The organism is Paraburkholderia terricola (genome assembly GCF_003330825.1).
GTDB classification, from domain to species: Bacteria; Pseudomonadota; Gammaproteobacteria; order Burkholderiales; family Burkholderiaceae; genus Paraburkholderia; species Paraburkholderia terricola.
Genome location: NZ_CP024941.1, coordinates 3,603,953 through 3,714,598 on the forward strand (window position 1 = coordinate 3,603,953; position 110,646 = coordinate 3,714,598).

General features: G+C 62.8%; 125 protein-coding genes, 1 tRNA gene and 1 riboswitch (2 of these 127 only partly in view). Of the genes, 27 read left to right on the top strand and 99 right to left on the bottom strand.

Features of this window, described 5'->3' with window-relative positions; all coding sequences use genetic code 11:
- Positions 1-15 carry the beginning of a hypothetical protein gene (locus CUJ90_RS16140; protein ID WP_073430994.1) on the bottom strand. The gene continues 240 nt to the left of window position 1, outside the view, so the window shows 15 of its 255 coding nt (coding positions 1-15); its start codon is at positions 13-15; its stop codon lies beyond the left edge, outside the window.
- Between the two features lie 204 nt (positions 16-219).
- Here CUJ90_RS16140 and CUJ90_RS16145 point away from each other — a divergent pair, with 204 nt between their 5' ends.
- From CUJ90_RS16145 to CUJ90_RS16175, 7 genes are all read left to right on the top strand, one after another.
- The gene (locus CUJ90_RS16145) at positions 220-930 is read left to right on the top strand and encodes a response regulator transcription factor (RefSeq protein WP_114163192.1); all 711 of its coding nucleotides are present in this window, start codon (positions 220-222) and stop codon (positions 928-930) included.
- 62 nt (positions 931-992) lie between these two features.
- On the top strand, positions 993-2,279 hold the full coding sequence (hemA, locus tag CUJ90_RS16150) for a glutamyl-tRNA reductase (RefSeq protein ID WP_114163193.1): 1,287 nt from the start codon (positions 993-995) through the stop codon (positions 2,277-2,279).
- 122 nt (positions 2,280-2,401) lie between these two features.
- A complete protein-coding gene (prfA, locus tag CUJ90_RS16155) occupies positions 2,402-3,484 on the top strand; it encodes a peptide chain release factor 1 (RefSeq protein WP_073430991.1) in 1,083 nt (360 codons plus the stop codon).
- 7 nt (positions 3,485-3,491) lie between these two features.
- Positions 3,492-4,367: a peptide chain release factor N(5)-glutamine methyltransferase gene (prmC, locus tag CUJ90_RS16160; RefSeq protein WP_114163194.1), complete on the top strand. Its 876-nt coding sequence runs from the start codon at positions 3,492-3,494 to the stop codon at positions 4,365-4,367.
- A gap of 115 nt (positions 4,368-4,482) precedes the next feature.
- Positions 4,483-4,794 carry a Grx4 family monothiol glutaredoxin gene (gene grxD / locus CUJ90_RS16165; RefSeq protein ID WP_073430989.1) on the top strand — a complete coding sequence of 104 codons (312 nt, stop codon included), beginning with the start codon at positions 4,483-4,485 and terminating at the stop codon, positions 4,792-4,794.
- 28 nt (positions 4,795-4,822) lie between these two features.
- On the top strand, positions 4,823-5,419 hold the full coding sequence (locus CUJ90_RS16170; RefSeq protein ID WP_114163195.1) for a UbiX family flavin prenyltransferase: 597 nt from the start codon (positions 4,823-4,825) through the stop codon (positions 5,417-5,419).
- A 112-nt stretch (positions 5,420-5,531) separates the two neighbouring features.
- Positions 5,532-6,317 (top strand): DODA-type extradiol aromatic ring-opening family dioxygenase, encoded by a 786-nt coding sequence (locus CUJ90_RS16175; protein WP_114163196.1) that lies wholly within the window; start codon positions 5,532-5,534, stop codon positions 6,315-6,317.
- Between the two features lie 94 nt (positions 6,318-6,411).
- On the opposite strand, the gene CUJ90_RS16180 is transcribed toward CUJ90_RS16175, so the two are convergent.
- Positions 6,412-8,007, bottom strand: coding sequence for an APC family permease (locus CUJ90_RS16180; protein ID WP_114163197.1), 1,596 nt, complete (start codon positions 8,005-8,007; stop codon positions 6,412-6,414).
- Between the two features lie 420 nt (positions 8,008-8,427).
- Between CUJ90_RS16180 and CUJ90_RS16185 the strand changes: the two genes are divergently transcribed.
- On the top strand, positions 8,428-8,631 hold the full coding sequence (locus tag CUJ90_RS16185) for a cold-shock protein (protein WP_007180251.1): 204 nt from the start codon (positions 8,428-8,430) through the stop codon (positions 8,629-8,631).
- Between the two features lie 113 nt (positions 8,632-8,744).
- Here the strand turns inward: CUJ90_RS16185 and CUJ90_RS16190 are convergent, their stop codons facing one another.
- Positions 8,745-9,995, bottom strand: a complete 1,251-nt coding sequence (locus CUJ90_RS16190; protein ID WP_114163198.1) for an Hsp70 family protein — start codon at positions 9,993-9,995, stop codon at positions 8,745-8,747.
- A 191-nt stretch (positions 9,996-10,186) separates the two neighbouring features.
- Between CUJ90_RS16190 and CUJ90_RS16195 the strand changes: the two genes are divergently transcribed.
- On the top strand, positions 10,187-11,662 hold the full coding sequence (locus tag CUJ90_RS16195) for an MFS transporter (protein WP_073430984.1): 1,476 nt from the start codon (positions 10,187-10,189) through the stop codon (positions 11,660-11,662).
- 55 nt (positions 11,663-11,717) lie between these two features.
- Here the strand turns inward: CUJ90_RS16195 and CUJ90_RS16200 are convergent, their stop codons facing one another.
- Together CUJ90_RS16200 and CUJ90_RS16205 are read right to left on the bottom strand one after the other, a co-directional pair.
- Positions 11,718-12,311, bottom strand: a complete 594-nt coding sequence (locus CUJ90_RS16200) for a nitroreductase family protein (protein ID WP_176035825.1) — start codon at positions 12,309-12,311, stop codon at positions 11,718-11,720.
- A gap of 185 nt (positions 12,312-12,496) precedes the next feature.
- On the bottom strand, positions 12,497-13,780 hold the full coding sequence (locus CUJ90_RS16205; RefSeq protein ID WP_114163199.1) for an MFS transporter: 1,284 nt from the start codon (positions 13,778-13,780) through the stop codon (positions 12,497-12,499).
- A gap of 168 nt (positions 13,781-13,948) precedes the next feature.
- On the opposite strand from CUJ90_RS16205, the gene CUJ90_RS16210 reads away from it, so the two are divergent.
- Positions 13,949-14,593 (top strand): TetR/AcrR family transcriptional regulator, encoded by a 645-nt coding sequence (locus CUJ90_RS16210; RefSeq protein ID WP_114163200.1) that lies wholly within the window; start codon positions 13,949-13,951, stop codon positions 14,591-14,593.
- A gap of 93 nt (positions 14,594-14,686) precedes the next feature.
- Entirely contained in the window at positions 14,687-15,241 is a 555-nt protein-coding gene (locus CUJ90_RS16215) for a DUF1415 domain-containing protein (protein WP_114163201.1), read from the top strand.
- 79 nt (positions 15,242-15,320) lie between these two features.
- Here CUJ90_RS16215 and CUJ90_RS16220 read toward each other — a convergent pair whose 3' ends face one another.
- Positions 15,321-16,163, bottom strand: coding sequence for a class I SAM-dependent methyltransferase (locus tag CUJ90_RS16220; RefSeq protein ID WP_073431028.1), 843 nt, complete (start codon positions 16,161-16,163; stop codon positions 15,321-15,323).
- 355 nt (positions 16,164-16,518) lie between these two features.
- On the opposite strand from CUJ90_RS16220, the gene CUJ90_RS16225 reads away from it, so the two are divergent.
- Complete coding sequence (locus tag CUJ90_RS16225; RefSeq protein ID WP_073430979.1) at positions 16,519-16,839, top strand: type II toxin-antitoxin system HicA family toxin; 321 nt, start codon at positions 16,519-16,521, stop codon at positions 16,837-16,839.
- A gap of 86 nt (positions 16,840-16,925) precedes the next feature.
- Here the strand turns inward: CUJ90_RS16225 and CUJ90_RS16230 are convergent, their stop codons facing one another.
- A complete protein-coding gene (locus tag CUJ90_RS16230; protein WP_073430978.1) occupies positions 16,926-17,135 on the bottom strand; it encodes a DUF1059 domain-containing protein in 210 nt (69 codons plus the stop codon).
- 367 nt (positions 17,136-17,502) lie between these two features.
- On the opposite strand from CUJ90_RS16230, the gene CUJ90_RS16235 reads away from it, so the two are divergent.
- Complete coding sequence (locus tag CUJ90_RS16235) at positions 17,503-18,810, top strand: TIGR03862 family flavoprotein (RefSeq protein WP_114163202.1); 1,308 nt, start codon at positions 17,503-17,505, stop codon at positions 18,808-18,810.
- On the opposite strand, the gene CUJ90_RS16240 is transcribed toward CUJ90_RS16235, so the two are convergent.
- The 8 genes from CUJ90_RS16240 to CUJ90_RS16275 all read right to left on the bottom strand — a co-directional run bounded on the left by CUJ90_RS16240 (position 18,797) and on the right by CUJ90_RS16275 (position 25,820).
- On the bottom strand, positions 18,797-19,921 hold the full coding sequence (locus tag CUJ90_RS16240) for a methyltransferase (RefSeq protein ID WP_114163203.1): 1,125 nt from the start codon (positions 19,919-19,921) through the stop codon (positions 18,797-18,799). The two genes, CUJ90_RS16235 and CUJ90_RS16240, sit on opposite strands and share 14 nt — an antisense overlap.
- 766 nt (positions 19,922-20,687) lie before the next feature.
- Positions 20,688-20,763 (bottom strand) — tRNA-Thr (locus tag CUJ90_RS16245).
- A gap of 20 nt (positions 20,764-20,783) precedes the next feature.
- Complete coding sequence (locus CUJ90_RS16250; RefSeq protein WP_114163204.1) at positions 20,784-21,299, bottom strand: ClpXP protease specificity-enhancing factor; 516 nt, start codon at positions 21,297-21,299, stop codon at positions 20,784-20,786.
- A 70-nt stretch (positions 21,300-21,369) separates the two neighbouring features.
- A complete protein-coding gene (locus CUJ90_RS16255) occupies positions 21,370-21,981 on the bottom strand; it encodes a glutathione S-transferase N-terminal domain-containing protein (RefSeq protein WP_006052302.1) in 612 nt (203 codons plus the stop codon).
- A 95-nt stretch (positions 21,982-22,076) separates the two neighbouring features.
- The gene (locus tag CUJ90_RS16260; protein ID WP_114163205.1) at positions 22,077-22,832 is read right to left on the bottom strand and encodes a cytochrome c1; all 756 of its coding nucleotides are present in this window, start codon (positions 22,830-22,832) and stop codon (positions 22,077-22,079) included.
- Positions 22,833-22,853: 21 nt separating this feature from the next.
- A complete protein-coding gene (locus CUJ90_RS16265) occupies positions 22,854-24,233 on the bottom strand; it encodes a cytochrome b (protein WP_073430973.1) in 1,380 nt (459 codons plus the stop codon).
- Complete coding sequence (gene petA, locus CUJ90_RS16270; protein WP_073430972.1) at positions 24,233-24,853, bottom strand: ubiquinol-cytochrome c reductase iron-sulfur subunit; 621 nt, start codon at positions 24,851-24,853, stop codon at positions 24,233-24,235. Before petA ends, CUJ90_RS16265 begins: the two co-directional genes overlap by 1 nt.
- Before the next feature lie 220 nt (positions 24,854-25,073).
- Positions 25,074-25,820, bottom strand: a complete 747-nt coding sequence (locus CUJ90_RS16275; RefSeq protein ID WP_073430971.1) for a Nif3-like dinuclear metal center hexameric protein — start codon at positions 25,818-25,820, stop codon at positions 25,074-25,076.
- Positions 25,821-25,839: 19 nt separating this feature from the next.
- On the opposite strand from CUJ90_RS16275, the gene CUJ90_RS16280 reads away from it, so the two are divergent.
- On the top strand, positions 25,840-27,060 hold the full coding sequence (locus CUJ90_RS16280) for a Do family serine endopeptidase (RefSeq protein ID WP_073430970.1): 1,221 nt from the start codon (positions 25,840-25,842) through the stop codon (positions 27,058-27,060).
- 203 nt (positions 27,061-27,263) lie between these two features.
- Here CUJ90_RS16280 and tatC read toward each other — a convergent pair whose 3' ends face one another.
- From tatC to CUJ90_RS16425, 29 genes are all read right to left on the bottom strand, one after another.
- Positions 27,264-28,046, bottom strand: a complete 783-nt coding sequence (gene tatC, locus CUJ90_RS16285) for a twin-arginine translocase subunit TatC (RefSeq protein ID WP_073430969.1) — start codon at positions 28,044-28,046, stop codon at positions 27,264-27,266.
- A 34-nt stretch (positions 28,047-28,080) separates the two neighbouring features.
- On the bottom strand, positions 28,081-28,602 hold the full coding sequence (tatB, locus tag CUJ90_RS16290) for a Sec-independent protein translocase protein TatB (RefSeq protein ID WP_073430968.1): 522 nt from the start codon (positions 28,600-28,602) through the stop codon (positions 28,081-28,083).
- Between the two features lie 52 nt (positions 28,603-28,654).
- On the bottom strand, positions 28,655-28,894 hold the full coding sequence (gene tatA / locus CUJ90_RS16295; protein WP_073430967.1) for a Sec-independent protein translocase subunit TatA: 240 nt from the start codon (positions 28,892-28,894) through the stop codon (positions 28,655-28,657).
- 246 nt (positions 28,895-29,140) lie between these two features.
- A complete protein-coding gene (locus tag CUJ90_RS16300) occupies positions 29,141-29,506 on the bottom strand; it encodes a histidine triad nucleotide-binding protein (protein WP_114163206.1) in 366 nt (121 codons plus the stop codon).
- 95 nt (positions 29,507-29,601) lie between these two features.
- Positions 29,602-29,997 carry a DUF4870 family protein gene (locus CUJ90_RS16305; protein ID WP_114163207.1) on the bottom strand — a complete coding sequence of 132 codons (396 nt, stop codon included), beginning with the start codon at positions 29,995-29,997 and terminating at the stop codon, positions 29,602-29,604.
- 95 nt (positions 29,998-30,092) lie between these two features.
- On the bottom strand, positions 30,093-30,476 hold the full coding sequence (locus tag CUJ90_RS16310; RefSeq protein WP_114163208.1) for a phosphoribosyl-ATP diphosphatase: 384 nt from the start codon (positions 30,474-30,476) through the stop codon (positions 30,093-30,095).
- The gene (gene hisI, locus CUJ90_RS16315) at positions 30,473-30,883 is read right to left on the bottom strand and encodes a phosphoribosyl-AMP cyclohydrolase (RefSeq protein WP_176035826.1); all 411 of its coding nucleotides are present in this window, start codon (positions 30,881-30,883) and stop codon (positions 30,473-30,475) included. Before hisI ends, CUJ90_RS16310 begins: the two co-directional genes overlap by 4 nt.
- Position 30,884: 1 nt before the next feature.
- Complete coding sequence (hisF, locus tag CUJ90_RS16320) at positions 30,885-31,658, bottom strand: imidazole glycerol phosphate synthase subunit HisF (RefSeq protein ID WP_073430963.1); 774 nt, start codon at positions 31,656-31,658, stop codon at positions 30,885-30,887.
- A gap of 216 nt (positions 31,659-31,874) precedes the next feature.
- Positions 31,875-32,627 (bottom strand): 1-(5-phosphoribosyl)-5-[(5-phosphoribosylamino)methylideneamino]imidazole-4-carboxamide isomerase, encoded by a 753-nt coding sequence (gene hisA, locus CUJ90_RS16325; protein WP_012434504.1) that lies wholly within the window; start codon positions 32,625-32,627, stop codon positions 31,875-31,877.
- A gap of 214 nt (positions 32,628-32,841) precedes the next feature.
- Positions 32,842-33,483 (bottom strand): imidazole glycerol phosphate synthase subunit HisH, encoded by a 642-nt coding sequence (gene hisH / locus CUJ90_RS16330; protein ID WP_114163209.1) that lies wholly within the window; start codon positions 33,481-33,483, stop codon positions 32,842-32,844.
- Positions 33,480-34,100 (bottom strand): YchE family NAAT transporter, encoded by a 621-nt coding sequence (locus tag CUJ90_RS16335; RefSeq protein WP_073430961.1) that lies wholly within the window; start codon positions 34,098-34,100, stop codon positions 33,480-33,482. The genes hisH and CUJ90_RS16335 overlap by 4 nt, the downstream gene beginning before the upstream one ends.
- Before the next feature lie 80 nt (positions 34,101-34,180).
- Entirely contained in the window at positions 34,181-34,768 is a 588-nt protein-coding gene (gene hisB / locus CUJ90_RS16340) for an imidazoleglycerol-phosphate dehydratase HisB (protein WP_006052285.1), read from the bottom strand.
- An 83-nt stretch (positions 34,769-34,851) separates the two neighbouring features.
- Complete coding sequence (hisC, locus tag CUJ90_RS16345; RefSeq protein ID WP_114163210.1) at positions 34,852-35,922, bottom strand: histidinol-phosphate transaminase; 1,071 nt, start codon at positions 35,920-35,922, stop codon at positions 34,852-34,854.
- Between the two features lie 185 nt (positions 35,923-36,107).
- Positions 36,108-37,430: a histidinol dehydrogenase gene (gene hisD, locus CUJ90_RS16350; protein WP_114163211.1), complete on the bottom strand. Its 1,323-nt coding sequence runs from the start codon at positions 37,428-37,430 to the stop codon at positions 36,108-36,110.
- A gap of 57 nt (positions 37,431-37,487) precedes the next feature.
- Complete coding sequence (gene hisG, locus CUJ90_RS16355; protein ID WP_073430958.1) at positions 37,488-38,186, bottom strand: ATP phosphoribosyltransferase; 699 nt, start codon at positions 38,184-38,186, stop codon at positions 37,488-37,490.
- Positions 38,183-39,493 (bottom strand): UDP-N-acetylglucosamine 1-carboxyvinyltransferase, encoded by a 1,311-nt coding sequence (gene murA, locus CUJ90_RS16360; protein ID WP_374711004.1) that lies wholly within the window; start codon positions 39,491-39,493, stop codon positions 38,183-38,185. Before murA ends, hisG begins: the two co-directional genes overlap by 4 nt.
- 63 nt (positions 39,494-39,556) lie before the next feature.
- The gene (locus CUJ90_RS16365) at positions 39,557-39,796 is read right to left on the bottom strand and encodes a BolA family protein (protein WP_007180203.1); all 240 of its coding nucleotides are present in this window, start codon (positions 39,794-39,796) and stop codon (positions 39,557-39,559) included.
- A 13-nt stretch (positions 39,797-39,809) separates the two neighbouring features.
- Positions 39,810-40,574 carry an ABC transporter permease gene (locus CUJ90_RS16370; protein ID WP_073430956.1) on the bottom strand — a complete coding sequence of 255 codons (765 nt, stop codon included), beginning with the start codon at positions 40,572-40,574 and terminating at the stop codon, positions 39,810-39,812.
- Positions 40,571-41,503, bottom strand: a complete 933-nt coding sequence (locus tag CUJ90_RS16375; protein WP_073430955.1) for an ABC transporter ATP-binding protein — start codon at positions 41,501-41,503, stop codon at positions 40,571-40,573. Before CUJ90_RS16375 ends, CUJ90_RS16370 begins: the two co-directional genes overlap by 4 nt.
- Positions 41,504-41,741: 238 nt before the next feature.
- Entirely contained in the window at positions 41,742-42,047 is a 306-nt protein-coding gene (locus tag CUJ90_RS16380) for an STAS domain-containing protein (protein WP_073430954.1), read from the bottom strand.
- The gene (locus CUJ90_RS16385) at positions 42,044-42,676 is read right to left on the bottom strand and encodes an MlaC/ttg2D family ABC transporter substrate-binding protein (protein WP_073430953.1); all 633 of its coding nucleotides are present in this window, start codon (positions 42,674-42,676) and stop codon (positions 42,044-42,046) included. Before CUJ90_RS16385 ends, CUJ90_RS16380 begins: the two co-directional genes overlap by 4 nt.
- Positions 42,677-42,790: 114 nt before the next feature.
- Entirely contained in the window at positions 42,791-43,882 is a 1,092-nt protein-coding gene (locus tag CUJ90_RS16390) for an MlaA family lipoprotein (protein ID WP_073430952.1), read from the bottom strand.
- Between the two features lie 11 nt (positions 43,883-43,893).
- Positions 43,894-44,469 carry an outer membrane lipid asymmetry maintenance protein MlaD gene (gene mlaD, locus CUJ90_RS16395; RefSeq protein ID WP_114163581.1) on the bottom strand — a complete coding sequence of 192 codons (576 nt, stop codon included), beginning with the start codon at positions 44,467-44,469 and terminating at the stop codon, positions 43,894-43,896.
- Between the two features lie 91 nt (positions 44,470-44,560).
- On the bottom strand, positions 44,561-45,328 hold the full coding sequence (gene mlaE / locus CUJ90_RS16400; protein WP_073431025.1) for a lipid asymmetry maintenance ABC transporter permease subunit MlaE: 768 nt from the start codon (positions 45,326-45,328) through the stop codon (positions 44,561-44,563).
- Between the two features lie 8 nt (positions 45,329-45,336).
- Positions 45,337-46,158, bottom strand: a complete 822-nt coding sequence (locus tag CUJ90_RS16405; RefSeq protein WP_114163213.1) for an ABC transporter ATP-binding protein — start codon at positions 46,156-46,158, stop codon at positions 45,337-45,339.
- A gap of 94 nt (positions 46,159-46,252) precedes the next feature.
- Positions 46,253-47,356 (bottom strand): thiamine phosphate synthase, encoded by a 1,104-nt coding sequence (thiE, locus tag CUJ90_RS16410; RefSeq protein WP_114163214.1) that lies wholly within the window; start codon positions 47,354-47,356, stop codon positions 46,253-46,255.
- Positions 47,353-48,168, bottom strand: coding sequence for a thiazole synthase (locus CUJ90_RS16415; protein WP_073431024.1), 816 nt, complete (start codon positions 48,166-48,168; stop codon positions 47,353-47,355). Before CUJ90_RS16415 ends, thiE begins: the two co-directional genes overlap by 4 nt.
- 38 nt (positions 48,169-48,206) lie before the next feature.
- A complete protein-coding gene (gene thiS / locus CUJ90_RS16420; RefSeq protein WP_020070630.1) occupies positions 48,207-48,404 on the bottom strand; it encodes a sulfur carrier protein ThiS in 198 nt (65 codons plus the stop codon).
- A gap of 56 nt (positions 48,405-48,460) precedes the next feature.
- The gene (locus CUJ90_RS16425; protein ID WP_114163215.1) at positions 48,461-49,591 is read right to left on the bottom strand and encodes an FAD-dependent oxidoreductase; all 1,131 of its coding nucleotides are present in this window, start codon (positions 49,589-49,591) and stop codon (positions 48,461-48,463) included.
- Positions 49,592-49,820: 229 nt separating this feature from the next.
- Positions 49,821-49,943: riboswitch (TPP riboswitch) on the bottom strand.
- A gap of 404 nt (positions 49,944-50,347) precedes the next feature.
- Here CUJ90_RS16425 and CUJ90_RS16435 point away from each other — a divergent pair.
- From CUJ90_RS16435 to CUJ90_RS16450, 4 genes are all read left to right on the top strand, one after another.
- The gene (locus CUJ90_RS16435) at positions 50,348-52,099 is read left to right on the top strand and encodes an ABC transporter ATP-binding protein/permease (RefSeq protein ID WP_114163582.1); all 1,752 of its coding nucleotides are present in this window, start codon (positions 50,348-50,350) and stop codon (positions 52,097-52,099) included.
- A 177-nt stretch (positions 52,100-52,276) separates the two neighbouring features.
- The gene (locus tag CUJ90_RS16440) at positions 52,277-52,729 is read left to right on the top strand and encodes a hypothetical protein (protein ID WP_114163216.1); all 453 of its coding nucleotides are present in this window, start codon (positions 52,277-52,279) and stop codon (positions 52,727-52,729) included.
- A gap of 89 nt (positions 52,730-52,818) precedes the next feature.
- Positions 52,819-53,460, top strand: a complete 642-nt coding sequence (locus CUJ90_RS16445) for a hypothetical protein (protein ID WP_186814132.1) — start codon at positions 52,819-52,821, stop codon at positions 53,458-53,460.
- A 103-nt stretch (positions 53,461-53,563) separates the two neighbouring features.
- Positions 53,564-54,304, top strand: a complete 741-nt coding sequence (locus tag CUJ90_RS16450; RefSeq protein ID WP_073431822.1) for a response regulator — start codon at positions 53,564-53,566, stop codon at positions 54,302-54,304.
- 71 nt (positions 54,305-54,375) lie between these two features.
- On the opposite strand, the gene CUJ90_RS16455 is transcribed toward CUJ90_RS16450, so the two are convergent.
- The 4 genes from CUJ90_RS16455 to CUJ90_RS16465 are packed head-to-tail and all read right to left on the bottom strand — an operon-like array spanning position 54,376 to position 56,204.
- Positions 54,376-55,044 (bottom strand): flagellar basal body L-ring protein FlgH, encoded by a 669-nt coding sequence (locus CUJ90_RS16455; protein ID WP_073431823.1) that lies wholly within the window; start codon positions 55,042-55,044, stop codon positions 54,376-54,378.
- A gap of 47 nt (positions 55,045-55,091) precedes the next feature.
- Positions 55,092-55,805: a hypothetical protein gene (locus CUJ90_RS16460; RefSeq protein ID WP_114163217.1), complete on the bottom strand. Its 714-nt coding sequence runs from the start codon at positions 55,803-55,805 to the stop codon at positions 55,092-55,094.
- A 3-nt stretch (positions 55,806-55,808) separates the two neighbouring features.
- Positions 55,809-55,976: a DUF6726 family protein gene (locus CUJ90_RS32380; protein ID WP_318268352.1), complete on the bottom strand. Its 168-nt coding sequence runs from the start codon at positions 55,974-55,976 to the stop codon at positions 55,809-55,811.
- A 45-nt stretch (positions 55,977-56,021) separates the two neighbouring features.
- Positions 56,022-56,204, bottom strand: a complete 183-nt coding sequence (locus CUJ90_RS16465) for a hypothetical protein (RefSeq protein WP_073431826.1) — start codon at positions 56,202-56,204, stop codon at positions 56,022-56,024.
- Between the two features lie 443 nt (positions 56,205-56,647).
- Here CUJ90_RS16465 and CUJ90_RS16470 point away from each other — a divergent pair, with 443 nt between their 5' ends.
- The gene (locus CUJ90_RS16470) at positions 56,648-57,388 is read left to right on the top strand and encodes a response regulator (protein ID WP_073431827.1); all 741 of its coding nucleotides are present in this window, start codon (positions 56,648-56,650) and stop codon (positions 57,386-57,388) included.
- Positions 57,385-58,659 (top strand): ATP-binding protein, encoded by a 1,275-nt coding sequence (locus CUJ90_RS16475; RefSeq protein ID WP_114163218.1) that lies wholly within the window; start codon positions 57,385-57,387, stop codon positions 58,657-58,659. The genes CUJ90_RS16470 and CUJ90_RS16475 overlap by 4 nt, the downstream gene beginning before the upstream one ends.
- Before the next feature lie 220 nt (positions 58,660-58,879).
- Here the strand turns inward: CUJ90_RS16475 and CUJ90_RS16480 are convergent, their stop codons facing one another.
- The 4 genes from CUJ90_RS16480 to CUJ90_RS16495 all read right to left on the bottom strand — a co-directional run bounded on the left by CUJ90_RS16480 (position 58,880) and on the right by CUJ90_RS16495 (position 67,501).
- Positions 58,880-59,827: a tyrosine-protein phosphatase gene (locus tag CUJ90_RS16480; protein ID WP_114163219.1), complete on the bottom strand. Its 948-nt coding sequence runs from the start codon at positions 59,825-59,827 to the stop codon at positions 58,880-58,882.
- 366 nt (positions 59,828-60,193) lie between these two features.
- Positions 60,194-61,663 carry a glutamate synthase subunit beta gene (locus CUJ90_RS16485; protein WP_114163220.1) on the bottom strand — a complete coding sequence of 490 codons (1,470 nt, stop codon included), beginning with the start codon at positions 61,661-61,663 and terminating at the stop codon, positions 60,194-60,196.
- Positions 61,664-61,794: 131 nt separating this feature from the next.
- Complete coding sequence (locus CUJ90_RS16490; RefSeq protein WP_083086427.1) at positions 61,795-66,498, bottom strand: glutamate synthase-related protein; 4,704 nt, start codon at positions 66,496-66,498, stop codon at positions 61,795-61,797.
- Positions 66,499-66,793: 295 nt separating this feature from the next.
- Positions 66,794-67,501, bottom strand: a complete 708-nt coding sequence (locus CUJ90_RS16495) for a transposase (protein WP_073431832.1) — start codon at positions 67,499-67,501, stop codon at positions 66,794-66,796.
- A 189-nt stretch (positions 67,502-67,690) separates the two neighbouring features.
- Between CUJ90_RS16495 and CUJ90_RS16500 the strand changes: the two genes are divergently transcribed.
- Positions 67,691-68,416, top strand: a complete 726-nt coding sequence (locus CUJ90_RS16500; protein WP_073431833.1) for an OmpW/AlkL family protein — start codon at positions 67,691-67,693, stop codon at positions 68,414-68,416.
- 358 nt (positions 68,417-68,774) lie between these two features.
- A complete protein-coding gene (locus CUJ90_RS16505) occupies positions 68,775-69,155 on the top strand; it encodes an ElaB/YgaM/YqjD family protein (RefSeq protein ID WP_073431834.1) in 381 nt (126 codons plus the stop codon).
- Between the two features lie 120 nt (positions 69,156-69,275).
- Here CUJ90_RS16505 and CUJ90_RS16510 read toward each other — a convergent pair whose 3' ends face one another.
- The 7 genes from CUJ90_RS16510 to pilM form a co-directional block, all read right to left on the bottom strand.
- On the bottom strand, positions 69,276-70,478 hold the full coding sequence (locus tag CUJ90_RS16510) for a deoxyguanosinetriphosphate triphosphohydrolase (protein ID WP_114163221.1): 1,203 nt from the start codon (positions 70,476-70,478) through the stop codon (positions 69,276-69,278).
- Positions 70,479-70,551: 73 nt separating this feature from the next.
- A complete protein-coding gene (aroB, locus tag CUJ90_RS16515; protein WP_073431859.1) occupies positions 70,552-71,628 on the bottom strand; it encodes a 3-dehydroquinate synthase in 1,077 nt (358 codons plus the stop codon).
- A gap of 8 nt (positions 71,629-71,636) precedes the next feature.
- Entirely contained in the window at positions 71,637-72,188 is a 552-nt protein-coding gene (locus CUJ90_RS16520; protein WP_073431836.1) for a shikimate kinase, read from the bottom strand.
- Between the two features lie 107 nt (positions 72,189-72,295).
- A complete protein-coding gene (locus CUJ90_RS16525; RefSeq protein WP_422879690.1) occupies positions 72,296-73,942 on the bottom strand; it encodes a type IV pilus secretin PilQ in 1,647 nt (548 codons plus the stop codon).
- 86 nt (positions 73,943-74,028) lie between these two features.
- Positions 74,029-74,979: a hypothetical protein gene (locus CUJ90_RS16530; RefSeq protein WP_114163223.1), complete on the bottom strand. Its 951-nt coding sequence runs from the start codon at positions 74,977-74,979 to the stop codon at positions 74,029-74,031.
- On the bottom strand, positions 74,976-75,734 hold the full coding sequence (locus CUJ90_RS16535) for a fimbrial assembly protein (RefSeq protein WP_244219932.1): 759 nt from the start codon (positions 75,732-75,734) through the stop codon (positions 74,976-74,978). The genes CUJ90_RS16530 and CUJ90_RS16535 overlap by 4 nt, the downstream gene beginning before the upstream one ends.
- Positions 75,731-76,723, bottom strand: coding sequence for a type IV pilus biogenesis protein PilM (gene pilM / locus CUJ90_RS16540; protein WP_073431839.1), 993 nt, complete (start codon positions 76,721-76,723; stop codon positions 75,731-75,733). Before pilM ends, CUJ90_RS16535 begins: the two co-directional genes overlap by 4 nt.
- Before the next feature lie 252 nt (positions 76,724-76,975).
- Here pilM and CUJ90_RS16545 point away from each other — a divergent pair, with 252 nt between their 5' ends.
- A complete protein-coding gene (locus tag CUJ90_RS16545; RefSeq protein ID WP_073431840.1) occupies positions 76,976-79,369 on the top strand; it encodes a penicillin-binding protein 1A in 2,394 nt (797 codons plus the stop codon).
- 138 nt (positions 79,370-79,507) lie between these two features.
- Here the strand turns inward: CUJ90_RS16545 and cyaY are convergent, their stop codons facing one another.
- The gene (gene cyaY / locus CUJ90_RS16550) at positions 79,508-79,825 is read right to left on the bottom strand and encodes an iron donor protein CyaY (protein WP_073431841.1); all 318 of its coding nucleotides are present in this window, start codon (positions 79,823-79,825) and stop codon (positions 79,508-79,510) included.
- A gap of 35 nt (positions 79,826-79,860) precedes the next feature.
- On the opposite strand from cyaY, the gene lptM reads away from it, so the two are divergent.
- Together lptM and lysA are read left to right on the top strand one after the other, a co-directional pair.
- A complete protein-coding gene (lptM, locus tag CUJ90_RS16555) occupies positions 79,861-80,169 on the top strand; it encodes an LPS translocon maturation chaperone LptM (protein WP_073431842.1) in 309 nt (102 codons plus the stop codon).
- Between the two features lie 9 nt (positions 80,170-80,178).
- Entirely contained in the window at positions 80,179-81,441 is a 1,263-nt protein-coding gene (gene lysA / locus CUJ90_RS16560) for a diaminopimelate decarboxylase (RefSeq protein ID WP_114163224.1), read from the top strand.
- 78 nt (positions 81,442-81,519) lie between these two features.
- On the opposite strand, the gene msrQ is transcribed toward lysA, so the two are convergent.
- The 5 genes from msrQ to CUJ90_RS16585 all read right to left on the bottom strand — a co-directional run bounded on the left by msrQ (position 81,520) and on the right by CUJ90_RS16585 (position 87,628).
- A complete protein-coding gene (msrQ, locus tag CUJ90_RS16565; RefSeq protein WP_073431844.1) occupies positions 81,520-82,215 on the bottom strand; it encodes a protein-methionine-sulfoxide reductase heme-binding subunit MsrQ in 696 nt (231 codons plus the stop codon).
- An 11-nt stretch (positions 82,216-82,226) separates the two neighbouring features.
- Positions 82,227-83,222: a protein-methionine-sulfoxide reductase catalytic subunit MsrP gene (msrP, locus tag CUJ90_RS16570; RefSeq protein ID WP_114163225.1), complete on the bottom strand. Its 996-nt coding sequence runs from the start codon at positions 83,220-83,222 to the stop codon at positions 82,227-82,229.
- A gap of 197 nt (positions 83,223-83,419) precedes the next feature.
- On the bottom strand, positions 83,420-84,628 hold the full coding sequence (gene ccsB / locus CUJ90_RS16575; protein WP_114163226.1) for a c-type cytochrome biogenesis protein CcsB: 1,209 nt from the start codon (positions 84,626-84,628) through the stop codon (positions 83,420-83,422).
- A gap of 4 nt (positions 84,629-84,632) precedes the next feature.
- Positions 84,633-86,855, bottom strand: a complete 2,223-nt coding sequence (locus tag CUJ90_RS16580) for a cytochrome c biogenesis protein ResB (RefSeq protein ID WP_114163227.1) — start codon at positions 86,853-86,855, stop codon at positions 84,633-84,635.
- Positions 86,856-86,974: 119 nt separating this feature from the next.
- Complete coding sequence (locus CUJ90_RS16585) at positions 86,975-87,628, bottom strand: c-type cytochrome (RefSeq protein WP_073431848.1); 654 nt, start codon at positions 87,626-87,628, stop codon at positions 86,975-86,977.
- A 297-nt stretch (positions 87,629-87,925) separates the two neighbouring features.
- On the opposite strand from CUJ90_RS16585, the gene yihA reads away from it, so the two are divergent.
- Both yihA and hemB read left to right on the top strand, forming a co-directional pair.
- Positions 87,926-88,579 (top strand): ribosome biogenesis GTP-binding protein YihA/YsxC, encoded by a 654-nt coding sequence (gene yihA, locus CUJ90_RS16590; protein ID WP_073431849.1) that lies wholly within the window; start codon positions 87,926-87,928, stop codon positions 88,577-88,579.
- Between the two features lie 246 nt (positions 88,580-88,825).
- A complete protein-coding gene (hemB, locus tag CUJ90_RS16600; RefSeq protein WP_114163228.1) occupies positions 88,826-89,824 on the top strand; it encodes a porphobilinogen synthase in 999 nt (332 codons plus the stop codon).
- 127 nt (positions 89,825-89,951) lie between these two features.
- Here the strand turns inward: hemB and dsbD are convergent, their stop codons facing one another.
- The 34 genes from dsbD to rpsG form a co-directional block, all read right to left on the bottom strand.
- Positions 89,952-91,823: a protein-disulfide reductase DsbD gene (gene dsbD, locus CUJ90_RS16605; protein ID WP_114163229.1), complete on the bottom strand. Its 1,872-nt coding sequence runs from the start codon at positions 91,821-91,823 to the stop codon at positions 89,952-89,954.
- Positions 91,816-92,148, bottom strand: a complete 333-nt coding sequence (cutA, locus tag CUJ90_RS16610; RefSeq protein WP_114163585.1) for a divalent-cation tolerance protein CutA — start codon at positions 92,146-92,148, stop codon at positions 91,816-91,818. Before cutA ends, dsbD begins: the two co-directional genes overlap by 8 nt.
- Before the next feature lie 183 nt (positions 92,149-92,331).
- Entirely contained in the window at positions 92,332-92,724 is a 393-nt protein-coding gene (rplQ, locus tag CUJ90_RS16615) for a 50S ribosomal protein L17 (RefSeq protein ID WP_008923330.1), read from the bottom strand.
- A 168-nt stretch (positions 92,725-92,892) separates the two neighbouring features.
- Positions 92,893-93,870, bottom strand: coding sequence for a DNA-directed RNA polymerase subunit alpha (locus CUJ90_RS16620; RefSeq protein WP_006052226.1), 978 nt, complete (start codon positions 93,868-93,870; stop codon positions 92,893-92,895).
- A 124-nt stretch (positions 93,871-93,994) separates the two neighbouring features.
- Positions 93,995-94,618 carry a 30S ribosomal protein S4 gene (gene rpsD / locus CUJ90_RS16625; RefSeq protein ID WP_007180123.1) on the bottom strand — a complete coding sequence of 208 codons (624 nt, stop codon included), beginning with the start codon at positions 94,616-94,618 and terminating at the stop codon, positions 93,995-93,997.
- Positions 94,619-94,775: 157 nt separating this feature from the next.
- The gene (gene rpsK / locus CUJ90_RS16630; RefSeq protein ID WP_006052224.1) at positions 94,776-95,180 is read right to left on the bottom strand and encodes a 30S ribosomal protein S11; all 405 of its coding nucleotides are present in this window, start codon (positions 95,178-95,180) and stop codon (positions 94,776-94,778) included.
- A gap of 28 nt (positions 95,181-95,208) precedes the next feature.
- Positions 95,209-95,574, bottom strand: a complete 366-nt coding sequence (rpsM, locus tag CUJ90_RS16635; protein ID WP_006052223.1) for a 30S ribosomal protein S13 — start codon at positions 95,572-95,574, stop codon at positions 95,209-95,211.
- Positions 95,575-95,615: 41 nt separating this feature from the next.
- The gene (gene rpmJ, locus CUJ90_RS16640) at positions 95,616-95,732 is read right to left on the bottom strand and encodes a 50S ribosomal protein L36 (RefSeq protein WP_004199844.1); all 117 of its coding nucleotides are present in this window, start codon (positions 95,730-95,732) and stop codon (positions 95,616-95,618) included.
- 20 nt (positions 95,733-95,752) lie between these two features.
- On the bottom strand, positions 95,753-95,971 hold the full coding sequence (gene infA / locus CUJ90_RS16645; RefSeq protein ID WP_004521905.1) for a translation initiation factor IF-1: 219 nt from the start codon (positions 95,969-95,971) through the stop codon (positions 95,753-95,755).
- A gap of 8 nt (positions 95,972-95,979) precedes the next feature.
- The gene (gene secY, locus CUJ90_RS16650) at positions 95,980-97,326 is read right to left on the bottom strand and encodes a preprotein translocase subunit SecY (RefSeq protein WP_073431853.1); all 1,347 of its coding nucleotides are present in this window, start codon (positions 97,324-97,326) and stop codon (positions 95,980-95,982) included.
- A 46-nt stretch (positions 97,327-97,372) separates the two neighbouring features.
- Positions 97,373-97,807, bottom strand: a complete 435-nt coding sequence (rplO, locus tag CUJ90_RS16655; RefSeq protein ID WP_073431854.1) for a 50S ribosomal protein L15 — start codon at positions 97,805-97,807, stop codon at positions 97,373-97,375.
- Positions 97,808-97,836: 29 nt separating this feature from the next.
- Complete coding sequence (rpmD, locus tag CUJ90_RS16660; RefSeq protein WP_073431862.1) at positions 97,837-98,019, bottom strand: 50S ribosomal protein L30; 183 nt, start codon at positions 98,017-98,019, stop codon at positions 97,837-97,839.
- Positions 98,020-98,029: 10 nt separating this feature from the next.
- Positions 98,030-98,548, bottom strand: a complete 519-nt coding sequence (rpsE, locus tag CUJ90_RS16665; RefSeq protein ID WP_006052219.1) for a 30S ribosomal protein S5 — start codon at positions 98,546-98,548, stop codon at positions 98,030-98,032.
- 14 nt (positions 98,549-98,562) lie between these two features.
- Positions 98,563-98,928, bottom strand: a complete 366-nt coding sequence (gene rplR / locus CUJ90_RS16670; RefSeq protein WP_006052218.1) for a 50S ribosomal protein L18 — start codon at positions 98,926-98,928, stop codon at positions 98,563-98,565.
- Between the two features lie 12 nt (positions 98,929-98,940).
- Positions 98,941-99,471: a 50S ribosomal protein L6 gene (gene rplF / locus CUJ90_RS16675; protein WP_073431855.1), complete on the bottom strand. Its 531-nt coding sequence runs from the start codon at positions 99,469-99,471 to the stop codon at positions 98,941-98,943.
- 18 nt (positions 99,472-99,489) lie between these two features.
- Entirely contained in the window at positions 99,490-99,885 is a 396-nt protein-coding gene (gene rpsH / locus CUJ90_RS16680; RefSeq protein WP_006052216.1) for a 30S ribosomal protein S8, read from the bottom strand.
- Positions 99,886-99,899: 14 nt separating this feature from the next.
- Positions 99,900-100,205, bottom strand: a complete 306-nt coding sequence (rpsN, locus tag CUJ90_RS16685; RefSeq protein WP_006052215.1) for a 30S ribosomal protein S14 — start codon at positions 100,203-100,205, stop codon at positions 99,900-99,902.
- A 7-nt stretch (positions 100,206-100,212) separates the two neighbouring features.
- On the bottom strand, positions 100,213-100,752 hold the full coding sequence (gene rplE / locus CUJ90_RS16690; RefSeq protein WP_006052214.1) for a 50S ribosomal protein L5: 540 nt from the start codon (positions 100,750-100,752) through the stop codon (positions 100,213-100,215).
- A 17-nt stretch (positions 100,753-100,769) separates the two neighbouring features.
- Positions 100,770-101,078 (bottom strand): 50S ribosomal protein L24, encoded by a 309-nt coding sequence (rplX, locus tag CUJ90_RS16695; protein ID WP_073431857.1) that lies wholly within the window; start codon positions 101,076-101,078, stop codon positions 100,770-100,772.
- 9 nt (positions 101,079-101,087) lie between these two features.
- Positions 101,088-101,456, bottom strand: a complete 369-nt coding sequence (gene rplN / locus CUJ90_RS16700; RefSeq protein ID WP_006052212.1) for a 50S ribosomal protein L14 — start codon at positions 101,454-101,456, stop codon at positions 101,088-101,090.
- 290 nt (positions 101,457-101,746) lie between these two features.
- Entirely contained in the window at positions 101,747-102,019 is a 273-nt protein-coding gene (gene rpsQ, locus CUJ90_RS16705; RefSeq protein ID WP_007180129.1) for a 30S ribosomal protein S17, read from the bottom strand.
- Positions 102,016-102,210, bottom strand: a complete 195-nt coding sequence (gene rpmC, locus CUJ90_RS16710; RefSeq protein ID WP_007180130.1) for a 50S ribosomal protein L29 — start codon at positions 102,208-102,210, stop codon at positions 102,016-102,018. The genes rpsQ and rpmC overlap by 4 nt, the downstream gene beginning before the upstream one ends.
- A 10-nt stretch (positions 102,211-102,220) precedes the next feature.
- On the bottom strand, positions 102,221-102,637 hold the full coding sequence (gene rplP / locus CUJ90_RS16715; RefSeq protein WP_007180131.1) for a 50S ribosomal protein L16: 417 nt from the start codon (positions 102,635-102,637) through the stop codon (positions 102,221-102,223).
- Positions 102,638-102,639: 2 nt separating this feature from the next.
- Complete coding sequence (gene rpsC / locus CUJ90_RS16720; protein ID WP_035554750.1) at positions 102,640-103,437, bottom strand: 30S ribosomal protein S3; 798 nt, start codon at positions 103,435-103,437, stop codon at positions 102,640-102,642.
- An 11-nt stretch (positions 103,438-103,448) separates the two neighbouring features.
- Positions 103,449-103,778 (bottom strand): 50S ribosomal protein L22, encoded by a 330-nt coding sequence (rplV, locus tag CUJ90_RS16725; protein ID WP_011490054.1) that lies wholly within the window; start codon positions 103,776-103,778, stop codon positions 103,449-103,451.
- Positions 103,779-103,788: 10 nt separating this feature from the next.
- Positions 103,789-104,064 (bottom strand): 30S ribosomal protein S19, encoded by a 276-nt coding sequence (rpsS, locus tag CUJ90_RS16730; protein WP_004199273.1) that lies wholly within the window; start codon positions 104,062-104,064, stop codon positions 103,789-103,791.
- A 10-nt stretch (positions 104,065-104,074) separates the two neighbouring features.
- Positions 104,075-104,902 carry a 50S ribosomal protein L2 gene (gene rplB, locus CUJ90_RS16735; RefSeq protein ID WP_073431858.1) on the bottom strand — a complete coding sequence of 276 codons (828 nt, stop codon included), beginning with the start codon at positions 104,900-104,902 and terminating at the stop codon, positions 104,075-104,077.
- Between the two features lie 2 nt (positions 104,903-104,904).
- Positions 104,905-105,219 (bottom strand): 50S ribosomal protein L23, encoded by a 315-nt coding sequence (gene rplW / locus CUJ90_RS16740; protein ID WP_007180135.1) that lies wholly within the window; start codon positions 105,217-105,219, stop codon positions 104,905-104,907.
- Entirely contained in the window at positions 105,216-105,836 is a 621-nt protein-coding gene (gene rplD, locus CUJ90_RS16745; RefSeq protein ID WP_007180136.1) for a 50S ribosomal protein L4, read from the bottom strand. Before rplD ends, rplW begins: the two co-directional genes overlap by 4 nt.
- Positions 105,836-106,495 (bottom strand): 50S ribosomal protein L3, encoded by a 660-nt coding sequence (gene rplC / locus CUJ90_RS16750; protein ID WP_073431863.1) that lies wholly within the window; start codon positions 106,493-106,495, stop codon positions 105,836-105,838. Before rplC ends, rplD begins: the two co-directional genes overlap by 1 nt.
- Before the next feature lie 201 nt (positions 106,496-106,696).
- Positions 106,697-107,008, bottom strand: a complete 312-nt coding sequence (gene rpsJ / locus CUJ90_RS16755; protein ID WP_006998489.1) for a 30S ribosomal protein S10 — start codon at positions 107,006-107,008, stop codon at positions 106,697-106,699.
- A gap of 127 nt (positions 107,009-107,135) precedes the next feature.
- Positions 107,136-108,326 carry an elongation factor Tu gene (gene tuf, locus CUJ90_RS16760; protein ID WP_012434572.1) on the bottom strand — a complete coding sequence of 397 codons (1,191 nt, stop codon included), beginning with the start codon at positions 108,324-108,326 and terminating at the stop codon, positions 107,136-107,138.
- 47 nt (positions 108,327-108,373) lie between these two features.
- Positions 108,374-110,476: an elongation factor G gene (gene fusA, locus CUJ90_RS16765; protein WP_073432695.1), complete on the bottom strand. Its 2,103-nt coding sequence runs from the start codon at positions 110,474-110,476 to the stop codon at positions 108,374-108,376.
- A 133-nt stretch (positions 110,477-110,609) separates the two neighbouring features.
- A protein-coding gene (gene rpsG, locus CUJ90_RS16770; protein ID WP_006053291.1) for a 30S ribosomal protein S7 crosses the window boundary here: on the bottom strand, positions 110,610-110,646 show its 3' portion. Its footprint extends 434 nt past the window's final position; 37 of the gene's 471 nt are visible here — the last part of the coding sequence; the start codon falls outside the window, past its right edge; the stop codon is at positions 110,610-110,612.

Genomic DNA, 110,646 nt, shown 5'->3' on the forward strand with positions numbered 1-110,646 from the left:
TCCGGGCCAACCCATTAGCGGCGGGTCTCGCGCAGTTTCAGATTTATCTCATGGGCGCAGGGGGACTGGACAGCTAGCATTCTTGTCTCATTAACTCTAGAGGTTCAGCACGGCGCTTTCCGCATAGCGGTTGAGTTTAGGGGTCGGGGTGATGTTAGGCAAGCTGTAAGCCTTACGAGAAAACCTGGTTCCTGCTGATTGCCACGCTGACAGCACGCCATGCGAATCGCCCTCATCGAGCCGGACCTGCGCCACGCCAAACTGGTCGGCCAGTTGATTTTCGCCGGCGGCCATGTGTGCCAGCACTTCACCGCGAGCACACCGTTTCTGAGCCGCGCGGCGGACGAATTCTTCGACCTTCTCATCACCGAAAGCTGGGCCGGCGACCATTCCGCCGAAGACGTGATTGCCCGCGCCCGCGCCATCCTGCCCAGCTTGCCGGTGATCGTGCTGATGTCGGCGCCGCGCGAAAGCCAGATCGTGGCCGCGCTGCACGCGGGCGCCGACGACTGCGTCAGTAAACCGGTCAGCGGCCCGGAGATGCTGGCGCGGGTCGACGCCCTGCTGCGGCGCGCCGGCCTGCGGCGCCCGCCCAACCGGCGGCGCGACGTCATCGGCGGCTACGCGTTCGACGCAGCGCAACTGGGCGTCACTTTCCGTGATCAGACGGTCACGCTGACGCCGAAGGAATTCCGCTTCGCGCGCCTGCTCTTCAACAATCTGTCGCGGCCGGTATCGCGCGCGCATATCCTCGAAACCGTCTGGGCGTGCCGGCGCGACGTACGGTCGCGTACCGTCGACACGCATGCGTCGCGCGTGCGGACCAAATTGCAGTTACGCCCCGAGCACGGCTATTGCCTGACGCCGCTATATGGCTACGGCTATCAACTCGACGCGCTCCCGCCGGAGGCCGCCGCGAAAGCTGCATGACGCGGGCTCAATGTAAGAATGGTGAAAACGCTATAATATTCAGCTAAACCATAGCCCCCCATATGCAGCTTCTAACGATCGGAATCAATCACCACACCGCGCCTGTCGCCTTGCGCGAACGCGTGGCGTTTCCGCTCGAACAGATCAAGCCCGCACTCGACACCTTCAAAAGCATCTGGCTCGGCCGCACGGCCCGCACGGCGCCGGAAGCGGCGATTCTGTCCACCTGTAATCGCACCGAGCTCTATTGCGCAACCGACGACCACGCCGCGCGCGAAGCCGCGATCCAGTGGTTCTCGAAATACCACAATCTGCCTATCGACGAACTTGCGCCGCACGTCTATGCGTTGCCCCAGTCGGAAGCGGTGCGGCATGCCTTTCGGGTCGCATCGGGGCTCGATTCGATGGTGTTAGGCGAGACGCAAATCGTCGGGCAAATGAAGGACGCGGTACGCACTGCTTCCGAGGCCGGCGCGCTCGGCACTTATCTGAACCAGTTGTTCCAGCGCACCTTCGCCGTCGCGAAAGAAGTGCGCAGCACCACCGAAATCGGTGCCCAGTCGGTTTCCATGGCGGCTGCCGCCGTGCGGCTCGCGCAGCGAATCTTCGACAAAGTGTCGAATCAGCGCGTGCTGTTCATCGGCGCCGGCGAAATGATCGAGTTGTGCGTCACGCACTTCGCCGCGCAGCAGCCACGCGAACTGGTGGTCGCAAACCGCACCGCCGAGCGCGGCTCGCGGCTCGCGGAGCGCTTCAACGGCCGGGCGATTCCCCTGTCCGAACTGCCCACGCGGATGCATGAGTTCGACATCATCGTGTCGTGCACCGCTTCCACCTTGCCGATCATCGGCTTGGGCGCGGTCGAACGGGCCGTGAAAGCGCGCCGTCACCGGCCGATCTTCATGGTCGATCTGGCCGTTCCGCGCGATATCGAACCCGAAGTCGGCCAGCTCGAGGACGTCTTCCTATACACCGTCGACGACCTCGGCGCGATCGTCCGCGAAGGCAATGCGTCGCGCCAGGCTGCCGTCGCGCAGGCCGAGGCGATCATCGAAACGCGCGTGCAGAATTTCATGCAATGGCTCGACGCGCGCAGCATCGTGCCGGTGATTCGCCACATGCATACGCAGGCCGACGTGCTGCGCCGCGCCGAAGTCGAACGCGCGCAGAAGATGCTCGCGCGCGGCGACGATCCGGCCGCCGTGCTCGAGGCGCTGTCACAGGCGCTCACCAACAAGCTGATCCACGGGCCCACGCACGCGCTCAATCGCGCGAGCAGCGACAACCGTGACACGCTCATTGAACTGATGAGCGGCTTCTACAAACACTCGGGTTCTTCCGAGCGTTAGCGGCGCAATCATCGCCGCGCTGTCCGCGCCACTTGCAAGTGGCCCGTGACGTGCTTCTGATCCGGGCATTCGCCCACTCCCTAGTTGCCGTCCTTGCCGGAGCCCGCTCCGATACCCGTCCGATGAAAACGAGCATGCAACGCAAGCTCGACCAGCTCACTACCCGGCTGGCCGAACTGAACGATCTGTTGAGCCGCGAGGACATCACCTCGAATCTCGACCAATACCGCAAGCTCACGCGCGAACACGCCGAGCTCGGGCCGGTGGTCGAGCAATACGCGCTGTGGCGCCAGGCCATGCACGACGCCGAGACCGCCCAGGAACTGCTGGCGGACGCGTCGATGCGCGATTTCGCCGAAGAAGAAATTCGCGCGGCCCGCGAACGCATGGACACGCTCGGCGGCGAACTGCAAAAAATGCTGCTGCCGAAAGATCCCAATGACGACCGCAACATCTTCCTGGAAATCCGTGCGGGCACGGGCGGCGACGAGTCCGCGCTGTTCGCGGGCGACTTGCTGCGCATGTACCTGCGCTTTGCCGAACGCAATCGCTGGCAGGTCGAGATGATGTCGGCGAGCGAATCGGATCTCGGCGGCTATAAGGAGGTGATCGTGCGGATCGCCGGCGAAGCGGCGTATTCGAAGCTCAAATTCGAGTCGGGCGGCCACCGCGTGCAGCGCGTGCCGGCGACCGAAACGCAGGGCCGCATCCACACGTCGGCTTGCACCGTCGCGGTGATGCCGGAAGCGGACGAAATCGGCGAAGTCGAGATCAATCCGGCCGATCTGCGCATCGACACGTTCCGTGCATCCGGCGCCGGCGGGCAGCACATCAACAAAACCGATTCGGCGGTGCGCGTCACGCACTTGCCGACGGGGATCGTCGTCGAATGCCAGGACGACCGCTCTCAGCACAAGAACAAGGACCGCGCGCTGAAGGTGCTCGCCGCGCGCATCAAGGACAAGCAATCGCACGAGCAGCAGGCGAAGGAAGCGGCCACGCGCAAGAGCCTGATCGGCTCGGGCGACCGCTCGGAACGCATCCGCACGTACAACTTTCCGCAGGGGCGTTTAACGGATCACCGGATCAATCTGACGCTGTATCGCCTGGAGGCGATCATGGACGGCGACCTCGGTGAACTGATCGCGGCTCTCGTCAGCGAGCATCAGGCTGAACTGCTGGCCTCGCTCGGCGACGCGGATTGAAGCGCGAATGAGTCGGCAGACGAAAGCAGACGGGCCGCGGATGAGCCCGGCTACACCCGCCGCGCTGTTGCGCGCCTCGCCGCTGCCGCCGCTCGAAGCGCGGGTTCTGCTCACGCACGTGCTCGGCTGGCGGCATACGCAATTGATTACGCGCGGCGATGAACCGCTCGCCGGCGCGTTGGTCGAGCGTTACCGGGCGCTGGAAGCGCGACGCGTAGCCGGTGAGCCGGTCGCGCAACTGATCGGCGCACGCGAATTCTTCGGGCTCGAGTTCGAAGTGACGCCCGACGTGCTGATTCCGCGTCCTGAAACCGAACTGCTTGTAGAAACCGCGCTGAGCGCGATGGACAAGCTCCCGCGGCCGCGCGTGCTCGACCTCGGCACCGGCACGGGCGCTATCGCGGTGGCGATTGCGTCGATGCGGCCGGACGCGCGCGTTTGGGCGCTCGACCGTTCTTCGGAAGCGCTCGCGGTGGCAACCCGCAATGCCGCCCGCCTGCTGGATGCCAACCGTCCCGGCGGCGCCGTGGTATTCCAGCATAGCGACTGGTACGACTCGCTCGACGCCGCACTGCGCTTCGAGGTGATCGTGAGCAATCCGCCGTATATCGCGAGCGGCGATCCGCATCTGTCGGAAGGTGATTTGCGCTTCGAGCCGCGCGGCGCGCTCACCGACGAAGCCGACGGCCTCAGCGCAATCCGCGCGATTATCGGTGGCGCCCCCACACGTTTGAGCGCCAACGGCGTATTGTGGATCGAACACGGCTACGATCAGGCCGAAGCCGTTCGCGCGCTCCTGTCAGCGCGCGATTTCGAGGAAGTGCGCTCGGAGCGGGATCTTGCCGGTATCGAGCGAATCAGCGGCGGACGGTGGCTCGGCTGACGCTTCGCGGATAGCCTTATCCGGCGCATGGATAAAGCGGCCCGGCGCTGGTCTTACCGAAATCCGCTATCATTTCAGCCTATTCCCCACACATCACGGAACCGCAAGGTCAGTCATGGATACGCAACAACGCATCAAGCAAATCGTCGACGAGAACAACGTCGTGCTCTTCATGAAGGGCAACGCTCAGTTCCCGATGTGCGGCTTTTCGGGCCGCGCCGTCCAGATCCTGAAGGCGTGCGGCGTCGGCGAGTTCAAGACCGTCAACGTGCTCGAAGACGACGAAGTCCGCCAGGGCATCAAGCAGTTCTCGAACTGGCCGACCATTCCGCAGCTCTACGTGAAGGGCGAATTCATCGGCGGCTCGGACATCATGATGGAAATGTACGAATCGGGCGAACTGCAGCAATTGTTTGCCGCGGCCTGAGCCTTTGCCCCACAAGGCGCCGCGAGCCATGGAAACACCCACTGCGGCGCCACGCCGGCTGATCGTCGCGATCACCGGTGCGACCGGCGCCATCTACGGCATCCGCTTGCTCGAGACGTTGCGCAAGCTGGGCGGCGTCGAGAGCCACCTGCTGATTTCCAGCGCTGGCTGGCTCAATATCCGGCACGAACTCCAGTTGTCCAAAGATGACGTGCATCCGCTCGCGGATGTCGTCCATTCGGTGCGCGACGTGGGCGCGAGCATCGCATCCGGCTCGTTCGCGACAGAAGGCATGGTGGTCGCCCCCTGCTCGATGAAAACGCTCGCGAGCATCGCGCACGGTTTTTCCGACAATCTGATCACGCGCGCCGCCGATGTCACGCTGAAGGAGCGCCGCCGGCTCGTTCTCCTCGTGCGGGAAACGCCGTTCAATCTCGCGCATCTGCGCAATATGACGGCCGTCACCGAAATGGGCGGCGTCATCTTTCCACCCTTGCCCGCCTTTTACAACCAACCCAAGTCGATCGACGAGATGGTCGATCACACCGTGTCGCGCGTGCTGGATCTGTTCGCGCTCGGACCGGCCTTGTCGCCGGCGTGGCAAGGATTGCACGGCGCGGATTAGTAACGATTGCGACGCAATCAATTCCGCTTTCCGCCGTTTATCAAAGATCAGTGCGGACTTATATTGGTAGCAATCCAATCTCCGCGCCGCCGCACCCGGCTGCGTTGCTACCATGAACCGCCTGCCTTCGCTTTTTCTTTCCCACGGCGCGCCCACGCTGCCGATCGACCCCTCGCTGCCGTCCGCCGAATTCGGCGTGCTCGGCGCGCAACTGCCGCGTCCCGAAGCCGTGCTGATGCTGTCGGCCCACTGGGGCACGGCGCGACCGGTGGCAAGCACGTCCACGGCGCCGGACACCATCCACGACTTCTACGGTTTTCCGCGTCAGCTATATGAGATCCGGTATCCGGCGCCGGGCGCGCCCGATGTGGCGCGCCGTGCCGCCCTGCTGCTCGGTCAAAACGACATCGCCGCCGATACCGAACCGCACGGCCTCGATCACGGCGCATGGGTGCCGATGCTGCTGATGTTCCCGGACGCCGACGTGCCGGTCGCGCAATTGTCGATCCAGCCGCACATGAACGCGGCGCATCACTTCCGCATCGGCCGTGCGCTGCGCGCGCTGACAGACGAAGGCGTGATGGTGATCGGCTCCGGTCAGATCACGCACAACCTGCGCGCCGCCGACTTTTCGGCGCGCCCCGAAGACGCCGACCCGCGCGTCGCCGAATTCACCGGCTGGTTCGAGGACAAGCTTGCGGCACACGACCTCGACGCGCTGCTCGACTACCGTCGCCAGGCGCCGCACGCGGCGCTGATGCATCCGACCGACGAGCATCTGCTGCCCGTATTCGCCGCATTGGGCGCCGCCGACGACGATTATTCGCTGGCGATTCAATCGCTCGGCACCTATCAGCGTGCGCTCGCCATGACGAATTACGTGTTTGGCAGCGCGTGACGTCAAAAGTGACGCCCGTAAAAAAACCCGCCTTGAGTCAAGCTCAAGGCGGGCTTTTTCATACGAATGCCAACACCAATCGAATCGCGGCCCGTTAATGCACCGCCATCTCTTCGAGCACCTCGTCGTGAATGTCACGCTCGTCCAGGTACTCCGAGCGATACCCGCTGCGCACGCCCCAGTAATAAAACACCAGTGAGAACGCGATCACCACGAGCATGTCCCAGCCGTACGGCAAGACGCCCAGACCGCCGAACTCCTTACTGCCGATCAGCGACAGCACGGCCATGATCGGCAGGTAGGCCACGAGCCACCACGCCGCCTTCAGATCACGTCCCCAACCGCCGAAACCGGACTTCGCCTGGAAGTAGAAGTACACCGGCAGCGCCACGACCATCAGCAGAATGATCTCGCCCGTCAGCGGCCACCGGGCCCAGTACAGGATCAACGACGCGCACACGAAGGCGAACGGCGCAATGATCTGCATGCCCGCAATGTGCAGCGGACGCTCCAGGTCGGTCGCCGCGCGGCGCAGCGCCATCAGGCTGATCGGGCCGGTCAGGTACGAAATCACGGTCGCGACCGAAATCACCGCCGCAAGCGAACTCCAGCCGCGGAAGAAGAACAGGAAAATGAACGACACCAGCAGGTTGAACCACATCGCCTGACGCGGCACGCCGTAGAACGGGTGCACATTGCCGAACATCTTCGGCATGGTGTTGTTGCGCTCCATCGCATAGATCATGCGGGTCGTGGTCGCCATGTAGGTCGTGCCGGTGCCGCTCGGGCTGACGAACGCGTCGACGTAGAGCAGGATGGCGAGCCAGTTCAGGTTCAGCGCGATCGCCAGTTCGGCGAACGGCGAAGCAAAGTTGAAATGGCCCCAACCCTTCATCACGTCGCTTGGGCTCACCGCGCCGATATACGCAACCTGCAGCAGCACGTAGATCACCAGCGCGAGCAGGATCGAGCCGATCACCGCGAACGGCACGCTCTTGCTCGGATTGCGCGCCTCGCCGGCCAGATTGATCGGGCTCTGGAAACCGTTGAACGCGAACACGATGCCGCTCGTCGCCACCGCGGTCAACACCGCCGACCAGCCGTACGGCGCGAACGTGCTCGCTTCGCCGAAGTTTTCCTTGTGAAAGCCCGCCATCATCAAGCCGACAATCGTCGCGCCCGGAATCAGGAACTTGAAGATCGTGATGGCCGAATTGGCGCGAGCGAAGAGCTTCACGCCCCAGTAATTCAGCAAGAAGTAAATCACCACCAACGCGGCGGACAGCAGGAGCCCATCGGTGGTTAATTCCCCGTTCACGAACAGCGCCTGCGCCCATGCATAGGGCCAGGTGCTCATGTACTGAATGGACGCCTCGGCCTCGATCGGAATCACCGAGACGATGGCGATCCAGTTTGCCCACGCGCTAATGAAACCCACGAGCGCGCCATGCGAATAGCGCGCGTAGCGCACCATGCCGCCCGATTCCGGAAACATCGCGCCGAGTTCGGCGTAGGTCAACGCGATTGCGAGAATCACGACCGCGCCGATGACCCATGCGCAAATGGCGGCAGGACCGGCGATCTTGGCGGCTTTCCACGCGCCGAATAGCCAGCCCGAGCCGATGATCGAACCCAGGCCGGTCAGCAGCAACGCAAACGGCCCGATGTTCCGTTGTATAGAACTTTTCACATCCTCTCCTGTATCAGAACCATGTGTCGGCACCGCGAGACATCGCTTGTGACGCTGCGGACGGTGACGTGCATGCATGCGCAACCGGCGCAACCCGGTGCGGGGCGCGTAGTTTAACGGTTGCCCCCGCCGCCTGCAGCCAAACCAAGGGTTGTCCCTGACAAAAAAGATCAGACAAACGGAAAGCTTTGTAAGGACGTCCCACCTTGCCATACCGAAATTTTGTAAAGATGCGGCGAGAGTGTTGACCTTCTCTCAAAATCGCCGTATAACGTCCGGGCAGGATTTCAAGCGGCGAGTGAATTGGTCTTTCGTAGTTCGCCCATCAACGGTACTCCGGTTGGTCCCATTACCCCCTTCCTTGATTTTCATGCACCCATTGGGCTTCGGCCTTATTTACCATCTTTAGGAACAAGTAATATGGAAACCGGTACCGTCAAGTGGTTCAATGACGCAAAGGGCTTTGGCTTCATCACGCCGGACGGCGGCGGCGAAGATCTGTTCGCGCATTTCTCGGAAATCCGCACGGAAGGCTTCAAGACGCTGCAAGAAAACCAAAAGGTCACGTTTGAAGTGAAGACGGGCCCGAAGGGCAAGCAAGCTGCCAACATCAAGCCGGTGTAAGCAGAGCGCTCCCTTCAGGACGCAAAAAACCCCGCCTCGGCGGGGTTTTTTTTTATATTCGTCGCAATGCTATGCGCTGATTATCTTCGCAGTATGTGATTGGTGATTCGGGTTTATCCGAACAGACGCCGCGCGTGAATACCGAGGCCTGTCGCGACACTGGCGAGACGGTCGCCGAATACCGCTTTGGCGTCTGGAAATGCAGCCGCCAATGCACCCGATAGAAACGCCAAACCGGTCGAGCCGCCCGTGAAGTAAATCGCGCTGACGTCGCGCGTGGCGATGCCGGCCGCCTGCACCGTGTCGCGTGCGGCCTGCACGATGCGGCGCGTCTCGTCCTGGCCGGCCTTGATCAACTGCGCTTCGTCGAAGGCGAGGCGCAGGTCGTCTTCCACTTCGTCGAGATCGATCACGGTTTCGCCGCCCGCCGCCACGCCGATCTTCGCCTCTTCGGCGTGCGCCGCGAGCGCATGCCCCAGGCGGCGCTCCACGACACGCATCAGGCGGTCGTGATGCTTGACCTCGGTGAACAGATGCCGCATCAGCGCGAGTTCGCCGACGCGCTTCGGCGCGTAGACGGTGTTGATCAGATGCCAGGTCGCCAGATCGAAATAAACCCGGTTCGGAATTTCGCGGCCTTCCGGGTCGAGCGCCTGATAGCCGAGTTCGCGCAGGATCGTCGCCAATTCGACGCGGCGGTCGAAATCGGTGCCCGCGACGTGCACGCCATGATGGGCCAGCACATCGTCCTTGCGCTCGACGCGCTTCATCCGCTCCGGCCCGACGCGCACCAACGAAAAGTCCGAGGTGCCGCCGCCGATGTCCGCCACCAGCACGAGTCCTTCCGCCGTCAGATGCGATTCGTAGTCGAACGCGGCGGCGATCGGCTCATACTGAAAGTGAATTTCCCGCAGACCGACCGAGCGCGCCGCCGCTTCGAGTTGCTGCTGCGCCATCTGATCGGCGCGCGGATCGTCGTCGACGAAAAACACCGGGCGGCCCAGCACCGCGCGATTGATCGGCCCGCCGGCGCTTTTTTCCGCCGACCGCTTGAGGTGATCGAGAAAAATCGCGATAACCTCGGTGTACTTGATCGCCGAACCGTCGCCCAACTCGGTCGAATTCTCGGCGAGCGGCGAGCCCAGAATGCTCTTCATGGAGCGCATCAGGCGGCCGTCGAAACCGTCGATATACGCTGCCAGCGCGGCCCGCCCGAATTCGCGGGTGTCTTCGTCGGTGTTGAAAAACACCGAGGTGGGCAGCGTCGAATAGGCGCCCTCGACCGGCGCGAGCTTCAGCGCCGCCCCGTCGGGGACAGCCACGGCCGAGTTGGAAGTACCGAAGTCGATCGCGCAATAGTTCATGGCAGGAATCGCCGCTCACGGCTGGCGCGGACAGAAGGGGGGAGCGGCTTTGTATCACGAAATCCCAACGGGCATCAACTGACGCTTCCGGCGCATCCGCAACAAAACCCACAGGCCTGTCGGGCGGAACGCAAATTGCTCACGCCAACAGGTTACGCCGCCAATTTATGACATTGAGGAGACTTTGAGCAATGAGCGCGCCGCCAACCGCCGCCGTCCGCGAAAAAAACACCGCCGTCGTCGAAACGGATCTGCCTTCGCGGCTGGACCGCTTGCCGTGGGGCCGCTTTCACTCGCTGATCGTCGTGGCGTTGGGCGTGACGTGGCTGCTCGACGGTCTCGAAGTGACGCTGGCGGGCGCGGTGGCGAGCGCGTTGAAGGCGAGCCCCACGTTGCAATTCACGAACGCGGACGTGGGCCTCGCCGGTAGTGCTTACATCGCCGGCGCCGTGCTCGGAGCACTCGGCTTCGGCTGGATGACCGACCGGCTCGGCCGTCGCAAGCTGTTCTTCATCACGCTCGCGCTCTATCTGGCCGCCACCGCGGCAACCGCGTTTTCGTGGAATCTGGCCAGTTTCCTGCTGTTTCGCTTTCTGACCGGCGCGGGTATCGGCGGGGAATATACGGCGATCAATTCGACAATCCAGGAATTCACGCCAGCCCGCGTGCGCGGCTGGACCGATCTCGGCATCAACGGCACCTTCTGGGTCGGCGCGGGGCTGGGTGCGGCGGGCTCGCTGGTGCTGCTCGATCCGAATCTGCTGCCGCCTGATTGGGGCTGGCGCGCGTGCTTTTTCATCGGCGCGGTGCTGGCGCTGGTGATTCTGCCGATGCGTGTCTGGGTGCCGGAAAGCCCGCGCTGGCTCCTGACCCGCGGCGGCGAGCCCGACGCGCGCTCGATCGTCGAAGCGCTCGAAACGCGCTTTCGTCGCGAGGGTCACACGCTCGTGGACCACGAACTCATTGCGCTGCGGCTGCGCGCACGCGGACATACGCCGCTGCGCGAGGTGTTCCACACGCTTTTCAACGTGCATCGGCGTCGCGCACTGGTCGGGCTGTCGCTGATGACCGCGCAGGCGTTCTTCTACAACGCGATCTTCTTCACCTACGCGCTCGTGCTCACCGATTTTTACCAGGTGCCGCCCGCGCATATCGGCTGGTATCTGCTGCCCTTCGCGCTCGGTAATTTCCTCGGACCGCTGGTGCTCGGCCGGCTTTTCGACGTCATTGGAAGGCGCAAGATGATCGCGGCGACCTACGGCATATCCGCGGTTCTGCTGACGCTGAGCGGCTACCTGTTCGAGCAGCACATGCTCACCGTCGTCACGCAGACGATCGCATGGATGGTGATTTTCTTCTTCGCATCGGCGGCCGCGAGTTCGGCGTATCTGACGGTCAGCGAATCGTTTCCACTGGAGATCCGCGCGCTGGCGATCGCGGTGTTTTACGCATTCGGCACGGCGCTGGGCGGCATCGCGGGCCCGGCGTTCTTCGGCAGGCTGATCGACACGCATCAGCGCAGCGAGGTGTTTTCGGGCTATCTGGTCGGCTCGGCGCTGATGCTCGCGGCCGCGGTGATCGCGGCGATCTGGGGCGTGGATGCCGAGCGCAGGTCGCTCGAGCACGTCGCGAGGCCGCTGTCGAGCGTGCTGGACGACGAGGAATAAAAAACGCGCGGTCGGCGCCGCGCGTTTTTCCATCACCGCCTGGGCGGCGAACCGCTCAGAAGGCCTTCTTCCAGCCGCCGCCGTAAGCGATGTCCGCCAGCGGCAGACGCTGACGCGCCGATTTCTCCCGCTCACGCAGCACCGGGTCCAGCTTGTCGACCTCGCCGTAATGGCCAAGCGCGATCATCGCGATCACTTCAACGTCCTTCGGGAGCTGGAATGCCGCGCGGAACGCGTTCGGATCGAAGCCGCTCATCTGATGCGCGGCGAGGCCGAGCGCGTGCGCCTGCAACACCAGCGCCATCGCCGCCGCGCCCGCATCGTAGGGTGCGCAGCGATTCACTTCGCCCTTGCTCGTGAGCGTGTGCGTGGTCACCGCGATCAGCACCGGCACCTGCGCATTCCAGCCCTGATTGAACGGCACCAGCGTGGCGAAGGCCTGCTTGAACGAGACTTCGTCGACGCTGCGGTCGAATACGACGAAACGCCACGGCTGCGCGTTATACGAAGACGGCGCCCAGCGAGCCGCCTCGAGCACGGAACGCAGGTTGTCGCGGCTCACCGGCTCGCTCGAATAAGCGCGCGGGCTCCAGCGGCCTGCAATCAACTCGTGGATGGCGACTTCGGTAGGGGCGGGTTTGTTGGTCATGCGCTTCTCTCGGTCGAAATTCATGGTCGACGGGCGGCTGCCCGGGGTCACATAGCATAACCGGGCTTCGCCGCGCGCGCTTCATCCTATGCGGGTTGGTTTTTGCGTCGGCTGGAATGCGAACGGCCCCAGTGGGGCCGTTGGTCCGGCTTCGCTTCGCCGTACCCCGCGCGCGGGGCGCGACCTTAGATCGCCTGCGGTTCCGGCACCTTGGCGGGCCGGTTGATGCGCAACACGATCACGGCGGCGACGAGACACAGGCCGCCCGAAATCATCGACGCCACCGTGTACGTACCGAGGCTCGCGCGCAGCATGCCGGCGCCGAGCGCCGCGAACGCCGCGCCCAACTGGTGACCGGCGACCACCCAGCCGAACACCACCGGCGCCGCTTCCTTGCCGTAAACGTCGGTGGCGAGACGCACGGTGGGCGGCACGGTGGCGATCCAGTCGAGGCCGTAGAACACCGCGAACAGCGGCAGGCCGAAGAAGTCGATGCCGAACGCGTGCGGCAGATACATCAGCGACAAGCCGCGCAGCCCGTAGTACCAGAACAGCAGCACGCGGCTATTGAAGCGGTCGGAGAGCCAGCCGGAAAGCGTCGTGCCGAACAGATCGAAGATGCCCATCGCGGCGAGCAGCGACGCGCCCTGCACTTCGGTCATGCCGTAGTCGCCGCACATCGCGATCAGGTGGGTGCCGACGTAACCGTTGGTACTCGCGCCGCAGATGAAGAAACTGAAGAACAGCAGCCAGAAGTCGCGCGTCTTGCTCGCCATGGCGAGCGTGCCGAAAGCGATTGCCAACGGATTCTGCTTCGTAGCGGGCGCTGCGACGGGCGCGTCGTGCGGTTCGCCGTACGGACGCAGCTTCATGTCGGCCGGGCGCTCCGGCAACAGGAACGCGACCAGCGGCAACACGATCGCCGCCGCCAGCGCGACCACCCACACCACCGGGCGCCAGCCGTGGTGCTGGGCGATGGCCGCGAGCATCGGCAGGAACACCAGTTGGCCGGTGGCCGAACTGGCCGTGAGAATGCCCATGACGAGGCCGCGGCGCGTGGTGAACCAGCGCGTCACCACCGTCGCGGACAAGGACAGCGCCGCGACGCCCGTCGAGCCGCCGACCATTACGCCCCAGATCAGGACCATCTGCCATGGATGCGTCATCAGCGACGACAACGCCACGCCTGCGGCCATCGTGCCGAGCGCGGCCAGCAACGTGGGACGCACGCCGAAGCGCTGCATCGCCGCCGCCGCGAACGGCCCCATCAGCCCGTAGAGCGCGATATTCACCGAGATCGCGAGCGAGATCGTCGCCCGGCTCCAGCCGAATTGATGCTCGAGCGGCACCATCATCACGCTCGGCGTGGCGCGCGTGCCCGCCGCCGCCAGCAATACCAGGAACACCACGGCGACAGTCAACCAGCCATAGTGGAAACGTCCGCCAATCAGTCTCGCTGCCCAGTTCATCGGTTCTCCAGTCGACACCGCTCACAAGAATGGCGCCGTTCGCATTCGCCGTTCGCACCATGACGGCTTCGGTAAAGGGTTTGTGACAGCTCAGTCACAACGGTGTTGCGATGTTAGTTACTGGTCGGTAACATGTCAAGGCGTCGATTTAATTTTCAGGTGCTTACCATGTCCCACAGCGAAACCCACAAGCCGGCCGGTCCCCGGCGCGCGCGCAGCGCGCAAACGGCCGGGCCACAGGCGCAGCAGCATCTGCTGCGCGCGGCGGACGAGTTGTTCTACCGCGAGGGCGTGCGGATGGTCGGCGTCGATGCGGTGGTGGAACGCGCGGGCGTGAACAAGATGAGCCTGTACCGCCAGTTTTCGTCGAAAGACGAACTGGTGATGGCTTATCTGGAGCGCAAGGACGAACAATTCTTCGGCTATGTGGAACGGAGCTTCGCGAAGCATCCGGGCGAGCCGGCAAAGCAGCTTCAGCAGTATTTCGACGACCTGGCGGTGCGCGCGTCGATCGAGGGCTACCGCGGCTGTCCGTTCGTGAACGTGTCGGTGGAGTTTCCCGACGCGGCGCATCCGGCGCGGCAATTCGTGTTTCGCAACAAGGAACGGTTGCTGGCGCGACTCACCGAACTGGCGACTGGCGCAGGCGCCGACGATCCGGTGGCGCTCGCCAACGCGCTCGGCTTGCTGATCGAAGGCGTGTACGCGGCCAGTCAGACCTATGGCCCCGGATGCGGACCGATTCTCGCCGCGCCGAAAGTCGCCGCGCAGTTGATCGCCGCGGCATGCGGCGGGGCGGCGGCTAAGGGTTGAACTGGAGCCGGCTGTGCGGTCTCACCGTCGCGAGGCGCGGATCGGCGCCAGTCCGCGCCGTTAAAATGGCGCTTTCCCCTTTCGCTGCGTGCCATGTCGTTGCCTGCCGAATCCCATGATGCCGTCGTTGCCGCCACCCGCCACTGGCTGACCCACGCCGTGATCGGACTGAATTTATGTCCCTTCGCGAAAGCAGTGCACGTGAAGGGGCAGATTCGCTATGCCGTTAGCGACGCCGTGAATATAGAAGCGGTGTTGACCGACCTCGAAGCCGAGTTACAGACGCTGCTTGCGTCCGACCCTGACGCCGTCGATACCACGCTATTGATTCTGCCGCGCGCGCTCGGCGATTTTCTCGAGTACAACGATTGCCTGTTTTTCGCCGAGCGGATGCTCAAGCAGCTTCGGCTCGAAGGCTCGATTCAGATCGCCAGCTTTCATCCTCATTACCAGTTCGAAGGCAGCGAACCCGACGACATCGAGAATTACACCAATCGGGCGCCTTATCCGATTTTGCATTTGCTGCGCGAGGACAGCATCGAGCGCGCTGTCGAGGCTTTCCCCGACGCTGAGGCTATTTATGAGCGAAATCAGGCAACCCTTCGACGGATCGGCCTCGCCGGGTGGAACGAACTGATGAAGCGGTGATTCATGGCGGCGGCCATGCAACGGCAGCGGCAGCGGCGTCGGGCAGCCACTGTTAAAGGCCACCTGCGGAAAAGCGAAATCAGGCGGACACGAAAAAACGCTCCTTCAACTCCCCGATTCCAAGCGTCTCCATCACCTCATTAAGCCGCTCGGCCGGCCGCCGCCTTGGCAAATCCTTATATTGGGCAATGATGAGTTCATTCTTCATGGAATGCTCCCACCCGACCAGTTCGGTCACGCTCACCTGATAGCCGTGCGCTTCCAACTGCAAGCAGCGCAGCACATTCGTGATCTGGCTGCCGAATTCCCGCGTATGCAGCGGATGCCGCCAGATTTCAGTCAACGCGTTCGCGAGCGATTTGCCCTTGTTCTGCCGTAACACGCCCGCCACCTCAGCCTGGCAGCACGGAACGACCACGATGTACTTCGCGTGCTTTTCCAGCGCGAAGCGGATGGCGTCGTCGGTCGCGGTATTACAGGCATGCAGCGCCGTCACGATGTCGATCTCGGCCGGCAAGCGCTCGGACGTGATCGAGTCGGCCACCGACAGGTTCAGGAAGGACATCCCCGTAAAGCCGAGCCGAGCGGCCAGTTCTTCCGACTTCGCGACCAGTTCCTCGCGCGTTTCGATGCCGTAAATGTGCGAAGCCCCACCAGCGGCGCCCTGAAATTCCTTGAAGAAAAGGTCGTACAGGATAAAACCTAGATATGACTTGCCCGCGCCGTGGTCGACGAGCGTCAAGGCGCCCTGCTTGTCCTTGAGGTCCTTGAGCAGCGGCTCGATGAACTGAAAAAGGTGATAGACCTGCTTCAGCTTGCGGCGGCTGTCCTGGTTCATCTTGCCGTCGCGCGTGAGGATGTGAAGCTCTTTCAGTAGCTCGACGGACTGGTTCGGACGGATTTCGTGGGTTTTGCTGGACATCGTGGAAACCGCCGCCGATTGCAACGCGAACGTGCGACAGGTGACGGAAAAAGGGAAAAGTTGCTGGCAGTTTACCCAAAGCGCGGCCCGCTCACCGAAGGAGCCGGGCGAATCATGCGAAAAAGGTCGACGATCTGGAATGTTTTCTGCTCGAACAGCGCGCAAAACAGCTTGCGGGCCGGCTCCCCGGCAAGGTAAGCCGTGCCGCCGATGACAACGGATTGCCAGCGCCGTGCTTCAATCGGCGAACCGGCTGCAGGTGGGGAGGGCGGTCCCGGAACAGGGACCTAATGTTACGTAACCAGAAGCGCGCCGCGATCCCGAGCGGACGCGCTCGGATATAACAGAGGCGGCAATGGATACGATACCCAACGGAAACGTCGAACAGAAGTTTCAGGAAATGCTGGCGAAACTCACTGCCACGCCGGTCTGGTCCGAGAAGCAGCAACTCGAACTGGAGATGGCGCGCGACATTTCCACGGAAATGCTGCGTCTGGCGGAAATCATGCGCGACGGCAGCGTCGATATGGAAACCTGCCTGACGATGCTGAAATACGCAAAAGTACTCGATTTCGTGATGACCACGCTCGCATCGAGGCGCGACATCAAACCGCAAACGCTGCGGGTCATTTTCAAGCTCGCCGGGCTCAAGGTGGACGAGGCTTACCCCAGTTAAACCGGCGTCACGCCGCGACCCGCGCGGGCGGCACGCGGCCGCTCGCACCGGTCAGCCGGCATCCCTTCTGGCGGAAGGGCGACACATCACGCGCGCGGTGCTTCGACCGGCGGCGTGCCTTCATGGAACAGGGTCTTGAGCTGCGAACGCAGTTCCGGCGAATCCTCGTGTTTGTGAACCGAAACCGCGTGCTGCACGGCTGCGTCGAGTAATTCGTCCTCGCTGTCGGCGGACATGGCAACGGTGCAGTTCATCTCGCTCGGGAATTCGCGACAGTCGATATATTTGCGGCTCATGGCAGTCTCCTGGTATCAACCTTCAGAACATCCGGACAGGGAACAGACGCGCGAACTCCGTCTTCCGCCGTCACGCGGCCGTTAGGGCAGCGCGGGCAGCGTGAAATCGTGGGCTGGTTCGAGGCGGAAAACGCGACACTGCGTCCGGTGGAAGGTATGTGAAAAGTATAGGTCGCGCGGGTCGGTCCCGAAGCGGCAAACGCAAACCGGGCCGATACGCAAACGCCCGAACCCAGCTTTTTTCGGCCTGCCGGCTCAGCCGCGCGTTTGCCCTGCGCTGCCCACGGTGTGAAAATAGCGCCCTTCGCGCCGCGCGATCGTCCGATCCCGCTGACGCACCGCCTCTTCCGCTCATCCGCAGGACCGCATGTCATCCTCCCTCGATTCCGCCCGCGTCGCCGTGATCGGCGGCGGCCCCGCCGGCTTGATGGCTGCCGAGGCGCTTGCCCGACATGGCGTGCCGGTCGACGTGTATGACGCGATGCCGTCGGTCGGCCGCAAATTCCTGATGGCGGGCAAAGGCGGCATGAACATCACGCATTCCGAACCGCTCGGACCGTTTCTGGACCGCTACGGTGCGCGCCGCGAGCGGATCGAGCCGTTGCTCGACGCCTTCGGTCCCGACGCTTTGCGCGCCTGGCTGCACGAGTTGGGCGTCGAAACCTTCGTCGGCAGTTCGGGCCGCGTTTTCCCGACCGATATGAAAGCGGCGCCGATGCTGCGGGCGTGGCTGCATCGATTGAGAGAAGCGGGCGTGCGGTTTCATATGCGCCACAAGTGGATTGGCTGGGTTGAGAGCGATGCCGACGCCGACGCCGACGACGCCACGCATGCGCTGCGGTTTGCCACGCCCGGCGGCCCGCAAGTCGTGACTTGCGATGCCGTGGTGTTCGCGCTCGGCGGCGCAAGCTGGCCACGCCTCGGATCGGACGCCGCCTGGGTGCCGCTCATGGCAGCGCGCGATGTGCCGCTGACGCCTCTGCAACCCGCCAACTGCGGCTTCGACGCCGACTGGAGCCCTTATCTGCGCGAGCGTTTCGCGGGCCAGCCGGTCAAGCCGGTGGCCATTTCACTCACTGGCGTAGACAATAAAGTCCACAATCGACAAGGTGAAATACTTCTGACCGAAACGGGCCTGGAAGGGAGCCTGATTTACGCGTTATCGGCGGCTATTCGGGACCGGATTCTCGCCGACGGCGACGTGACAATCAGTCTGGATCTGGCGCCAGGCTTGACTCTCGAGCGTGTCGTCGCGGAAGTCACGCGGCCGCGCGGCTCACGTTCGATGTCGAGCCATCTGCATGGCCGGATCGGGATTAGCGGGGTAAAACTGGCCTTGTTGCACGAGATTCTGTCGAAGGAAGCTTTCGCCGACGCGAACGTTCTCGCGCATGCCATCAAGTCGCTGCCGGTGCGGCTCACGCGGGCCCGGCCGATCGCGGAAGCGATCAGCACCGCCGGCGGCATTCCCTTTGAGGCGCTCGACGAGCATCTGATGATCGAGCGTCTGCCCGGCATGTTCTGCGCGGGCGAAATGCTCGATTGGGAAGCACCAACGGGCGGCTATCTTCTCACCGCCTGCTTCGCCAGCGGTTTGGCGGCGGGACGCGGCGCGTTGGCGTATCTCGAGGCGCGCGGCGCGCGCCCCTCCGCCGCATCGCCTACCGCGCCTTAAGACGCCACAGCGACGTCACTTCAGCCACGCGCGCCGCATGCAACGCATCGGTTTCGTCGGTCGACTTGGGATGCCGCGGACGAATATCCTCGCGGCCCGCCACAGTCAGCCCGGCCTTTTCGATCGCCGCAAGCAGCCACTCGCGCGTGCGCAAACCGAGATGCTCCGCGAAATCCGACATGATGAGCCAGCCTTCGCCGCCCGGCGATAGATGCTCCGCGAGACCGTTGAGAAAACCCAGCAGCATGCGGCTTTCCGAATCGTAGATCGCATGTTCGATCGGGGACGCAGGCCTCGCCGGCACCCACGGCGGATTGCAGACGACGAGCGGCGCACGGCCTTCCGGAAACAAGTCCACTTGCACCACTTCGACTTGCTGGTCGTAGCCGAGGCGCGCGAGGTTCTCTCGGGCGCAAGCGAGCGCTCGCGGGTCCTGGTCTGTCGCAACGATTTTCTTCACACCGCGCCTCGCGAGCAGCGCCGCCAACACGCCGGTGCCGGTGCCGATATCGAACGCCTTGTTCAGCGAGGGCAGTGGCGTTCGCGCGACGAGATCCACATATTCACCCCGCACCGGCGAAAACACGCCGTGGTGCGGATGAATGCGCTCGCCCAGCGCGGGAATCTCGACACCCTTCTTGCGCCACTCATGCGCGCCGATCAGACCAAGCAGTTCGCGCAGCGATACAACCGATGCTTCACCGGTGGCCGGACCATACGTTTCGATGCAAGCCTGTTGCACGTCGGGCGCGCGGCGCAACGGAATGCCGTAAGCGGCGTCGAGCGGAATCAGGATCATGCCGAGCGTGCGGGCGCGTTGCGACTGCGCCTGGCGATGCAGGTTGAAGGCGTCGAGCGGCGTCTCGCCCTGCTTGCGCGGTTTGCGTTCCAGTCGACGCGTAACCGCCTGCAGCAATTGGCGAGCGTTCTGGAAATCGCCGTTCCATAACAGCGCCGTGCCTTCGCAGGCAAGGCGGTAGGCGGAGTCGGCGGTCGTGCGGTCATCCGCGACGATGACGCGTTTCGGCGGCGGCACTGCCGCTTCGGAGCGCCAACGCGCGGTGCGGGGACCGTCGGCTTCGGGCCAGGTGATGGTTGCTGGGCTGGTCATGGTGAGGTGGGATCTGTGTTGCGGGAGTGACGCAATGAAATATCGCGTCGTCGGGGGGCGTTGCCCGCCGGAGTACTTGATAAGCGATGCCGACTGACGCCCCGAATAGTACCCCTGTCGTTCGGGTTCGCGGTGGGCTATTCGTCGGCGAACGCGGCCAAGGCTGGCCGTGGCACTGCACTTTCGCTACTGCGCGCGGCAAATGTAGACTGAATCGTCCACGATCGACAAGGTGAAAGAGATATGGTGAATTTCGGCCGTTTGAGGTCTCACGAACGCTTTGCGTCCGAGGTACTCTTCGGCCCTCAAAGGGCCAAGAGTCGGCGATGTTTTCACGGCCAAGTTCTGAAACACGGACGCTTGCTTTACAAGGCGAGCATGAATAAGCGACCGGGTAACATGGAATGTTCAAGTCCGCAGAGTTACAAGCGGCCCGACGGACCGGGTTAACCATGCTTAAAATCGATTATGCCGCACGCATGAACCTGCGCTTGCAGACCCGGCTAATAGACAGACCCGTATCGCCTATGTATAGTCATCGCCGACCGCCAAGGCGCACGGTCACAAATCATGATAGAACCTGAGAGAGCAATAAGGTACGCACTAAAATTTTAATAGCGCCATTAACGCCTTGAATATCGGGTTGCAGGCCCCTTACCGTGCCGCAACCCGATATATTTATTGGCGCGATTTAACGACGACTACGTTCCGCTCAAGAATAAAAAAACGGGTTTCTGAACATTTCAGAAACCCGTTTTCGTACTACTGGTGCCGGCTGCAGGACTCGAACCCGCCACCTCATGATTACAAGTCAAGCGCTCTACCTGATGAGCTAAGCCGGCTTTGAGCCCGTAATTCTACTTCACTTTACGATCTTCAGGCGAGCCCTTCCGCCGCCTTTCGATCCGTCGTCGTCAGGCTGGGGGCCCTCCGTCGCGCTATCCGTTTTGGCTGAAGCAGCATCGGCAGCCGCAGGCGAAGTCTCCACCACACGCGGCGCCGCCGGCATAGCGCTTTCGTCCGCCGGCACGGCGTCGGCACCGGAGTCCCGCGCCTCCCCGCCCGCCGATTCGACCGGAAACGCCATGCCCTGCCCGTTTTCGCGCGCATAGATCGCGAGAATATTGGCGATCGGCACTTCGATCTTGTGCGACTTACCGGAAAAGCGCGCGCTGAATTCGACCCACTCGTTGCCCATCTGCAGCTGGCTGGTCGCCTCGAAGCTGATGTTCAGCACGATTTCGTTGTCGCGCACAAACTGACGCGGCACGCGCGTCTGATTGTCGACCCGGACCGCGATGTGCGGCGTGTAGCCATTATCCGTGCACCATTCGTACAGGGCGCGCAACAGATAAGGTTTGGTGGAAATCTCTTGCATCAACAGTCCTCTGACCAGGCACGGGCCCGCACCCTCTCGACCGTGCGGCGCCCTTGCCCCAAAGCCATACTCAACGACGCATTACCTTTTCGGAAGGCGTCAGCGCTTCGATATAAGCCGGACGGCTGAAAATGCGTTCGGCGTACTTCATCAGCGGTGCGGCGTTCTTCGACAGCTCGATACCATAGTGATCCAGGCGCCACAGGAGCGGCGCGATGGCGACGTCGAGCATCGAGAACTCTTCACCGAGCATGTACTTGTTCTTCAGGAAGATCGGCGCAAGCTGCGTCAGGCGATCGCGGATCGCGAGGCGCGCCTTTTCGTGGTTCTTCTCGGCGGCCTTGCCCTTTTCGTTTTCGAGGGTGCCGACGTGAACGAACAGTTCCTTTTCGAAGTTCAGCAGGAACAGGCGGGCGCGGGCGCGCTGAACCGGATCGGCCGGCATCAGTTGCGGGTGCGGGAAGCGCTCGTCGATGTACTCGTTGATGATGTTCGACTCGTACAGAATCAGGTCCCGTTCGACGAGAATCGGCACCTGACCATACGGATTCATCACGGCGATGTCTTCCGGCTTGTTAAACAGGTCGACGTCGCGGATCTCGAAGTCCATGCCCTTTTCGAACAGCACCAGCCGGCAACGCTGGGAGAACGGGCAAGTTGTGCCGGAATACAGAACCATCATATTTACGTTTCCTCAAAAAGCTGAAGGGCCAGCGCGCGGAAAAACCGTTCAGCAGGTTCTTCCTGGCGCCGGCCCCACGCCGGGTGACGGCGTGATTATTTGATATGTTTCCAGTACGCGGCGTTCAGTCGCCAGGCGAAAAAGCTCAGAATGCCGAGGAAGAGAAGCACCCACACGCCAAGCTGTTTGCGGGTTTTCTGCGTCGGTTCGGACATCCATGACAGGTAAGACACGAGGTCGGCCACAGCAGAATCATAATCTACCGGCGACATCGTCCCCGGAGTGACCTGCTGGAAACCGACAAATTTGTGTACCGTCTCACCCGTTTTTTCGTCGATTTCATCGCCGAACTTCGCGGTACGCTGCCCCTGAAGCTGCCACAGCACGTGAGGCATGCTCACGTTCTCATACACCAGATTGTTCCAGCCGGTCGGCCGCGTATCGTCGCGATAAAAGCTGCGTAGATACGTGTACAGCCAGTCTTTGCTGCGCGCTCGCGCTTCCACCGACAAATCCGGCGGACTCGCGCCGAACCACGCTTTCGCGTCCTCGGGGCGCATCGCCACGGTCATGGTGTTGCCGACCTTGTCGGTGGTGAACAGCAGATTCGACTGAATGGCCGCCGGCGTGATGCCGAGGTCGGTCAACCGCTTGTAGCGCATCAGGTTCGCGCTGTGGCAATTCAGGCAATAGTTTACAAACAATTGCGCGCCGTGCTGCAACGAAGCGAAATTCTCTGCGTTATCAGGCGCTCGGTCGAGCGGGAAATTCTCGTCCGCGCGCACCGGGGCGGCCGCGAGCGCGAGCAGCGTCGCGCCGATCAGCGCGCACGTCGAAAGCAGTTTCTTCATTCGTGTTCTCCTGGCTCGCGATTAGTGGGGCTTGAACCGCACCCGCTCGGGCGGCTGCTTGAACGTGCCAAGCCTCGTCCAGAACGGCATGCCGAGGAAAAACGCGAAGTAGATCAGCGCGCACACCTGCGCAATCAGCGTGGCGGCCGGCGACGGCGGTTTGGTGCCGAGGAAGCCCAGTGTCAGAAAGGCAAACACGAAGATCGCGTAGAACACTTTGTGAAAGAACGGCCGGTAACGGATCGACTTCACCGGCGAGCGGTCGAGCCACGGCAGGAAGAACAGCGAGATCACCGCGCCGCCCATCACCACCACACCCCAGAACTTCGATTCGGTGAACGCCATCGCCAGAATCACCAGCACCGCCAGCACGGGCAAACCGATCTTCCACTTGCCGCGCGCACGCACCAGCGCGAGCAGGCCCAGCAGGGCGATCACGATCATCAGCACGATCTTGAACGGATCGGTGGTGGCGCGCAGCATCGCATAGAAGGCGGTGAAGTACCACACCGGCGCAATTTCCTGCGGCGTCTGCAACGCATTGGCGGGAATGAAGTTGTTCGCTTCGAGGAAATACCCGCCCATCTCCGGCGCGAAAAAGATGATCGCCGCGAAAATCATCAGGAACACCGTGACGCCGAAGAAATCATGCACCGAGTAGTATGGGTGGAACGGAATGCCGTCGAGCGGAATGCCGTTGGGGTCCTTCTTCGCCTTGATCTCGATGCCGTCCGGGTTGTTCGAGCCGACTTCATGCAGCGCCACGATGTGCGCGACCACGAGGCCGATCAGCACTAGCGGAATGGCGATCACGTGAAACGCGAAAAAGCGGTTCAGCGTGACGTCCGAGACGACGTAGTCGCCGCGGATCCACAGCGAGAGATCCGGCCCGATGAAGGGAATCGCCGAGAACAGGTTCACGATCACCTGCGCGCCCCAGAACGACATCTGGCCCCACGGCAGCAGATAGCCGAAGAACGCCTCGGCCATCAGGCACAGAAAGATCGCGCAGCCGAAAATCCATACCAGTTCGCGCGGCTTACGGTACGAGCCGTACATCAGCCCGCGGAACATATGCAGATACACGACCACGAAGAACATCGACGCGCCGGTGGAGTGCATGTAGCGGATCAGCCAGCCCCACGGCACCTCGCGCATGATGTACTCGACCGACGCGAACGCGAGCGTCGCGTCGGGCTTGTAGTTCATCGTGAGAAAGATGCCGGTGACGATCTGATTGACCAGCACCAGCAGCGCGAGCGAACCGAAGAAGTACCAGAAGTTGAAATTCTTCGGCGCGTAGTACTCGGAAACGTGCTTCTTCCACGCCGACGTCATCGGAAAGCGCCGGTCGATCCAGCCGGTGAGCCCGGTCGTCTCTACTTCGTGTTCGATCGCCATTACGCTTCTCCTTTCTCGTCCTTGCCGATCACGAGGCTGGTGGCCGACGTGAACATGTAAGGCGGGATGTCGAGGTTCTGCGGCGCAGGTTTGTTCTTGAAGACGCGGCCGGCCATGTCATAGGTCGAACCGTGGCAGGGGCACAGGAAGCCGCCAGGCCAGTCGTCCGGAAGATTCGGCTGCGCGCCCTCCTGGAAGCGCGGCGTCGGCGTGCAGCCCAGATGGGTGCAGACGGCGACGGCGACAAATACGCTCTGGTGATCGGCCCGTGAACGGAGTTCGTTGTTGCAGTACTCCGGCAAGGGCATGGTGAAAACATTCTTGGAGTGGGGATCCGCTACTTCGTTATCGGCCTTCTTGACGTCGGCGAGCATCTTGTCGGTGCGGTTGATGATCCACACCGGCTTACCGCGCCAGGCAACGGTCATCATGTCGCCGGGCTTGAGATTACTGATATCGACTTCGACCGGGGCACCTGCTGCCTTGGCCTTTTCAGATGGTGCAAACGAACTAACAAAGGGTACGACAGTGGCAACGCCTCCTATGCCACCTGCTACGGTCGTCGCTATCAGCCAGGTACGGCGGCTGCCGTCGACGCGTTCATCTTCCTTGTCTCGCATCACACGCCCCACTTCTGAGTTGGATTTTTCCTTCACGTCGCTTCTACCGCCGCTAGTTTGCGCGAATGGAGTCGCCATTTACAAGGGCCGATTGCCAAAAACCGTGCGAAGCCGTTGATATCTCAGGGTTTCTCCGTACAGATCGCAAACTTTTTCGCACCTCCTTTTAAGCGGCCCCTCCGTTATTCGAGCCTTTTTCTTCTCTAATGGCGATTTCAATTCAAACGGGATTAGGGATATCGATAAAGAGGTGTTCGATATCGAACGATTCGGATAGATGCTTGCCCACCGCCTGCACGCCGAAACGCTCGGTCGCATGATGGCCGGCCGCGAGAAACGCCACGCCGCTTTCCGCCGACGTGTGCATGACCGACTCCGACACCTCGCCGGTGAGATAGACGTCGGCGCCCGCGTTGATCGCCGCGTCGAACATGCCTTGCGCGGCGCCCGTGCACCAGCCCACGCGGCGCAGTTCGCGATCCGGGTCGCCGAATACGAGCGGCGTGCGGCCCAGCGTCTGCTCGACCTGAGCGGTGAAGTGCGCAAGCGTGATCGGCATCGGAAAGGTGGCGAGCCAGCCGAGATCGTTTTCGCCGAAGCGCGCGTCGCTGATCCAGCCCATCTTCGCGCCGATCTGCGCGTTGTTGCCGAACTCGGGATGGTCGTCGAGTGGTAGGTGGTAGGCGAACAGGTTCAGGTCGTTGCCGAGCAGCAGCTTCAGACGCGCATATTTACGGCCGGTGATTTGCGGCGCCTCGTTGCGCCAGAAGTAGCCGTGATGGACCAGCACGGCGTCCGCGCCCCACTCGAGCGCGGCCTCCAGGAAGGCCGCCGAGGCGGTCACGCCGGTCGCGAGTTTGCTCACCCGACGGCGCCCTTCAACCTGCAGACCATTGGGGCAATAGTCCTTGAAGCGCGCGGTTTCAAGGAGATTGTTCAAGTACAATTCAAGTTCGATCCGATCCATATAAACCTCCAGTCTTCAGATGCTTAGACGCTTTTGGCTGTTCTTTGCCCAAGCGGTGACCGTGCTGTTGGCGCTAATGTTCATCATTGCGACCCTCAAACCGCAGTGGCTCCAGCGTCAAGGGCAATTCGGCAAGCAGCTCGCCGAACCGATCGTCGCCCTCCGGGAAGTAGCGCCAGGCATCGGCAGCGGCCCACCGCAGGCGTCCTACGCGGACGCCGCGCAAAAGGCCATGCCCGCGGTCGTCAATGTGTTCTCCAGCAAGGATGGCTCACTGCCGCCCGACCCGCGCGCAAAAGATCCGCTATTCCGCTACTTCTTCGGCGACAAGAACAACCGCAAGCGGCAGGAACAGCCCGCAGCCAATCTCGGCTCGGGGGTGATAGTGAGTTCGGAAGGTTACATTCTAACGAACCAGCACGTCGTGGACGGCGCCGATCAGATCGAAATCGCGCTGGCGGATGGTCGCACCACCAATGCGAAGGTGATCGGCATCGATCCCGAAACGGATCTGGCCGTGCTCAAGGTCAACATGACCAACCTTCCCACCATCACGCTCGGCCGCATGGACCAGACGCGCGTGGGCGACGTGGTGCTGGCGATCGGCAATCCATTCGGCGTCGGCCAGACGGTGACCATGGGCATCGTCAGCGCGCTGGGGCGCAATCACCTCGGCATCAACACCTTCGAAAACTTCATTCAGACCGACGCGGCGATCAACCCAGGCAACTCGGGTGGCGCACTGGTCGATGCGAACGGCAACCTGCTCGGCATCAATACCGCCATCTATTCGCGCTCGGGCGGCTCGCTCGGCATCGGCTTTGCGATCCCCGTGTCGACGGCGCGCAGCGTGCTCGAGAGCATCATCACCACGGGTACCGTCACGCGCGGCTGGATCGGCGTCGAGCCGCAGGACGTGACGCAGGAAATCGCGGAATCGTTCGGGCTGGAGCAGAAGTCCGGTGCGATCGTCGCGGGCGTGTTGAAGAACGGTCCCGCCGACCGCGCGGGCATCAAGCCGGGCGACATTCTGATGAGCGTGAACGGCCAGGAAATCACCGACACCACGCGCCTGTTGAACGTGATCGCGCAGATCAAGCCGGGTACGGCCGCGAAGGTTCATCTGGTGCGCAAGAACCGCGAGATGGATCTCGAGGTGACGATCGGCAAGCGTCCCCCGCCGCCGAAGCAACCGGTGGAAGACAGCGGCGGCGATCAGCAGGACGAGGACGGCGGTTGACAAGCACGGGCGACGCGTTCAGCCGCCAGCACAGCGGCGCGCGCCACGACAGCAATGCGACACTCGTGGGGCCAAGGCAGCCGCCGCAGGATCGTTGAGCGCCGCGGCAGCATGGGGACGGCCAGTTAGGCGCTAGCACGCGTTGCAAAACAAAAAGGGCAATCCATTACGGATTGCCCTTTTTGTTTGCCTCGCGCTCCGCATCAAGCCGGCGGACTTGCATCCTCCACCGGCGGCGCCGGCTGCTTGCCGACGATCAACCGCGCCGCGATGATCCCGGCCTCATACAAAATGACCAGCGGAATCGCCAGAATCAGTTGCGAGAATACGTCCGGCGGCGTCACCACGGCGGAGATCACGAACGCGCCGACGATCACATACGGACGAATCTCCTTGAGCTTCTTGATGGTCAGCACATTCATGCGAACCAGCAGCACCACGACGATCGGCACCTCGAACGTCACGCCGAACGCAATGAACATGGTGAGCACGAAGCTGAGGTAATTGTCGATATCGGTGGTCATCTCCGCGCCCAGCGGCGCGTTGTAGTGCGCCATCACGCGGAAGATGGTCGGGAACACCACGAAGTACGCGAACGCCATGCCGCATAGGAACAGCGTGTAGCTGCTGCCCACCAGCGGCCCAACCAGCTTCTTCTCATGCTGATAAAGCCCCGGCGCGACGAACGCCCAGATCTGGTACAGCACGATCGGCAGCGCGATCACGAAGGCGACGAGCATGGTCACCTTCATCGGCACGAAGAACGAGCCGGTCACATCCGTGACGATCATCTTGCCGTCCTTCGGCAGATTCATCATCAGCGGGCGCGCCAGCAGCCGGAAAATGTCCGGCGCCCAATACACGAGCCCGACGAACACCACGATGACGGCAAGGCCGGCGCGGATGATGCGGTCGCGCAATTCAACGAGGTGGGAAATGAAGGTCTCTTCAGTGCCTTCGTCCTGTTTATGCTGGGGGTCGCTCACGCCGGCCCTCGGTTAGAGATTGTCGTTCTGATCATCAGAAAAAGCGCGTCGGACGACGCATGGCGGCCGGCGTATGCCGCGCCACGCGCGCCGCACCCGATTGCACGCGCGTGCGGCGCGTGGTGGCGCGCTTGTACCAGGCCGGCATGGCCGCCTGCTTGACGCGCCAGTTCTTGCGCCTGGGCGCCGCTGACGGCGTGCTGGTCTGCCACGACGAAGCGCCTACGTCACCTTCCAGCGCACCGCCCGCAATGCTCGGCGACACCGGCGCGCCGCTGTTCCACGCGTCGTTCAATTCGGTCTCGTGTTTGCGCAGATTGTCTTGAACGGAGGTTTCGACGTTGGTCGCGGCGGTTTCAAACTCGCTCTTCATGCGACGCAATTCGTCGAGTTCGATCTCGCGCGTGACCTCCGACTTGACGTCGTTGATATACCGCTGTGCGCGGCCGAACAACGCGCCGGCCGTGCGGGCGACGCGTGGCAGGCGCTCAGGCCCGAGTACGACCAGCGCGACGACGCCGATCAGCGCCATCTTGGTTAGACCGAGGTCCAGCATGAAGTGGAATGTCCGTGAATAACGCGGTTAAGCCACGCGATCGAGCCGCGGCTCAGCGGTAATCGCCGGAGTGCGGCGTCTTTTCCTTCGCATCCACGTCCACTGCGCCGTTGCGCGGCAGTTCGCGCTGCTGCGCGTCGCCCGCCGGCGTTTCCGCTTCCTTCACACCTTCCTTGAAGCCCTTCACCGCGCCACCCAGATCGGCGCCGATATTGCGCAGCTTCTTCGTGCCGAACACGAGCGCCACGATCAACAACACGATCAACCAATGCCAAATGCTCAACGAACCCATGACTACTCTCCTTAACCCCGACACCGCATTCCGATGCGGCGAAACTCATGCGCCTTACGGCGTGAACCGAAGCGCGTACGCTTCATCTATACGTTGCGGACTCTGCGACTGCAACCCACGACGCGGTATGTCATTGTGACCGGACGATCGCGTCGGCGCCGTTACAACGCGCAAAAAACAGCGGCGAAAACAACAGCCGCACTATTGTGGACCACCAAAACTCGCGGCGCGCCTTGTCGTGAAGCCTCAGCCCATCCGTTTCCAAGGGCGCGGCCCCGCGAGAATATGCGCGTGCAAGTGGTACACCTCCTGCCCGCCGCCCGGACCGGTATTGATTACCGTGCGAAAACCGGTTTCGCCACCGGTATACGCTACGCCGAGCTGGTCGGCGAGACGCGCCGCCAAAACAAGCATTTTACCAAGCAGCGGGACATCGCTTTCGGTGCAATTCGACAGCGTGGCGATGTGCTTGCGCGGAATCACCAGCACATGGGTCTCCGCCGCCGGACGGATGTCGCGGAAGGCGAGAAACTCGTCGTCTTCATGCACTTTGGTGGACGGAATCTCGCCGGCGGCGATCTTGCAGAAAAGGCAGTTCGGGTCGTGGCTCATCGTATTCCTGACGCAGTATGGCTAGAGCGCGAAGCGTGACATGACGTGACGCCAAGCGGCGCGGCTAAAGCCGACCCGGTAATGATCGGACGAACTCAGAACCACGCACGCGGATTCACGAGCGGCTTGTTATCGTACAGATACAGCCAGCCCTTGATAATACGGTACAACATCCAGATGCTGACGGCCCAAAGAACTGGAATCCCGATCACGACGAACAGCAGCAAGCCTCCGATCACATAGCCCAGCAGGCACATCCAGAACGAACGGATCTGCCAGTCGAAATGGGCTTCGTAGGGGGTACCCGCCGCGTCGGAACGCTTCACGTAGTTGATGATGATCGCGATCACGATCGTCAGGCCGCCCGTCAGCCAGTGCACGGCGTACAGCGCGTACAGCACGTGCGTGAGCGTGCGCAGGCTGCGTTCGCGCTCCGGCTCCAAGGCGTTGCGGTAGACCGGCGGCGGATAGCTTTCTTGCGACTGTTCCATGCTTGCGTCCTCCCGAGGATGCGATCAATGCGTTCAGTCCAATGTGGGCGCGGGTGCTCGCCACGTCAAGGGCATGACGGCCAGATTGGGAACAATCAGTCGCCGTTCTGCTCCCGCTCGCGGGTCTTGCGCAGCGCCTTTTCCTCGATGCCCGACAGACCTTCGCGACGCTCCAGCTCGGCAAGCACGTCCGCAGGGCTTAGATCGAAATGCGACAGCATCACGAGGCAATGGAACCACAGATCCGCGACCTCGCCGACCAGCGCCTTCGGCGCGCCGCCGTGACGCGTGTCCTTGGCGGCCAGCACGACTTCGGTGGCTTCTTCACCGATCTTCTTCAGCACTGCGTCGTCGCCCTTGTGGAACAGGCGCGACACGTAGGAGACATCCGGATCGCCGCCCTTGCGGCTGTCGATGATGGCCGCGAGGCGCAGCAGCGTGTCGGCCGTGGACGGCGTGGTTGGCGTGGTGTGCGTCATTTGTAAATGTGTTCGGGGTCTTTCAGCACGGGATCGACGGCGATCCAATCGCCGTCGTCCACCGAGCCTTCGAATTTCTGGAAAAAGCACGAGTGGCGGCCGGTGTGGCACGCAATGCCCGACACCTGCTCCACTTTCAGCAGCACGACGTCCTCGTCGCAATCGAGCCGCACTTCATGCACATGCTGCACGTGGCCGGACTCCTCGCCCTTGAACCACAGGCGCTGGCGCGAGCGCGAAAAATACACGGCGCGGCCGGTTTCGACGGTTTTCGCCAATGCCTCGCGATTCATCCACGCGAACATCAGCACGTCGTTCGTCGACGCCTCCTGCGCGATCACCGGCACGAGGCCGTTCGCGTCCCACCTGACCTTGTCGAGCCATTCAACAGCCGAAGAATTCACCACGTCACAACCTCACCGAAATGCCTTGATCGGCCATGAAGCGCTTGGCCTCGCCCACGGTGTGCTCGCCGTAATGAAAAATGCTCGCGGCCAGCACCGCGTCCGCATGACCGTCCCGGATGCCGTCGGCCAGATGCTGCAACGAGCCCACGCCGCCCGAGGCGATCACCGGAACCGGCACGGCATCGGACACCGCGCGTGTCAGCGCGAGGTCGAAGCCGCTCTTGGTGCCGTCGCGGTCCATGCTGGTCAAAAGGATCTCGCCGGCGCCGAGTTGCGCCATCTTGCGCGCCCATTCGACCGCGTCGAGGCCAGTGGCCTTGCGCCCGCCGTGCGTGAAAACTTCCCAGCGCGGCGGCTCGCCCTCGGCGGAGACGCGCTTGGCGTCGATCGCGACGACGATGCATTGCGAGCCGTATTTGTCGGTGGCGTCTTTGACGAGCTGCGGATTCGCCACCGCCGACGAGTTCATGCTGATCTTGTCGGCGCCCGCGTTTAGCAGCCGCCGCACGTCCTCGACGGCACGCACGCCGCCGCCGACGGTCAGCGGAATGAACACCTGCGAGGCGACCGCCTCGATGATCGGCAGGATCAGATCGCGTTGATCGGAAGTCGCGGTGATGTCGAGGAAGGTGAGTTCGTCGGCGCCTTGATCGTCGTAACGGCGCGCGATTTCGACCGGATCGCCGGCGTCGCGCAACTCGACGAAATTGACGCCCTTGACCACGCGTCCAGCCGTGACGTCGAGACAGGGAATGATGCGTTTAGCTAGAGCCATGATCGTGCAATTCTGCCAATACCGCTGATGAGGCCGCTCGCCAGGGAGCGGCAGGGGGGGCCGGCGCGGCCGGCCGCGTTGCGCCGGAGGTCTGCAAGGCGCATGCATGCGGCATGACGCGGTTTCCGTGACGCGCCTTCGCGCGGTGCGCTTGCGCGCCGATTTTGAGTCCACCGCGGCGCTTGAGCGTGTACCTCACAGCGCCTTGGGAAAAACTCAAGCGTCGTCCGATTCGCGCAGCCGATCGGCGAGGGTCTGCGCCGCGGCGAAATCGAGATCGCCCGAGTAGATGGCCCGGCCGCAAATCACGCCTTCGATACCTTCGTCCTCGACTTCGCACAGCGACTCGATGTCCGTCAGATTCGACAAACCGCCGCTCGCGATCACCGGAATTTTCACCGCGCGCGCGAGGCGTACCGTGGCTTCGATGTTGATGCCTTGCAGCATGCCGTCGCGACCGATGTCGGTGTAGATGATCGATTCGCAGCCGTAATCCTCGAACTTGCGCGCCAGATCGGCCACTTCGTGGCCGGTCAGCTTGCTCCAGCCGTCCGTGGCGACCTTGCCGTCTTTCGCGTCCAGCCCGACGATGATATGACCGCCGAACGCCGTGCAGGCATCCTGCAGAAAGCCCGGATTCTTCACCGCCGCCGTGCCGATGATCACGTACGACAAACCGTCGTCCAGATAGCGCTCGATCGTGTTCAGGTCGCGGATGCCGCCGCCCAGCTGGACGGGAATCTCGCCACCCACTTCCTCGATGATCGCGCGGATTGCGTCTTCATTCTTCGGCTTGCCGGCGAACGCGCCATTCAGGTCGACGAGGTGCAGACGGCGCGCCCCACGGTCGACCCAATGCCGGGCCATTGCCGCCGGTTCCTCGGAGAATATCGTCGCCTGGTCCATATCGCCTTGTTTGAGGCGTACACACTGACCGTCTTTCAGGTCGATGGCGGGAATCAGCAGCATAGCAATCGGGTGTTGTCTGGGAAGGGGTTGAAGGTCGGCGGCCGCGGCTGGTGGGCCAGCCCGCCGGAACGCCGTCTCGCTAGTTTAGTACAACTCTCGGCGCGCCCTTGCGGAGCAGCAAGGGCAAGCAAACTCGCGTCGCCGCGGCTCCGGCGCGCATCGCGCGCCCGACTTGTGGCGCTGCGGCACATGGCAGCACGATGAAGAAAGGCGCTCACGGATTCCAGTGGACGAAGTTGCGATACACGCGCAGCCCCGTTTCAGCGCTCTTTTCCGGGTGGAATTGGGTCGCGAAGATGTTATCCCGCGCCACCGCGGAGGTAAAGGGCACACCGTACACCGTTTCGCCGACGGTATGGGCCGCATTCTCCGGCACGACGTAATAGCTATGCACGAAATAGAAGAATGCGTTGTCGGCGACGCCGTCCCACAACGGGTGCGAATGCGCCTGACGCACGCGATTCCAGCCCATTTGCGGCACCTTGAAGCGCGAGCCGTCGTCCTGCACCTGGCCTTCCAGGTCGAAACGCAGCACCTTGCCGGGCAACAGGCCCAAGCCCGGCGTATCGCCCTCGGCGCTCCAGTCGAACAGCATCTGCTCGCCGACGCACACGCCCATCAGCGGCTTGCTGCGCGACGCTTCCACCACCGCTTCCTGCAGGCCCGATTCAGCGAGACTGCGCATGCAGTCGGGCATCGCACCCTGGCCGGGGAGCACCACGCGATCAGCCGAGCGGATCGCCTCGGGCTGGTCGACGATCGCCACGTCCGCTTCCGGCGCGGCCTTGCGCAATGCCTGCGCAACCGAGCGCAGGTTGCCCATTCCGTAATCCACAATCGCTATCGAAGTTTTCATTTCAAGTTAGGCAGCAATGCCTTCAATCCGTCGACGATGAATTCCACCGCCAGCGCCGACAACATCAAACCCATGAGCCGCGTGCCGATGTTGATGCCCGTGCGACCCACCCACCGGGCAATCGGTTCGGCGAGGCGCAGTGAAAAAAAGCAGATCGCCGCCAATACCGCGCCGATCGCCACGAGGCTGATCCGGTCGTACCAATGCGCCGAGGCGGACGCGTAAATGATCGTGGTGCTGATCGCGCCGGGGCCGGTCAACAGCGGGATCGCCAGCGGCACGACCGCGATGTTGTCCTTCTGCTCGGCTTCGTGGCGCTCTTCCGGCGTCGAACGGCTGTTGCCGATCTGCGCGTTCAGCATGTTGATCGCCATCAGCAGCATGATGATCCCGCCGCCCACTTCCAGCGAACCGACCGAAATGCCGAAGAAACTGATGATCTGCTGTCCGAGCAGCGTGGTCACCGCAATCACGCAGAACACCGAGATCGCCGCGATCCGGATGGTCCTGCGCCGCTCCGCGTCTGCCTGATGCGCCGTGAGGCTCATAAAGAACGGAATGGCGCCGATCGGGTTGATCAGCGCCAGCAGCGAAATAAACGACTTCAGAATGTCCATTGCACACCGGGGGAAGCGCAACCCGCCCTCTTTGCCCGGTCCTGGTAAATTCGCCGGCCAATGAGCCGGCTAACGAGCGCTCAAAGGCTGCCCTTGGTCGACGGAATCTGCCCCGCCGCGCGTTCGTCCAGTTCGACGGCCATGCGCAATGCACGCCCGAACGCCTTGAACACCGTTTCCATCTGATGATGAGCGTTCAGGCCGCGCAGATTGTCGATGTGCAGCGTAACGCCGGCGTGATTCACGAAGCCGCGGAAAAATTCAATGGAGAGATCGACGTCGAACGTGCCGATGCGCGCACGCGTGAACGGCACATGAAATTCGAGGCCCGGACGGCCGGAAAAATCGATCACGACGCGCGACAGCGCTTCGTCGAGCGGCACATACGAATGGCCATAGCGACGGATGCCCTTGCGATCGCCGATCGCCTTCGCGACGGCCTGGCCGAGGGTAATGCCGGTGTCTTCGACCGTATGGTGGTCGTCGATATGCAGATCGCCATGCGCTTCGATGTCGAGATCGAACAAACCATGCCGCGCAATCTGGTCGAGCATGTGGTCCAGAAACGGCACGCCGGTGGCCAGCTTCTGCTGACCGGTGCCGTCCAGATTGATCTTCACACGGATCTGCGTTTCGCTGGTGTTGCGAACGACTTCCGCAAGGCGCATGGTAATTCCTCGAATCTAGCTAGAAAGCGATAGTAGTGTGGGTTGGGAAAACCGGCGAGCGGGGCGCTTTGCCAGTGCGCGATTCAGTGCAGCACGAGTTTCAGCCCGGCGAGCAATTGCGCGTTTTCCTGAGGCGAACCCACGGTCAAACGCACGCAATTGGCCAGCAATGGATGCATTTTACTCACGTTTTTGATCAAAACCCGTGCCGTGAGCAGCGTTTCGAACAGAACGGACGCGTCCGGCACGCGTACCAGCAGGAAGTTGCCGGCGCTCGGGAACACTTCGGCGCCGGGCAACTGAGCCACCGCCTGCGCGAGTTTCGCGCGTTCTTCGCGCAATTGCGCGGCCTGGGAGTCCAGCACGTCGACGTGATCGAGCAGGAAGTCTGCGGCGGCCTGCGTCAACACATTGGTGTTGTAGGGCGGACGCACCTTGTCCAATTCGGTCAGCCAGGCGGGCTTGCCAACCAGATAGCCGAGCCGGATGCCGGCCAGCCCGAGCTTGGACACCGTGCGCATCACGACGACATTGTCGAACGCGTCGGCGCGCGGCAGCCAGCTTTGCTGCGCGAACGGCTGATACGCCTCGTCGATCACCACGAGGCTCTTGTTGGCCGCGGCGATGATGCGCTCCATGTCGGCGTCGTCGAACAGCGTACCGGTCGGGTTGTTCGGATATGCCAGATAGATGACCGTCGGCTCATGCTCGGCGATCGCCGCCAGCATCGCTTCGGTATCGAGCGAGAAATCCGCCCGCAGCGGCACGCCGACGAATTCCAGATTCGCCAGCTTCGCCGACACCTGGTACATCACGAAACCGGGCACCGGCGCGAGCACCTTGGCGCCCGGCTTCGCGCACGCGACCGAGATCATGCTGATGATCTCGTCCGAGCCGTTGCCGAGCAGCACGTCGCAGCCGGCGGGCACGCCCATCACGCGCTTGATCTTCTCGATCAACGCTTCCGGACGCGGCGCCGGGTAACGGTTCAGCGCGACGCCGGCCAGGTGCTCGCCGAGGTGCGCGGCCAGCACCGGCGGCAGCGGAAACGGATTTTCCATCGCGTCGAGCTTGATGTAGCCCGTGGCGTCCGGAACCGGATAGCTCGTCATCGCGAGCACGTCGCGGCGAATGATGTCTTGAGGTGTCGTCATAGGTCAGTGGACCAGGCCGCGAGGCAAACGCCGGACTGGCATCGGCGGCACGCTGCCGCCTCAGTTGGTCTCAGTTGTCGTTATTGAATGGAGACGCGGAGAACCGCACGCAATCCGTCGCCGAAGTCAGCGGGCATCAGCTCGATGCCCGCGCTCGTTATCGGATTCGCGAGGTTCAGCCGCGCTCAGCCGTTTTGCCGCATCCGGTATTCGGCGCTGCGAGCATGCGCCTGCAAGCCTTCGCCATAAGCGAGTTCCGCGGCGATCTCGCCGAGCGTCTGCGCGCCTTCCGCGCTGACCTCGATCACGCTCGAGCGCTTGAAGAAATCATAGACGCCCAAAGGTGACGAGAACCGAGCGGTACGCGAGGTAGGCAGCACGTGGTTCGGACCCGCGCAGTAGTCGCCGAGGCTTTCGCTCGTGTAGCGGCCGAGAAAGATCGCGCCGGCATGGCGGATCAACTGGCCCCACTGGTGCGGCTCCAGCGCCGAGATTTCGAGGTGTTCCGGCGCGATGTCGTTGGCGATCGCGCAGGCTTCGGCCATATCGCGCACCTTGACCAGCGCGCCGCGCCCTTCCAGCGACGCGCGAATCACATCGCGGCGCGGCATGGCGGGCAGCAGTTCGTTGATCGCTTCGTGCACGCGGGCGATGAACGCGTCGTCGGGACACAGCAGGATGGATTGCGCGAGTTCGTCGTGCTCGGCTTGCGAGAACAGGTCCATCGCGACCCAGCGCGGATCCGTGGTGCCGTCGCACAGCACGAGAATTTCCGACGGCCCCGCAATCATGTCGATGCCGACCGTGCCGAACACGCGGCGCTTGGCCGACGCGACATAGGCATTGCCGGGGCCGCAAATCTTGTCCACCGCGGGGATGGTTTGCGTGCCGTACGCCAATGCGCCGACCGCCTGCGCGCCCCCGATCGTGAAGACGCGATCCACGCCGCCCAGCAACGCGGCCGCCAATACCAGCGGATTTTTCACGCCATCCGGCGTTGGCACGACCATGACGATTTCGCGCACGCCGGCCACGCGTGCCGGAATCGCGTTCATCAACACCGACGACGGATACGCCGCCTTGCCGCCCGGCACGTAGATACCCGCGCGATCGAGCGGCGTGATCTTCTGGCCGAGCACGGTGCCGTCGGCTTCCGTGTATTGCCAGCTATGGCTGCCGCATTCGATCTTCTGCTTCTCGTGGTAGCCGCGCACGCGCGCCGCCGCCGCTTCGAGCGCGGCGCGGCGCTTGGGTTCGAGACTTTCGAGCGCGGCTTCCAGTTCCGACATCGGCAGTTCGAGCGCGTCGACGCTATTCGCCTCGAGACGGTCGAAGCGGTTCGTGTACTCGAGCACCGCGGCATCGCCGCGCGCCTTCACGTCGTTCAGAATCTGCGCGACCGAGCGCTCGATCGCTTCGTCTTCGCTCGCCTCGAACGCGAGCACCGCATGCAGCGACTTGTGGAAGTCGGGAGCGCTGGAATCGAGTTTGCGAATCTTGATAGACATACGGGTATCCGTTTCGGTAAGGCGCGCGTTAAAGCGGGGTCAAGCAGGACCAACGATTCAGGGTGTCGCCGCGCCGGCTTTCGACGCGCGTTCGAACGCGTCGAGGATCGGCCGCAACGCGGCGCGCTTGAGCTTCAGCGCAGCCTGGTTCACGACGAGACGCGACGAAATCTGCATGATCTCCTCCACCTCGACGAGATGGTTGGCCCGCAAGGTATTGCCCGAACTCACCAGGTCGACGATCACATCGGCGAGGCCGACCAGCGGCGCGAGTTCCATTGAACCGTACAGCTTGATCAGATCGACATGCACGCCCTTGGCGGCAAAATGCTCACGTGCGGTTTCAACGTACTTGGTCGCGACGCGCAAGCGGGCGCCCTGGCGCACCGCATTCGCATAATCGAAACCCGCGGCCACCGCGACCGACATGCGGCAGCGTGCGATATCCAGGTCGACCGGCTGATACAGCCCGCCGCCGCCGTGTTCCAGCAGCACGTCCTTGCCCGCCACGCCGAAGTCGGCCGCGCCGTATTCGACGTAGGTCGGCACGTCGGTGGCGCGCACGATAATCACGCGCAGGTTCGCATCGGTGGTCGGCAGGATCAGCTTGCGCGAGGTCTCGGGATCCTCGGCGACTTCGATGCCGGCGGCGGCGAGCAGCGGCAGCGTCTCCTCGAAAATACGCCCTTTCGACAGCGCCAGCGTGAGCGGCGCGCTCACCGCCGGCGACGACGACGTCTGCGGCACCGAACTCATGCCTGGCTCCCCGAAACCCGGCGCACCTTCGCGCCGATCGCGGTGAGCTTGGTCTCCATGCGGTCATAGCCGCGATCCAGGTGATAGATGCGGTCGATCAGCGTTTCGCCCTCGGCGCGCAGCGCGGCGATCACGAGACTCGCGGACGCGCGCAGATCGGTTGCCATGACCTTCGCGCCGGAGAGCTTCTCCACGCCGGTCACGAGCGCGGTTTTGCCGTCGATCGTGATGTGCGCGCCGAGGCGGTTCAGTTCCTGCACGTGCATGAAGCGGTTTTCGAAGATCGTCTCCACCACCTGCGCGGTGCCTTCGGCGATCGTGTTCAGCGCCATGAACTGCGCCTGCATGTCGGTCGGGAATGCCGGATATTCGGAGGTGCGGAAACTCACCGCGCTCGGACGCTTGTCCATCCGCACGCGCATCCAGTCTTCCCCTTCCTCGATCGCGACGCCCGCCTCGCGCAGCTTGTCCGTGACGGCTTCGAGAATCTGCGGGCGCACGCGGCGCAAGGTGACGTCGCCGCCGGCGGCCGCCACCGCGCACAGGAACGTGCCGGCTTCGATACGATCCGGAATCACCGTGTGCTTCGCGCCATGCAGTTTGTCCACGCCCTGGATCACGAGGCGATCGGTGCCGATGCCTTCGATCCGCGCGCCCATCGCGACCAGCAGATGCGCGAGGTCGCCGACTTCCGGCTCACGCGCCGCGTTCTCGATGACCGTTTCGCCTTCGGCCAGCACCGCCGCCATCAGCAGGTTTTCGGTGCCGGTGACGGTGATCATGTCGGTGATGATGCGCGCGCCCTTCAGACGCTTCGCGCGCGCCTCGATGAAGCCGTGCTCGATCGTGATCTCGGCGCCCATCGCCTGCAGGCCCTTGATGTGTTGATCCACCGGACGCGCGCCGATCGCGCAGCCGCCCGGCAGCGACACCCTGGCGTGACCGAAGCGCGCGACCAGCGGGCCGAGCACGAGGATCGACGCACGCATGGTCTTCACCATTTCATACGGAGCGACGAGATTGTCGACTTTCGACGCGTCCAGCGACACGCGCCCCGCGCCGCTCTCGATCCGCACGCCCATCTGGCCGAGCAGCTTGAGCATCGTGCGCACGTCCTGCAGATCCGGCACGTTGTCCAGATGCACGGGCTCCGAACTCAGCAGACCCGCGCACAGGATCGGCAACGCCGCGTTCTTCGCACCCGAGACGACAACTTCACCCGCGAGCGGGAAGCCACCTTCAATGATGAGTTTGTCCATGCCTGTCAGTTCCTGATCCGCCCGGACTTCGGCCGGGCCTGCCTTGATTGTGTTCGACGCGCCGCTACCGAGGTCGCGCCCTTCTTGAGTAATTCGCACTAAATTTCCAGATTACGCGTTCTGCCATTCGGCGGGCGTCAGCGTCTTCATGCTGAGCGCGTGGATTTCCTCGCGCATGCGGTCGCCGAGCGCCGCGTACACGAGTTGATGCCGCTGGATCGGCCGCTTGCCTTCAAAGCTCGGCGAAACGATGGTCGCAAAGAAATGCTGACCGTCGCCTTCGACTTCGAGATGCTGGCAAGCGAGCCCAGCGGCGATGTATTGCTTGACCTGTTCGGGAGTCGGCAACATGGGAAAGCTCCTGTCAGTGGCGCAGTTTGTAGCCGGACGCGAGCATGCGCATCGCCACCACGGCCAGCACCACGAAGAAACCGGCGACGATCGCGAGGCTCGCGAGCGGATTGATATCCGACATCCCGAAGAAACCGTAGCGAAAGCCGTCGATCATGTAGAAAAAGGGATTGAGCCGCGACACTTCGCGCCACACCGGCGGCAGCGTATGCGTCGAGTAGAACACGCCCGAGAGAAACGTGAGCGGCATGATCAGAAAGTTCTGGAACGCGGCAAGCTGATCGAACTTCTCCGCCCAGATGCCGGCGATCAGACCGAGCGTGCCGAGAATCGCCGCGCCGAAAATCGCGAACAGAATGATATACAGCGGCGCGCTGAAACTGACCGGCACGAACCAGATCGTCACGATGAACACGCCGAAGCCGACCGCCAACCCGCGCGCCACGGCAGCCAGCACATAGGCGCCGAACATCTCGTAGTGCGAGAGCGGCGGCAGCAGCATGAACACCAGGTTGCCGGTGATTTTCGACTGAATCAGCGACGACGAGCTATTCGCGAACGCATTCTGCAACACGCTCATCATCACGAGACCCGGAACCAGGAAGCTCGTGTACTCGACGCCCGGATACACCTGCACATGATCGCGCAACGCGTGGCCGAAAATCGTCAGATACAACAGCGCGGTAATGATCGGCGCCAGCACGGTCTGGAACGACACCTTCCAGAAACGCAGGATTTCCTTGTAAAACAGCGTGCTGAATCCACTATAGCCGGTCATGCAAGCCCCTCGATCATTTCCGGACCGTTCATCACCTGAACGAAGACGTCTTCGAGATCGGCCTTGCGGACTTCGATTTCGTCGAACGTGCAGCCCGCCGCGCGGCATTGCGCGAGAATCCGCTCGACGTCGTCATAGCTCGCGAGACGCAGCAGATGCTGACGGCCATTGCCGTTGCCCGCGCCGCCCTCCACTTCGAGCACACGCAGGTCGGCGGGCAACACGCCCTGGCCGAAACGCAGGAACAATTGCATGCCGGCAAAACGCTGCAGCAGCGCGCTGGTGCGATCGAGCGCGACCACTTCGCCGCGTCGCAGCATCGCAATGCGATCGCACAGCGATTCGGCTTCTTCAAGATAGTGCGTGGTCAGCACGATGGTGTGACCTTCGCGATTCAGGCGCGAGATGAATTTCCATAGGGTTTGACGCAATTCGACGTCCACGCCCGCGGTCGGCTCGTCGAGCACGATGACCGGCGGCCGGTGCACCAGCGCCTGCGCGACCAGCACGCGGCGCTTCATGCCGCCCGACAGCGCGCGCATGTTGGCGTCGGCTTTCTCGGTGAGGTCGAGATTGGCCATGATCTCGTCGATCCATGCGTCGTTGTTGCGCAGCCCGTAGTAGCCGGACTGGATGCGCAAGGTCTCGCGGACCGTGAAGAACGGATCGAACACGAGCTCCTGCGGCACGACGCCGAGCGCGCGGCGCGCCAGCCGGAAATCGTCGATAACGTCGTGGCCGCGCACGGCGATGCTGCCTTCATCGGCGCGCGCGAGACCGGCGAGGATGCTGATGAGCGTCGTCTTGCCCGCGCCGTTCGGACCGAGCAGTCCGAAGAACTCGCCTTCTTCCACCGTGAGGCTGACGCCCTTGAGCGCCTGCAAATCCTTGTAGCGCTTCTTGACGTTACGAATTTCTATGGCTGACATGACTGGGGGCCGCGCGCGTCGCGGCGCCTAAAGGGACCTTGCGGAGCCCAGGGTGGGCACACAAATGCTGGGAGAAACGAAATTGGGGCCGGTTAAGTGCCCCAAAAAACGTTTGATTATAGGGCAAAAATTGGCTGGCCCGGCTTGGGTCGGGGCGATCCGCGTGACGCTGATGGAGCGTCGATGCCGGCGCCAATGCGGCGCCGGCGGTATCGGGACAAGAGTCGGCGCTAAAGCGTTAGCTCTGGTCGACCGCTCTGCACGGGACCAGGGTATCGACGCCGTAGGCTTGCGCGAGGCTGGCGAGACCAGCCGGCAGATTGACGATCTCGAATCGGGCGCCGCGTGCCTGGGCGGCCCGCTGCCACGCGAGGAGGACGGCCAGCGCGGACGAATCGAATTGCGCAAGCGGTGTGCAATCCACGCCGCTCGCGCCCGCCGCGATGCGCTGCAAACCCGCCACGAGCGCACTCTTCGCGCTCGCGTGGGTCAGTGTCGCGCCGCTCTCGAAGCGGTTCACGACGGGGCTCAGCACTTCGCTCACGACTGCTTGCCCGCGGCGAGTTGCTGGTTGCGCTGCGTGAGGAACTGGATCAGTCCGTCCACGCCTTTCTGCTGAATCTGCTCGTTGAACTGCTGCTGATACGCCTGGATCAACCATGCGCCGAGCACGTTGATGTCATAGACGCGCCAGCCTTGCGGCGTCTTGTACAGACGGTAGTCGAGTTCGATCGGCGAGCCGTTGTTCATCACGACGGAGCGCACCACCGTATCGGTGTCGTCCGGATTCATGCGGAACGGCTTGTACTGAATCTGCTGGTCGCGGACCTGAGCCAGCGCGCCCGAGTAGGTGCGGATCAGCAGCATCTTGAACTGCTCGACCACCTGGTTCTGCTGCTCTGGCGTGGCGGTGCGCCAGTTGCGGCCCATCGCAAGTTGCGTGGTGCGGCGGAAATCGGTGTACGGCAGGATCTTTTCGTTGACGAGACGCGTGATGTGGTTGATGTCGCCTTGCTGGATCGACTTATCCGCGCGGATCGAATCGATCACCTGTTGAGTGACGGTCTTGATCAGCCCGTCCGGCGAATTGGCGTCGACCGTTTGCGCCGATGCACCGGCACTGGCGAACGAGAACAACGCAGCGAACAACGGAATCAGGAAGAATTTTTTCATATGTAGCCTTGCCTTAAAAATAGTGCAACCGTTTGAGCCGACATTAACACGCGAGTTCAGCGGCAATCCATGCGCAAACTGCGAGAGTCGTATCGATCTGTTACGGGCACATCATCAACGCAATTTAAACGACGGAAAGTTGAAACGCGTGGGCGGGACCAGTTGGCCGGCCGGAATCTGCGTCGTTTCGGGACCGCCGTTCATATCGATGGGCGGCGTTTCGGCGCTGCCCGAAGCGGCTTCAGGTTTTGCCGCAGTGCCGGTTGCGCCCGACGTTGTACCCGCTGTCGCGCCCGCCGCCGAAGCCGCTTGCGGCGGCGTTGCCGCAGCCGTACCCGAGGCTCCCGCCGCCTTCGCCGGAGCAGCCTGCGTGCCTGCGGCGGTGCCGGCCGTGCCGGTCACGGCGCCCGCCGGCGCGCCAGCCGCACTGGCCGCACCGGCGTCGACGTCTTCGTATTTGGGCAACGGCGCTTCGTCGCCGTAGTTCGGCAGCGCCTGCGCCTGCTTGCCGTCCGACAGCAAATACTGACGGCGCTGCAGGTACGCATTGCGCACGAACGAATACTTGTCGAGCGCGGCGCCCTCCAAGACATCGCTCGCATTCAGAAGGTTGGCGCGCGTGTTGACCACGTTCAGCCCATACAGCGCCCAGCTCAAGCCCGGCGGATCGATGTAGCTGAGCGGGTTCACATAATAGTTGCCGAGCGAGCCGACCGCGTCGCGCAACGTGCTCGGACCGAACAGCGGCAGCACCAGGTACGGCCCCGTCGGCACACCGTAGTGGCCGAGCGTCAGGCCGAGGTCGTTGTCGTGCTTGGGCAGCTTCGCGAGCGTCGCGACGTCGAACAGACCGCCCACGCCGAACACCGTGTTGATCACGATCCGCATGATGTCCTGCACGCCGTCGGTGATCTTCAATTGCAGCAGGTTGTTCGCCGCGATGTAGACGTCGCCGATGTTCGAGAAGAAGTTCGTCACGCTGTCGCGCACCGGCTGCGGCGTCACGAAGACATAGCCCTTCGCGACCGGCTTCAGCGCGTATTGGTCGATCTTGTCGTTGACGGTGAAGATGGTGCGGTTCAAGCCTTCGAGCGGATCGCCCTTGGTCGGCGTCTGCACGGTCGTGCAGCCGGCGAGCGCGGCCATCACGACGGTCAGCTTCGCCACCTGCAAGGCGCCCGCACCACTGATGCGTAGGGTCTGCATTTTTATTCTCCTTATTGACCGGCTGCGCCGGAAGCCGGAACCGCCGGTGTGGCAGGCACCGCCGGCGCCGCCACGGCCGCCGCGGCAGGTGCGGTCGAACCCGCCGAACCCGAGCCGGACTTCGACGCGCCCGAGTCAGCCGCTTTGCTGTACAGGAACTGCCCGATCAAGTTTTCCAGCACGATCGCCGATTGCGTCATCGAGATCGTATCGCCCGCCTTGAGCATTTCTGTGTCGCCGCCGGGTTCGAGCCCGATGTATTGCTCGCCGAGCAGACCCGAGGTCAGGATCTTCGCCGACGAATCTTTCGGAAACTGGTATTGCTTGTCGAGGTCGATCGTGACGACGGCCTGATACGCGTTGCTGTCGAAGCCGATCGAGCCGACCCGACCGACCGTCACGCCCGCGCTCTTCACAGGCGCGCGCGCCTTGAGTCCGCCGATATTGTCGAACTTGAGCTTGACCGGGTACGTTGCCTGAAACGACAACGAGCTCATGTTGCCGGCCTTCAGCGCGAGAAACAGCAACGCCACGAAACCCAGCACCACGAACAGGCCGACCCAGAAGTCGAGAGCAGTCTTTTTCATCGTCATCCCAAAGTGAATCCGCCGCGCCGCCGACACTCCCCGCCGGGCGCGACCCGTGACGCGCCGCCGGCGGAAAAAGCGCAACGCAGTCTTAGCTGAACATCAGTGCAGTCAGCAGAAAATCGAGGCCGAGCACGGCAAGCGACGCGTACACGACCGTTTTAGTCGTGGCGCGCGACACGCCTTCCGGTGTCGGCTTGGCTTCATAGCCTTGAAACAGCGCCACGAACGTCACCGCAAGCCCGAACACCACGCTCTTGACGACCCCGGCGCCCACGTCGCGCCAAACGTCGACGCCGCCTTGCATCTGCGACCAGAACGCGCCGGCGTCCACGCCGATCAGCAGCACGCCGACCACGTAACCGCCCAACACGCCGACCGCGCTGAAAATCGCCGCCAGGATGGGCATCGCAATGATGCCGGCCCACAGGCGCGGCGCGACCACGACCTTGACCGGGTCGACGGCCATCATTTCCATCGCGGTGAGTTGCTCGCCCGCCTTCATCAAACCGATCTCGGCGGTGAGCGATGTGCCGGCGCGGCCCGCGAACAGCAGCGCGGTGACCACCGGCCCCAGTTCGCGCACGAGCGACAGCGCCACCAGCAGCCCGAGCGCCTGCTCGGAGCCGTAGCGGTTCAGCGTGTAATAGCCTTGCAGGCCGAGCACGAAGCCGACGAACAGCCCCGACACGGCGATGATCACCAGCGAATAATTACCCAGGAAGTGGATCTGCTTCGTGACAAGCCGCGGCCGGCGCAGCAGCGGGAAAAATTCGAGCACCAGCCGGAAGAAGAAGCGCGTGGCGTAGCCGGCCGTGCCGAGCACGTCGAGCACCGAGCGGCCGACCGAACTGATCAGCGAGCCGATCATGACTGGCCTCCGCCAATGCCGAAGTCCGCCGCGAGCGGCGTCTTGCTGGGATAGTGGAATTTGAACGGGCCGTCCGGCGCTCCGTCGATGAACTGCCGCACCGTGGGATCGGTGGACGCGCGCAGTTCGGCCGGCGTGCCCTCGGCATGAACGCCGCCGTTGGCGAGGAAATACACGTAATCGGCGATGGCGAACGATTCGGGCACGTCGTGCGTGACCAGAATGGAGGTGGCGCCAAGCGCCTGATTCAGCGCGCGGATCAGATTCGCGGTGATGCCGAGCGAGATTGGATCGAGGCCGGCGAAGGGCTCGTCGTACATCATCAACTCGGGGTCGAGCGCGATGGCGCGCGCCAGCGCCACGCGCCGCGCCATGCCGCCCGAAATCTCCGACGGCAGCAACTGCCGCGCGCCGCGCAAGCCCACCGCGTTGAGTTTCATCAACACGAGGTCGCGGAGCAGTTCTTCGGGGAGATCGGTGTGCTCGCGCAGCGCGAACGCCACGTTTTCGAACACCGACATGTCGGTGAAAAGCGCGCCGAACTGGAACAGCATGCCCATCTTGCGGCGCAGCGCGTAGAGGCCGTCGCGCGTCTGCTGGCCGACGTCCTGGCCGTGAAACAGGATCTGACCGCGCTGCGCGCGTACCAGACCGCCGATCAGACGCAGCACCGTGGTTTTGCCGCAACCCGAGCCGCCCATGACCGCCACCACCTGCCCGCGCCTGAAGCGCAGATTCAGGTTCGACAGGACGGGCCGGTCGCCATAACCGAAGTCGACGTCGCGCAGCTCGAGTAAGGTCTCGGGAGAGGAAGACACGAAACTGACAGTCCTTTTACACGGAAGGCCGAATTATAGGGCCATCATGCAAAAGTTGCCGTGAGGAGCCCCGTCCCTTTACCCAACTTGACGATTATTGCGTAAACAATTGTTGCAGTGCAGAAACGGCGGCGGCGGGGTCCGCCGCTTCCGTCACCGCCCGCACCACGGCCGCGCAACCCACGCCGGTCGCCAGCACGTCCGGCAGCACCTGCAGGTCGATTCCACCGATCGCCACGAGCGGCACCACGCCGTCGAGCAGGCGCACATACCGGGCGAGGCGTCTGAGGCCCTGCGGCGCGGTGGGCATGACCTTGGTGGTGGTCGGAAAAACCGCGCCCAGCGCGACATAGCTTGGCCGGAAATGCAGCGCCTTGAGAATCTCGTAGAAGCCGTGCGTCGAAAGGCCGAGGCGAATGCCGGCTGCGGCGAGCGCGGAAAGATCCGCGCTATGCAGGTCTTCCTGGCCCAGATGAACACCGTACGCGCCCGCTTCCAGCGCGGCCTGCCAATGATCGTTGATGAACACCTGCGCGTCGTGTTGCCGGCCGACCGCCACGCAACGGGCGATTTCGCGCTTGAGTTCGTCGGCGGGATGAGCCGACTTGCGGCGCAACTGAACCGTCTTCACGCCTAGGCCCACCACCCGTTCCACCCACTCCGCGGTCGGCAGAACCGGGTACAAACCCAGTCGCTCCGGGCAGCGCGCGAATGCTTGCGCGGGCGCGTCCGGCAGGCCGGCGAGACGCGGGAAATGCGCGAGATCGGACGGAAATGCGTCGTCGGCGCGGGTTTCGTCGCCATCGCGCCAGGCAAGCGCCAGCACCAGCGCGTCGTGGGGATCGAAACCACAGTCCAGAAACGCGGCCAGCGCGGGAATCCAGTCTTCCGCCAGATGGCCTTCCAGGCGGTATTTTTCGCCGCCCAGGTGCAGCGTCGCGGTCTCCTGCGCCGCCTCGATCACCCCGGCGCCCTGCACCAGCCAGCGCGCCACCTGCTCGCCATGCCGCTGCGCGTCCGCGACGATGATCAGGTCGCCGCCGTTCGGCTCGTCCGGCGCGGTCAAACAGATGCGCCACGGCGCGTGCGTCGGCGGCCAGTCGCCGAGGCGCGCACGAATGCGCTCCGCGGCTTCGGTGAGTTCGTCGGCGGGCGGCCAGAACAGGTCGCGATCTTTCAAAGCCAGAGTCTGCGTCATGCGGCGCTCCCGTCTTGATGCCAGAACGGCATGCCGACCACCGGCGTGCTCGCGTGCGCGCTTTCGCGCTCGGCCATCGGCCCCGCCAGAAACGCCTGGCGGCCCGCCTCGACGCCCAGCGCGAAGGCCCGCGCCATCGCGTCGGGGTGCGTGGCCTGCGACACGGCGGTGTTCAGCAGCACGCCGTCGAAGCCCCACTCCATCACCTGCGCCGCGTGCGACGGCACGCCGAGACCGGCGTCGACGATCAGCGGCACGTCCGGCAGCCGCTCGCGCAGCACCCGCAGCCCGTATGGATTGATCACGCCCTTACCGGTGCCGATCGGCGCACCCCACGGCATCAGCGCCTCACAGCCGGCATCGAGCAGACGGCGGCCGATCACCAGGTCCTCGGTGCAATACGGCAGCACCTTGAAGCCGTCCTTGACCAGTTGCGCGGCCGCTTCGATCAGACCGACCGGGTCGGGCTGGAGCGTGTAGTCGTCGCCGATCAGTTCCAGCTTGATCCACTCGGTTTCGAAGATTTCGCGCGCCATGTGCGCGGTGGTCACCGCCTCGCCGACGGTCAGGCAGCCGGCCGTATTCGGCAGCAGCGGCACGCCGTGACGCTTGAGCAGATCGAAGAAGCCGGCTTCCGCGCCGCCTTCGTTCATCTGCCGGCGCAACGCGACGGTCACCATGCCGGGCCGCGCCGCGTCGATCGAATCGGATAACGATTGCAGCGACGGATAGCGCGACGTGCCGAGCAGCACGCGGCTCGCGAAGGTTTGGCCGTAGAGCGTGAGCGCGTCCGCGGGTTTTGGGGAAGTCATTTGCATCATGCTGGTCTCCGGCAATGCGTGGCGCGGGCTCAACCGCCGGCCACGGGCTGCACGACATCGAGCTTGTCGCCCGGCTGCAGCGCGCGCGCCGCATGCTGGGCACGCGCGACGAAATCGCCGTTCAGCGCGACCGCGAACGGCGGACGCGCGCCATACGCGGCGAGCGCATCGGCGACAGTCGCGCCTTCGGGCAGCGACAACGGCTTCTGGTTGATATGAATGTCCATGGTGTTCGAATACGGTTCAATCGATGACTGACGAAACTGCATGGCGCGTGCCTCGCTCATGCCGGCTCCCGCGCGCAATCCAGTTGAAACAGCTCGCTCCAGCGCGCCGCCTGCCGCCAGTCGGCGAAGGCGTCGGCACCGCCGATGCGGCCTTCGAGCAGCGCGGCCGCGAAGCGCACGGCTTCGTCGGCGACTTCGGGCACGATCATGTAGCCGTGCCGGTACAGGCCGTTCACGCGCAGCGTCCGCGCGCCATCCCACAGCAAGGCCGGACGGTGGTCCGGCAGGGTCGGACGGCACTGCGAATTCAGTTCGAGAATGCGCGCCTCGCCGAAGCCGGGATGCACGGAAAACGCCGCGCTCAGCAGTTCGAGCGCCGAGCGCACGCTGACGGGCGACATGTCCTCGCCTTCCACCTCGGTGGCGCCGATCACGTAGAGATCGTCCTGCTTCGGCGCGATATAGAGCGGGTAGCGCGGATGCAGCAGGCGCACTGGCCGCGTCAGCCTGATTCCCGGCGCATGCACGCGCGCCACTTCACCGCGAATGCCGCGCAGCGTGGGCAGCACCGGCTTCGCGCCTAAACCCCGGCAGTCGATGGTGATGCGCGCGGCAGGCAGCGCGCGGTCATCGACCGGCGTGTTCCAGTGTGTTTCCACGCCGCGCTGGGCGAGGCCCGCGGCGAGCGCGGCCAGCACCTGGCGGTTATCCAGTTGGCCTTCGCGCGGCAGCAGCCAGCCCTGATTGAAGCGGCCCGCCAAGGCCGGTTCGGCCGCGCCGACCTGGTCGCCCGAGAGCGTCACGAAGCCGCCGTCGAGCAGTTCCGCAGGCGCATTCGAGCGCACGCGGCGCTCGAACAGCGGCGCCTCGGTGCGGTCGGCGTGATGCCAGACGACGAGCGTGCCGTTACGCTGGAAGAACACCGGCTCAGGCAATTCGGCGAGCACTTGCGGCCAGCTATCGAGCGAACTCGCGCCCAGCCGCGTGATCAGCAACTCGGCGCTGGCGGCTTCCGCGAGGGGCGCCAGCATGGCCGCTGCGACCCACGCGGCGGCTTGCGAACCGGCGGCGTCGCCGCGCTCGTAAAGCGCTACGCGATGCCCCTGACCGGCGAGACGCCATGCGACGAGGCGCCCGCAAAGTCCACCGCCGAGCACCGCGAAGTCGGGTTGTGCGGGACGGTTCATCGCGCGCGCTCCCAGTCACGACGGCAAGCGAGGCCGAAGCACTGCGACGCGCCGACATGACCGGCGAACGCGTGGCGAAGAGCAAAGCACATATCTGAAGAATAGGCGGTCATCGAGTCCTTTCCGTACGGCAAGAAACGCACGTACCCAGGACGAAACCGGCGGGTAAGGCCGGCCGGGCAAAAAATGCGTTCGAATGACGCACGCCGCCCGGCGGGGAATGGAAGACTGGCTGCTTCCGGAAACTTCCCGCGCCGGTATTACCCGGATCGGGTGCAAAGGGTCTCTCTCAGCCTTGCCACCGCGGCATGAAATCATGCAGCCTGTGGGCAAAGCACCCCTGTTTCGTCGAAGGCCATTAGACCATAAAAGCCGCGGCGCCCGCAAACGAGCGGCCCTTCATCACGCGCGGTTTGATCCGGCACCGATCTTTTGTTTCGTCGAGACGGACGAAGCCCGCGCTCTGGCACAATGCCTGGACCGGACGCCGCGAGACCGGGGCGCGGGCGGCACGCATGGCCGTCCACGCGCCGGCGGCATCGAGGCGAAGGAGTCCAACGCGACTTAACTTCCGCTTAAGGACTTCGCAACAGAATCGCTCAGCCGGACGGGCGCTCATCATCGCGCTTACGCCCGGAGCTTCGCCATTAAACCCGCCGTAGAGCGAAGAGGCGGGCGACCGACCGACGGCCAGCCCCGGACGGGCCAGTTTCATAGGACCGGCCCCGCTTTGAGCCAGTACTACACAGGATGCTCATGACAGCCAATACTTCTATCAGCCCAGTGCTCCCGCCGGACGAAAAAGTCTCCGCCTGGAGCCTCATCAAACCTTACTGGGTCTCCGAGGAACGAAAAATCGCATGGTCGCTGCTCGTCGCGATCATCGCGATGAATCTGCTGGTGGTGTGGATCAACGTGCGCCTGAACCGCTGGAGCGCCGACTTCTACAACGCGCTGCAAACCAAGAACGTGCACGACTTCCCGCATCTGCTGATGGTGTTCTCGGGCCTCGCGTTCGGCTTCATCATCCTCGCGGTGTACGGGCGCTATCTGCGCCAGATGCTCGGGTTCCGCTGGCGTCAGTGGCTGACCACGCGCTACCTCAACGAATGGCTGCACGACAGCGCCTTCTACCGGATCGAACGCGACCGGCTCGCCGACAACCCCGACCAGCGGATCAGCGACGATCTGCAATCGTTCGCCACCACCACGCTCTCGTTGACGCTCGATCTGCTTTCCACCGTCGTCACGCTGGTGTCGTTCATCACGATCCTGTGGTCGCTCGCCGGCGCGTTGACCATCTCGCTCGGCGGCATGCCGATTCATATTCCCGGCTACATGGTGTGGGCCGCGGCGCTCTACGCGGTGGCCGGTTCGCTGATCATCCAGAAGGTCGGCCATCCGCTCGTGTCGATCAACTATCAAGCGCAGAAAGTCGAGGCGGATTTCCGCTTCGGACTGATCCGCCTGCGCGAAAACGCCGAGCAGATCGCCTTCTACAACGGCATGGAGACCGAGAAGACCAACGCCCGCTCGCTGTTCGGCCGTATCCGCGACAACTGGTGGCAGGTGATGAAGTACACCAAGCGGCTCACCTTCGTGCTCAGCTTCTATGGTCAGATCGCGATCATCTTTCCGCTGGTGGTCGCGGCGCCGCGCTACTTCGCTGGCGCCTTCACGTTCGGCGTGCTGATGCAGATTTCGAGCGCGTTCGGCACCGTCAGCGATTCGTTCTCGTGGTTCATCAACAGTTACAGCACCTTGGTCGAATGGCGCGCCACCGTCAACCGGTTGCGCGAATTCAAGCGGGTCGTGCATGCTCCCAGGTTGAAGGAATCGGTCTCGCCCGCTACCGCGCACGGCGGCATCAACCTGCATTTCGTCGACGCCGACAAACTCAGCACCGAGGGTCTCACGCTCGCGCTGCCGAACGGCAACCCGCTGTCGCGCATTCGCGATATCGCGATCGAGCCGGGCTCGCGCTGGCTGGTGCGCGGTCCGTCCGGCTCGGGCAAGAGCACGCTGATGCGCGCGCTCGCGGGCCTGTGGCCGTTCGGCGACGGCTCCATCGACGCGCCGGTCAACGCGCGCATGATGTTCATTCCGCAAGTCAGCTACATGCCGATCGGCACGCTGAAAGCCGCGCTCACCTATCCGTCCGCAGCCGACACCTATACGGACGACGAATGCCGCGAGGCGCTCGTCACCTGCCGCCTGTCGGAGTACGCCGACCGTTTGCAGGAATCGGGACACTGGACGCGCATTCTCTCGCCGGGCGAACAGCAGCGCCTCGCCGCCGCGCGGGTGCTGCTGCACAAGCCGGATTACCTGTTCCTCGACGAAGCGACGAGCGCGCTCGACGCGGACAACGAAGCGCGTCTCTACCATTTGTTCACGGAGCGTCTGCCGAAGGCGGCGATCGTGAGCGTCGCGCATCGCGAATCGCTCGCGGCGTTCCATGACGAAACGCTCGAGGTCGAGCGTTCGGACGAAGCGGTGGCGGCATAAGCGAGGCAAGCGCAACACCCCGAAACACCAGGAAACACGCGAGAAGAGTTAGAAAGCATTTGCGAAGCGGGCAAGCTGTTCCCCGCTTTGAAAATGCCTCCCAGCAGCGACGATAGCCGTGCGGGCCGAACCCCGTCCCGCCCGCCCCGCCACTCACTGCTAACGGACTCTTCGCACATGTCATTCGATCGCCGCTCCCATCCCCTGACCCGGCGCTTCGCGCTTGCCCTCGGCGCAGCGCTGCTGCTCACGAGCGCCGCGCAAGCCGCCCAGCCCACCGAGCCGGCGGACGTCTGCCCCGCGCTCGAACACATCGTCAACGCAACCGACTTCAAGCAGTTGCCGGCGCAATCCGCCGCGCAATTGCCGGGCATGTCGAGCGCGGACGATTGCCGCGCCAACCAGCACGCCTACGATTGCCACTGGCGCGCGCACTGGCAAGCCGACGGCGTGGTCAACGACCCGCTGCAAGAAATCGGCGCCGATATCGCCGCGTGCTTTCCGAACGTCGTGCACGACGTCAATACGCCGACGCGCCAGCATTTCATCGTGACCACCGACACGCGGCGCGTCAGCGTCACGGCGAGCGTGCAAGGGCAAAACGAACTGCGTCTGCGCGTCACGCGCTGAGCGTGCGCCCGCTCGACGCGATCCGCCGCGATCACCTTTTCGAAACCGCGCTCGTCGACCACTCATTGACCGCTATCAGGCCACGCATCATGACGCTTACGCCAGGCCCACGCGCTTATGCGTTCACGCGAGCCCCCCGGGCCGCGTGCGTCATGCTGCGCCGGCCTTGCGCGTGGCTTGCCGCCTGCGCCGCGCTGAGCGCCGGCTTGAATGGCTGCGCGTGGACGCTGATCACGGCCGCCGACGCCACCGGCTCCATGATTCAGGCAGGCTACGCAGTCGCGGCAAACTACTCGTCGCCGACCTTCGTCAACGGCCGGCCCGCCGACGTGCGCAACGTCTGCATCGAAGTGAACCAGAACGTGTCGGTCGGCGACTTCGTGCCGTCGCTGCAACTCGCGCTGGAGCGCCGCGGCATTCGCTCGGACGTCTACAATCCGGGCACCTCGCCCGCCGGCTGCGAGGCGCGCCTCGTCTATAACGCCGCGATCGACTACGGCCGCCGCTCGTTCAGCGACGAATCGATCCAGTACCTGTCGATCATCGATCTGACGTTGATCCAGCACGGCCGCATTCTCATCACCGCGCGCTATCAGACGGGCGGGCTCAACACCGACCGCTTCTCGTCCGCGTCGACCAAGCTCAACGGGCTGATCGAACGAATGGTGGTCGATCAAAAGGACCTCGCGCGTCAGCCGGTGAACACCATGCAAACGTCGCTCGCGAACTAGGGCGCGCACGCCGGCGCTTTCCGCTTGCTTTCTCTTACGCGAGAAAGAATTCGAAAGCGTCACGCGCTTTGCCGCGCACGGCCGGATCACTAAGATGACCCGGATGAACCAATCCATTCTGGTCGTCGACGACGACCCGGTCGTACGTGAGCTCGTCAGCGAGTACCTGCAGGGGCGCGGCTTCAAGGTGGCCACGCTCGAACACGGCATGGCGCTGCAGCGCAAATTGCAGGACGAGCGTCCCGCGCTGGTGGTGCTCGACATCATGATGCCGGAGCTCGACGGCATCAGCGCGCTGCGCGCGTTGCGCGTCGCGGGCGACGACATCCCCGTGATTCTGCTGACCGCGCGCGCCGATCCGATCGACCGCGTGATCGGCCTCGAACTCGGCGCCGACGACTATCTCGGCAAGCCCTTCGAACCGAGCGAACTGGTCGCGCGCATTCGCACCGTGCTGCGACGCCGCGGCACGATCGCGCCGAGCGCGCCCGAGCAGCGCGCACCCTATCGCTTCGGCCGTTTCGAGGTGAATTTTCCGGCGCGCGAATTACGCCGCGACGGCGAGCGCATCACGCTGCGCTCCAGCGAATTCGCCATGCTCAAGGTGTTCGTCACGCACGCGATGACCGTGCTCACGCGCGCGCAGTTGCTGGAGAAGCTGCACGGCAACAGCGAGGCGCATCGTAATCGCAGCCTCGATGTGTCGATCTGGCGCTTGCGGCGGCTGATCGAAGTCGATCCGTCGGAGCCGCGCTATGTGCAAACCGTGTGGGGACGCGGCTATGTGTTCGTGCCGGACGGCGAGATCGGCGCGGCGGAGCGCGGGGCGGCGCCGCCGGCCTGATGCGCGACGTGGGACGCGGAACGCTGGGTGCGCGATGCGCCGCGGATCGCACATCGCTCGCATCAGGACGTTCAGAACGTCAGCACACTCAGGAACATCCTCTGCAGCCAGCCCATCGTGGTCGCGTCGGAGATCATCCCCACGCCGGCCTGCTCGATGCGCGCGTTCGCCACCTTGCTCGACGCCACGTAGTTGCCCGCCTCGATATCCTTGGGATTGACGATCCCGGATAGCCGCAAGCGGTCGCGGTTGCCGCTCATCGAAATCATCTTCTCGCCGGACACCACCAGATTGCCCGTCGACATCGTGCCGATCACGGTGACGGCGAGCGTGCCGGTCATGCCGCTCACGTCGGTGAGACTGCCCTGGCCCTTGAACTCGGTGCTGGCCGAGCCGACGTTGAACAGTCGCGCGAGCCGCGCGGCCGCGCCGGTCGAATGGTCGGCTGCGTCGGCGGTAATGCTGCTCGAACGGCTCGCCGCCGCGGTCGAGCTGTTGTTGCCGCTGTACGACTCGGACAGGCGAATCGTCAGCACGTCGCCGATATGCTGGGCGCGCGGCGTTTCGTAAAGCAGCAGCGGCGTGCCGGCCTGATAGATCGCGCCTTGCGTGTTGACGTTCAGCGGCGCGGACGCGAGCGGCGGCGCCATCGGCGTATCGACAATCGACTTCTGGCTGCTCCCGCAAGCCGCGAGGCAAGCCGCCGCGCCCAGCGCGACAGTCAGACGTAGCGCACTCATGCATGCTCCTTGCCCGCATCGGCCGGGCTCAAAATCGGCGGCCATCCTCACCCCGCCTCGGCGCCGCTCGCCTGCCACTGCCGCACGACCGACTTCACCCACGCGTCGGAACCCTTCAGCAGATAGGTGAGCGTGCCGTTGCGGGTGCCCGGCAGAAAGCACAACGTGATCGAACTCACCGCGTTTTCCCAGACGTAGACCGGCATCGTGCTCGACGCCGACAAGCTGTGCGTGACGAGGTGCGCCGCGCCGTATCGGTCCGTGAGCGCCTCGCGCAAGTCCTCGGCGGTGATCTCGTCGATCACGAAAGAAATCTCGTACAGACGCAGCGCGCTTTGTCCCTCGACACGCGCGAAACGCAGCACGTGCTCCTGCGCCGGCACGCCGGCGACCACCGCTTGCGACACCGCCCAGCCGTCGTCCGCGCGATGCGCCCAGCGGCATGCGACCGTCAGGCTTTCGCGCGACTTCAGCCGCATGCCGAGCGCGCCCGCCTGCACGTCCGTCTCGCAGACCGGCACGCTGCCGACCGGCGTCGCGCGCACGGTGGAACTCGAACGGAACTCGTCGAGCGTGATGCCGAGCGCAATGCCGCGAAACGCGAACGGCGCGTCCTGCGAACGCCGGCGCACATCCGCGGCAGCGTCTCTGGACAGGGCGCTGGCCGCCCCGGCTTCGCGCGCGACCGGCTGCGCCTGAGCGGTCGATGAAAACAGTCCGCCGAGCAGCGCTAACGCACAGGCAATCCGTTTGGGTCTCATGATTCAGTCGATCGCGGATGAACACATGTCGAACGGCGTGGCCGCGGCATGACCGACGACCGGGATGATTTTCAGCGCGGACGAAGTCAGCCGGCACGGCAGCGCGGCGACACCGCAGCCGCCAAGCGGCAGCAGCGCGGCGCCGAGCGTCAACCACGCTGCGACGCGGATCACGCGCTCAATGATTCTCGGAGTCGACACGCGGGCCTCGATGTCTCAGGCCGTGGTGTTGACGTGGTGCCCGACGAGTCCGCCGGGCGCCGACGGTTGTCCGGTGGTGGCGGATTCCCGGGTCTGCGCGGTGCCGCTCGACTTGCCGGAAGCGGCGGGCTTTGGCGCGGCCTGGGTGGGCGCGAGCGGCGAAAAACGAGTGGAATTGACGTTGCTTGGGACGGTCATGGTGAGCCTCGCATGGCGCTGGATTGTCGGTTTCGCACCGCCTGCCGTGTGCCCAAGGCGTTAGGCTATCGTCGACATGCGGCGCAACGTACTGCATGACGGATCATCGCGCCGCACGCGCGCTGCCGATGCGCGAAGGAAAGCGCGCTTTTCAGCGGTTCTTACGAGCCATTGCCGCAGCTTGCAAACCGTTGCAGCCGCGCGCCAATACTTTCCCGGGAGAGTCGAGCGATGCCGGTCAGCGCCGCATCATGGTGTCCGCGCCGCTTTCGCTGTTGCCAACCCATGCCCAACGTATCGCCAAATGTGGCAGCGTCAGGATGTGGCCCGAGCCTTTGGCGGCGGGCCCTACGCGCACGGCGGGAAACGCGGGGCGGCGCTGCGTAAGCATTGGTAAGAAAACTGTCAGGCGTGCGTGAAGCGCGCCAGTCTAAAATTTCGCCATGAATCCACAGGTCCTTATCGTCGACGACGATCCGGTCGTACGCGATCTGCTATGCAAGTTTTTGCAGTCGAACGGCTTTGACGCGTCAGTGCTGCACGACGGCACGCATCTGCAACGCCGGCTCGAGCGTGAGCGGCCTTCAGTCGTCGTGCTCGACATCATGATGCCGGACACCGACGGCCTGCGCGCGCTCACCGCGCTGCGCGCCGCCGGCGACGACATTCCGGTGATCTTCGTGACGGCGCGCGGCACGGTGGCCGACCGCATCGTCGGGCTCTCGCTCGGCGCGGACGACTATCTGACCAAGCCGTTCGATCCGCGCGAGCTGCTCGCGCGCATCCACACGGTGCTGCGCCGCCGCGGGCCGTCCACCACCAGTGCGCCGGAAGCCCGCAAACCGTATCGCTTCGGCCCGTTCGAACTCGACTTCGCAACCCGTTCGCTCACCCGCGACAACGCCAAGCTGCCGCTGCGCGACAGCGAATTCGCGTTGCTGAAGATCTTCGTCAACAATCCGTACAAGGTGTTGTCGCGCGTGCTGATCCACGATCTCGTGCATCGCGACAATCTCGCCTTTCGCGACCGCAGCCTCGACGTGCCGATCTGGCGCCTGCGCCGCGTGATCGAAGACGACCCCTCCAATCCCTGCTACGTGCAGACGGTGCGCGGCAAAGGCTATGTGTTCGTGCCCGACGCCGACAGCACGCCCTTCGCCGGCGAGGCCGCCTCGAACGCATGAGAAATCCGCTGAACACGCTGTTCGGCAGAATGGCGTTGCTCGCCACGGCGGTGTTGTTCGCGATCCAGGCCGGCTGGTTCGTGCTGATCGTCATGCAGCCGCCGCGCCATGAAATCGACGGCTTCGCGCGCGGCATTCTGCTGGCGCTGCAGGCGGTCAACGGCGAGCCGATGAAGAGCGCGGCGCTCGCGCCCGCGATGCGCGTGCACCTCGTGCCCACCTGGAATATGCCGGCGAGCGTCCATCTGAGTACGCCGACCGATCATCCGCTGGTCGAATTGAGCCGGCACCTGCGCGAGAACCTGCCGCCCGGCACGCGGATCGCCGTCGACGATCTGCGCCCGCCGCAACTGTGGGTGCTGTTTCCCGGCAAACCGAACTGGGTGGTCCTGCCGGTCGACGTTCCGCCGCCTCCGCGCTTTCTGATCGAATCCATTTCGATGCTGCTCGCCGCGCTGATCCTGTCACTGTTCGCGGCCTGGCAGATGCAGCGCCCGCTGTCGCGCGTCGCCGACGCGGCCCGCGCGTTCGGCTCGGGCGGGCGGCCGGAGCCCGTGACCGAGCAAGGACCGCGCGAGTTGCGTGATCTGATCGGCTCGTTCAACGACATGATGCGGCGCCTGAACGAAGCCGGCGACGACCAGGCGGTCATGCTGGCCGGCGTCGCGCACGATCTGAAAGCGCCGCTCACGCGGCTCAAGCTGCGCGCGAGCGTGCTGGTCGCGGAAAGCGAGCGCGCCGGCCTGATACGCGATGTCGATTCGTTGACCAATATCGTCCAGCAGTTTCTGGAGTTCGCGGGCCAGTCCGCGGACGCGGGGCCGCCGGTCGAGGTCGACGAATTTCTGCGGGAACAGTTTTCCGTCGGCGAGAGCACCGAGGAAGCGCCGCTGTTCACGCTCGATCTGCGCGCGGGACCGTCATTCAGGCTTCCCCGCACGCTGCTCGACCGGCTGGTGACGAACCTCGTCGACAACGCGCTCGAACACGGTTCGGCGCCGGTGGACATCGCCACCGGGCGTGACGAGCGGCATTGGGTCATCAGCGTGCGCGATCACGGTTCCGGCATTCCCGACGACCGGATCGCCGCCGCCATGAAGCCGTTCGTCAGGCTCGACGCCGCGCGGGGCGGCGAAGGCCATTGCGGGCTGGGTCTCGCGATCGTCGCGCGGCTCGCGCACGATCGCGGCGGGCGCTGTCAGGTGCGCAATCATGCGCTTGGCGGGCTGGAAGTGCGGATCGAATTGCCGGTCGCGCCGGCAACAGCGTGATGGAAGAGGAGCTGGCGTGGCAGCGAACGCGCGCTTACGCGCCCTTACAGGACGAACCGGCGCGCTGGCCGCGGCCTTATAGTCGTCTCCGGCAACCTCGATGCCGCCCTTCTCCGTCCGCCCAGTGATTTGGGGCGGATTTTTTTTCGCCGCGCACTACCCCGTTATTGCCTGACTGCGGCTGCCTGACCGCCGTCGGGCAGCCCGGTTCAAACCCGGATCACACCACCAGACGGGCGCGCAACCGGTCGATCGTCGCCTGGGACACGCCGAGGCCTTGCGTCAGATAGCTCGCCATCGTGCCGTAGCTCGCCTGCACCTGATCGAAGCCCGCCTGCAGATAACTTTCCTGAACGTCGAACAACGGCGCCTCGCTCGCGGCGGCCGCAGCGCCGACACGCGAGCGCAGCATGTCGGTATGGGCCCTGATCGACAGCGCCGAATAGACGTTGCTGAGCAGATAGTCCTGCATGATCACATCGAGCGGAACGTTGGCGATGCTCTGCAGAAGCGCCGCGACCCAGCCGGCGCGATCCTTACCCGCGCTGGAATGAAAGAGCTGGATCTCGGCGCCCTCGGCAAGACGCGTGAGCAGCGCGCCGTAGCTCGCGCGCTGCGCGGCGCCGGTGACGTAGGCGCGCGCCTGGGCCTCCATGAACGCTGTTGCGGCGGCGGCCGTATCGAACGACGGCGCGACGAAGTCGCGGGCGCCCAGCACGTTGAACGCCTCGGACGTCGCGCCGGCCGGCAACGTATCGGCGATCCGCGCGACTTCGCCCGGCGTGCGCAGATCGTAGACGGCGGCGATGCCGAGGTGATCGATCGCGGCTTCGTCAGCGGCGCTGAAGGTCAGCGCGTTCGCGCGATAGAACACGCCACGGCGCATCTGCTTGCCGTCGACGGTGGGATAGCCGGCGGCGGCGCCCGCCACGTCGCGAAAGTTGTCGACCGACGCGAGCCGCGGCGTTTCCGGTTGACCGGCGTCGAGGCTGCCGCCACAGGCGGAGAGCAGCGAGCTGCCGATGCCCGAGACCAGCAGCACGCCGGCTGAACGCTTGAGGAACACCCGGCGCGACGCGGAGGTGCGAACGGGCGCGATCTGACTTGTCCGCAGTGCGATGCTCGCGAAGCGGCGAGGTGGCGAGCAGTTTTTTCCGGTTGCGGGCATTGGACGTGGCTGGCGCGAACGTGAAGGGTTATTCGCAGCATGGGCGCTGCGCACGCAGTTTAACGGCGGCAAATCTTCTTTTGGTTACGGGGTAGTAGTTCGTAAGGAACCTGACCGACTTGCTTCGCCGCCCCGACGGGTTCGCCTGCCGCGATGCGGCGCGGACCCGCCTTGGACCGCGGGCTTGAACCGCTGCCTTGGCACTGATTACCCGGCCTTTTCTTTCACGCGGCGCAACACATGGAAATAGAAAAGCCGGGTCACCCTTGCGGATGCCCGGCTTTGTTTACCGCTTCGTCGCCTCCACCTCTTCCTGCAAGCAATAACCGGTTTCGATGCATCGAGGCATGAAACCAGCGGAGACGTTTAGCGCGGCAGTTCCGAATGTCCCATCAGGAACGCGTCGACCGAACGCGCGCACTGGCGGCCTTCGCGAATCGCCCACACCACCAGCGACTGGCCGCGGCGCATGTCGCCCGCCGTGAACACCTTGTCCACCGACGTGTAATACGCCTTGTCGCCTTCGGTCGACGAACGCACATTGCCGCGTGCATCCTTGTCGACGCCGAACGCCTCGAGCACCGGCGACACCGGCTGCGTGAAGCCCATCGCGAGCAGCACGAGATCCGCCTTCATTTCGAATTCCGAGCCCGGCACTTCCTGCATCTTGCCGTCCTTCCATTCGACGCGCGCGGCGATCAGCTTCTCGACCTTACCGTTCTTGCCTTCGAGGCGCTTGGTCGCCACCGCCCAATCGCGCGAGCAGCCTTCGTCATGCGACGAGGACGTGCGCAGCTTGATCGGCCAGTACGGCCACACGAGCGCCTTGTTCTCTTCTTCCGGCGGCTGCGGCAGCAGTTCGAATTGCGTGACGCTCTTCGCGCCATGACGATTCGACGTGCCCACGCAGTCCGAACCCGTATCGCCGCCGCCGATCACCACGACGTGCTTGCCCTTCGCGAGCAACTGGTTCGCGACCTTGTCGCCGGCGTTGACCTTGTTCTGCTGCGGCAGGAATTCCATCGCGTAGTGAATGCCTTCCAGTTCGCGGCCCGGCACCGGCAGATCGCGCGGCGTTTCCGAACCGCCCGTGAGCACCACGGCGTCGAACTGCTCTTTCAGCTCGGCCGGCGTGATGGTTTCCTTTGCCGTGTTGCCGATGTGCGGCGGCAATGAATCCGCTTTACCGATAAACACGTTGGCGCGGAATGTCACGCCTTCGGCTTCCATCTGGCGCATGCGGCGGTCGATCAGCCACTTTTCCAGCTTGAAGTCGGGAATACCGTAACGCAGCAAACCGCCGATGCGGTCGTTCTTTTCGAACACGGTCACATCGTGCCCCGCGCGCGCCAGTTGCTGCGCGACGGCGAGACCGGCGGGGCCGGAACCGACCACCGCGACTTTCTTGCCGGTCTTGTGCTTCGGCGGCTGCGGCGCAACCCAGCCTTCGGCCCAGGCCTTGTCGATGATCGCGTGTTCGATCGACTTGATGCCGACCGGATCGTCGTTGATGCCGAGCGTGCAAGCCGCTTCGCACGGCGCCGGGCAGATGCGGCCCGTGAACTCCGGGAAGTTGTTCGTGGAGTGCAGCACCTCGATCGCGTTCTTCCAGTCCTGATGGAACACCAGGTCGTTGAAGTCCGGAATGATGTTGTTCACCGGGCAGCCGTTGTTGCAGAACGGAATGCCGCAGTCCATGCAACGTGCGCCTTGAATCTTCGCTTCGTCGTCGGTCAATGCGGCGACGAATTCCTTGTAGTGCTTCACACGCGTGAGCGGAGCTTCGTACGCCTCGTGGCGGCGCTCGAACTCGAGAAAACCGGTTGCCTTGCCCATGTGGTTCTCTTCTCTATCTGTATCAGGTGGGTAATCTTTCCCGCCGCACGTCGAACCATCGAGCGGCGGCGGGTACGGCTATGGGTGACGTCCTGGGTGACGTCTTTCGTGCGGACGATCAGCGAAGCAAATCAAGCGGCGAGCACTTCCTTGTTCGCCTTCTTCGCTGCCATCTCGCCCAGCGCGCGCTTGTATTCGGTCGGGAACACCTTCACGAATTGACGGCGCGACGCATCCCAGTTTTCGAGCAGCGCCTTGGCGCGCGGCGAACCGGTGAACTGGAAGTGACGCTCGATGAGCCCCTTGAGCAGCGCTTCGTCGGTCGTGCCGGCGTGCCACAGGCCCTTGTCGACCGTGCGTTCCTGCTCGGCCTGCTGCAAAACCGGATCGAGCGCGACCATCGACTTGTTGCACTTGCCGGCGAACATGCCGTCCGGGTCGTACACGTATGCGATGCCGCCCGACATGCCGGCCGCGAAGTTACGGCCCGTTTCGCCGAGTACGACCACCGTGCCGCCCGTCATGTATTCGCAACCGTGGTCGCCCGTGCCTTCGACAACCGCCGTCGCGCCCGAGTTACGCACGCAGAAACGCTCGCCCGCCACGCCGCGGAAAAACGCTTCGCCTTCGATCGCGCCGTACATCACCGTGTTGCCGCAGATGATGTTCTCTTCCGACTTGCCGCGGAAATCGTTGGTCGGACGGATGATGATGCGGCCGCCCGACAGGCCCTTGCCGACATAGTCGTTGCCGTCGCCGACCAGATCCAGCGTGACGCCCCTCGCGAGGAACGCGCCGAAGCTCTGACCCGCCGTGCCCTTCAACTGGATATGAATCGTGTCGTCGGGCAGGCCGTCGTGGCCGTACTTCTTCGCGATCAGGCCGGACAGCATCGCGCCGACGGTGCGGTTCACGTTGCGCACCGGCTGAATGAACGAGACGTGCTCGCCCTTTTCGATCGCCGCCTTCGCCTTCTCGATCAGCGTGTGATCGAGCGCGCGCTCCAGGCCGTGGTCCTGCACGTCGACGTGCTTGCGCGCGACTTCGGCCGGCACTTGCGGCAGATAGAACACGCGCGAGAAGTCGAGGCCCTTCGCCTTCCAGTGCTCGATGCCCTTCTTCATGTCGAGCAGTTCGGCGTGGCCGATCAGGTCGTCGAACTTGCGGATGCCCAGTTGCGCCATGATCTCGCGCGCTTCTTCCGCAACGAAGAAGAAGAAGTTGACGACGTGCTCCGGCTGGCCCTGGAACTTCGCGCGCAGCACCGGATCTTGCGTCGCGACGCCGACCGGGCAGGTGTTCAGATGGCACTTGCGCATCATGATGCAGCCTTCGACGACGAGCGGCGCCGTCGCGAAGCCGAACTCGTCCGCGCCGAGCAGCGCGCCGATCACGACATCGCGGCCGGTCTTCATCTGACCGTCGGCCTGCACGCGGATGCGGCCGCGCAACTGGTTCAGCACCAGGGTTTGCTGCGTTTCGGCGAGACCCAGTTCCCACGGCGTGCCGGCGTGCTTGATCGACGACAGCGGCGATGCGCCCGTGCCGCCGTCGTGGCCGGCGATCACGACGTGATCGGCCTTCGCCTTCGCGACACCCGCGGCCACCGTACCCACGCCCGATTCCGACACCAGCTTCACCGACACGCTCGCCGCCGAGTTGGCGTTCTTCAGGTCGTGAATCAGTTGCGCCAGATCTTCGATCGAGTAGATGTCGTGGTGCGGCGGCGGCGAAATGAGGCCCACGCCCGGCACCGAATAACGCAGCTTGCCGATGTAATCCGACACCTTGTGGCCCGGCAACTGACCGCCTTCGCCCGGCTTCGCGCCCTGCGCCATCTTGATCTGGATCTGATCGGCCGACGCGAGGTATTCCGCCGTCACGCCGAAACGGCCGGACGCCACCTGCTTGATCTTCGAGCGCAGCGAATCGCCGTCCTTCAGCGGAATGTCGACGATCACTTCGTCGCCGATCACCGACTTCATGGTGTCGCCGTTCTTGATCGGAATGCCGCGCAGTTCGTTGCGGTAACGGTTCACGTCCTCGCCGCCTTCGCCCGTGTTCGACTTGCCGCCGATGCGGTTCATCGCGACGGCCAGCGTGGCGTGAGCTTCGGTCGAAATCGAGCCGAGCGACATGGCGCCGGTGGCGAAACGCTTGACGATTTCCTTCGCCGGTTCGACTTCGTCGAGCGGAATCGCCTTCGACGGGTCGAGCCTGAACTCGAACAGGCCGCGGAACGTCATGTGGCGCCTGGTCTGATCGTTGATCAGGTGCGCGTACTCCTTGTACGTCTGGTACGAATTGCTGCGCGCCGAGTGTTGCAGCTTGGCGATCGCATCCGGCGTCCACATGTGTTCCTCGCCGCGCACGCGGTACGCGTATTCGCCGCCCGCGTCGAGCATGCCGGAGAGAACCGGGTTGTCGCCGAACGCTTCACGGTGCAGACGGATCGCTTCCTCGGCCACGTCGAAGAGACCAATGCCGCCGACCTTCGACGAGGTGCCCTCGAAGTACTTCTTGACCAGGTCTTCAGCGAGGCCGACCGCTTCGAAAATCTGCGCGCCGGTGTAGGACATGTAGGTGGAAATGCCCATCTTCGACATGACTTTCTGCAAGCCCTTGCCGACCGCCTTCGTGAAGTTGTAGATCGCCTTTTCCGCCGACAGGTCGCCCTTCATGCCGGCAGCCAGTTGGCCGAGCGTTTCCATCGCGAGGTACGGGTGCACGGCTTCCGCGCCGTAGCCCGCGAGCAGCGCGAAGTGGTGCGTTTCACGCGCCGAGCCGGTTTCGACCACGAGACCCGTGCTCGTGCGCAGACCTTGCTGCACGAGGTGCGTGTGGATCGCGGCGGTGGCGAGCAGCGCCGGAATCGCGACGTTGTCGCGGTCGGTCTTGCGGTCCGACACGATCAGCATGTTGTAGCCGGACTTCACCGCGTCGACCGCTTCCGCGCACAGCGAGGCGAGGCGCGCTTCGATGCCTTCCTTGCCCCAGGCCACCGGATAGCAGATGTTCAGTTCATACGAGCTGAACTTGCCGCCCGTGTACTGATCGATCGCGCGGATCTTCGCGATGTCCTTGAAGTCGAGCACCGGCTGCGACACTTCGAGACGCATCGGCGGGTTGATGTTGTTCGTGTCGAGCAGGTTCGGCTTCGGGCCGACGAACGACACCAGCGACATCACCATGTTTTCGCGGATCGGATCGATCGGCGGGTTCGTGACCTGCGCGAACAACTGCTTGAAGTAGTGATAGAGCGTTTTGTTCTTGTTGGACATGACCGCCAGCGGCGAGTCGTTGCCCATCGAACCGACGGCTTCCTCGCCGGCTTGCGCCATCGGCGCCATCAGGAACTTGAGGTCTTCCTGCGTGTAGCCGAACGCCTGTTGGCGATCCAGCAAGGCAGCGGCTTCGCGGCGTTCCGTCGCGACGTCCTCGGCCTTCGCCTCGATCTCGTCGAGCTTGATGCGCACGGCGTCGATCCAGCTCTTGTACGGCTTGGCGTTGGCGAGGTTGTCCTTCAGTTCCTTGTCGTCGATGATGCGGCCGTGTTCCATGTCGATCAGGAACATCTTGCCCGGCTGCAGACGCCACTTCTTGACGATCTTCGATTCCGGAATCGGCAGCGTGCCGGCTTCGGAGGCCATGATCACGAGGTCGTCGTCGGTGACGATGTAGCGCGCCGGACGCAGGCCGTTACGGTCGAGCGTCGCGCCGATCTGACGGCCGTCGGTGAAGGCGATCGCGGCGGGGCCGTCCCACGGCTCCATCATCGCGGCGTGGTATTCGTAGAACGCGCGGCGGTTGTCGTCCATCAGCGTGTGTTGCTCCCAGGCTTCCGGGATCATCATCATCATTGCGTGGACGAGCGGATAGCCGGCCATCACCAGCAGTTCGAGGCAGTTGTCGAACGACGCCGTATCGGATTGGCCCGGATAGATCAGCGGCCACAGCTTCGGCAGATCGTCGCCGAGCACGTGGCTCGCGATCGCGCCGGTGCGGGCGTTCAGCCAGTTGACGTTGCCCTTCACCGTGTTGATTTCGCCGTTGTGGGCGATCATGCGGTACGGGTGAGCCAGCTCCCACGCCGGGAAGGTGTTGGTCGAGAAGCGCTGGTGCACGAGCGCGAGCGCCGAGACGGTGCGCTCGTCCTGCAGGTCGCGGTAATACACGCCGACCTGCCCGGCCAGCAGCAGCCCCTTATAGACGACCGTGCGCGCCGACATGGACGGCACGAAGTATTCCTTGCCGTGCTTGAGCTTGAGCGCCTGGATGCGGTGGCTCGCGGTCTTGCGGATCACGTACAGCTTCCGCTCGAGCGCGTCGGTCACGATGATGTCCTTGCCGCGGCCGATGAAAATCTGACGGATCAGCGGCTCGCTCGCCTTGACGGTGGGCGAAATCGGCATGGTGTGGTCGACCGGCACGTCGCGCCAGCCCAGCACGACCTGGCCCTCGGCCTTCACCGTGCGTTCCAGCTCCTGTTCGCAAGCGAGGCGCGACGCGTGCTCTTTCGGCAGGAACACCATGCCGACGCCGTATTCGCCATACGGCGGCAGGGTCACGCCTTGCCTCGCCATTTCCTCGCGATAGAAGCCATCGGGAATCTGGATCAGGATGCCGGCGCCGTCGCCCATCAGCGGATCGGCGCCGACGGCGCCCCGGTGGTCGAGGTTTTCCAGGATTTTCAGGCCCTGCTCGATGATCTCGTGGCTTTTCTTGCCCTTGATGTGAGCGACGAAGCCGACGCCGCAGGCGTCATGCTCGTTCTGCGGGTCGTACAGACCTTGCGCGGCGGGAACCGGATGAGTCGGTTGCTGGTGGTCGTTCATGGGGACACCGTCTGTGAGGGGCCGGACAGGCCGTTTAACCGTTTTTCTATTGCCGCAGTGCGCACAGCAGCCGCGACGGCGCGCTCTTTACGCTGGATGCTACGCGTATCAAAAACGCCGGAATTCGGAATATACGCGACGAATCAATGGAATAGCAAATAAAACGTTGTGGTTGAGCCCCAATTATCAAGTTGGTGCATTGCGGTCGATTTTTATTGGTGCCATATCTAAAACGTGCAAAAGAAAACGGCATGCGAAGATGCCGTTCCATTACCGCCCGCCGACGCGAGGCCGGCTACTGCGTTTGCGGCGTCTCGCGGACCTTGCGCGGCCGTCCGCGCGGCAGCGGCGACACGCGCCGATTGGCCGCGCGCGCGGCCCATTCGCGGTAGGTGTCGCTGCCGAGCACCCAGCCCTTCAGCGTGGCCTGCTGAAGCTGACTGGCTTCGCGCTCGTCGAGCGGCTGTTCGCATAGCTCGCGGTAAGCGCGCTGCCGTTCGAACGGCGTATTGCCGAGCGACCAGTACAACGGGTGGTCGGTAATCAGGCTGTCGAGCGTCAGGCCGATGTGATGACGGTAGCTCGACCAGCGATAGTCTTCCGGCGCGCTCACGAGTTGCGCGCGCACCGGACACATTTCGACGACCCGGCTCGCCAGTAGAAAATAGCGCTCGCCCTCGATCACCGTGGCGCGGTAGCGCCCTTCCCACAACGTGCCGCGACGCGCATAGCGCCGGTTGAAATGGGCGACGTAGCGCCGCCCCACCGCCTGCATCGCTTTCGGCAGACTCGATTCCTCGGTGGGCGTGACGAGCAGTTGCACCGCGCCCGGCATCAACGCATAGGCGTGGATGGATAAGTGATGGTCGCGCGAAGCCGCTTTCAAACAGTCGATGAAGAGCTCGTAGTCCTGGTCGTCGACGAATGCGGGCTGCTGATCGAGTCCGCGAAGGATGACGTGCTGCGGCTGGTCAGGGACATAGAGACGTGCAAGCCGTGCCATGCTGAAGTATCCAATTAGTCGCGTTGGTACAAACCCGAAGGTCGGAAAAGCCGCATGCGCCGGAGGTTCGGCGCGGCGCGGCTGAGCCAGAAAACCGCGCGGAGCCTAGGGAGAAAGCTCTAACCGCCGCGTATGGTTTGTTTCAAACGTTGTCGTCATAATGAGCGGGCCTTTTATGGAGGAGCACATATGAAATTAAAACAGGCCGTAACGGGGATGGCGGCGCTAGCCTGCATGACAACGGCAGCACACGCGCAATCGGCCGGGAGCTTTGTCCTTTCAACAGGCTGGTTCCATCTTGCGCCTCAATCGAGCAGTGAACCGTTGAGAGTGACAAGCATAGGCGGCAGTCCGACCAATATCACAGAAGCCAACACCGGTGCATCACTAAGTTCCGCGGACACCATCGGCTTCACGCTCGGGTACTTCGTTACCGACCACATCGCGGCCGAATTCGTGCTTGGCTACCCGCCTTCATTCGACCTGACCGGCACGGGCAGCTTCGAACGATTCGGCAAGCTGGGCCAGGCGAAACAGTGGAGCCCGACTCTGCTGTTCAAGTACTTCTTCAACGCCCCCACCGCGGCGTTCCGCCCGTATCTCGGCATCGGTGTAAGCCGGGTCTGGTTCACCGACGCAAAGATCACCAACAGCGCGTTCGAGGCCAATGTTCTGCATGGTCCGACCAGCGTCGATACGGATAGTTCGTGGGCGCCGGTCTTCAATGCGGGTTTCACCTACGCGTTCGACCAGCACTGGTTCGCGGGCGTGTCGATCTCTTATCTACCGCTCAGCACGACCGCTAAACTGAACACCGCCGCCAGGACGCCGGTCGGCACGCTCAACGTGCAGTCGCAAACCAAGATCAAACTGAACCCGATCGTTAGCTACGTCAATATCGGTTACCGTTTCTAACGCTTCGCAGACCCTCGCGAAAATTGGGGCCGTTGAGCTAGGGTAGTCGAATTTTCGGGGCTTGGACAACGCCGTCATAGGTTCAATGGCGGCGTTCTTTATTTCAAGCAGGTCGAGCAATGGTTATCGGCGTCGGGCGCGGACGGCGCGATGCTCAGACGTAACGGCGAATCTTTGTAAATTTGACCCGCAATCGCGTGGCCTCGGTGCAATATCTGCTGACGGTTCGCGGCCCGCGTCATGGTGTGCAGGGGCTGCTGTTTGGCACCAAAGTTGCGTTCACATGGTGTTTCCCGCGTCGCGGCGTGAATCTGCGTGGCACCGTGGGGATTCTTTCACCCTCATCGACGGAGCGACCATGACAACACTTTCGAATACGCGAGACGCCCTCGGCGAATCCTGGACCAGCACCAGCCGCCGTGCGCGGCGCATCGCTCGCCATAGCCGCCACGCGGCCGAAGATATCGCGAGCGAACTGCGCACGCTGATGGCGGAACTCGAATCCACCCTGGCCGACGGCACCCAGGCCGACGCGGTCGCACTGCGCGGCAAACTGCGCAAACAGCTCGACGCCGCGCGCGCCCGTTTGAACGACACGCGCGAAGCCGTGCGTGAGCGCGCGGAAGTCGCGATGGCAGACGCGGACGACTACGTGCACGAAAATCCGTGGCAGACGATTGCGATCGTCGGCGGCGTCGCGTTGATCGCGGGCGCGCTGTTCGCATCGCGGCTGCGCTGAACGGGCTGCGCTGACACGTGGCGCGAAGCAACGCGGTGGCGGGCGCCGATGCGGTGCCCGCGTCCGCTTGCGCGCTCATGCCGAACGTAGACACAAACCCGCCCGCCGGCACGCGTCCGATCAGTTGTCTTCGATGACGAACAGCCGTTGGTATTCCTTCACCGCATATCGATCCGTCATGCCCGCGATGTAGTGGGCAATCAGACGCGGCTGCAGCGTCGCGTCCGTCGACTGATAGCCTGGCGGCAGCAGGCGCGGATCTTCCGTGAACGCGTCGAACAGGCCGACTACGACGCGGCGCGCCTTGTTCGCCATGCGCATCACCCGGTAATGGCGATACAGATTCTTGAACAGAAAGCGCTTGAGCGCCGCGGCCTGAGCGGCAATCGCCTCGCTATGGGCAACGAGCGGTGGAGCGGCGCGCACGGCGTCGAGCGAAGCCGGCGCGTGCCGGAGCAAATTCAGCTTGGTGGTATCGATCAGATCGACGATCAGCGTATTGATGATGCGGCGCACCGTCTCGTGAATCAGCCGGCGCCCTTCGATCTGCGGAAAGTCGTTGCGCGCCGCCTCATAGTGCGTCTGCCATAGCTCGACTTCGGCCAGTTGCTCGACGGTGAGCAGGCCCGAGCGCAAACCGTCGTCGACGTCGTGGTTGTTGTAGGCGATCTCGTCGGCAACATTCGCGATCTGCGCTTCGATGGACGGCTGCCGTCCTTCGAGAAAGCGCTCGCCCAAGGCGCCGAGCCGCCGCGCGTTTTCGCGCGAGCAATGCTTGAGAATTCCTTCGCGTGTTTCGAAGCAGAGGTTCAGGCCGTTGAAGGCGCCGTAGTGCTCCTCGAGATCGTCGACGACCGCGAGGCTTTGCAGATTGTGCTCGAAGCCGCCGTGTTCGCGCATGCATTCGTTCAGCGCGTCCTGACCGGCATGGCCGAACGGCGTGTGACCGAGATCGTGGGCAAGTGAGATCGCTTCGACGAGGTCTTCGTTGACGCGCAAATTGCGCGCAACAGACCGCGCGATTTGCGCCACCTCCAGACTATGCGTGAGCCGGGTGCGAAACAGATCGCCCTCGTGATTCACGAACACCTGCGTCTTGTACTCGAGCCGGCGGAACGCCGTGGAGTGGACGATGCGGTCGCGATCGCGCTGGAATTCGGTGCGGGCGCCAGGCGCTGATTCCGGATAGCGGCGGCCGCGCGACTGCGCGGAACGCGCCGCGTATGGCGCGAGATGCGCTTCCAGCGCTTCCTGGGCAGGCTCGCCGACCGACGCCGCGCCTGCCGGGTTGGGTTTTACATCGTCGCTGCGCCTGTCAGTCACCGGGTTCTCCGAAACATGGGCGGCGCCTCGTGATGCCGGTGCGCGATGCGTTGCTGCCGGAGTCTTGCCGCGGTTAAACCGCGGCGGCCAGCGTGGCGCGCACTTCGGCGTCGGGTGCCTGGGTAATCAGCGTCTCACCGAAACGCTTCAGCAGAATGAATTTGATCGCACCGGCTTCCGCCTTTTTGTCGACCTGCATGAGTTCGACGTAACGCGAATCGCCGAGCGCGGGCGCCCGGGTCGGCAAATGCGCGGCGACGATCACATCGACCAGACGCTTGCGCGCCGCTTCGTCGAGATAGCCCATGCGCACGGACAGATCCGCCGCCATCACCATGCCACAGCCGACCGCCTCGCCGTGCAGCCACTCGCCGTAGCCGAGCCCGGCCTCGATCGCGTGGCCGAACGTATGGCCGAAATTGAGGATCGCGCGCAGCCCGCCTTCGCGTTCGTCCTGCGCCACCACCGACGCCTTGATTTCGCACGAACGCTTGACCGCCTCGGCCAGCGCTTCGGGTTCGCAACGATTCAGCGCCTCGACGTTGGCCTCGATCCACCTGAAGAAACCCGCGTCGGCAATCGCGCCGGTCTTGATCACCTCGGCGATGCCCGCCGCCAGTTCGCGCGCCGGCAAGGTGCGCAGCGCGCCGATGTCGGCGATCACGGCCTGCGGCTGGTAGAACGCGCCGATCATGTTCTTGCCAAGCGGGTGGTTGATGCCCGTCTTGCCGCCCACCGACGAATCCACCTGCGACAGCAACGTTGTGGGCACCTGGATGAACGGCACGCCGCGCATGTAGCAAGCCGCGGCAAACCCGGTCATATCGCCGATCACGCCGCCGCCCAACGCGATCAGCGTGGTCTTGCGATCGGCGCGGGAGCCGAGCAGCGCGTCGAAGATCAGGTTCAGCGTTTCCAGGTTCTTGTACGCTTCGCCGTCCGGCAAAACGACCGTGGACACCTGCTTGCCGAGCGGCGCCAACGCCGCGCGCAGCGTGTCGCCATATAGCGGGTCGACCGTGGTATTCGTGACGATGGTGACCGAGCTGCCGGCGATATGCGGCGCGAACAGCGCGGTTTGGCCGATCAGATCGGCACCGATATGAATGGGGTAGGCGCGCTCGCCCAGTTCGACGTTGACGGTAATCATACGGTCCATTATGACGCAGGGTGTTTGACGACGCCGGCCATCTCGAGCTGCATCAGGACCATGTTGACGAGTCCGTTGACCGAAGGCCGGCCGGTTTCGATCACGAAATGCGCGCATTCGCGGTAGAGCGGGTCGCGCACTTCGTAGAGCGCTTCGAGGCGCGCCTTGGGGTCTTCGGTTTGCAGCAGCGGGCGATTCTTGTCGCGCCGGGTACGCAGCCACAGATCGTGCGGATTGGCGCGCAAGTAGATCACCACGCCGCGATTTTGCAGCGCCTCGCGGTTTTCCGGCCGCAGCACCGCGCCGCCGCCCGTGGCGAGCACGATATTGTCGCGCCCGGTCAATTCGGAAATCACGTTCGCTTCACGCTCGCGAAAGCCCGCTTCGCCTTCCAGTTCGAAAATCACCGGGATGCGCGCGCCCGTGCGCGCCTCGATTTCATGATCGGAATCGAAGAACGGGCGATCGAGACGGCGCGCAATGGCCCGGCCCACGGTGGTTTTGCCTGCCCCCATGAGCCCTACGAAAAATACATTGGCGTGTGCGTCCCGCGCTTGCAACGGTGTCCTCTGGCTAATCCGGTGTGGGTTCGTGCCGCAGCTTACTGGCAAAGCGGCTGCCTTGTCGAGCCTGCGCGCCGCCGCCGGCAAGCGGCGGCGGCATACCGCTAATTCGTCTGAATGACGCGCGGCGTGATGAAAATAGCCAGTTCGCTGCGCTGGTCGCGATGAGCCCGATGGCGAAAAAGCGCGCCTAAAAAGGGTATTTTGCCCAGGAGCGGCACCCGCGTCACATCGTTCCGCTCGTCGACGGCATAGATTCCGCCGATCGACACCGTACCACCATCCTCGACCTCGACGCGCGTCTGCACGTGTTTGGTGTTGATCGCCGGCCCGGCGTCGGTCAGCTCGCCGACGCTGTCCTTGGCCACATCGAGATCGAGCACCACCCGCCCGTCCGGCATGATCTGCGGCTCCACTTCCAGTTTGAGCGTGGCGCGGCGAAACTGCACGCCCGAGACGCCCTGCCCCACTTTCGCCTGATACGGCAGCTCGGTGCCCTGCTCGACCACCGCTTTCATGCGGTCCGCGGTGACGACCCGCGGACTCGATACGATCTCGCCGCGCCCCTCGGCCTCCAGCGCGCTCAGCTCGATGTTCAGCAGACGCGTGGCGCCGGCGGCGAACAGCGTGAGCCCGGCGGTGGCGGCGTCGAAGCCGGAAATCGGGCGGGCCGACAGATCGTAGACCGTCCCGTCCGTGCCGCCGGTCAACCCTCTCGCGGTGCCGTCGGCGTTGGTCGCCGCCATCGAGAGCCGCACGCCGAGGTTGCGCGAAAAACCGTGTTCGCCTTCGACGATCCGCGCCTCGATCAGCACCTGGCGGGTCGGCCGGTCGACGGACTCGAGGAAAGCCGCGATCTGCGCGACGCGGCCTTCGATATCGGTGACGAACAGCAGATTGGTGCGCGGATCGGCGGTGACGGCACCGCGTTTGGACAGCACGCGCTGGTTCCCCGAACCGGTCAGCAAACGCCGCACGTCCTCGGCGCGGGCGTAGTGCAGCACGAAAGTGCGGCTCGCGAGCGGCTCCAGATCGGCGGCCTTGGCGTGCGCCTCGAAACGCTGCCGCTCGCGTGCGGCGAGATCCGCGATCGGCGCGACCCACACGACGTTGCCGCGGCGCTCCATCGCGAGACCGTTGACATCGAGCAGCGTATCGAACGCGGCGCGCCACGGCACCTTGTCGAGCCGCAGCGAGACGGCGCCGCGCACTTTCTCGCTCGCGACGATATTCAGTCCCGTGAATTGCGCGAATGCGTTCAGCACGGCGCCGAGTTCGGCACGCTTGAAGTTCAGCGAGATCGGTTTGTCGTCGGCCGCGAGCCTGGCGTCGGCGAGCGTTTTCGGCGCGCCGCTCAGTCGCGCGAGCGGCGGCAGCGGCACCGGTGGTCCTTCGAGCGCGGAACTCGTCGCGGTGTCGTTGCGAGCCGGGGTCGCCTGGGTTGCCGAGGCTGCCGATCGTCTTCGGAGCGGCACGGAGCCGTCGTCGGCGTCGAACGGCTCCTCCGCGCGGCTGTTTTCAGCGGAGGCGGACGGGCGCGCTACATCCCGAGGCTCCGCCGACTCATCGCGAAACGGGTTGGGCGCTTCGGCGACAACGCCGCGCGGTGGCGGCGAAGCATTGTACGAAGCGTCCAATGGCACAACGCCGTCGTCGAGCGGCATGTTCGGTGGCAGCGGCGGCAGCGGTGGAGTCGAAGCTCGCGCGATGCCGACGCTGATCGCCGCGCCGACGTACACGCCGAAACACATACGAAGGCCGCAGCGCAGGCCACGGCCCGCACGTGGACCGATGCACATGGACGCGGGCACAAAGCGGAATGGTTTTACCAGCTTCATCAGGACGCCTCTTCCAGCGCCAGCGTGCGCGTTGTGCCGCCGTTGACGAGCGTGATGCCGAGGGCGTCGAAGCGCGTGACGCGCTCGGCGCCGATTTGCTGCCCGGACGCGACGGTTGTCGCGCCCTCCGGCGTATCGAGCAAAGCCAACCCACGCTGACGATCGTGCAGCACACCGACGAGGCGCAACTGCGGAGCGTCAGGCAGATCGCCCGCCGCCCGCATCTGCGGCCGCGAGAACGGGTCGAAGAAGACGATGTTGTCTGCGTCGGCCGAATCGGCATCCTCTTCGGCAAACGCAGCCGCCGACGCGGTTAAAGGAACCGGCCTCAGCGCATTGAACACGCGCAGCGTCGCGCTCACCGAAAGCGCTGCGCCATCCCGTTTGACGGTCACATCGACGGGGACGATCAGCACCGGCAGGTCCAACAGCCCGCGCAGGAACGCCATCAAGTGGACGAAGTCGGTGCGCGCGGTGAGTTGCAACGGGCGCATGCTTTCCGCGCCTGTGCCGCTGGCGGCGCCGGGTTCCAGCGCAATCAACGTGACGCCGTTCTGCGCGGCCAGTTCGGAGACGATGCGCACGTCGTCCACGGACGAAGGCGCTGGCGATCCGGTGCTCGACGTCATGGCCGGAGTGCTTGCCGATGCGGTGACCGACGCGGCTGCTTCACGGCGCAGCGCGGGCAATTGCGCGAGCGAGCGCTTCGCATCGGCGAGATGCCGCGTAGCAGCCTCCAAGGCGGTCCGGCTCGCCTCCACGCCGCCCAGATCCGCCACGATCCAGCCCTGCGCGCCAAGCCCGAACACCAGCGCGGCGATCAGCAATGCAACCGCCCTGCGACGGCGCCCGCTCCATGCTTCGAGCGGCGCACGCGCGCGCTTCAGCCAATGGGAAAGCATTGGGCGCGCGCTTGCCGCGCTGCCGAAATCGACAAACGTCGTACTCATTTCACACCTCTCGATTGTTCAGACTTCACAGGACGCCGCGCCGCGGATGCGGCCACGTGAGCCGTTTGGCGCACCGGATCGTCCCAGCGCAGACGAGCGCCGAATTCCACTTGTCCTGCGACTTGTCCTGCGACTTGTCCTGCGATACCCGCAACCACACCCGCGCTGCGGGGCGGCGCCGATCGATGCAGGTCGCTCACCTCCGCGCCCGTCACGCCGCGAATCGCGCTCAGACGCTTGAGCCACTCCGCCGAAGCCAGATGCCCGCGCGAGCTCGCCAGCAATTCCGTCTCGTGTTCGCGCTGACGCAACTGCTGTAACACGACGCCGTCGCCCGGCTCGAAACTGAGTGCGTCGAGCAGGTCGCGCAAATGCGTGAGCGGCTCGGACAAGGTCTTTGCACGCGCCGCGCCCTGGCGTTGCTCGTCTTGCGCCCGCAATAGCCCGGCATGTTCGGCGAGCGGCGCGGTGAATCGTGCGAGCGACTGTTCAATCGACACGCGCTGCGCATCGAGTCGCGCCTTTTCCAACGCCTGCCAACCCGCCAACGCGAGCACCGCGGCGCAACCGGCGAACGCGGCGGCGATGCATTCGAGTACGCACCGCCGGCGCGCGAGCCGCGCGTTGCGTTGCCTGTAGGGCAGCAGGTTGAAACCACCGAGCCACGATCGCGCGAAGCGAGCGCCGCGCGCGAAACCCGGCGCGCTGGCAGCCGGCACGTTCGAGCCGCGCGGATGCAAGAGGCCGCCCATCATTCGAACACCCCGCGCAACGCGAGCCCGAACGCGACCGCGCCGGTCGGCTCATGCAACAACGGATCGTCCAACGGTCGCGCAAGGCCGCCTAGCGCCGCGCATTCGAACGGCAACACCGTGCAGCCCAACACGTCGGCGAGATCCGCGATCGAAAATCCCACGCCGTCGAGCAGATCGACCTCGCCGCTCAACAACGCGCAGTCGAGTTCCGGGCCGCGCACGAGATCACGCAACGCATCGGCGAGGTCCGCGTGCTCTGGCGCCGGATAGCGCATTTCGCCGACGATGCCGTCGTCGACGATGCGCCATCCGTACACGCCGTCCGTGCCGACCCAGAGCGCGACATACGGCTCGTGCGGATCGAGTTCATGGCTCGCCGCATAGCGCATGGCGCGCAGCGCGGCATGCGGTTCGCCGTCGATCGCGGTCAGCGAGATACCGGCGGACGCCGCGCATTCGATACGCGCCTCAAGATGCTGGCGCGCCGTGGCGGCGATCGTCACCGAGCGAACCGGCGAAGACGTTTCATCGACAAACCAGTCGACGGCGAGCGCGTGCCGCTCGAGACCCGCGATCCGCTCCACTTCACTCATGACCGCCGGTTCGAGTTCGGCAAGCGCATGCCCGCCGTCCTCCGCGCAGCCGCTTTGCGCGGCGAGCCGCGTGAGCGGCACCGTGGCGGTCAACGTGGCCGACGCCGGCAGCGCCATCGCGCATCGCAACGCATGCGTCGCACAGGCGCGCGGCAGACCGGCAAACGCGTCGCGCAACGCACGCGCCACCGCATGGCGATCCGCGATCTCCATGCCGGCCATCGCGCCGGCGGCAAGCGGCACGGTGCTCACGTATTCGATATGCAATGCGGCGGTGGTGCGCGAAGGCTGACTCACCATGACGAGGCGCACCGCCCGCGCGCTCACGTCGATTCCCGCGGCAAAACGCCGGCCACCTGTTTGCACCTCTTGAAGCCACGATTTTTTGAACGCCATCACACCCTCCCTCAAACTCTCGCGGCGAACCATTCGAGCGCGAGTAACGAGGAAGAATTGTGCGTAGCCGCGCCGCCGCGCGACACTCAGCCAAATGGCTAACGTTGCGTGACACGTGCCGGCGCCGCACCAAAGCGGCTACAGTGAAGCCATTCCCGCGTCGCGCACCGACCTGCGCAGAAGTGTCAGTAAGCATGACGAAAGCTGAAAAGCCGGGCGGCTATAATCGCGGGACTGTTTTTTGGTGCCCATATGCAATCCACGTCTCCGAATTCCCCACCGCCCGCGCCGCACAAGCGCAAACGCCCGTTGTGGCTGAAGCTGGTCCTTGGCTTTGTCGGTCTGATCGTCGCAGGCATCGTGTGCGTGCTGCTGGTGCTCGGCTATGCGCTGGTGGTGGCAACGCCCAACCTGCCGTCACTCGAGGCGCTCACCGACTACCGGCCCAAGGTGCCGCTGCGCATCTACACGGCCGACCATGTGCTGATCGGCGAATTCGGCGAGGAGCGGCGCGACATCGTCCACATCCAGGAGGTGCCCGATAGTCTGAAGAAGGCCGTGCTCGCCATCGAAGACGCGCGCTTCTACGATCACGGCGGCGTCGACCTCACGGGTATCGCGCGGGCCGGCTTCGTCGCGCTCACCAACGGCCACGCCACGCAAGGCGCCAGCACGATCACCATGCAGGTGGCGCGCAACTTCTTCCTGTCGAGCGAGAAGACCTACACGCGCAAAATTTATGAAATGCTGCTCGCGTACAAGATCGAGTCGAAGCTGACTAAAGATCAGATTCTGGAGGTGTATATGAATCAGATCTATCTCGGTCAGCGCGCCTATGGCTTCGCGAGCGCGGCGCGGGTGTACTTCGGCAAGGATCTGAAGGACCTGACGCTGGCCGAGTCGGCGATGCTCGCCGGTCTGCCGAAGGCGCCCTCCGCGTATAACCCGGTGGTCAATCCGAAGCGCGCGAAAGTGCGCCAGGAGTACATCCTGCAACGCATGTACGAACTGCGCTATATCACCCAGCAGCAATACGACGAGGCCAGCAAGCAGGCGCTCGTGGTCAAGGGCGCGGGCAAGGAATTCAGCGTGCACGCGGAGTACGTCGCGGAAATGGTGCGGCAGATGATGTACGCGCAGTATCGCGAAGAGGCGTACACGCGCGGCCTGAACGTCGTCACCACGATCGACTCCGCCGATCAGGACGTCGCTTATCGCGCGCTGCGCAAAGGCCTGATGGATTACGAGCGGCGCCACGGCTATCGCGGCCCGGAAGCGTTCATCGATCTGCCGTCCGATGCGGACGACCGCGAACAGGCGATCGACGACGCACTGCTGGAGCATCCCGACAACGGCGAGATTATTGCCGCCGTCGTGACGGCGGCGAGCCCGAAGCAGGTGCAGGCCACCTTCATCGACGGCAATGTCGCGACCATCCAGGGCGACGGCCTGCGTTTCGCGCAGGCGGCGCTCAATGCGCGCGCGCAGCCGAATCAGCGGCTGCGGCCCGGTGCGATCGTCCGCCTCGTCAAGAACGACGACGGCAACTGGTCGATCACGCAATTGCCGCAAGTGGAAGGCGCGTTCGTCTCGGTGGTGCCGCAAGACGGCGCGATTCGCGCGCTGGTCGGCGGCTTCGACTTCAACAAGAACAAGTTCAATCACGTGACCCAGGCGTGGCGTCAGCCGGGTTCGAGTTTCAAGCCGTTCATTTATTCGGCATCGCTCGAAAAGGGACTCGGCCCGGCGACGGTGATCAACGACGCCCCGCTCTTTTTCAGCGCCGCGGAGACCGGCGGGCAGCCGTGGGAACCGAAGAACTACGGCGGCGGTTTCGACGGTCCGATGACCATGCGCACGGCGCTGCAGAAGTCGAAGAACCTGGTGTCGATCCGCATCCTCAGCCAGATCGGCACCAAGTACGCGCAGCAGTACATCACGCGCTTCGGCTTCGACGCGGAGCGTCACCCGGCCTATCTGCCGATGGCGCTCGGCGCGGGTCTCGTCACGCCGTTGCAAATGGCGGGCGCGTTCTCGGTGTTCGCCAACGGCGGCTACCGGATCAACCCGTATCTGATCGCCGAGGTCACGGATCAGCGCGGCATCGTCGTCGCCCATGCGCAACCGCTGGTGGCCGAGCAAAGCGCGCCGCACGCCATCGAGCCGCGCAACGCGTACGTGATGAACAGCCTGCTGCAAGGTGTCGCGCAACGCGGCACGGGCGCCAAATCCAATGTGCTGAAACGCACCGATCTCGGCGGCAAGACCGGCACGACCAACGATTCGCGCGACGCGTGGTTCGCCGGTTATCAGCACACGGTCACGGCGATCGCGTGGATCGGCTACGACAATCCGCGCAGTCTCGGCGACAAGGAAACCGGCGGCGGCCTGGCGTTGCCGGTGTGGATCGAATACATGGGTCGCGCGCTCAAGGGCGTGCCGGACTACAAGATGCCGAAGCCGGACAATGTGGTCGAAGTCGGCTCGGAACTGTATTTCGACGAGTTCACGCCGGGGCACGGTTTCATCGCGACGGTCGGCATCAGCCAGGCCGCGCTGGATGCGGCGAACGGCGCATCGGAGGCGCCCGCGCAGGTCGACGAGCAGGAAAAGCAGAACATCATGAATCTGTTCCGCGGGCATTAGAGAACCGCCGTAGCCCGTTGAAGAAAACCGCCGCGCTCGATGCGCGGCGGTGTCGTTTCAGGCTTGCTTTGGCGGGCGGTCCGTCAGTCGCGAGGCGCGCTTCGGGCAGCAGCACCCCGCCCCCGCCTTAACCCGGATTCACGCTTCGAAGTGAACCGGCTCGCCGGCCTGTTGCGTCGCGTACTCCGACAGCGCGGCGAAAAACTCCGTACCACTGCGGGTATCGCGCCATTCACCATCGACGAAACGGAAGTGAAAGCCGCCCGCTTTCGCGGCGATCCAGATCTCGCTCATCGGCGGCTGAAGGTTCACGATGATCTTCGAACGGTTCTCGAATTCGAGGGTCAGCACATTGCCGCTGCGCTCGAATTCGATGTCGGCGTCGGTGTCGTCGAGTGCGCGTTCGATGGCGGCTAGCGCGGCTTCCGCGCGGGTCAGGTATTCACTATCGGACATGCTAAACTCCATCGATTATTTATTCAGGGACAGTCATGCGAGTCGTTTCTCGGATGCGCGCAGCGGCGCCCGGCCGCGCGATTGTAGCGGGTCTAGCCATTCTCGCAGGTTGTGCACTTGCCGGCTGCGGGCAGCGTGGTTCGCTCTATTTGCCCACCGTGCCGCCGCTTCCGGCCAAGCCGATCGACCGGACGCAACCGCCGTCGCCGGATGAAGTGAAACCCAGCGCCGAAACCGCCGACGAAACGGGCACCGTGCCGAATACGTCGGGCACGCCGCTCACGCTGGCGCCGGAAAACCAACTCGCCGCGCCGCCCGCCTCCGCCGTTACTCCCGCTCAATAAGACCCTCGCATGACTCGATCCGCTTTTGACTACGTCGACGGCGTGTTGCACGCCGAAGACGTGTCCGCCGTCTCGCTCGCCGAACAGTTCGGCACGCCGCTCTACGTCTATTCGCGCGCCGCGCTCACCGATGCCTGGAACGCGTACGCCGGCGCTTGCGCAGGCCGTCGCGCGAGCGTGCACGTGGCCGTCAAGGCGAACAGCAACCTCGCGGTGCTGAACGTGTTCGCGCGTCTCGGCGCCGGCTTCGACATCGTATCGGGCGGCGAACTGGCGCGTGTGCTGGCGGCCGGCGGTAAAGCGGAAAACACCGTGTTTTCCGGCGTCGGCAAGAGTGCGGACGAAATGCGCGACGCGCTCGCGGCTGGCGTGAAGTGCTTCAACGTCGAATCGATTCCTGAACTGGACCGCCTGAATGCGGTGGCCGCCGACATGGGCAAGAAAGCTCCGGTTTCGCTGCGCGTGAATCCGGACGTCGACGCGAAGACGCATCCGTATATTTCCACCGGGCTGAAGTCGAACAAGTTCGGCGTCGCATTCGAAGACGCGCGCGCGACGTATCGAGCCGCCGCGGCGATGACTCATCTCGAGGTGATCGGCATCGACTGCCATATCGGTTCGCAGATCACCGAAGTCGCGCCGTATCTCGACGCGGTCGACAAGTTGCTGGAACTGGTCGAACAGATCGAGCAGGACGGCGTGAGCATTCGCCACATCGACGTGGGCGGCGGTCTCGGCATCACCTACGACGATGAAGCACCGCCGGAAATCGGCGCGTTCGTGCGCACCGTGCTCGATCGCATCGAAGCGCGTGGCCACGGTCATCGTGAAGTGTATTTCGAGCCGGGTCGTTCGCTGGTGGGCAATGCCGGCGTGCTGCTCACGCGCGTCGAGTTTCTGAAGCCGGGTGCGGAAAAGAATTTCGCCATCGTCGACGCTGCGATGAACGACCTCGCGCGCCCCGCCATGTACGAGGCGTACCACGCGATCGAAGCAGCGGCAAAGCGCGACGTACCGGCGCATGTCTACGACGTGGTCGGCCCGGTCTGCGAAAGCGGCGACTGGCTGGGTCGCGAGCGTCTGCTGGCGATCGAACCCGGCGATTTGCTGGCGATTCGTTCGGCCGGCGCGTACGGCTTCGTGATGAGCTCCAACTACAACACCCGTCCGCGTGCGGCGGAAGTGATGGTGGATGGTACACAAGCGCATGTGGTGCGCGCCCGCGAAGAGATCAAGCAGTTGTTTGCGGGAGAAACGATCTTGCCGGCGTAAACGTCGAGTTCGGCGTCTGACAAAAAAGGCGATGCCACCGCGGCATCGCCTTTTTAGTTTGTGCGACTCGCTTGCCGGTCAACCCGCCTTCGACCTTCGCTCGCGCAGCCATACGATCAACCGCCACCCCAGCAGCGCCAGCATGATTGCGCCGTAAAGCTTCGGCAACAGCAGATCGTTCTTGCCCGCCTTCATCCACCAGAAGTGCAGGATCGCGAGCACGCCGATCGCGTAGATCGCGCGATGCAATGTCTGCCAGCGACGGCCGAGTTTGCGCACCATCGCGCGCGGCGACGTCACGGCCAACGCGATCAGCAACAGGAACGCCGCGAAACCAACGGTGATGAAGGGCCGCTTGCCGATGTCCTTCACGATCTCGGCGACATCGAACCACTTGTCGAACCAGAGGTAAGTGGTGAAGTGCAGCGTCGCGTAGAAGAAGGCGTAAAGCCCGAGCATCCGCCGAAAGCGCACGAACGTGGCGACCCCGGTCAACCGGCGCAAGGGCGTCACGGCCAGCGTGATGCAAAGAAAGACGAGCGTCCAGAGACCGGTGGAGCGCGTGATGAATTCGATCGGATTCGAGCCGAGCCGATCGGTCATGCCGAACAATACGATGCGCGCGAGCGGATACAACGCGGCGACAAACACCGCGATTTTCGCCGGCACGATCCAGCGCGCGCCGGATGCGGGCCGCTTCACCGTCGTGGACGCGTGCGCTGCTCGCGGCGCCTTGCGCCCGCTCACAGCGGAAGTCTGTGTATCGAAAGCCATGGTCGCGTTGCTCAGAAATTCTTCTTCAGGTCCATGCCCTGATAAAGCGACGCGACCTGATCGCCGTAGCCGTTGAACATCAGCGTCTTGCGCTTGGGCGTGAAAAAGCCGTCCTCACCGATGCGCCGCTCGGTCGCCTGGCTCCAGCGCGGATGATCGACGTTCGGGTTCACGTTCGAATAGAAACCGTATTCGCTCGACGCGTAGGTGTTCCAACTGGTCGGCGGCTGCTTGTCGAGAAAGCGGATCTTCACCAGCGACTTCGCGCTCTTGAAGCCGTATTTCCACGGCACCACGACGCGAATCGGCGCGCCGTTCTGATTCGGCAGCACCTGGCCGTAGACACCCATCGTCAGGAGCGTCAGCGGATTCATTGCTTCATCCATGCGCAGCCCCTCGGAGTACGGCCAATCGAGCACCGGCGTCGAGAGTCCGGGCATCTGCGACGCATCTGCCAGCGTGATGAATTGCACGTACTTCGCATTGCCGGTCGGCTGCACGCGCTTGATCAGTTCCGAGAGCGGCACGCCAATCCACGGAATCACCATCGACCAGCCTTCGACGCAGCGCAGCCGGTACACGCGCTCCTCGAGCGGCGCGAGCTTCAGCAATTCATCGATGTCGTACACCTTCGGATTTTTGATTTCGCCCTCGACGCTCACCTTCCAAGGATGCGGGCGCAACGTGCCGGCGTTATGCGACGGATCGGCCTTATCGGTGCCGAACTCGTAGTAGTTGTTGTAGCTCGTGATGTCCTTGAACGGCGTGATCTTGTCGAGCGCGACGAACTTCGCGTTGGTCTTCGCCGCGAGCTTCTGCGCCTTCGGGTCCGGCGATGAATACGCCGCCAGCGCCTCGCCATTCACGCCGATCAGACCGCCGAGCGCCAGCGCGCCCGCCGCCTGCAACACACGCCGCCGGTTCTCGAATACGTGCCGCGGCGTGATTTCACTACGCGCGATATCGTCGCCGAGGAGTTGAATTCTGTCGCTTCGCTTGATCCACATCGTCCTGCTCCTTGCCGGCCCTGCCGGTTCGTTCATTTTACGGGGCCGAAGTCATGATCGCTTGTCCCGCGTCCGTCCAGCTATTCGTTGCTACTGCCATGACGAACACGTCGGGCGCGGCAAATATTCCGTCAGCCATAAAAAAACCGCCGGTGCGAAGCACGCGGCGGTTCTTAGTCGGGGCGGAGCGGCGAATCTTACAGCTTGCCGTAGCTATGCAGCCCCGACAGGAACATGTTGACGCCGAGAAACGCGAAAGTCGTCACCAGCAGGCCGGTCAGCGCCCACCAGGCGGCGACCGCGCCACGCAGACCTTTCATCAGACGCATGTGCAGCCATGCCGCATAGTTGAGCCAGACGATCAGCGCCCACGTTTCCTTCGGGTCCCAGCTCCAGTAGCCGCCCCACGCTTCGGCGGCCCACAGCGCGCCGAGAATCGTCGCGATCGTGAAGAAGGCGAAGCCCACGGCGATCGACTTGTACATCACGTCGTCGAGCATTTCGAGCGCCGGTAGGCGATCGGCCAGCACGCCGCGCTCTTTCATCAGGTACGCGACGCCGACCATGGCCGACAACGCAAAGCTGCCGTAGCCGATGAAGTTCGCCGGCACGTGAATCTTCATCCACCAGCTTTGCAGCGCCGGCACGAGCGGCTGGATCTGCTGCGCGTCACGGGCGACCGAGTACCACATCAGGAAGCCGACGGCGGCGCTGATCACCAGCAGCACGAACGCGCCGAGCGCGCGCGTGTTGTAGTGCTGCTCGTAATACAGATAGAACAACGCGGTGATCAGGCTGAACAGCACGAATACTTCATACAGGTTCGAGACTGGAATATGGCCGACGTCCGAGCCGATCAGGTACGACTCGTACCAGCGCACCATCAGCCCGACGAAGCCCATGACCACCGCGGCCCATGTCATCTTCGAACCGATTGCCGCACCGGTTGGCGAGCGCGACAGCAGGCCGATCCAGTAGAACACGGTGGCGAACACGAACAGCGCGCTCATCCACAGAATCGCGGATTGGCTCGAGAGGAAATACTTCAGGAAGAACGCCTGATCGGCACGGGCCAGATCGCCCTGGTAAATCTGGATCGCCCACAACGACAGCGCCGCGATGCCGACCATCAGCGGACGCACCGGCTTCCAACGCCAGCCGAGCACGACGAACACCGGCACCGCGCACACCAGCACCAGCTTGTCGTAGTAGTTCATGAACGCGTGATAGTGCGACAGCGCGAACCCCGCGCCAGCGACCATCACGACGGCGAACAGCCAGTCGAAGACACCGAGCCGTTTCAGAAACGGTCGCTCGTCGTACTCCGCCACGTTGAGCGACTCGCCCGCGAGCACCTTGCTGGGCCGCGACGATGATGAGGAGGGGGAAACCTGAGTCAAGTCCATGATCTTACCGGGTCGAATCTTGTGAGCTTGCGGACTGCGCGCCGGCGTGGCCGGGTTGATCGGCGCCGCGGGCGGCGTCGGGTGCTTCAGTGAGTTTGGCGCCCAGCGCGGCGCCGACTGCGTCGCGCGTTTGAACGAACTCCTTTTCGAAGTCGAGTGTCTTGCGCGCGCTCGACATCGCCATTACGACGTTCGTGCCGTGATCGGTATCCTTGAGCCAGAACCACAGGCGCCGTTCGCGAACGTAGAACATCGAAAAGATGCCCAATACGAGAAGCAGACTGCCAAGATACACGACTTTTTTGCCCGGCGCGCGCGTCAACTGAAATACCGAAGCTTGCACCTGCTTGAAGCCGTCAAGCTGCAAGTAAACCGGTGATCCATACAGAAAGCTGTCGGATATCGCGTTGATCGAGGCTTGAACAAAGCGGCTCGCGTCCGCGTTGGCCTGCGCTTCAGGCTCGCCATGCTGCTCGCGCGACAGTTGCCACAAATCCCACGTCGAGCCTTCCAGCATGCGCAGAAGCAGCCCGGCCGCCTTTTCCTGCTCGCCCTTCGGCACCGAGTGATCGATAAAGCCGGCGATCGCCTGAAAGCCGCCGACGGGCTGGCCGTTCGGCATCTTGACGCTGCTGTCCGCGCCCGCGAAAAGGGTCAGCACACGCAGCGCGCTTTCTTCCAGATGCTGCTGCAGTTCGGCATTCGAACCCGGCACCGAGCGCAGCGCGAAACGGTGAGCGGCCGCCGCGCGCATGGCCGGATTCTCAAGCGTCGCGCGCAGGTTCATCCATTCCTTGACGGTGCCGCCGGTGTCGGCGGGAATGCGCAGGTAGCGGAAGGGATCGTCCGGGTTCTGGCGCATGCCGGCGAGGAACATCTTTTCGCCGGCTACTTCCACCGGCAGCATGTAGTTGTTGTATTCGCGCGCCTGGCCGTCCTTGTCGCGCACCTTGTACTGCACCGAAGGGCCGACGTTGTGCAGTTCGAGCGGCTTCGACGTCTTCGCGCCCGAGCCGAGACGCTCGTCGAACGCTTCCTTCAGCGTGCGATGCGCGGCCACGCCGCGGGCGTCGTTCTGGCCGCTGCCGTTCGAGATGTTTTCGACGTTGATCGCGCGGAAATCGGTGAATTCGACGGTCTGTCCGTCCGCCAGCGACATGGCCTGGCCAAGCGGCGCGTTGCCGCCGATCGTGCCGGCGAACGGTGCGGTCTTCGCGCTTGCGCCGGTCATGGGGAACGCGGTCATCTGCATCTGCGAGCCGCCGTCCTGGAAGCTCGACTGATAGATCGACACGCCCTCGTATTCGAACGGCTTGTTCACTTCGATCCGCGCCGGCACGCGCGCACCGGTCTTATGGTCGACGACGACGATGTCGCTCGCGAACAGCTTCGGCATGCCCGTCGAGTAGTAGTCGACGATGAATTTCTTCAGTTCGATCGAGAACGGCAAGTCCTGAATCAGCGAACCGTCCGGCTGGTTCAGGATCGCCGTCGACACATGCTGCCCTTCCGGCACCCACGCGTAGCCGCGGAACGTGGGGTTCGACTGCGACAGGCGATGTTCGGCAGGAATCTCGTTGATTACCGTGTTCGCGCGGATCGCCGACTTGTCGAACAGCCACATTTGCAGCTTGATCGGCAGGTTGCTGTCGAGCAGGCCGCCGAGGCAGATCACCACGATCGCGATGTGAGCCGAGATATAGCCGAACTTGGTCAGCGCGCCGCGCTTGGCGGCAATCAGCGTTGCGCCGTCCGACTCGCGCGTGACGAATTTATAGCCGAGCTTCGCCGACAGCCTGGCGAGCACCTGGGCGGTCTGCGCGCGCGCGCCGTGCACCGCGAACTCGCCCTTGTGATGGAACGCGCGCAGGCTGCCTTCGCGAACCTTGTCTTTCCAGCTCCGGGCGTCGGCGAGCATTTTCGGCGCATTGCGGATCACGCACAGCGAGACCGACACCATCAGGAAGCCGAGGATCAGCATGAACCACCACGAGCTGTACACCGTGTACAGGCTCAGCGAGCGGAAGATGTCCGCCCAGAAGGGGCCGAACTGGTTGACGTAATTCGGATACGGATCGTCCTGCGTGAGGACGGTGCCGATAATGCTGGCGATGGACAGAATCACGAGCAGCGCGATGGCGAAACGCATCGAACTCATGACTTCGATGATGCTGCGCACGATGCGATTGCTCGACTTCGACTGCAGACCCGACGTGGTGACGCTCATTCATACTCCGACTGAACAGCAAAAAAGGGTGAGAGGCTGTCGTAGACACGACGCCCCCACCCTTTTCTTGTTTTGCACCGGCCCCGGCGGGCCGGTTGCGCTTGCGTGCGGACTCTTACTTAATGCAAGCCCGCGATGTAATCGGCTACAGCCTTGATCTCGCTGTCCGACAAACGCGATGCGACGGCATGCATCGCCTCGTTGTTGTTACGTGCGCCGGAACCCTGCGTGAACGCGGACAACTGCGCCACCGTGTAGTCCGACCATTGCCCCGACAGGCGCGGATACTGCGAGGGAATGCCCTGGCCCGTTGGCCCGTGACAGCTTGCGCATGCCGGCACGCCCTTCTCGGCCACCCCACCACGGTAAATTTTCTGACCGAGCGCCACGGTGTCCTTGCTATGCGCATAACCTGGCTTGGGAGCCTGCGCCGCGAAATAGGCCGCCACGTTGACCATGTCCTGGTCGGAGAGCGCCGCGGCCATGCCCGCCATGATCGCATTGTTGCGCGCGGGCTGCTTGGCGCCCGCCTGCGTCTTGAAATCCTTGAGTTGCTTGACGAGATACTCGGGATGCTGGCCCGACAATTTCGGGTATGCGCCGCCGGCACTGTTGCCGTCCGCGCCGTGGCACGACGCGCAAACCTGCATTGCGATTGCCTGCCCCCGATTGACGTCCGGCTTTGCCGGCTCTGCTGCTCGTGCCTGAATTGCCAAACCTGAAAGACCTGCCGCTACCTGAAGCACCATCAGAGCCTTGCACAGTCGATTCATTCGCACACCCTGTCTCGTCTTGTGGGATTTTTTAGAGAGCCCCCAAACCCGGCGCCTCGCGCCAGGCCCCCCGAAGGGGGCAAGAAAACTTGGGACGGCCCAGCGTTTTCCTGAAGGTTTTGCAAAATACGACAGCGACTGAGTGACCACCAGGAGCCGCCAAGGCACGCGGGGCGGCCCCCTCGGGTTTTCAGTAAACCATCGTATTGTACAATAACTCGCTAATCGCTAAGACGCCAGTCGGGCTTGACCCGTCCCCGCTCCGGGTTCCCCGGCGTCTCGAATCCTGGCCTGATCATGTCCTTCCTGCTCCACCAATCCCGCTTTTTCACGACCGTCAATCACTTGCGTGACCTGCCGGCCACCGCGCAGCCCGAGATCGCCTTTGCGGGACGTTCGAACGCCGGCAAGTCCACGGCGATCAATATCCTGTGCAATCAGAAGCGGCTCGCGTTCGCCAGCAAGACGCCGGGGCGCACGCAGCACATCAATTATTTTTCGGTGGGCAAGGCGGACGAGCCGACCGCGCATCTGGTGGACCTGCCGGGCTACGGCTACGCGGAAGTGCCCGGCGCGGCCAAGGCCCATTGGGAAGCGCTACTGTCGACCTACCTGCAATCGCGCTCGCAACTGCGCGGCATGATTCTGATGATGGACTCGCGTCGTCCGTTGACGGATCTGGATCGGCAGATGATCGAGTGGTTCGCGCCGACGGGCAAGCCGATCCATACGCTGCTCACAAAATGCGACAAATTGACGCGACAGGAAAGCATCAACGCATTGCGCGCGACGCAGAAAGGCTTGGCTGAATATCGCGCCGCCGGCTACCAAGGCGAGTTGACCGCGCAATTGTTCTCGGCGCTCAAACGAATCGGCATCGACGAGGCGCACGAGTTGATCGAAGGCTGGCTGATCCCCAAAGCCACGGGCGAAGCGGACGCCGCGCAGTAAGCGCTGGGGCTTCCGTCAGGCACGCAAAAGCGCCGTTTCGGCCGCCCATAAAAAAACCCGCCGCTTTAACGGCGGGTCAAACAGCCTAATCGAAAAAACGACAGGCACCCGCTCAGGGAGGAGAAGCGGGGAGGTCAGCGCAAGGCGCCTTGCTCGATCGGTATGATATACCATTGTCTCGAAAAGTTTCGGGAGCAGACGCAGACGTACTTGTCCACTCTCCACATCCATCATCTTCGATTCGATATGAGCTTCTACCCGCACTACCGTCCGCGCCGCATGCGCCGTGACGACTTCTCGCGCCGTCTGATGCGGGAAAACATCCTCACCACGAATGATCTGATCTATCCGGTGTTCGTCGTCGAGGGCACGAATGTACGGCAAGCCGTAGGGTCGATGCCGGGCGTCGAGCGCGTGTCGGTCGATCTGCTGATGGGCGTGGCCGAGCAATGCGTTGAGCTGGGCGTGCCCGTACTGTCGCTGTTTCCGGCAATTGAGCCGTCCCTGAAAACGCCTGATGGCCGCGAAGCAGCCAATCCGGCCGGCCTCATTCCGCGCGCCGTTCGCGAACTCAAAAAGAGTTTCCCCGAGCTGGGCGTGCTGACCGACGTCGCGCTCGACCCGTATACGAGCCACGGCCAGGACGGCGTGCTCGATGAAGCCGGTTACGTGATGAACGACGAAACTGTCGAGATTCTCATCGAGCAGGCCCGTGCGCAGGCTGAAGCAGGCGTCGATATCGTCGCGCCCTCGGACATGATGGACGGCCGCATCGGCGCGATTCGCGAAATGCTCGAGAGCGAGGAGTTTGTCCACACACGCATCATGGCTTATGCGGCCAAATTTGCGTCGGCGTTTTACGGGCCGTTCCGCGATGCCGTCGGTTCCGCGACGAATCTGGGCAAGAGCAACAAGATGACCTACCAGATGGACCCGGCCAATTCGAATGAAGCGCTGCGCGAAGTGCAAGCGGACATCAACGAAGGCGCCGATATGGTGATGGTCAAGCCCGGCATGCCGTATCTGGACATCGTGCGTCGCGTGAAGGACGAATTCCAGTTCCCCACTTACGTTTATCAGGTGAGCGGCGAATACGCGATGTTGAAGGCGGCCGCGCAGAACGGCTGGCTCGATCACGACAAGGCGATGATGGAATCGCTGCTGGCGTTCAAGCGGGCCGGCGCTGATGGCGTGCTGACGTATTTCGCGCTGGATGCCGCGCGAATTTTGCGCTCGCAGAAATGATTTGACGGCTTTCGTTAGCGGGCGACGACGCTGCTGCGCTGACGACATGGGAAAAAAGGAGGCGGACTTTTAATCCCGCCTCCTTTTTTTTTCGCATACTTTGCGCGTATCGAAAACCTGTGTGCGGCTACACACCGGGCGGGGTTGCGCGATCGAGGCTGCGTAAAAACTTGTCCGCTGATTCGTAACCGACGACGCGCAGTACTTCCTTACCGCCCTTGTCGAAGAAAATGATGCCTGGCGGCCCGAAAAGGCCGAATCGCTTGAGCAGCGCCTGATCGTCGGCGTTATTCGCCGTGACGTCGGCGCGCAGCAGGGTCAGTTGCTTAAGCTTCGCCCGGACGCGCGGGTCACTGAAAGTGAATTTCTCCATCTCCTTGCAGCTCACACACCAGTCCGCGTAAAAATCGAGCATGGCGGGCTGCACAGCCGTTTTGATGGCCAGATCGAGTTCGCTCGACGAACGCACCGGGGCGAACGTCAGATCGCTTTGCGCCCGCGTATCCAGCGCGTTGGACGTATTGGCCAAACCCGCCTCGCCGCCGCGCGCCGCCAGCACCGCAAGCGGCTTCAGCGGATCGGACGAGCCTGCGGCAAGGCCAACCAGCAGTGCCACCGCCCAGACTGCAAACGCAGCGCCAAGCCCTCGGCTCAGCCGGCGCCATATTGAGGAGCCAACGGCCGGCGCCGAGAACAGACCGAGCGATGCTGCGGCGACGAGCAGCCAGAGCGCGCTGAACAGCATCGTCGCGGCCGCGCCGAGCACCGGCCAGATGATCCACAGCGCCGCGGCAAGCAGCACGACGCCGAAGAACACCTTGACCCCGTCCATCCATGAGCCTGCGCGCGGCAGCAACGTGCCGGCACCGAGACCGATGATCAGAAGCGGCACGCCAAGGCCGAGCCCCATCGAGAATAGCGCCGCGCCGCCAAGCACCGCGTCGCCGGTATGCGCAATGAACGCCAGCACGGCGAAGAGCGGCGCGGTCATGCAGGCGCCGACCACCAGCGCGGACAGCGCACCCATCAAGGCTACCGCCGCGAATTTTCCGCCAGAGCGCCCCGCCGACGCCTGCGAAACGCCTTCTTGCCAACGCCGCGGCAAGGCGATGTCGAATCCTGCGATCAGCGTCAGCGCGAAAAGCGTCAGCAGTATTCCGAACGCGCCCAGCACCCAAGGGTTCTGCAGCCACGCGCCGAGGCTTTGCCCCACCAGCGCGGCCGCGATGCCGAGCGCCGTATATACGAGCGCCATGCCGATCACGTAAGCCAGCGACAACGCAAACCCGCGCGCACGCGTCACTCGCGCCCCTTCACCGATGATGATCGCCGACAGAATCGGAATCATCGGATACGAGCACGGCAGCAGGCTTAGTACGGCGCCGGCCACGAAAAAAAGCCCGACGATCGCGAAGAAACCACCACCTTGCAACAGCGACCGCGCATAGTCGGCGCTGGTAGCCCGCTCATACCACGACGCTCCGGCGGCCGGGGTGGGTTGCGTGGAAGCGCCCGCCGCCGCGTTGCCGGCCGGTTGCAGCGCCTCGCCGCTGACACGGTACACCCGGTCCATCGGCGGATAGCAGATGCCGGCGTCGGCGCAGCCCTGCGACGTCACCACCAGATCGAATTGTCCCGCCGCCTGTTTCACGGGAATGCGGATCGTCAGCTCGTTGCGATACGTTTCGACGTCTTTGTTGAAAGTCTGATCGAACTTGATGTGGCCGGCCGGCAACTGCGGCTCGCCGATAATTGCGGCGCCGTTGCGAGGCGCGAACGCAAAGCGCTCACGGTACATGTAGTAGCCGTCCGCGATCTTGTACGTGACGACGATTTCGCCGGGTTTTTCGCTGGCGCTGAATTTGAAGGCGACCGCCGGGTCGAGGAAATCGTCCGCAGCGCGGGCAATGCTGCCGAACGACCCGGCGAAGAGGCAGCCGAACACGAAAAAGACGATGCGCAGCGCATGAAGCGCGCGGCGGTCGAGACCGTTAAACATGGAGAGGACGTTGGGTTTCGGCAGTGATCCACTGGCCGTAGACGGATGATGCCGTCGCTTGCCACGAAAGGATTTCCGGCGTGTCGTAGGGGTGGTTCGCCTGAATGTATTGTTCGAGTTCTGGCGCCCGCGCGGCGCTTGTCTTGAACAGCAACTGGATTTCCTGCGCCGTTTCGATCGCGCCCTGCCAGTGGTAGCTGGACTGAACAACGCCCAGTTGAGAGACGCACGCGCATAGCCGCGCAGCTAACGCGTCCGTCGCCAGCTTCTGGGCAACGTCCGCGTCGGGTACCGTCGTCAGAATCAAGGTCACATTCACGTTCACAGAGGGCTCCGGCCAGGCACGATCAGCTGTCACTATCGTATCACCTAGCTTCGCGCGACCGCGGAGATGCCTGCGGCGAGCTTGCGGCATTTGGCCGCCAAGCATTTGTGCCGCGTGGGCTTTCTTCCCGCCAACAAAAAAGCCAGGCGTGCTGCCTGGCTTTTTCTTCGGGTGCTAAAAAGCTTACTCAGCTTCCTGCACTTCAGTTTCTTCGACTTCCGGACGGTCGAGCAATTCGACCAGTGCCATCGGTGCGTTGTCGCCAACGCGGAAACCGAACTTCAGCACGCGCAGGTAGCCGCCCGGACGGGTGGCGTAACGCGGGCCAAGCACTTCGAACAGCTTCGTGACCGAGTCACGATCGCGCAGGCGGTTGAACGCCAGACGACGATTTGCCAGTGACGGCTTCTTGCCGAGCGTGATCAGCGGCTCGACGACTTTACGGAGTTCTTTCGCCTTCGGCAGCGTGGTCTTGATGACTTCGTGCTCGATCAGCGAGTTGGACATGTTACGGAGCATTGCCAGACGGTGGCTGCTCGTGCGGTTCAGTTTCCGCAGACCATGACGGTGACGCATGTTAATTCCTTTGATTCAGAGTTTTGTTCCAGCTCTTCTATCACGCTCGGCTCCTCGGTTTCCCCTGAGGCGGCGAGTGCACGGGCCGGTAGTGAAAAAAGACAAGACGCGGATTTTAAAGGAAAATCCGCGTCTTTGCCAGTGCAGCGGCGGGTTCAGGTCCCGGGATTACTTGTCCAGACCAGCCGGCGGCCAGTTCTCGAGTTTCATGCCGAGCGTCAAACCACGCGACGCCAATACTTCCTTGATTTCGTTCAGCGACTTGCGGCCCAGGTTCGGCGTCTTGAGCAGCTCGTTTTCAGTGCGCTGGATCAAGTCGCCGATGTAGTAGATATTCTCGGCCTTCAGGCAGTTCGCGGAACGAACCGTCAGTTCGAGATCATCAACCGGACGCAGCAGGATCGGGTCGATCTGCGGCGCGCGCGACGGTGCTTCTGCCGTAGCTTCGGTACCTTCCAGTGCGGCGAACACCGACAGTTGGTCGACCAGAATACGCGCCGATTGACGGATTGCTTCTTCCGGCGAGATCACACCGTTCGTCTCGATGTTCATCACGAGCTTGTCGAGGTCGGTACGTTGTTCGACACGCGCGCTTTCAACGGCGTAGCTCACGCGGCGAACGGGCGAGAACGACGCGTCCAGCACGATGCGGCCGATGATCTTGGCCGATTCTTCGCCGTAACGACGCACATTGCCCGGCACGTAGCCGCGGCCTTTTTCAACCTTGATCTGCACGTCGAGCTTGCCGCCCTTCGACAGATGCGCAATCACATGATCCGGGTTGATCACTTCGCAATCGTGCGCAAGTTCAATGTCGCCCGCGGTGACAACGCCTTCACCTTCCTTGCGCAGCGTAACCGTCACTTCGTCACGGTTATGCAGCTTGAAGACCACACCCTTCAGGTTCAACAGCAGGTTGACCACATCCTCTTGCACACCGTCGAGCGTCGAATACTCATGTACGACGCCTGCGATCGTCACTTCGGTCGGCGCGTAGCCGATCATCGACGACAGCAATACGCGCCGAAGCGCGTTACCCAAGGTGTGGCCGTAACCGCGTTCAAACGGTTCCATGACCACTTTCGCGTGGCTTTCGCCAAGCGATTCAACTGCGATGATCTTGGGCTTCAACAAACTGGTTTGCATAGGTTTTCCTTTTCAATACCCTCGGCTCGTTACACCGATAAGGCTGACCGGTAACAACCTGAAAATAAACAGCCGAGACGCCCCCTTGCGCAACGCAATCGGGGTGCCCCGGCCGTTAATCCGATTACCGCGAATACAATTCGACGATCAGGCTTTCGTTGATATCGCCAGCGATGTCGCTGCGTTCCGGCTTCTGCTTGAACGTGCCTTCGAACTTCTTCGAATCAACAGCAACCCAGCTCGGCAGACCGCCTTGCTCAGCGAGCGACAGCGCTTCGAGAATACGGGCTTGCTTCTTCTTCTGTTCGCGCACCGCTACAACATCGCCTGCCTTCACTTGCATCGACGGAATGTTCGACACGACGCCGTTCACCGTGATCGCCTTGTGGCTCACGAGCTGACGCGCTTCAGCGCGCGTCGAGCCGAAACCCATGCGATACACGACGTTGTCGAGACGCGATTCAAGCAATTGCAGCAGGTTTTCGCCCGTGTTGCCCTTCAGGCGGTCTGCTTCGGCGAAGTAACGACGGAATTGACGCTCGAGGACACCGTAGATGCGCTTCACTTTTTGCTTTTCGCGCAGTTGCGTGCCGTAGTCGGACGTACGTGCACCCGAGGTGCGGCCATGTTGGCCAGGCTTGCTGTCAAGCTTGCACTTGTCAGCGAGTGAACGACGGGCGCTCTTCAGGAAAAGGTCAGTGCCTTCACGGCGGGAGAGCTTGGCCTTAGGGCCGATATAACGTGCCACGTTGATTCCTTCTATGATTGATCACGTGAATGCATGCACTCACGCTAGTCCGAGCCCTTTGGGTCGAACGGTGGGCTTAGTCAATTTAATAGCGCAAGCGGCCTGTGGTCGCCGGCTTACAAGCGCGGCGGCGACAGGCGCTAGCGAAAACAGCGTCTTAGATACGACGACGCTTCGGCGGACGGCAGCCGTTGTGCGGGACCGGGGTTACGTCGGAGATCGCTGTGATCTTGATGCCAAGACCATGCAATGCGCGCACCGCCGACTCACGGCCAGGACCGGGGCCCTTGATCCGCACTTCGAGGTTCTTCACGCCGTATTCCATCGCCACGCGGCCAGCCGATTCGGCCGCCACCTGAGCTGCAAACGGGGTCGATTTACGCGAACCCTTGAAGCCCTGACCGCCCGACGTTGCCCAAGCAAGTGCATTGCCTTGACGATCGGTGATCGTGATGATGGTGTTGTTGAACGACGCGTGAACGTGAACCACGCCCTCGGCGACGTTCTTCTTGACCTTCTTGCGAACGCGTTGCGCCGCGGAGTTGTTCGAAGCCTTAGCCATTACGTTTTCCTGTAACTGTCAGTTCCGCTTACTTCTTCAGCGATTGCGCTGCACGACGCGGACCCTTGCGCGTACGGGCATTCGTACGCGTACGTTGGCCGCGCAGGGGCAAGCCCTTACGATGCCGCACGCCACGGTAGCAGCCGAGATCCATCAGGCGCTTGATGTTCATCGTCGTTTCACGGCGCAGATCGCCTTCAACGATGAACTTGCCGACTTCTTCACGCAGCTTTTCGAGGTCTGCGTCGTTCAGGTCTTTGACCTTCTTCGAAAATGCCACACCAGCAGCGACGCAAATGTCGCGCGAGCGCGTGCGGCCGATACCGTAAATTGCCGTCAGGCCGATTTCGGTATGCTGGTGATTCGGGATGTTAACCCCTGCGATACGAGCCATTGTTTTTCCTCAAACAAAAAGCGCAAGCAAAAGCGCGGCGTTCAGCCTTGACGCTGTTTGTGGCGCGGATCAGAGCTGCAAATCACGCGCACAACGCCTTTGCGCTTGATGATCTTGCAATTGCGGCAAATGCGCTTAACCGATGCCATCACTTTCATGATATTACCCTTTTTTCAAATCACTTCGCCCGGAACACGATCCGCGCACGCGACAGATCGTAAGGCGTCAATTCAACCGTCACCTTGTCGCCCGGCAAGATTCGGATGTAGTGCATCCGCATCTTCCCGGATATGTGTCCCAATACGACATGGCCGTTTTCCAGCTTCACCCTAAAGGTAGCGTTAGGCAGGTTTTCGATGACTTCACCCTGCATCTGGATAACATCGTCTTTGGCCATAAGTCCTTTCAACGCATCGGGACGCCGCCGCCTTTGAAATTAGCTTTCTTCAGCAGCGATTCATACTGTTGCGACATAACGTACGACTGCACCTGCGCCATGAAGTCCATTGTGACGACGACAATGATCAGCAGCGACGTTCCACCAAAATAAAACGGCACGTTCCAGCGCAGCACCAGAAACTCGGGCAGCAGACAAACAAACACGATGTAGATCGCACCGGCCAGCGTCAGACGCGTGAGGATGCGGTCGATATATCGCGCCGTTTGATCGCCCGGGCGGATGCCTGGAACGAAAGCGCCACTCTTTTTCAGGTTGTCGGCCGTTTCCCTGCTGTTGAACACCAACGCTGTGTAGAAAAAGCAGAAGAAAACGATCGCCAACGCGTACAACAACACGTACACGGGCTGGCCTGGCTTGAGGGCTTCGGCCACGTTGTGCAACGTGTCTGCGAACCAGCCGGTACGCGACCCCGAACTAAACCAGTTCAGGATGGTTGCCGGAAAGAGAATGATCGACGATGCAAAGATCGGCGGAATCACACCCGACATGTTCAGCTTCAGCGGCAGATGCGAAGACTGTCCGCCGTAAATCTTGTTACCGACCTGCCGCTTCGCGTAATTCACAAGAATCTTGCGCTGGCCGCGTTCGATAAACACCACCAGATAAGTCACAGCAGCGATCAGCACGACGACGATAATCGCCGAAATGATGCTCATCGACCCGGTTCGCACCAGTTCGAAAAGACCACCGATTGCGTTCGGGAAACCCGCCGCAATACCACCGAAAATAATGATCGAGATACCGTTGCCAAGCCCACGCTCCGTGATCTGCTCGCCGAGCCACATCAGGAACATCGTGCCGGTGACCAGCGTCACGACCGTCGTCAACCGAAACACCATCCCCGGATCGATCACTAAGGCCGGCTGATTTTCCAGTGCGACGGCAATGCCGAATGCCTGGAACGTCGCCAGCAGGACCGTGAAGATACGTGTGTACTGCGTGATCTTCCGCTGTCCCGCCTGCCCCTCTTTCTTCAGCGCCTCGAGCTGCGGCGAGACAATCGCCAGCAACTGCATGATGATCGATGCCGAAATATAAGGCATGATCCCCAACGCGAAAATCGTGAACCGCGAAAGTGCGCCACCCGAGAACATGTTGAACATGCCAAGGATGCCGCCCGACTGACTTTGGAACAACTTTGCCAGTTGGTCCGGGTCAATACCCGGCACCGGAACGTGCGCGCCGATACGGTAGACGATCAGCGCCAGCAGCAGAAACACTGCTCGCCGACGCAGATCGCCAAACTTCGCCGCGCCGCGACCGGGTTTTGCGAGACTCGGGCTGTTAGCCAAGTACCTTCTCCGATGCAAATGCTAGTGACGGCAAATAACTTGCGCGTTACTCGGCAAAAGAGCCACCGACTGCTTCAATAGCAGCGCGCGCACCCTTCGTCGCACCCAGGCCCTTCACAACGACCTTGCGCTTCAGTTCGCCCGTCGCAATGATCTTGGCGCTCGTGATGAGTTCGCCGAGCAGACCGGCTTGCTTCAGAGCCAACAGATCGATTTCGTCGACCGGCAGCTTTTCCAGATCCGAGAGACGCACTTCACCGACGAATTCCTTCGTCAGCGAGGTGAAGCCCCGCTTCGGCAGGCGACGTTGCAGCGGCATTTGACCGCCTTCGAAGCCAACCTTGTGAAAGCCGCCCGAACGCGACTTCTGGCCCTTGTGACCACGGCCGGCAGTCTTGCCCAGACCAGAGCCGATACCGCGACCGACGCGACGCTTAGCGTGCTTCGAGCCTTCAGCCGGCTTCAGGTTATTCAATTCCATTATCAACTCCTTGAGTCCTGGTCAGCCGCTTAGCTGATGACCTTAACGAGGTACGAAACCTTGTTGATCATGCCGCGCACAGCCGGCGTGTCCTGCAACTCGCTGATCGAGTTGAGTCGGCGCAGGCCCAAGCCACGCACCGTAGCACGGTGCGTTTCACGGGTGCCGATCAGGCTCTTGACGAGCTGGACCTTGACAGTTTTATCAGACATGGTGTCCACCTTAGCCCAGAATATCTTCGACGGACTTGCCGCGCTTCGCCGCGATGTCGCCCGGCGTGGACTGCTTGCGCAGACCGTCGAGCGTTGCGCGAACGAGGTTGTACGGGTTCGTCGAACCGTGGCTCTTGGCCACAACGTTCTGCACGCCCATCACGTCGAACACTGCGCGCATCGGACCACCGGCGATCACACCGGTACCGTCCTTCGCCGGAGCGAGGAGGACCATCGATGCGCCGTGCTTACCGTGCACTTCGTGCTGCAGGGTACCGTTCTTCAGCGGCACCTTGAACATGTTGCGGCGAGCTTGTTCCATCGCCTTCTGAACAGCGACCGGCACTTCCTTCGCCTTGCCCTTGCCCATACCGACGCGGCCATCACCGTCGCCAACCACGGTCAGCGCGGCGAAACCGAGAATCCGGCCACCCTTCACGACCTTGGTCACGCGGTTGACCGAAATCATCTTTTCACGAAGGCCGTCGTCGCGTTCGTCAGCCTGAACTTTCGCTTGCATCTTTGCCATGACGAATTCTTCCCTTAGAACTTGAGTCCGGCTTCGCGCGCCGCATCAGCCAGCGCTTTCACGCGGCCGTGGTAACGGAAACCCGAACGGTCGAAGGCGACGGATTCGATGCCGGCAGCCTTAGCCTTTTCTGCGATGCGCTTCCCGATCAGAGTCGCAGCAGCAACGTTGCCGCCTTTGCCCGTCTGATCAGCCAGTTGCGCACGCACTTCGGCTTCGAGCGTCGACGCGCTGGCGAGCACCTTGGTGCCGCACGGCGAGAACACTTGCGCATAGATGTGCGTGTTCGTGCGATGCACGGCGAGACGCGCGACCTGCAGCTCAGCGATCTTGATACGCGTCTGACGAGCGCGGCGCAGGCGAGATTGAGTCTTATCCATGATTGCGCACCCTTACTTCTTCTTCGTTTCTTTGAGGATCACAACCTCATTGGCGTAACGCACACCCTTGCCCTTGTAGGGCTCCGGCGGGCGATAGCCGCGCACTTCTGCAGCGACCTGGCCAACTTGTTGCTTATTGATCCCCTTGATCACGATTTCGGTTTGCGACGGGGTTTCAGCCTTGACGCCTTCCGGCATCTGGTGCACCACGGGGTGCGAGAAACCCAGCGACAGGTTCAGCTTGTCGCCTTGCGCTTGTGCGCGGTAACCAACGCCAACCAGCGTCAGCTTGCGCTCGAAACCCTTCGTCACGCCGTTCACCATGTTCGCAATCAATGCGCGCATTGTGCCCGACATCGCATTCGCTTCGCGGCTCTCGTCAACCGGCTCGATCTTCAGCGTGCCATTGTCGTTCACCACTTTCACGAGGCGGTTTGCTGCCTGCGTAATCGTACCCAATGGGCCCTTGACGGTAATGCGATCGTCGCTCAGGGCCACCTCTGCGCCTTCCAGCGCGATCGGGCTTTTACCTACTCGAGACATGTTTCTCTCCTTTCGGCCTTAAGCGACGTAGCAGATGACTTCGCCGCCAACGCCCGTTGCACGCGCCTTGCGGTCCGTCATCACGCCCTTCGGCGTCGACACTATTGCCACGCCGAGGCCATTCATGACCACGGGGATGTCGTTACGGCCGCGGTACACACGCAGACCGGGCTTCGAGACGCGTTCAATGCGCTCGATGACCGGACGGCCGGCGTAGTACTTCAACACGATGTTCAATTCAGACTTCGCACCTTCGGACTTCACTGCGAAATCATCGATATAACCTTCGTCCTTCAGGACCTGCGCAATGGCAACCTTGACTTTCGACGAGGGCATTGTCACCGAAACTTTCTCAACCATCTGCGCGTTGCGGATGCGAGTCAGCATATCGGCGATAGGATCACTCATGCTCATTTATGTTTCTCCTATTACCAGCTCGCCTTGGTCAGGCCAGGGATCTCGCCGCGGAACGCGATTTCGCGAATCTTGTTGCGCGCCAGCCCGAATTTACGGAATGTGCCGCGCGGGCGACCAGTAATTGCGCAACGGTTGCGCTTACGGGTCGGATTAGAGTTGCGCGGCAGTTGTTGCAGTTCCAGACGTGCTGCGTAGTGCTCTTCGTCCGACTTGCTCATATCGCCAATGATCGCCTTCAACTCCGCACGCTTGGGAGCGTACTTAGCAGCGAGGCGAGCACGCTTCTTTTCACGTTCGATCAGTGCCAGTTTAGCCACGGTAACCTCAGTTTCTGAACGGGAACTTGAAGCTGGCGAGCAGAGCCTTTGCTTCGTCGTCGGTCTTCGCAGTCGTCGTGATGCTGATGTTCAGCCCACGGAGTGCGTCGATCTTGTCGTAGTCGATTTCGGGGAAAATGATCTGCTCTTTCACACCGATGTTGTAGTTGCCGCGACCGTCGAATGCACGACCCGACACGCCACGGAAGTCGCGTACACGGGGGAGCGCGACCGTCACGAAACGGTCCAGAAATTCATACATTGCCTGACCACGCAACGTGACCATTGCACCGATCGGATAGCCTTGACGGATCTTGAAGCCAGCGATTGCCTTGCGTGCCTTCGTAATCACCGGCTTCTGGCCTGCGATCTTCGTCAGGTCGCCAACGGCGTTTTCGATGATCTTCTTGTCAGCAACCGCTTCGCCAAGACCCATGTTGAGGGTGATCTTGGTGATGCGCGGCACTTCCATCACGGACTTGTAACCGAACTTCTCGATGAGGCCGGGTACAACCTTTTCTTTGTAAAACTCTTGCAAACGAGCCATTTTTTTACTCCGCAGCGTCAGGCGCTCAGCTCGGCACCGGTCGTCTTAAGGAAACGGACTTTCTTGTCTCCCTCGACCTTGATGCCTACACGCGATGCCTTGCCATTCGCGTCGACCAATGCGACGTTCGAAATTTGCAGCGGCATCGTCTTGGCTTCAACACCGCCCGTCGTACCCTTCATCGGGTTCGGCTTGACGTGTTTCTTGACGAGGTTGATGCCCTCGACAATCACTTTGCCTTCGCCAACGGACAGCACAATGCCGCGCTTGCCCTTATCTTTGCCGGTGGTGACGATAACTTCGTCACCCTTGCGAATCTTGTTCATCGCGACTCCTTACAGCACTTCAGGTGCCAACGAAACGATCTTCATGAATCGTTCGCTGCGCAACTCGCGCGTGACAGGCCCGAAAATACGGGTGCCAATAGGTTCGAGCTTGGCATTCAACAACACTGCGGCGTTGCCGTCGAACTTGATCAGCGAACCGTCCTGACGGCGCACGCCCTTAGCGGTGCGAACCACCACGGCGTTATAAATTTCGCCTTTCTTCACGCGCCCGCGCGGCGTTGCTTCTTTGACGGTCACCTTGATGATGTCGCCAATGCTGGCATAACGACGCTTCGAGCCGCCGAGCACCTTGATGCACATGACTTCACGCGCACCCGTGTTGTCGGCCACTTCAAGCCGAGTTTCGGTCTGGATCATGGTTTATCTTTCCCAACTTAATCCGGCCACACCACCATGGCGTACCCGGTCAGTCTTGGTCCCGTCAGCCAATCGGCTGCTTGGGTTAGAACAGCAGCGACGGCAAACGAAACCCGCCATCGCAATCCGGTGAATCCTTCGGAACAGGCTGGCGCCCGACCCGCTTCCCCCACCAACTTCGCCCGCGACGGGGCTCCCATAAAAGAGGGAAGACCAAGATTATATCAAATAATCTTGGTCTTGCAAGCGAAACCTACTGCGATTTCAATTACTTCTACAACTTTGCGGCGTCAGATGACGCGAGCAGCCTCGACCAAGCGAGCCACAACCCAAGCTTTCGTCTTCGAAATCGGACGCGTTTCCTGGATTTCAACGAGATCGCCCTCGTTGTACGTGTTCGCATCGTCGTGCGCGTGGTATTTCTTCGAACGCACAACATACTTGCCGTAGATCGGATGCTTCACTCGGTGCTCAACCAACACGGTGACCGTCTTGTCCATCTTGTTGCTGACGACCTTGCCGACCAGCGTCCGCTTGAGCGAGGTTTTTACGCTATCGTTCATTTCTGGTTCGCCTTCTCAGTCAGGACGGTCCGCACACGTGCGATGTCGCGACGAACTTTCTTCAGCTGGCTCGTATTCGTGAGCTGTTGGGTCGCGAGTTGCATGCGCAGGCCGAATTGCGCCTTCAACAGGTCCGACAGCTCCTTGTTGAGCGCGGCCTGATCTTTCTGGTGAAGTTCGGAAGCCTTCATCATTTGCTCCTTAGGCGCCGAGCTGACGCACGATAAACGTCGTCTTAAGCGGCAGCTTAGCTGCAGCCAGACGGAACGCTTCGCGTGCCAGCTCTTCGGTTACGCCGTCCATTTCGTACAGCATCTTGCCCGGTTGAATCTCTGCGACGTAGTACTCAGGGTTACCTTTACCGTTACCCATCCGTACTTCAGCCGGCTTGTGCGAGATCGGCTTGTCCGGGAAAATGCGGATCCAGATGCGGCCACCACGCTTGATGTGGCGCGTCATTGCACGACGTGCCGCTTCAATCTGGCGCGCGGTCAAGCGACCACGACCGATAGCCTTCAGGCCGAATTCACCGAACGACACCGCGTTGCCACGGGTAGCGATACCGGTGTTACGACCCTTCTGCTCTTTGCGATACTTTCTGCGTTTCGGTTGCAGCATCGTTATTCTCCAGTCTTCCCGTCGCCACCAGCGCGACGAGGAGCGCCACGGCGTGCACCTGCCGGGCCACCACCTTCACCATCACGACGCGGACGACGATCGCCACCCGGACGTGCGTTGCGGCGCGGACGCTTTTCTTCGGCGACTTCTTCGACCACCGGCGCATCGTTACGGCCGAGCGTGTCGCCCTTGTAGACCCACACCTTCACGCCGATGATGCCGTACGTCGTCTTCGCTTCCGAAGTTGCGTAGTCGATATCGGCACGCAGCGTATGAAGCGGCACCCGACCTTCGCGATACCATTCCGTACGAGCGATTTCGATACCGTTCAGGCGGCCAGCGCTCATGATCTTGATGCCTTGGGCGCCCAGACGCATCGCGTTTTGCATTGCACGCTTCATCGCGCGGCGGAACATAATGCGCCGCTCGAGCTGTTGCGTGATCGAATCCGCGATCAATTGCGCATCGGTTTCCGGCTTACGGATTTCTTCGATGTTGACGTGGACCGGAACGCCCATGCGGCGTTGCAGCTCCGACTTCAACAGCTCGATATCCTCGCCCTTCTTACCGATGACCACACCCGGACGCGAGCTATAAATCGTGATGCGCGCGTTTTTCGCCGGACGCTCGATAACGACGCGACCCACCGAAGCGTTCTTCAGCTTCTTCTTCAGGTATTCACGAACACCGATGTCTTCCTGCAACATCGCCGCGAAATTGTTGTTGTTCGCGTACCAACGCGACGCCCAATTGCGGCTGACGGCCAAACGGAAGCCAGTCGGATGAATTTTCTGTCCCATCGTATGACCCCTTAATTCCCGACCGTCACAGTGATGTGACAGGATTGCTTCTCGATGCGGTTACCGCGGCCCTTAGCGCGCGCGGTAAAACGCTTGAGCGATGCAGCCTTGTCGATGTAGATGCTCGTGATCTTGAGCTCATCGATATCGGCGCCTTCGTTATGCTCCGCATTCGCGATCGCCGACAGCACGACCTTTTTCACGATTCCCGCAGCCTTCTTCGGCGAGAACGTCAGAACGTTCAGCGCCTTGTCGACCGGCAAACCGCGGATCTGGTCAGCCACAAGGCGCGTTTTCTGCGCCGAGATGCGGGCACCGCGATGAATTGCTTTCACTTCCATCTTGAGCCCCTTATTTCTTGGCCTTCTTGTCGGCTGCATGACCCTTAAACGTACGGGTCAATGCGAACTCGCCAAGCTTGTGGCCGACCATGTTTTCCGAGATGTACACCGGAACGTGTTGACGGCCGTTATGAACGGCGATCGTCAGACCGATGAAATCCGGAAGGATCGTCGAGCGGCGCGACCAGGTTTTGATCGGCTTCTTATCCCGCGAAGCTGCTGCCGCCTCAACTTTCTTCAGCAAATGGGCGTCGCAGAACGGACCTTTTTTTACAGAACGTGCCATTGCTTACTCCTTAGCGCTTGTGACGGCGCTGGACGATCATGCTCGTCGTGCGCTTGTTGCTGCGGGTGCGATAACCCTTAGCAGGCGTGCCCCACGGGCTCACCGGATCGCGACCTGCAGCCGTCTTGCCTTCACCACCACCGTGCGGGTGATCGACCGGGTTCATTGCAACGCCACGCACCGTCGGGCGGATACCGCGCCAGCGGTTCGCGCCAGCCTTACCGATTTGACGGAGGCTGTGCTCTTCGTTGCCAACTTCACCAATCGTCGCGCGGCATTCAACGTGAACGCGGCGGATTTCACCCGAACGCAGGCGGACCTGTGCGTAGATGCCTTCACGAGCCAGCAACATCGCTGACGTACCGGCCGAACGCGCCATTTGCGCGCCTTTGCCAGGTAGCATTTCGATGCAGTGGATCGTCGTGCCGACCGGAATATTGCGGATCGGCAGCGTATTGCCTGCGCGAATCGGCGCTTCCGAACCCGACATCAGTTGCTGGCCTACCGTCACACCCTTCGGAGCGATGATGTACTTACGCTCGCCGTCTGCGTACAGAACCAGCGCAATGTTTGCGCTGCGGTTCGGATCGTACTCAAGACGTTCGACCTTCGCCGCAATGCCGTCCTTGTTGCGACGGAAATCGACGACGCGATAGTGATGCTTGTGACCACCACCCTTGTGACGCGTAGTGATGTGGCCGTTGTTGTTGCGGCCGGCAGTCGACGACTGCGAATCGAGCAGCGGTGCGAACGGCTTGCCCTTATGCAGATCCTTGTTGACCACCTTGACCATCGCGCGGCGACCCGGCGAAGTCGGCTTAACTTTAACGATTGCCATGATTACTTGGCCTCCGCTTCAAAGTTGATTTCCTGGCCGGGCTTCAGGCAGACGTAGGCCTTCTTCACGTCCTTGCGCTTACCCATGAAGCGGCCAAAGCGCTTGGCCTTGCCCTTCGAGACCAGCACATTGACGGAATTGACTTCCACCTTGAACAGCAGCTCGACTGCAGCTTTCACTTCCTGCTTCGTGGCATCGGGCGCGACTTCGAACACGACTTGTTCGTTCTTGTCGGCCACCAGCGTCGCCTTTTCGGAGATCACCGGCGCGAGCAGGACCTGCATCAAACGATGATCGTTTTTGCGAATCTCGCTCATGACAGCAACTCCTCGATCTGGGCGACCGCAGCCTTCGTGATCAGGATCTTCTTGAAGTAGATCAGCGACAGCGGGTCGGCGTAACGCGGCTCGACAACCGCCACATGGGCGAGATTGCGCGACGCGAGGTACAGGTTTTCATCAACCGTGTCGGTAATCACCAGCACGGAGTCGAGCCCCATCGCCTTGAATTTTTCGGCCAGCAGCTTCGTCTTCGGCGCTTCGAGCGTCAGCTCGTCGACCACCGAGATGCGGCCTTCGCGGGCCAGCTGCGAGAAGATCGAGCAGAGACCCGCACGATGCATCTTCTTGTTGACCTTGTGCGAAAAGTTTTCTTCCGGCGAATTCGGGAAGATCCGGCCACCGCCGCGCCACAACGGGCTCGACGACATACCAGCACGAGCGCGGCCCGTACCCTTCTGGCGCCAAGGCTTCTTGGTCGTGTGCTTGACCTGCTCACGATCCTTTTGCGCGCGATTGCCGCTACGGGCATTCGCCTGGTAAGCAACCACGACCTGGTGAATCAGGGCTTCGTTGTAATCGCGGCCGAACACGACGTCCGACGCGCTAACGCCCGCACCTTCCTGACCGTTGGCATTCAGGAGCTTAAGTTCCATTATTTCGCTCCTTTCACGGCACGCGTCTTCACGGCCGGCGTAACGAATACCTTGCCACCCTTCGCACCTGGAACGGCGCCCTTAACCAGCAACAGCTTGCGGTCGGCGTCGATCCGAGCGATTTCCAGGTTTTGCACCGTTACAGTGTCGTCACCCATGTGACCGGTCATGCGCTTGCCGGGGAAAACACGACCCGGATCCTGCGCCATACCGATCGAACCCGGCACGTTGTGCGAGCGCGAGTTACCGTGCGATGCACGGCCGGATGCGAAGTTGTAACGCTTGATGGTACCGGCGTAGCCCTTACCGATCGACACGCCTTGCACGTCGACTTTCTGGCCCACTTCGAACAGATCGGGACCGACCACGGCACCGTTCGACAACTCGGCAGCCTTGGCGGCATCGATCTGGAATTCTTTGAGGATTTCACCGGCTTGAACACCGGCTTTGGCGAGATGACCGGCCAACGGCTTCGTCACACGCGATGCACGGCGCGTACCGAATGCAACCTGCACGGCCGTGTAGCCGTCGGTTTCAACAGTCTTGATCTGCGTCACGCGGTTGTCGGACACGTCCAGCACGGTAACGGGAATCGAATCCCCTTCAGCCGTGAAGATACGGGTCATGCCAACCTTGCGACCTACGAGTCCAAGGCTCATCGTTTTCTCCATTCCCGACTGCGATTGGTCGGGGCTAATTTACAAAATGCCGGCGCCGTTTCGGGCATGAATTCATGCTGCAGCACGCCGACTTTTTTGCGCAAATGCGCGAAAAGCCTTGCATTATAGCGAGGCCTTTCGTTTTTCGCAAGCAATCAATGACTTAGCGTTGCCCGTGACCCCAGGCAAGCACCGAGAGCCTTATTGCAGCTTGATTTCCACGTCCACGCCAGCCGGCAGATCCAGCTTCATCAGCGCATCAACGGTCTTGTCCGTCGGATCGACGATGTCCATCAGGCGTTGGTGGGTGCGAATTTCGAGCTGATCGCGCGACGTCTTATTGACGTGCGGCGAACGCAGGATGTCGAAACGTTGAATGCGGGTCGGCAGGGGCACCGGACCACGAACGATTGCGCCAGTCCGCTTTGCCGTATCGACGATTTCAGCTGCCGATTGATCGATAAGGCGATAGTCGAAAGCCTTCAGGCGAATGCGGATTTTCTGGTTCTGCATGACAATTCCTCGGTAAAGAGCGAGGCGGCGTTGCGCCGCCAGACAGTAAAAGAACGTAGAGCCGGGCACCCGCTGAGGGCCGGCGCCCGGCTCCGGGCACCACTTGCTACAAATTCAAGCCGCGATTTTACTCGAGAATCTTGGCAACGACACCTGCGCCGACGGTACGGCCGCCTTCGCGGATCGCGAAGCGCAGACCCTCTTCCATCGCGATCGGATTGATCAGCTTCACCGTGATCGACACGTTGTCGCCCGGCATGACCATTTCCTTGTCCTTCGGCAACTCGATCGAGCCCGTCACGTCCGTCGTACGGAAGTAGAACTGCGGACGATAGTTGTTGAAGAACGGCGTGTGGCGGCCGCCCTCGTCCTTGCTCAGCACGTACACCTCGGCCGTGAAGTGCGTGTGCGGATTGATCGAGCCCGGCTTCGCCAGCACCTGACCACGCTCCACGTCTTCACGCTTCGTGCCGCGCAGCAGGATACCCACGTTGTCGCCTGCCTGACCCTGGTCAAGCAGCTTGCGGAACATTTCCACGCCCGTGCAGGTCGTCTTCACCGTCGGCTTGATACCGACGATCTCGATTTCCTCGCCGACCTTCACCACGCCGCGCTCGACGCGACCCGTCACCACCGTGCCACGACCCGAGATCGAGAACACGTCTTCCACCGGCATCAGGAAGGCGCCGTCAACTGCACGCTCCGGCGTCGGGATATACGTGTCCAGCGCGTCGGCCAGGTTCATGATCGCCACTTCGCCCAGCTCGCCCTTGTCGCCTTCCAGCGCCAGCTTGGCCGAACCCTTGATGATCGGCGTGTCGTCGCCCGGGAAGTCGTACTTCGACAGAAGTTCGCGAACTTCCATCTCGACCAGCTCCAGCAGCTCGGCGTCGTCCACCATGTCGCACTTGTTCAGGAACACGATGATGTACGGAACACCCACCTGGCGCGCCAGCAGGATGTGCTCGCGCGTTTGCGGCATCGGGCCGTCAGCGGCCGAGCACACCAGGATCGCGCCGTCCATCTGCGCTGCGCCCGTGATCATGTTCTTCACATAGTCAGCGTGGCCCGGGCAGTCGACGTGGGCGTAGTGGCGGTTAGCCGTTTCGTACTCGACGTGCGCCGTGTTGATCGTGATGCCGCGCGCCTTTTCTTCCGGCGCCGCGTCGATCTGGTCATACGCCTTCGCTTCGCCGCCGAACTTCTGCGTCAGAACCGTCGTGATCGCTGCCGTCAGCGTGGTCTTGCCGTGGTCAACGTGACCGATCGTGCCGACGTTCACGTGCGGCTTGGTCCGTTCGAATTTACCTTTAGCCATGTTTCTCTTCTTTCAAAAAGTTAATCGTTGAATGACTTGCCGCGCGATTACTTCGACTTCGCGTTGATGATCGCTTCGGACACGTTACGCGGTGCTTCAGCGTAATGCTTGAACTCCATCGTATACGTTGCACGACCTTGAGTCAGCGAGCGCAGCGACGTCGAGTAGCCGAACATTTCCGACAGCGGCACTTCGGCGCGAACGATCTTGCCGCCGCCAACCATGTCGTCCATGCCCTGAACGATGCCGCGACGACCCGACAGATCGCCCATCACGTTGCCCATGTAATCTTCAGGCGTTTCAACTTCCACAGCCATCATCGGTTCGAGAATGACCGGCTGCGCCTTGCGCATTGCTTCCTTGAACGCCATCGAACCGGCCATGCGGAACGCGTTTTCGTTCGAGTCAACATCGTGGTACGAACCGAACGTCAGGTGAACCTTCACGTCAACGACCGGGAAACCTGCCAGCACGCCGGACTTCAGCGTTTCCTGGATACCCTTGTCGACTGCCGGAATATATTCACGCGGAATCACGCCGCCCTTGATTTCGTCCAGGAACTCATAGCCCTTGCCTTGCTCATTCGGCTCGAGCGTGATGACAGCGTGACCGTACTGGCCGCGACCGCCCGACTGCTTGACGAACTTACCGTCGACGTCTTCCGCCTTGCCGCGAATCGTTTCGCGGTAAGCCACTTGCGGCTTGCCCACCGTTGCTTCGACACCGAACTCACGCTTCATCCGGTCGACCAGAATTTCCAGGTGAAGCTCGCCCATGCCGGAAATGATGGTTTGACCCGATTCCTCGTCCGTTTGAACGCGGAAAGACGGATCTTCCTGTGCCAGACGGTTCAACGCCAGACCCATCTTTTCCTGGTCGGGCTTCGTCTTCGGCTCAACAGCTTGCGAAATCACCGGCTCGGGGAAAATCATGCGTTCGAGCACGATCGGGCTCTGCGGATCGCACAGCGTGTCACCGGTCGTTGCGTCCTTCAGGCCGACGGCTGCAGCGATGTCCCCTGCACGGACTTCCTTGATTTCTTCGCGCTGATTTGCGTGCATCTGCAAAATACGGCCCAGACGTTCCTTCTTGTCTTTGGTCGCGTTCAGCACGGTGTCGCCCGAATTCACAACGCCCGAATACACACGGAAGAAGATCAGTTGGCCGACAAACGGGTCGGTCATGATCTTGAATGCCAATGCCGAGAATTTTTCATCGTCGGCTGCCCGGCGCTCACCCTTCTCACCGTTTTCCAGCTCGCCGGTAACCGGCGGGATGTCGATCGGTGACGGCAGGAAATCGAGCACGGCGTCCAGCATGCGTTGCACGCCCTTGTTCTTGAACGCGGTGCCGCAAAGCATCGGCTGGATTTCGCAAGCGATCGTACGGTCGCGCAGACCCTTGATGATTTCCGCTTCGGTCAGTTCGCCCGACTCGAGGTACTTGTTCATCAGGTCTTCGCTCGATTCAGCCGCGGCTTCGACCATCTTTTCACGCCATTCATTGCACGTGTCGACGAGTGCTGCCGGGATCTCTTCGTACGAGAACTTGGTGCCTTGGGATGCTTCGTCCCAAATGATCGCCTTCATCTTCAGCAGATCGACCACGCCCGTGAAGTTCTCTTCAGCGCCGATAGGCACAACGACCGGCACCGGATTCGCCTTCAGGCGCAGCTTGAGCTGGTCATAGACCTTGAAGAAGTTCGCGCCGGTACGATCCATCTTGTTGATGAACGCGAGACGGGGAACCTTGTACTTGTTAGCCTGACGCCACACGGTTTCCGACTGGGGCTGCACGCCGCCCACTGCGCAGTACACCATGCATGCGCCATCGAGCACGCGCATCGAGCGCTCGACTTCAATCGTGAAGTCGACGTGTCCCGGCGTGTCGATGATGTTAATGCGGTGCTCAGCGCGGTCGCCGGCCATGCCTTTCCAGAACGCCGTGGTGGCAGCGGACGTGATCGTGATGCCGCGTTCCTGCTCCTGCTCCATCCAGTCCATGGTGGCAGCGCCGTCGTGCACTTCACCAATCTTGTGGTTCACGCCGGTGTAGAACAGGATGCGCTCGGTCGTCGTCGTTTTGCCGGCGTCGATGTGAGCGCTAATACCGATGTTACGGTAGCGCTCGATAGGTGTCTTGCGAGCCACTTTGATCCTCTATGGGGATGACGCGATGCGAGAAAATACCCATCGCGCTGTAACACAAACGGGCGAGGCGCTTTGTAAGCGCACCCGCCCGGAATTTCTTTCCGATTTTTCTGCTAACCCGGGTTCGGGGAGCTTAGAAACGGAAGTGCGAGAACGCCTTATTGGCTTCT

Bases quoted from the DNA above. Each gene is read 5' to 3' on its own strand.
- CUJ90_RS16145 (WP_114163192.1), top strand. From the start codon at position 220: ATGCGAATCGCCCTCATCGAGCCGGACCTGCGCCACGCCAAACTGGTC.
- hemA (WP_114163193.1), top strand. From the start codon at position 993: ATGCAGCTTCTAACGATCGGAATCAATCACCACACCGCGCCTGTCGCC.
- prfA (WP_073430991.1), top strand. From the start codon at position 2,402: ATGAAAACGAGCATGCAACGCAAGCTCGACCAGCTCACTACCCGGCTG.
- prmC (WP_114163194.1), top strand. From the start codon at position 3,492: ATGAGTCGGCAGACGAAAGCAGACGGGCCGCGGATGAGCCCGGCTACA.
- grxD (WP_073430989.1), top strand. From the start codon at position 4,483: ATGGATACGCAACAACGCATCAAGCAAATCGTCGACGAGAACAACGTC.
- CUJ90_RS16170 (WP_114163195.1), top strand. From the start codon at position 4,823: ATGGAAACACCCACTGCGGCGCCACGCCGGCTGATCGTCGCGATCACC.
- CUJ90_RS16175 (WP_114163196.1), top strand. From the start codon at position 5,532: ATGAACCGCCTGCCTTCGCTTTTTCTTTCCCACGGCGCGCCCACGCTG.
- CUJ90_RS16185 (WP_007180251.1), top strand. From the start codon at position 8,428: ATGGAAACCGGTACCGTCAAGTGGTTCAATGACGCAAAGGGCTTTGGC.
- CUJ90_RS16190 (WP_114163198.1), bottom strand. From the start codon at position 9,995: ATGAACTATTGCGCGATCGACTTCGGTACTTCCAACTCGGCCGTGGCT.
- CUJ90_RS16195 (WP_073430984.1), top strand. From the start codon at position 10,187: ATGAGCGCGCCGCCAACCGCCGCCGTCCGCGAAAAAAACACCGCCGTC.
- CUJ90_RS16200 (WP_176035825.1), bottom strand. From the start codon at position 12,311: ATGACCAACAAACCCGCCCCTACCGAAGTCGCCATCCACGAGTTGATT.
- CUJ90_RS16205 (WP_114163199.1), bottom strand. From the start codon at position 13,780: ATGAACTGGGCAGCGAGACTGATTGGCGGACGTTTCCACTATGGCTGG.
- CUJ90_RS16210 (WP_114163200.1), top strand. From the start codon at position 13,949: ATGTCCCACAGCGAAACCCACAAGCCGGCCGGTCCCCGGCGCGCGCGC.
- CUJ90_RS16215 (WP_114163201.1), top strand. From the start codon at position 14,687: ATGTCGTTGCCTGCCGAATCCCATGATGCCGTCGTTGCCGCCACCCGC.
- CUJ90_RS16220 (WP_073431028.1), bottom strand. From the start codon at position 16,163: ATGTCCAGCAAAACCCACGAAATCCGTCCGAACCAGTCCGTCGAGCTA.
- CUJ90_RS16225 (WP_073430979.1), top strand. From the start codon at position 16,519: ATGGATACGATACCCAACGGAAACGTCGAACAGAAGTTTCAGGAAATG.
- CUJ90_RS16230 (WP_073430978.1), bottom strand. From the start codon at position 17,135: ATGAGCCGCAAATATATCGACTGTCGCGAATTCCCGAGCGAGATGAAC.
- CUJ90_RS16235 (WP_114163202.1), top strand. From the start codon at position 17,503: ATGTCATCCTCCCTCGATTCCGCCCGCGTCGCCGTGATCGGCGGCGGC.
- CUJ90_RS16240 (WP_114163203.1), bottom strand. From the start codon at position 19,921: ATGACCAGCCCAGCAACCATCACCTGGCCCGAAGCCGACGGTCCCCGC.
- CUJ90_RS16250 (WP_114163204.1), bottom strand. From the start codon at position 21,299: ATGCAAGAGATTTCCACCAAACCTTATCTGTTGCGCGCCCTGTACGAA.
- CUJ90_RS16255 (WP_006052302.1), bottom strand. From the start codon at position 21,981: ATGATGGTTCTGTATTCCGGCACAACTTGCCCGTTCTCCCAGCGTTGC.
- CUJ90_RS16260 (WP_114163205.1), bottom strand. From the start codon at position 22,832: ATGAAGAAACTGCTTTCGACGTGCGCGCTGATCGGCGCGACGCTGCTC.
- CUJ90_RS16265 (WP_073430973.1), bottom strand. From the start codon at position 24,233: ATGGCGATCGAACACGAAGTAGAGACGACCGGGCTCACCGGCTGGATC.
- petA (WP_073430972.1), bottom strand. From the start codon at position 24,853: ATGCGAGACAAGGAAGATGAACGCGTCGACGGCAGCCGCCGTACCTGG.
- CUJ90_RS16275 (WP_073430971.1), bottom strand. From the start codon at position 25,820: ATGGATCGGATCGAACTTGAATTGTACTTGAACAATCTCCTTGAAACC.
- CUJ90_RS16280 (WP_073430970.1), top strand. From the start codon at position 25,840: ATGCTTAGACGCTTTTGGCTGTTCTTTGCCCAAGCGGTGACCGTGCTG.
- tatB (WP_073430968.1), bottom strand. From the start codon at position 28,602: ATGCTGGACCTCGGTCTAACCAAGATGGCGCTGATCGGCGTCGTCGCG.
- tatA (WP_073430967.1), bottom strand. From the start codon at position 28,894: ATGGGTTCGTTGAGCATTTGGCATTGGTTGATCGTGTTGTTGATCGTG.
- CUJ90_RS16300 (WP_114163206.1), bottom strand. From the start codon at position 29,506: ATGAGCCACGACCCGAACTGCCTTTTCTGCAAGATCGCCGCCGGCGAG.
- CUJ90_RS16305 (WP_114163207.1), bottom strand. From the start codon at position 29,997: ATGGAACAGTCGCAAGAAAGCTATCCGCCGCCGGTCTACCGCAACGCC.
- CUJ90_RS16310 (WP_114163208.1), bottom strand. From the start codon at position 30,476: ATGACGCACACCACGCCAACCACGCCGTCCACGGCCGACACGCTGCTG.
- hisF (WP_073430963.1), bottom strand. From the start codon at position 31,658: ATGGCTCTAGCTAAACGCATCATTCCCTGTCTCGACGTCACGGCTGGA.
- hisA (WP_012434504.1), bottom strand. From the start codon at position 32,627: ATGCTGCTGATTCCCGCCATCGACCTGAAAGACGGTCAGTGTGTACGC.
- hisH (WP_114163209.1), bottom strand. From the start codon at position 33,483: ATGAAAACTTCGATAGCGATTGTGGATTACGGAATGGGCAACCTGCGC.
- CUJ90_RS16335 (WP_073430961.1), bottom strand. From the start codon at position 34,100: ATGGACATTCTGAAGTCGTTTATTTCGCTGCTGGCGCTGATCAACCCG.
- hisB (WP_006052285.1), bottom strand. From the start codon at position 34,768: ATGCGCCTTGCGGAAGTCGTTCGCAACACCAGCGAAACGCAGATCCGT.
- hisC (WP_114163210.1), bottom strand. From the start codon at position 35,922: ATGACGACACCTCAAGACATCATTCGCCGCGACGTGCTCGCGATGACG.
- hisD (WP_114163211.1), bottom strand. From the start codon at position 37,430: ATGTCTATCAAGATTCGCAAACTCGATTCCAGCGCTCCCGACTTCCAC.
- hisG (WP_073430958.1), bottom strand. From the start codon at position 38,186: ATGAGTTCGGTGCCGCAGACGTCGTCGTCGCCGGCGGTGAGCGCGCCG.
- CUJ90_RS16365 (WP_007180203.1), bottom strand. From the start codon at position 39,796: ATGTTGCCGACTCCCGAACAGGTCAAGCAATACATCGCCGCTGGGCTC.
- CUJ90_RS16370 (WP_073430956.1), bottom strand. From the start codon at position 40,574: ATGACCGGCTATAGTGGATTCAGCACGCTGTTTTACAAGGAAATCCTG.
- CUJ90_RS16375 (WP_073430955.1), bottom strand. From the start codon at position 41,503: ATGTCAGCCATAGAAATTCGTAACGTCAAGAAGCGCTACAAGGATTTG.
- CUJ90_RS16385 (WP_073430953.1), bottom strand. From the start codon at position 42,676: ATGAAAAAATTCTTCCTGATTCCGTTGTTCGCTGCGTTGTTCTCGTTC.
- CUJ90_RS16390 (WP_073430952.1), bottom strand. From the start codon at position 43,882: ATGCAGACCCTACGCATCAGTGGTGCGGGCGCCTTGCAGGTGGCGAAG.
- mlaD (WP_114163581.1), bottom strand. From the start codon at position 44,469: ATGAAAAAGACTGCTCTCGACTTCTGGGTCGGCCTGTTCGTGGTGCTG.
- thiE (WP_114163214.1), bottom strand. From the start codon at position 47,356: ATGACGCAGACTCTGGCTTTGAAAGATCGCGACCTGTTCTGGCCGCCC.
- CUJ90_RS16415 (WP_073431024.1), bottom strand. From the start codon at position 48,168: ATGACTTCCCCAAAACCCGCGGACGCGCTCACGCTCTACGGCCAAACC.
- thiS (WP_020070630.1), bottom strand. From the start codon at position 48,404: ATGGACATTCATATCAACCAGAAGCCGTTGTCGCTGCCCGAAGGCGCG.
- CUJ90_RS16425 (WP_114163215.1), bottom strand. From the start codon at position 49,591: ATGAACCGTCCCGCACAACCCGACTTCGCGGTGCTCGGCGGTGGACTT.
- CUJ90_RS16435 (WP_114163582.1), top strand. From the start codon at position 50,348: ATGACAGCCAATACTTCTATCAGCCCAGTGCTCCCGCCGGACGAAAAA.
- CUJ90_RS16440 (WP_114163216.1), top strand. From the start codon at position 52,277: ATGTCATTCGATCGCCGCTCCCATCCCCTGACCCGGCGCTTCGCGCTT.
- CUJ90_RS16445 (WP_186814132.1), top strand. From the start codon at position 52,819: ATGACGCTTACGCCAGGCCCACGCGCTTATGCGTTCACGCGAGCCCCC.
- CUJ90_RS16450 (WP_073431822.1), top strand. From the start codon at position 53,564: ATGAACCAATCCATTCTGGTCGTCGACGACGACCCGGTCGTACGTGAG.
- CUJ90_RS16455 (WP_073431823.1), bottom strand. From the start codon at position 55,044: ATGAGTGCGCTACGTCTGACTGTCGCGCTGGGCGCGGCGGCTTGCCTC.
- CUJ90_RS16460 (WP_114163217.1), bottom strand. From the start codon at position 55,805: ATGAGACCCAAACGGATTGCCTGTGCGTTAGCGCTGCTCGGCGGACTG.
- CUJ90_RS16465 (WP_073431826.1), bottom strand. From the start codon at position 56,204: ATGACCGTCCCAAGCAACGTCAATTCCACTCGTTTTTCGCCGCTCGCG.
- CUJ90_RS16470 (WP_073431827.1), top strand. From the start codon at position 56,648: ATGAATCCACAGGTCCTTATCGTCGACGACGATCCGGTCGTACGCGAT.
- CUJ90_RS16475 (WP_114163218.1), top strand. From the start codon at position 57,385: ATGAGAAATCCGCTGAACACGCTGTTCGGCAGAATGGCGTTGCTCGCC.
- CUJ90_RS16480 (WP_114163219.1), bottom strand. From the start codon at position 59,827: ATGCCCGCAACCGGAAAAAACTGCTCGCCACCTCGCCGCTTCGCGAGC.
- CUJ90_RS16485 (WP_114163220.1), bottom strand. From the start codon at position 61,663: ATGGGCAAGGCAACCGGTTTTCTCGAGTTCGAGCGCCGCCACGAGGCG.
- CUJ90_RS16490 (WP_083086427.1), bottom strand. From the start codon at position 66,498: ATGAACGACCACCAGCAACCGACTCATCCGGTTCCCGCCGCGCAAGGT.
- CUJ90_RS16495 (WP_073431832.1), bottom strand. From the start codon at position 67,501: ATGGCACGGCTTGCACGTCTCTATGTCCCTGACCAGCCGCAGCACGTC.
- CUJ90_RS16500 (WP_073431833.1), top strand. From the start codon at position 67,691: ATGAAATTAAAACAGGCCGTAACGGGGATGGCGGCGCTAGCCTGCATG.
- CUJ90_RS16505 (WP_073431834.1), top strand. From the start codon at position 68,775: ATGACAACACTTTCGAATACGCGAGACGCCCTCGGCGAATCCTGGACC.
- aroB (WP_073431859.1), bottom strand. From the start codon at position 71,628: ATGATTACCGTCAACGTCGAACTGGGCGAGCGCGCCTACCCCATTCAT.
- CUJ90_RS16525 (WP_422879690.1), bottom strand. From the start codon at position 73,942: ATGTGTTTCGGCGTGTACGTCGGCGCGGCGATCAGCGTCGGCATCGCG.
- CUJ90_RS16530 (WP_114163223.1), bottom strand. From the start codon at position 74,979: ATGAGTACGACGTTTGTCGATTTCGGCAGCGCGGCAAGCGCGCGCCCA.
- CUJ90_RS16535 (WP_244219932.1), bottom strand. From the start codon at position 75,734: ATGATGGGCGGCCTCTTGCATCCGCGCGGCTCGAACGTGCCGGCTGCC.
- pilM (WP_073431839.1), bottom strand. From the start codon at position 76,723: ATGGCGTTCAAAAAATCGTGGCTTCAAGAGGTGCAAACAGGTGGCCGG.
- CUJ90_RS16545 (WP_073431840.1), top strand. From the start codon at position 76,976: ATGCAATCCACGTCTCCGAATTCCCCACCGCCCGCGCCGCACAAGCGC.
- cyaY (WP_073431841.1), bottom strand. From the start codon at position 79,825: ATGTCCGATAGTGAATACCTGACCCGCGCGGAAGCCGCGCTAGCCGCC.
- lptM (WP_073431842.1), top strand. From the start codon at position 79,861: ATGCGAGTCGTTTCTCGGATGCGCGCAGCGGCGCCCGGCCGCGCGATT.
- lysA (WP_114163224.1), top strand. From the start codon at position 80,179: ATGACTCGATCCGCTTTTGACTACGTCGACGGCGTGTTGCACGCCGAA.
- msrQ (WP_073431844.1), bottom strand. From the start codon at position 82,215: ATGGCTTTCGATACACAGACTTCCGCTGTGAGCGGGCGCAAGGCGCCG.
- msrP (WP_114163225.1), bottom strand. From the start codon at position 83,222: ATGTGGATCAAGCGAAGCGACAGAATTCAACTCCTCGGCGACGATATC.
- ccsB (WP_114163226.1), bottom strand. From the start codon at position 84,628: ATGGACTTGACTCAGGTTTCCCCCTCCTCATCATCGTCGCGGCCCAGC.
- CUJ90_RS16580 (WP_114163227.1), bottom strand. From the start codon at position 86,855: ATGAGCGTCACCACGTCGGGTCTGCAGTCGAAGTCGAGCAATCGCATC.
- CUJ90_RS16585 (WP_073431848.1), bottom strand. From the start codon at position 87,628: ATGAATCGACTGTGCAAGGCTCTGATGGTGCTTCAGGTAGCGGCAGGT.
- yihA (WP_073431849.1), top strand. From the start codon at position 87,926: ATGTCCTTCCTGCTCCACCAATCCCGCTTTTTCACGACCGTCAATCAC.
- hemB (WP_114163228.1), top strand. From the start codon at position 88,826: ATGAGCTTCTACCCGCACTACCGTCCGCGCCGCATGCGCCGTGACGAC.
- dsbD (WP_114163229.1), bottom strand. From the start codon at position 91,823: ATGTTTAACGGTCTCGACCGCCGCGCGCTTCATGCGCTGCGCATCGTC.
- rplQ (WP_008923330.1), bottom strand. From the start codon at position 92,724: ATGCGTCACCGTCATGGTCTGCGGAAACTGAACCGCACGAGCAGCCAC.
- CUJ90_RS16620 (WP_006052226.1), bottom strand. From the start codon at position 93,870: ATGCAAACCAGTTTGTTGAAGCCCAAGATCATCGCAGTTGAATCGCTT.
- rpsK (WP_006052224.1), bottom strand. From the start codon at position 95,180: ATGGCTAAGGCTTCGAACAACTCCGCGGCGCAACGCGTTCGCAAGAAG.
- rpsM (WP_006052223.1), bottom strand. From the start codon at position 95,574: ATGGCTCGTATCGCAGGGGTTAACATCCCGAATCACCAGCATACCGAA.
- rpmJ (WP_004199844.1), bottom strand. From the start codon at position 95,732: ATGAAAGTGATGGCATCGGTTAAGCGCATTTGCCGCAATTGCAAGATC.
- infA (WP_004521905.1), bottom strand. From the start codon at position 95,971: ATGGCCAAAGACGATGTTATCCAGATGCAGGGTGAAGTCATCGAAAAC.
- rplO (WP_073431854.1), bottom strand. From the start codon at position 97,807: ATGGAATTGAATAACCTGAAGCCGGCTGAAGGCTCGAAGCACGCTAAG.
- rpmD (WP_073431862.1), bottom strand. From the start codon at position 98,019: ATGTCTGATAAAACTGTCAAGGTCCAGCTCGTCAAGAGCCTGATCGGC.
- rpsE (WP_006052219.1), bottom strand. From the start codon at position 98,548: ATGGCAAAGATGCAAGCGAAAGTTCAGGCTGACGAACGCGACGACGGC.
- rplR (WP_006052218.1), bottom strand. From the start codon at position 98,928: ATGGATAAGACTCAATCTCGCCTGCGCCGCGCTCGTCAGACGCGTATC.
- rplF (WP_073431855.1), bottom strand. From the start codon at position 99,471: ATGTCTCGAGTAGGTAAAAGCCCGATCGCGCTGGAAGGCGCAGAGGTG.
- rpsH (WP_006052216.1), bottom strand. From the start codon at position 99,885: ATGAGCATGAGTGATCCTATCGCCGATATGCTGACTCGCATCCGCAAC.
- rplE (WP_006052214.1), bottom strand. From the start codon at position 100,752: ATGGCTCGTTTGCAAGAGTTTTACAAAGAAAAGGTTGTACCCGGCCTC.
- rplX (WP_073431857.1), bottom strand. From the start codon at position 101,078: ATGAACAAGATTCGCAAGGGTGACGAAGTTATCGTCACCACCGGCAAA.
- rplN (WP_006052212.1), bottom strand. From the start codon at position 101,456: ATGATCCAGACCGAAACTCGGCTTGAAGTGGCCGACAACACGGGTGCG.
- rpsQ (WP_007180129.1), bottom strand. From the start codon at position 102,019: ATGAACGATAGCGTAAAAACCTCGCTCAAGCGGACGCTGGTCGGCAAG.
- rpmC (WP_007180130.1), bottom strand. From the start codon at position 102,210: ATGAAGGCTTCCGAACTTCACCAGAAAGATCAGGCCGCGCTCAACAAG.
- rplP (WP_007180131.1), bottom strand. From the start codon at position 102,637: ATGCTGCAACCGAAACGCAGAAAGTATCGCAAAGAGCAGAAGGGTCGT.
- rpsC (WP_035554750.1), bottom strand. From the start codon at position 103,437: ATGGGACAGAAAATTCATCCGACTGGCTTCCGTTTGGCCGTCAGCCGC.
- rplV (WP_011490054.1), bottom strand. From the start codon at position 103,778: ATGGAAGTGAAAGCAATTCATCGCGGTGCCCGCATCTCGGCGCAGAAA.
- rpsS (WP_004199273.1), bottom strand. From the start codon at position 104,064: ATGGCACGTTCTGTAAAAAAAGGTCCGTTCTGCGACGCCCATTTGCTG.
- rplB (WP_073431858.1), bottom strand. From the start codon at position 104,902: ATGGCAATCGTTAAAGTTAAGCCGACTTCGCCGGGTCGCCGCGCGATG.
- rplW (WP_007180135.1), bottom strand. From the start codon at position 105,219: ATGAGCGAGATTCGCAAAAACGATCATCGTTTGATGCAGGTCCTGCTC.
- rplD (WP_007180136.1), bottom strand. From the start codon at position 105,836: ATGGAACTTAAGCTCCTGAATGCCAACGGTCAGGAAGGTGCGGGCGTT.
- rplC (WP_073431863.1), bottom strand. From the start codon at position 106,495: ATGAGCCTTGGACTCGTAGGTCGCAAGGTTGGCATGACCCGTATCTTC.
- rpsJ (WP_006998489.1), bottom strand. From the start codon at position 107,008: ATGCAGAACCAGAAAATCCGCATTCGCCTGAAGGCTTTCGACTATCGC.
- tuf (WP_012434572.1), bottom strand. From the start codon at position 108,326: ATGGCTAAAGGTAAATTCGAACGGACCAAGCCGCACGTGAACGTCGGC.